Source organism: Pandoraea communis (assembly GCF_902459745.1).
Classification (GTDB): domain Bacteria; phylum Pseudomonadota; class Gammaproteobacteria; order Burkholderiales; family Burkholderiaceae; genus Pandoraea; species Pandoraea communis.
This window is the reverse complement of the sequence record NZ_CABPSJ010000006.1, coordinates 1-115343: the sequence shown is the minus strand read 5'-3', so window position 1 is coordinate 115343 and position 115343 is coordinate 1. Positions and strand designations below refer to the sequence as shown.

95 protein-coding genes (1 of these 95 running past the window's edge) are annotated in these 115343 nt (G+C 61.8%); 36 read left to right on the top strand and 59 right to left on the bottom strand.

Annotated elements, in window-relative coordinates:
* Positions 1–425: the 3' portion of a WecB/TagA/CpsF family glycosyltransferase gene (locus tag PCO31110_RS20290; protein ID WP_150691276.1), read on the top strand. The gene continues 406 nt to the left of window position 1, outside the view; 425 of the gene's 831 nt are visible here — the last part of the coding sequence; its start codon lies beyond the left edge, outside the window; the stop codon is at positions 423–425.
* Positions 426–482: 57 nt separating this feature from the next.
* On the opposite strand, the gene PCO31110_RS20285 is transcribed toward PCO31110_RS20290, so the two are convergent.
* Positions 483–1898 (bottom strand): undecaprenyl-phosphate glucose phosphotransferase, encoded by a 1416-nt coding sequence (locus tag PCO31110_RS20285; protein WP_010808714.1) that lies wholly within the window; start codon positions 1896–1898, stop codon positions 483–485.
* 240 nt (positions 1899–2138) lie between these two features.
* Positions 2139–2654 (bottom strand): outer membrane lipoprotein, encoded by a 516-nt coding sequence (locus PCO31110_RS20280; RefSeq protein ID WP_010808713.1) that lies wholly within the window; start codon positions 2652–2654, stop codon positions 2139–2141.
* Positions 2655–3109: 455 nt separating this feature from the next.
* Here PCO31110_RS20280 and PCO31110_RS20275 point away from each other — a divergent pair, with 455 nt between their 5' ends.
* A complete protein-coding gene (locus PCO31110_RS20275; RefSeq protein WP_036662356.1) occupies positions 3110–4597 on the top strand; it encodes an MFS transporter in 1488 nt (495 codons plus the stop codon).
* Positions 4598–4697: 100 nt separating this feature from the next.
* Here PCO31110_RS20275 and PCO31110_RS20270 read toward each other — a convergent pair whose 3' ends face one another.
* Positions 4698–5414 (bottom strand): hypothetical protein, encoded by a 717-nt coding sequence (locus PCO31110_RS20270; protein WP_150691275.1) that lies wholly within the window; start codon positions 5412–5414, stop codon positions 4698–4700.
* A 272-nt stretch (positions 5415–5686) separates the two neighbouring features.
* Positions 5687–6163 carry a CBS domain-containing protein gene (locus PCO31110_RS20265; protein WP_010808710.1) on the bottom strand — a complete coding sequence of 159 codons (477 nt, stop codon included), beginning with the start codon at positions 6161–6163 and terminating at the stop codon, positions 5687–5689.
* A 575-nt stretch (positions 6164–6738) separates the two neighbouring features.
* Here PCO31110_RS20265 and infA point away from each other — a divergent pair.
* A complete protein-coding gene (gene infA / locus PCO31110_RS20260) occupies positions 6739–6960 on the top strand; it encodes a translation initiation factor IF-1 (protein ID WP_010808709.1) in 222 nt (73 codons plus the stop codon).
* Here the strand turns inward: infA and PCO31110_RS20255 are convergent.
* The 4 genes from PCO31110_RS20255 to PCO31110_RS20240 form a co-directional block, all read right to left on the bottom strand.
* Positions 6957–7415: a GNAT family N-acetyltransferase gene (locus tag PCO31110_RS20255; protein ID WP_010808708.1), complete on the bottom strand. Its 459-nt coding sequence runs from the start codon at positions 7413–7415 to the stop codon at positions 6957–6959. The two genes, infA and PCO31110_RS20255, sit on opposite strands and share 4 nt — an antisense overlap.
* A gap of 1 nt (position 7416) precedes the next feature.
* Positions 7417–7713, bottom strand: a complete 297-nt coding sequence (locus PCO31110_RS20250) for an acylphosphatase (RefSeq protein ID WP_150691274.1) — start codon at positions 7711–7713, stop codon at positions 7417–7419.
* A 121-nt stretch (positions 7714–7834) separates the two neighbouring features.
* Positions 7835–8947, bottom strand: coding sequence for a metallophosphoesterase (locus PCO31110_RS20245; protein WP_150691341.1), 1113 nt, complete (start codon positions 8945–8947; stop codon positions 7835–7837).
* A gap of 186 nt (positions 8948–9133) precedes the next feature.
* On the bottom strand, positions 9134–9520 hold the full coding sequence (locus PCO31110_RS20240; protein ID WP_150691273.1) for a nucleotide pyrophosphohydrolase: 387 nt from the start codon (positions 9518–9520) through the stop codon (positions 9134–9136).
* A gap of 134 nt (positions 9521–9654) precedes the next feature.
* On the opposite strand from PCO31110_RS20240, the gene PCO31110_RS20235 reads away from it, so the two are divergent.
* The 4 genes from PCO31110_RS20235 (at position 9655) to PCO31110_RS20220 (ending at position 13949) form a co-directional block, all read left to right on the top strand.
* The gene (locus PCO31110_RS20235) at positions 9655–10005 is read left to right on the top strand and encodes a 2Fe-2S iron-sulfur cluster-binding protein (RefSeq protein ID WP_306439169.1); all 351 of its coding nucleotides are present in this window, start codon (positions 9655–9657) and stop codon (positions 10003–10005) included.
* Positions 10006–10068: 63 nt separating this feature from the next.
* Positions 10069–11736, top strand: a complete 1668-nt coding sequence (ettA, locus tag PCO31110_RS20230) for an energy-dependent translational throttle protein EttA (protein WP_010808703.1) — start codon at positions 10069–10071, stop codon at positions 11734–11736.
* A 156-nt stretch (positions 11737–11892) separates the two neighbouring features.
* Positions 11893–12690, top strand: coding sequence for a 3-hydroxybutyrate dehydrogenase (locus PCO31110_RS20225; protein WP_036662277.1), 798 nt, complete (start codon positions 11893–11895; stop codon positions 12688–12690).
* A gap of 77 nt (positions 12691–12767) precedes the next feature.
* Positions 12768–13949: a DUF3734 domain-containing protein gene (locus PCO31110_RS20220; RefSeq protein WP_010808701.1), complete on the top strand. Its 1182-nt coding sequence runs from the start codon at positions 12768–12770 to the stop codon at positions 13947–13949.
* A gap of 99 nt (positions 13950–14048) precedes the next feature.
* Here the strand turns inward: PCO31110_RS20220 and PCO31110_RS20215 are convergent, their stop codons facing one another.
* From PCO31110_RS20215 to PCO31110_RS20200, 4 genes are all read right to left on the bottom strand, one after another.
* A complete protein-coding gene (locus PCO31110_RS20215; RefSeq protein ID WP_150691271.1) occupies positions 14049–15767 on the bottom strand; it encodes a chemotaxis protein CheW in 1719 nt (572 codons plus the stop codon).
* The gene (locus PCO31110_RS20210; protein ID WP_010808699.1) at positions 15764–16291 is read right to left on the bottom strand and encodes a chemotaxis protein CheD; all 528 of its coding nucleotides are present in this window, start codon (positions 16289–16291) and stop codon (positions 15764–15766) included. Before PCO31110_RS20210 ends, PCO31110_RS20215 begins: the two co-directional genes overlap by 4 nt.
* Positions 16275–17123, bottom strand: coding sequence for a CheR family methyltransferase (locus tag PCO31110_RS20205; RefSeq protein WP_246189916.1), 849 nt, complete (start codon positions 17121–17123; stop codon positions 16275–16277). The genes PCO31110_RS20210 and PCO31110_RS20205 overlap by 17 nt, the downstream gene beginning before the upstream one ends.
* Before the next feature lie 118 nt (positions 17124–17241).
* Positions 17242–18939 (bottom strand): methyl-accepting chemotaxis protein, encoded by a 1698-nt coding sequence (locus PCO31110_RS20200; protein ID WP_010808697.1) that lies wholly within the window; start codon positions 18937–18939, stop codon positions 17242–17244.
* Positions 18940–19059: 120 nt separating this feature from the next.
* On the opposite strand from PCO31110_RS20200, the gene PCO31110_RS20195 reads away from it, so the two are divergent.
* Positions 19060–19332 carry a hypothetical protein gene (locus tag PCO31110_RS20195; RefSeq protein WP_150691270.1) on the top strand — a complete coding sequence of 91 codons (273 nt, stop codon included), beginning with the start codon at positions 19060–19062 and terminating at the stop codon, positions 19330–19332.
* 647 nt (positions 19333–19979) lie between these two features.
* Here PCO31110_RS20195 and PCO31110_RS20190 read toward each other — a convergent pair.
* Together PCO31110_RS20190 and PCO31110_RS20185 are read right to left on the bottom strand one after the other, a co-directional pair.
* Positions 19980–20294, bottom strand: coding sequence for a hypothetical protein (locus tag PCO31110_RS20190; RefSeq protein ID WP_010808696.1), 315 nt, complete (start codon positions 20292–20294; stop codon positions 19980–19982).
* 172 nt (positions 20295–20466) lie between these two features.
* Positions 20467–20760, bottom strand: a complete 294-nt coding sequence (locus tag PCO31110_RS20185) for a hypothetical protein (protein ID WP_010808695.1) — start codon at positions 20758–20760, stop codon at positions 20467–20469.
* Positions 20761–20875: 115 nt separating this feature from the next.
* Here PCO31110_RS20185 and PCO31110_RS25760 point away from each other — a divergent pair, with 115 nt between their 5' ends.
* On the top strand, positions 20876–21031 hold the full coding sequence (locus PCO31110_RS25760; protein WP_168162884.1) for a hypothetical protein: 156 nt from the start codon (positions 20876–20878) through the stop codon (positions 21029–21031).
* Positions 21032–21069: 38 nt separating this feature from the next.
* Here the strand turns inward: PCO31110_RS25760 and PCO31110_RS20180 are convergent, their stop codons facing one another.
* The 5 genes from PCO31110_RS20180 to hemA all read right to left on the bottom strand — a co-directional run bounded on the left by PCO31110_RS20180 (position 21070) and on the right by hemA (position 25326).
* Complete coding sequence (locus PCO31110_RS20180; RefSeq protein ID WP_010808694.1) at positions 21070–21678, bottom strand: UbiX family flavin prenyltransferase; 609 nt, start codon at positions 21676–21678, stop codon at positions 21070–21072.
* 10 nt (positions 21679–21688) lie between these two features.
* On the bottom strand, positions 21689–22003 hold the full coding sequence (grxD, locus tag PCO31110_RS20175) for a Grx4 family monothiol glutaredoxin (RefSeq protein ID WP_010808693.1): 315 nt from the start codon (positions 22001–22003) through the stop codon (positions 21689–21691).
* Positions 22004–22084: 81 nt separating this feature from the next.
* Complete coding sequence (prmC, locus tag PCO31110_RS20170; RefSeq protein WP_010808692.1) at positions 22085–22951, bottom strand: peptide chain release factor N(5)-glutamine methyltransferase; 867 nt, start codon at positions 22949–22951, stop codon at positions 22085–22087.
* A complete protein-coding gene (gene prfA, locus PCO31110_RS20165) occupies positions 22951–24033 on the bottom strand; it encodes a peptide chain release factor 1 (RefSeq protein ID WP_010808691.1) in 1083 nt (360 codons plus the stop codon). The genes prmC and prfA overlap by 1 nt, the downstream gene beginning before the upstream one ends.
* Positions 24034–25326, bottom strand: coding sequence for a glutamyl-tRNA reductase (gene hemA / locus PCO31110_RS20160; RefSeq protein ID WP_010808690.1), 1293 nt, complete (start codon positions 25324–25326; stop codon positions 24034–24036).
* A 284-nt stretch (positions 25327–25610) separates the two neighbouring features.
* On the opposite strand from hemA, the gene PCO31110_RS20155 reads away from it, so the two are divergent.
* The 3 genes from PCO31110_RS20155 to PCO31110_RS20145 all read left to right on the top strand — a co-directional run bounded on the left by PCO31110_RS20155 (position 25611) and on the right by PCO31110_RS20145 (position 28012).
* The gene (locus tag PCO31110_RS20155; protein ID WP_010808689.1) at positions 25611–25865 is read left to right on the top strand and encodes a GlsB/YeaQ/YmgE family stress response membrane protein; all 255 of its coding nucleotides are present in this window, start codon (positions 25611–25613) and stop codon (positions 25863–25865) included.
* Between the two features lie 20 nt (positions 25866–25885).
* Complete coding sequence (locus PCO31110_RS20150; RefSeq protein ID WP_010808688.1) at positions 25886–26125, top strand: GlsB/YeaQ/YmgE family stress response membrane protein; 240 nt, start codon at positions 25886–25888, stop codon at positions 26123–26125.
* A 387-nt stretch (positions 26126–26512) separates the two neighbouring features.
* The gene (locus tag PCO31110_RS20145; RefSeq protein WP_036662271.1) at positions 26513–28012 is read left to right on the top strand and encodes an MDR family MFS transporter; all 1500 of its coding nucleotides are present in this window, start codon (positions 26513–26515) and stop codon (positions 28010–28012) included.
* Positions 28013–28103: 91 nt separating this feature from the next.
* On the opposite strand, the gene PCO31110_RS20140 is transcribed toward PCO31110_RS20145, so the two are convergent.
* Positions 28104–30542, bottom strand: coding sequence for a penicillin acylase family protein (locus PCO31110_RS20140; RefSeq protein WP_150691269.1), 2439 nt, complete (start codon positions 30540–30542; stop codon positions 28104–28106).
* 237 nt (positions 30543–30779) lie between these two features.
* On the opposite strand from PCO31110_RS20140, the gene PCO31110_RS20135 reads away from it, so the two are divergent.
* Positions 30780–31229 (top strand): GtrA family protein, encoded by a 450-nt coding sequence (locus tag PCO31110_RS20135; protein WP_246189914.1) that lies wholly within the window; start codon positions 30780–30782, stop codon positions 31227–31229.
* A gap of 27 nt (positions 31230–31256) precedes the next feature.
* Here PCO31110_RS20135 and PCO31110_RS20130 read toward each other — a convergent pair whose 3' ends face one another.
* The 3 genes from PCO31110_RS20130 to PCO31110_RS20120 form a co-directional block, all read right to left on the bottom strand.
* A complete protein-coding gene (locus PCO31110_RS20130; protein WP_150691268.1) occupies positions 31257–32372 on the bottom strand; it encodes a glycosyltransferase family 2 protein in 1116 nt (371 codons plus the stop codon).
* 5 nt (positions 32373–32377) lie between these two features.
* A complete protein-coding gene (locus PCO31110_RS20125; RefSeq protein WP_010808683.1) occupies positions 32378–33691 on the bottom strand; it encodes a glycosyltransferase family 87 protein in 1314 nt (437 codons plus the stop codon).
* A gap of 386 nt (positions 33692–34077) precedes the next feature.
* On the bottom strand, positions 34078–35550 hold the full coding sequence (locus tag PCO31110_RS20120) for an SLC13 family permease (RefSeq protein WP_150691267.1): 1473 nt from the start codon (positions 35548–35550) through the stop codon (positions 34078–34080).
* A gap of 70 nt (positions 35551–35620) precedes the next feature.
* Between PCO31110_RS20120 and PCO31110_RS20115 the strand changes: the two genes are divergently transcribed.
* The gene (locus PCO31110_RS20115) at positions 35621–36277 is read left to right on the top strand and encodes a GntR family transcriptional regulator (RefSeq protein ID WP_150691266.1); all 657 of its coding nucleotides are present in this window, start codon (positions 35621–35623) and stop codon (positions 36275–36277) included.
* 62 nt (positions 36278–36339) lie between these two features.
* Here PCO31110_RS20115 and PCO31110_RS20110 read toward each other — a convergent pair whose 3' ends face one another.
* Positions 36340–37842, bottom strand: a complete 1503-nt coding sequence (locus PCO31110_RS20110) for a M81 family metallopeptidase (protein ID WP_246189913.1) — start codon at positions 37840–37842, stop codon at positions 36340–36342.
* 49 nt (positions 37843–37891) lie between these two features.
* Positions 37892–39175, bottom strand: a complete 1284-nt coding sequence (locus PCO31110_RS20105) for an MFS transporter (protein ID WP_246189912.1) — start codon at positions 39173–39175, stop codon at positions 37892–37894.
* A gap of 123 nt (positions 39176–39298) precedes the next feature.
* Between PCO31110_RS20105 and PCO31110_RS20100 the strand changes: the two genes are divergently transcribed.
* On the top strand, positions 39299–40222 hold the full coding sequence (locus PCO31110_RS20100) for a LysR family transcriptional regulator (RefSeq protein ID WP_150691338.1): 924 nt from the start codon (positions 39299–39301) through the stop codon (positions 40220–40222).
* Between the two features lie 190 nt (positions 40223–40412).
* Here the strand turns inward: PCO31110_RS20100 and PCO31110_RS25755 are convergent, their stop codons facing one another.
* The 4 genes from PCO31110_RS25755 to PCO31110_RS20080 all read right to left on the bottom strand — a co-directional run bounded on the left by PCO31110_RS25755 (position 40413) and on the right by PCO31110_RS20080 (position 45834).
* Positions 40413–40838 (bottom strand): hypothetical protein, encoded by a 426-nt coding sequence (locus PCO31110_RS25755; RefSeq protein WP_174979676.1) that lies wholly within the window; start codon positions 40836–40838, stop codon positions 40413–40415.
* On the bottom strand, positions 40822–42501 hold the full coding sequence (locus PCO31110_RS20090; RefSeq protein WP_150691264.1) for a hypothetical protein: 1680 nt from the start codon (positions 42499–42501) through the stop codon (positions 40822–40824). Before PCO31110_RS20090 ends, PCO31110_RS25755 begins: the two co-directional genes overlap by 17 nt.
* Before the next feature lie 389 nt (positions 42502–42890).
* Positions 42891–44576: a site-specific integrase gene (locus tag PCO31110_RS20085; protein WP_150691263.1), complete on the bottom strand. Its 1686-nt coding sequence runs from the start codon at positions 44574–44576 to the stop codon at positions 42891–42893.
* Entirely contained in the window at positions 44569–45834 is a 1266-nt protein-coding gene (locus PCO31110_RS20080) for a tyrosine-type recombinase/integrase (RefSeq protein ID WP_150691262.1), read from the bottom strand. Before PCO31110_RS20080 ends, PCO31110_RS20085 begins: the two co-directional genes overlap by 8 nt.
* 844 nt (positions 45835–46678) lie before the next feature.
* On the opposite strand from PCO31110_RS20080, the gene PCO31110_RS20075 reads away from it, so the two are divergent.
* The 8 genes from PCO31110_RS20075 (at position 46679) to PCO31110_RS26295 (ending at position 62356) form a co-directional block, all read left to right on the top strand.
* Entirely contained in the window at positions 46679–47893 is a 1215-nt protein-coding gene (locus tag PCO31110_RS20075) for an ABC-three component system protein (protein WP_150691261.1), read from the top strand.
* Entirely contained in the window at positions 47886–48332 is a 447-nt protein-coding gene (locus PCO31110_RS20070; protein WP_150691260.1) for a three component ABC system middle component, read from the top strand. The genes PCO31110_RS20075 and PCO31110_RS20070 overlap by 8 nt, the downstream gene beginning before the upstream one ends.
* 74 nt (positions 48333–48406) lie before the next feature.
* Positions 48407–50182, top strand: a complete 1776-nt coding sequence (locus PCO31110_RS20065) for a DUF3732 domain-containing protein (protein WP_246189911.1) — start codon at positions 48407–48409, stop codon at positions 50180–50182.
* Between the two features lie 165 nt (positions 50183–50347).
* A complete protein-coding gene (locus tag PCO31110_RS20060) occupies positions 50348–52138 on the top strand; it encodes an HsdM family class I SAM-dependent methyltransferase (RefSeq protein WP_370855843.1) in 1791 nt (596 codons plus the stop codon).
* A complete protein-coding gene (locus PCO31110_RS20055; protein ID WP_174979674.1) occupies positions 52126–54891 on the top strand; it encodes a hypothetical protein in 2766 nt (921 codons plus the stop codon). The genes PCO31110_RS20060 and PCO31110_RS20055 overlap by 13 nt, the downstream gene beginning before the upstream one ends.
* Positions 54878–59080, top strand: a complete 4203-nt coding sequence (locus PCO31110_RS20050; protein ID WP_150691258.1) for a C-terminal helicase domain-containing protein — start codon at positions 54878–54880, stop codon at positions 59078–59080. Before PCO31110_RS20055 ends, PCO31110_RS20050 begins: the two co-directional genes overlap by 14 nt.
* A gap of 14 nt (positions 59081–59094) precedes the next feature.
* Entirely contained in the window at positions 59095–61290 is a 2196-nt protein-coding gene (locus tag PCO31110_RS20045; RefSeq protein WP_150691257.1) for a DUF8724 domain-containing protein, read from the top strand.
* 409 nt (positions 61291–61699) lie between these two features.
* Positions 61700–62356, top strand: a complete 657-nt coding sequence (locus tag PCO31110_RS26295) for an AbiU2 domain-containing protein (RefSeq protein ID WP_370855846.1) — start codon at positions 61700–61702, stop codon at positions 62354–62356.
* On the opposite strand, the gene PCO31110_RS20040 is transcribed toward PCO31110_RS26295, so the two are convergent.
* Together PCO31110_RS20040 and PCO31110_RS20035 are read right to left on the bottom strand one after the other, a co-directional pair.
* Positions 62275–62760 (bottom strand): hypothetical protein, encoded by a 486-nt coding sequence (locus PCO31110_RS20040; protein WP_150691256.1) that lies wholly within the window; start codon positions 62758–62760, stop codon positions 62275–62277. The two genes, PCO31110_RS26295 and PCO31110_RS20040, sit on opposite strands and share 82 nt — an antisense overlap.
* A 27-nt stretch (positions 62761–62787) precedes the next feature.
* Positions 62788–63144, bottom strand: coding sequence for a hypothetical protein (locus PCO31110_RS20035; protein WP_150691255.1), 357 nt, complete (start codon positions 63142–63144; stop codon positions 62788–62790).
* A 461-nt stretch (positions 63145–63605) separates the two neighbouring features.
* Here PCO31110_RS20035 and PCO31110_RS25910 point away from each other — a divergent pair, with 461 nt between their 5' ends.
* A complete protein-coding gene (locus PCO31110_RS25910; RefSeq protein ID WP_217427290.1) occupies positions 63606–64127 on the top strand; it encodes a helix-turn-helix domain-containing protein in 522 nt (173 codons plus the stop codon).
* Positions 64128–64415: 288 nt separating this feature from the next.
* On the top strand, positions 64416–66863 hold the full coding sequence (locus tag PCO31110_RS20020) for a DUF4238 domain-containing protein (protein WP_150691254.1): 2448 nt from the start codon (positions 64416–64418) through the stop codon (positions 66861–66863).
* 629 nt (positions 66864–67492) lie between these two features.
* On the opposite strand, the gene ychF is transcribed toward PCO31110_RS20020, so the two are convergent.
* Positions 67493–68590, bottom strand: a complete 1098-nt coding sequence (gene ychF / locus PCO31110_RS20015; protein WP_150691253.1) for a redox-regulated ATPase YchF — start codon at positions 68588–68590, stop codon at positions 67493–67495.
* A 161-nt stretch (positions 68591–68751) separates the two neighbouring features.
* Positions 68752–69621, bottom strand: a complete 870-nt coding sequence (gene ypfJ / locus PCO31110_RS20010) for a KPN_02809 family neutral zinc metallopeptidase (protein WP_150585258.1) — start codon at positions 69619–69621, stop codon at positions 68752–68754.
* 187 nt (positions 69622–69808) lie between these two features.
* Here ypfJ and PCO31110_RS20005 point away from each other — a divergent pair, with 187 nt between their 5' ends.
* From PCO31110_RS20005 to PCO31110_RS19995, 3 genes are all read left to right on the top strand, one after another.
* On the top strand, positions 69809–71008 hold the full coding sequence (locus PCO31110_RS20005; protein ID WP_010808675.1) for a UbiH/UbiF family hydroxylase: 1200 nt from the start codon (positions 69809–69811) through the stop codon (positions 71006–71008).
* A gap of 87 nt (positions 71009–71095) precedes the next feature.
* Entirely contained in the window at positions 71096–71860 is a 765-nt protein-coding gene (locus tag PCO31110_RS20000; RefSeq protein WP_150691252.1) for a DsbC family protein, read from the top strand.
* A gap of 66 nt (positions 71861–71926) precedes the next feature.
* Positions 71927–73723: a M61 family metallopeptidase gene (locus PCO31110_RS19995; protein WP_150691334.1), complete on the top strand. Its 1797-nt coding sequence runs from the start codon at positions 71927–71929 to the stop codon at positions 73721–73723.
* Positions 73724–73763: 40 nt separating this feature from the next.
* Here PCO31110_RS19995 and PCO31110_RS19990 read toward each other — a convergent pair whose 3' ends face one another.
* Complete coding sequence (locus PCO31110_RS19990) at positions 73764–74702, bottom strand: LysR family transcriptional regulator (protein WP_174979666.1); 939 nt, start codon at positions 74700–74702, stop codon at positions 73764–73766.
* A gap of 215 nt (positions 74703–74917) precedes the next feature.
* On the opposite strand from PCO31110_RS19990, the gene PCO31110_RS19985 reads away from it, so the two are divergent.
* Positions 74918–75517 carry an FMN-dependent NADH-azoreductase gene (locus PCO31110_RS19985; RefSeq protein WP_010808671.1) on the top strand — a complete coding sequence of 200 codons (600 nt, stop codon included), beginning with the start codon at positions 74918–74920 and terminating at the stop codon, positions 75515–75517.
* A 41-nt stretch (positions 75518–75558) separates the two neighbouring features.
* The gene (locus PCO31110_RS19980; RefSeq protein WP_150691250.1) at positions 75559–76458 is read left to right on the top strand and encodes a pirin family protein; all 900 of its coding nucleotides are present in this window, start codon (positions 75559–75561) and stop codon (positions 76456–76458) included.
* Here PCO31110_RS19980 and PCO31110_RS19975 read toward each other — a convergent pair.
* From PCO31110_RS19975 to dsbD, 11 genes are all read right to left on the bottom strand, one after another.
* Positions 76448–77668, bottom strand: coding sequence for a trypsin-like serine peptidase (locus PCO31110_RS19975; RefSeq protein ID WP_174979663.1), 1221 nt, complete (start codon positions 77666–77668; stop codon positions 76448–76450). The two genes, PCO31110_RS19980 and PCO31110_RS19975, sit on opposite strands and share 11 nt — an antisense overlap.
* On the bottom strand, positions 77665–78783 hold the full coding sequence (locus PCO31110_RS19970) for a hypothetical protein (protein WP_150691248.1): 1119 nt from the start codon (positions 78781–78783) through the stop codon (positions 77665–77667). The genes PCO31110_RS19975 and PCO31110_RS19970 overlap by 4 nt, the downstream gene beginning before the upstream one ends.
* Positions 78784–79123: 340 nt before the next feature.
* A complete protein-coding gene (locus PCO31110_RS19965) occupies positions 79124–81397 on the bottom strand; it encodes a TonB-dependent receptor (RefSeq protein WP_150691247.1) in 2274 nt (757 codons plus the stop codon).
* A gap of 335 nt (positions 81398–81732) precedes the next feature.
* Positions 81733–82683: a uracil-DNA glycosylase gene (locus tag PCO31110_RS19960; protein ID WP_150691246.1), complete on the bottom strand. Its 951-nt coding sequence runs from the start codon at positions 82681–82683 to the stop codon at positions 81733–81735.
* Between the two features lie 75 nt (positions 82684–82758).
* On the bottom strand, positions 82759–83454 hold the full coding sequence (locus PCO31110_RS19955; protein WP_150691245.1) for a CYTH domain-containing protein: 696 nt from the start codon (positions 83452–83454) through the stop codon (positions 82759–82761).
* Between the two features lie 141 nt (positions 83455–83595).
* Entirely contained in the window at positions 83596–84408 is an 813-nt protein-coding gene (gene trpC / locus PCO31110_RS19950; RefSeq protein ID WP_150691244.1) for an indole-3-glycerol phosphate synthase TrpC, read from the bottom strand.
* Between the two features lie 70 nt (positions 84409–84478).
* On the bottom strand, positions 84479–85507 hold the full coding sequence (gene trpD / locus PCO31110_RS19945) for an anthranilate phosphoribosyltransferase (protein ID WP_010808663.1): 1029 nt from the start codon (positions 85505–85507) through the stop codon (positions 84479–84481).
* A 41-nt stretch (positions 85508–85548) separates the two neighbouring features.
* Positions 85549–86136: an anthranilate synthase component II gene (locus PCO31110_RS19940; RefSeq protein ID WP_010808662.1), complete on the bottom strand. Its 588-nt coding sequence runs from the start codon at positions 86134–86136 to the stop codon at positions 85549–85551.
* 394 nt (positions 86137–86530) lie between these two features.
* The gene (gene dsbG / locus PCO31110_RS19935) at positions 86531–87337 is read right to left on the bottom strand and encodes a thiol:disulfide interchange protein DsbG (protein ID WP_010808661.1); all 807 of its coding nucleotides are present in this window, start codon (positions 87335–87337) and stop codon (positions 86531–86533) included.
* 9 nt (positions 87338–87346) lie between these two features.
* Positions 87347–88177, bottom strand: coding sequence for a TlpA disulfide reductase family protein (locus PCO31110_RS19930; RefSeq protein WP_010808660.1), 831 nt, complete (start codon positions 88175–88177; stop codon positions 87347–87349).
* Positions 88174–89988, bottom strand: coding sequence for a protein-disulfide reductase DsbD (dsbD, locus tag PCO31110_RS19925; RefSeq protein ID WP_010808659.1), 1815 nt, complete (start codon positions 89986–89988; stop codon positions 88174–88176). The genes PCO31110_RS19930 and dsbD overlap by 4 nt, the downstream gene beginning before the upstream one ends.
* A gap of 182 nt (positions 89989–90170) precedes the next feature.
* Here dsbD and PCO31110_RS19920 point away from each other — a divergent pair, with 182 nt between their 5' ends.
* Both PCO31110_RS19920 and PCO31110_RS19915 read left to right on the top strand, forming a co-directional pair.
* Positions 90171–90836 carry a response regulator gene (locus tag PCO31110_RS19920; protein WP_010808658.1) on the top strand — a complete coding sequence of 222 codons (666 nt, stop codon included), beginning with the start codon at positions 90171–90173 and terminating at the stop codon, positions 90834–90836.
* Positions 90833–92245, top strand: a complete 1413-nt coding sequence (locus tag PCO31110_RS19915; RefSeq protein WP_010808657.1) for an ATP-binding protein — start codon at positions 90833–90835, stop codon at positions 92243–92245. Before PCO31110_RS19920 ends, PCO31110_RS19915 begins: the two co-directional genes overlap by 4 nt.
* A gap of 36 nt (positions 92246–92281) precedes the next feature.
* Here the strand turns inward: PCO31110_RS19915 and PCO31110_RS19910 are convergent, their stop codons facing one another.
* From PCO31110_RS19910 to rpe, 8 genes are all read right to left on the bottom strand, one after another.
* Positions 92282–94570, bottom strand: a complete 2289-nt coding sequence (locus PCO31110_RS19910; protein WP_150691333.1) for a DUF3141 domain-containing protein — start codon at positions 94568–94570, stop codon at positions 92282–92284.
* Between the two features lie 185 nt (positions 94571–94755).
* The gene (locus tag PCO31110_RS19905; protein ID WP_010808655.1) at positions 94756–95970 is read right to left on the bottom strand and encodes an ABC transporter permease; all 1215 of its coding nucleotides are present in this window, start codon (positions 95968–95970) and stop codon (positions 94756–94758) included.
* Positions 95970–98747, bottom strand: coding sequence for a ribosome-associated ATPase/putative transporter RbbA (gene rbbA, locus PCO31110_RS19900; RefSeq protein ID WP_150691243.1), 2778 nt, complete (start codon positions 98745–98747; stop codon positions 95970–95972). Before rbbA ends, PCO31110_RS19905 begins: the two co-directional genes overlap by 1 nt.
* 10 nt (positions 98748–98757) lie before the next feature.
* The gene (locus PCO31110_RS19895; RefSeq protein ID WP_010808653.1) at positions 98758–99831 is read right to left on the bottom strand and encodes an HlyD family secretion protein; all 1074 of its coding nucleotides are present in this window, start codon (positions 99829–99831) and stop codon (positions 98758–98760) included.
* A gap of 17 nt (positions 99832–99848) precedes the next feature.
* Positions 99849–101321, bottom strand: a complete 1473-nt coding sequence (locus PCO31110_RS19890; protein WP_370855842.1) for an efflux transporter outer membrane subunit — start codon at positions 101319–101321, stop codon at positions 99849–99851.
* Positions 101322–101678: 357 nt separating this feature from the next.
* Positions 101679–103184: an anthranilate synthase component I gene (gene trpE / locus PCO31110_RS19885; protein ID WP_150691242.1), complete on the bottom strand. Its 1506-nt coding sequence runs from the start codon at positions 103182–103184 to the stop codon at positions 101679–101681.
* Positions 103185–103570: 386 nt separating this feature from the next.
* Complete coding sequence (locus tag PCO31110_RS19880) at positions 103571–104287, bottom strand: phosphoglycolate phosphatase (protein ID WP_150691241.1); 717 nt, start codon at positions 104285–104287, stop codon at positions 103571–103573.
* A complete protein-coding gene (rpe, locus tag PCO31110_RS19875) occupies positions 104284–104964 on the bottom strand; it encodes a ribulose-phosphate 3-epimerase (protein WP_010808649.1) in 681 nt (226 codons plus the stop codon). Before rpe ends, PCO31110_RS19880 begins: the two co-directional genes overlap by 4 nt.
* Before the next feature lie 288 nt (positions 104965–105252).
* Here rpe and apaG point away from each other — a divergent pair, with 288 nt between their 5' ends.
* Positions 105253–105627 carry a Co2+/Mg2+ efflux facilitator ApaG/CorD gene (apaG, locus tag PCO31110_RS19870; RefSeq protein ID WP_010808648.1) on the top strand — a complete coding sequence of 125 codons (375 nt, stop codon included), beginning with the start codon at positions 105253–105255 and terminating at the stop codon, positions 105625–105627.
* A gap of 27 nt (positions 105628–105654) precedes the next feature.
* On the opposite strand, the gene PCO31110_RS19865 is transcribed toward apaG, so the two are convergent.
* The gene (locus PCO31110_RS19865) at positions 105655–105906 is read right to left on the bottom strand and encodes a hypothetical protein (RefSeq protein WP_010808647.1); all 252 of its coding nucleotides are present in this window, start codon (positions 105904–105906) and stop codon (positions 105655–105657) included.
* Here PCO31110_RS19865 and mltA point away from each other — a divergent pair.
* On the top strand, positions 105905–107047 hold the full coding sequence (mltA, locus tag PCO31110_RS19860) for a murein transglycosylase A (protein WP_010808646.1): 1143 nt from the start codon (positions 105905–105907) through the stop codon (positions 107045–107047). The genes PCO31110_RS19865 and mltA overlap by 2 nt on opposite strands.
* Positions 107048–107149: 102 nt before the next feature.
* On the opposite strand, the gene paaK is transcribed toward mltA, so the two are convergent.
* From paaK to paaN, 5 genes are all read right to left on the bottom strand, one after another.
* Entirely contained in the window at positions 107150–108445 is a 1296-nt protein-coding gene (paaK, locus tag PCO31110_RS19855) for a phenylacetate--CoA ligase PaaK (RefSeq protein WP_010808645.1), read from the bottom strand.
* A gap of 85 nt (positions 108446–108530) precedes the next feature.
* Complete coding sequence (gene paaI, locus PCO31110_RS19850; RefSeq protein WP_010808644.1) at positions 108531–108989, bottom strand: hydroxyphenylacetyl-CoA thioesterase PaaI; 459 nt, start codon at positions 108987–108989, stop codon at positions 108531–108533.
* A gap of 118 nt (positions 108990–109107) precedes the next feature.
* On the bottom strand, positions 109108–109890 hold the full coding sequence (gene paaG, locus PCO31110_RS19845; protein WP_150691240.1) for a 2-(1,2-epoxy-1,2-dihydrophenyl)acetyl-CoA isomerase PaaG: 783 nt from the start codon (positions 109888–109890) through the stop codon (positions 109108–109110).
* A 48-nt stretch (positions 109891–109938) separates the two neighbouring features.
* Positions 109939–111141 carry a 3-oxoadipyl-CoA thiolase gene (gene pcaF, locus PCO31110_RS19840; protein ID WP_010808642.1) on the bottom strand — a complete coding sequence of 401 codons (1203 nt, stop codon included), beginning with the start codon at positions 111139–111141 and terminating at the stop codon, positions 109939–109941.
* A 143-nt stretch (positions 111142–111284) separates the two neighbouring features.
* A complete protein-coding gene (paaN, locus tag PCO31110_RS19835; protein WP_150691239.1) occupies positions 111285–112979 on the bottom strand; it encodes a phenylacetic acid degradation protein PaaN in 1695 nt (564 codons plus the stop codon).
* A gap of 517 nt (positions 112980–113496) precedes the next feature.
* Between paaN and PCO31110_RS19830 the strand changes: the two genes are divergently transcribed.
* Both PCO31110_RS19830 and PCO31110_RS19825 read left to right on the top strand, forming a co-directional pair.
* Complete coding sequence (locus PCO31110_RS19830; protein WP_010808640.1) at positions 113497–114273, top strand: enoyl-CoA hydratase; 777 nt, start codon at positions 113497–113499, stop codon at positions 114271–114273.
* An 85-nt stretch (positions 114274–114358) separates the two neighbouring features.
* Positions 114359–115162: a basic amino acid ABC transporter substrate-binding protein gene (locus PCO31110_RS19825; protein WP_010808639.1), complete on the top strand. Its 804-nt coding sequence runs from the start codon at positions 114359–114361 to the stop codon at positions 115160–115162.
* Positions 115163–115343 lie beyond the last annotated feature (181 nt).

The window sequence follows — 115343 nt, the reverse complement described above, 5'->3', positions numbered from 1 at the left end:
CGCAGTTGGCCGAAGGACTGTCGCGCCGTTTCCCTGGTCTCGACTTCACCGTGTTGATTCCCTCCATGACGTTCGACCCGACGGGACCCGAAGGAGAGGCGATCGCGCAATGCGTTCGTGCGGCTGCGCCCGACCTCATCTTCGTGTGTCTTGGCATGCCGAAGCAGGAGCGTTGGGCGATGGCTTACGCGGGCACCATGCCGGGCGGTGTGATGTTGTGCGTTGGCGCGGCCATCGAGTTTTCTGCCGGCATGCAGAAGCGGGCACCGAGGTGGATGCAGCGCACGGGCCTCGAATGGGTCTTCCGCATCCTGCAGAACCCGGGCCGCATGTGGCGTCGCTATCTCGTCGACGACCGCCGTTTCATCGGCATCTGTTGGCGGCAGTGGCGCGCTTTCGCCCGCGAAGGACGTCCGTGTGCGTAATGTCTCGATGAGGGGTCTCCATGAGGGGCGCCTCGCGTGCGCGGCGAGCGATGCCGCTCAGATGGCGTTGTGCCCCGTCACCATCACGGGGATCGTTTTGAGCAGGATCTTGATGTCGAGCCACAGCGACCAATGGGTGATGTAGTAACGGTCGTACTCCACACGGCGCCGCATCTTGTCGGGCGTGTCGGTCTCTCCGCGCAGACCATTGATCTGCGCCCATCCCGTAATGCCCGGCTTGACGCTGTGGCGCAGCATGTAGCCGGGGATCACTCGCCGGTACATTTCGTTGTGTTCTTCGGCGTGCGGACGGGGGCCGACGAGGCTCATCGAACCGCTTAGCACATCGAATAATTGCGGTAGCTCGTCGAGCGACGTGCGCCGTAAATGCCTGCCGAGCGGCGTAATGCGGCTGTCGCCCGCGTGCGCCTGTCGCAGTCCGCCCGTTGCTGCGGCGGCAGCATCTTCCGGCTGGACAACGCGCATCGAACGGAATTTGCGCACGACGATCGGCTCGCCGCGTTCGCCGTAGCGGCGTTGACGGAAAAGGACCGGGCCGGGGGAGTCGAATCGCACCGCGATGGCAATGGCGATCATCACCGGACTCAGTAGCATCAGCAGCAGCGTCGCGCCTACAAGATCGATGCTGCGCTTGATCATGCGCAACATGCCCTGCACCGTGATGTCGTGCAGTGCGAGCAAGGGCACACCTGCGAGGTCCGTGCTGGTCATCGGCAGGTCGCCGGGAAAGCGGAACTCGGGCAGCAGGTAGATGGCGGCCGTCGAATCGTACAGGCGATTGACGATGTCGCTGGTGAGCTCCTTGTTGTCCTGTTGCCCGATGGCGATGAAGACGATCTCGTAGGCGTTGGCCTGAATGTGTGCTGCGGCGTCGTCGTAGCGGCCAAGGTACAGGGGCAGGACTTCGCCATCGTCCGGCGTGACCGGTGTGTCGTTGTAATAGCCCGAAATCTGGATGCCGAGAATCGGGGAGCGGCGCAGGCGCATATGCAGCTTGCGCGCCTCGGGGCCAAGACCGAAAAATGCGGCGCGCCGCTGATTGCCCGGGGCGTTGTTGATGCTGTGCGCCATGCCGCGCAAGATGGCCAGTCCGATCATCTGCAACGGCAAGGCAAGCAGCACCCACTCTGCCACTATCAGGCGCACGTCTTCCGTGCGCTCGTATGTCAGAAACAGCAGGACGATCGTCGTGAGCAGCAGCCGGCACCAGCGCATGGCGCCGCGCCCGAGCATCCACCCGACGTTGCGAGCGCTTGCCAGCAGGTGGAAGCGCGCGAATACGATGAACGCCGCAGCGGCCAAAGCGCCGACGAGTGTCAGACCATAAGGGGTATTGGGGTCGTGTCCGTTTAAGTGTAGGACGGTGAAGAACGCGCCTGCGTTGAGCACGGCGCTGAAGCCGCCGACCATCGCCATGAAAAGCCGATGGTGGTAGGTCGTCTGGGTCGACATGACGGAATTCGAAGGGTAGCAGTAACTGGCGGGACTCGACAAAGTTCCGGAACGGCGAGAGCCCTCCGATGGTCGCGCGTATCTTATCAGGCTAAATTCGCTTTGCGTGTGAACGCGCAGGCGCCGCATTATTGCCGCGTTTCGTCCCCCCGGCGTCCCCCCGTCAAAATGTGATCGATCCAGAAAAAAAAGCCCGCCGGGGGACAACCCGGCGGGCGTTCGTTTTGGTGCAGGTCCCGATTAGTACGGATACACCGTATCGTTCGCGACCGCAGCACGCTGGCCCTGCTGGACGCGCAGCGGCGGCGCTTGCGTCACGGTTGCCACGCGGCCGTCGTCCAGACGCACCGTGATGCGGTAAAGCACGTTCGGTTGGCCCATGCCGTTCTCGATACGGTTGCCCGCGATGGCGCCGATCACGGCACCGCCGATGGTGGTGGCGGTGCGTCCGCGTCCGCCGCCCATCGTGTTGCCGAGAAGACCGCCGGCGGCGCCGCCGAGCACTGTCCCGAGAATGTTCGGGCTGTTGTTGGCGCCGTTCATTTGTTCAATCGATTCGACACGGCCATACAGTGCGCCCGGAATCTGCTGCTGTTGTTGCGGCGGTTGCTGGTAGCCCTGTTGATACCCCGGTTGTTGATAGCCCTGCTGGTAGCCCGGCTGCTGGTACCCGTATTGCGGGCCCGGTGCAACGCAGCCGGCCAACATGGCGGCGGCCAGTGCCGCGCTGATTCCCGTAAGTGCTTTGATGTTCATTTTGGTTCGTCCTCGTGAGCGTGAGGTAAATGCGTCGTCGCCTTATTCGGGGGACGTTGCGCACAATGTATCGCATCCATTGCGACCACGACGCGGAATGTAGGGTTCCGCAGACCTTTGTGCTGTAAGAAAAGGTAAGCGTTTGTAATGGCGGAGGTGCCACTATGACGCCGGTTGGCGGAGGCCCCACCCGATTCGATGCGCTTTTCGATGATATTCCCATCAGGTGAGATATGGAGGTATGCCCTGTGAGCGCGTAACGCATTGGGGAAATCCGCTGCTTTTTTGAGGGAAATTCGAGTGTTATGCGATTTTTCTGAGAAAACATGCCGTGCGGCGCGGGAATCGTCTAAGCATATAACCACAAAGCACTTGGATGCCTCGGTACCAAGCGGTAACATCGCGGGCTTTGGCGCTGGATTGGCCGGCCATCGTTTTCTTCCTTGTTCCGCATCATGTCCGTTGACGTCTCCTTGTCCTCCGCCGCGCCTGCATACGCGAGTCCTGCGGCTTCGTCCGCTTCTCATGCCCAAGGTGCCGCCGGTCCTGCCGTGATCCGCTCGGCTGCCGATGTCGCACAACTCGTCAACGAGGGCGGCGCCCGTGTGTCCAATGCGCGTTGGATCGTGGCCATTGCGCTCGGCGGTGTGTTCCTCGACGCGTACGACCTTGGGGCGCTCGCCTTCGGTCTGAAAGACGTGGCCCGCGAATTTCATCTCACGCCGGCAGGCACGGGCATGGTGGCGTCGGCCATCACGTTCGGCGCCATCGTGGGGGCCTTCCTCGGCGGCTACTTCACCGACCGCATCGGCCGCTATCGCGTATTCATGGCCGATATGCTGTGCTTCGTGATCGCTGCCATCGCCTGTGCGTTCGCACCGAACGAGTATGTGCTCGCCGGCGCGCGCTTCGTGATGGGGCTGGGGGTTGGCATCGACTTGCCGGTGGCGATGGCATTCCTCGCCGAATTCTCGAAACTCAAGGGGCGAGGCAACAAGGCCGCGCGGGTCGCGATGTGGTGCCCAACCTGGTACGCGGCGATCTGCGCGTCGTATCTGCTCGTGCTGCTGTGCTATTCGGTGCTGCCGTCGTCGCATAGTGCGCTGTTGTGGCGAATCATCCTCGGTTTCGGCGCCATCCCCGCGCTGGCGATCATCGCCGTGCGTAGCCGCTACATGAGCGAATCGCCGGTGTGGGCCGCCAATCAGGGCGATCTCGAAGCCGCCGCGAAGATTCTGAAGCGTTCCTACGGTATCGATGCCGTCGTGGCGGCCGACGCCGAGCGCGTGGCGCCGAAGCGTCCCGCCGCATGGAGCAACTACGGCGCGCTGCTCAAAGGTGTGTACCTGCGTCGCACGACGCTCGCGACCATCATCGCAGTGGCGTCGTCGTTTGCCTATAACGCGGTGGCGTTCGGGTTGCCGGTGATCATCGCGAGCTTTCTCGCGCAGTCGATGCTCACCACGATTCTGATGTCGCTCGCGCTGAACCTGCTGTTCGCGTTCACGGGCGGTTTGCTCGGCGTGCGTCTGGTACCGAAGGTCGGTGCGTGGAAGCTGACGGTACTCGGTTACGCATGCCAGTTGACTGCGCTTGTCGGCCTTGCACTCGTCGGCAAGCCCGACGGCGCCGCGCAAGTCGCCTGGGCGCTGGGTTTTCTCGCGCTGTTCCTGCTGGGCCAGGGCTTCGGCCCGGGGGCGCATTCGATGACCTTCGCGTCGCTGAGCTACCCGACGTCGCTGCGTGGCGTTGGCGTCGGATTTAACCAGACGCTCATGCGTGCCAGCTCGACCGTCTCGCTGTTTCTGTTCCCGGTGCTGGCAGCCGCGCTCGCGACGAAGGTGTTCTGGGTGATCGCTGCCGCGCCGGCCATCGGCTTGCTGGCGCTGCTGGCGATTCGTTGGGAGCCGTCGAACTACGACGTCGACGCCGAAGACTTCTGAGTTTCTGAGCATGGCCCGCCTGCGAGCGGGCGAAGCGGCGGCGCTGCAACGGCGCCAGCCGGCATCGTGCGGCCGGCGCCGTGAAATAGATGTCCGACAATCAGCGCGAGCCGATCTCGGGCGCGAACAGGCGCTCGCGCTTCATGAAGGGGTCGATGTCGTTTGCCAGATTGCGCTGGCGCGAGCACGTCTTCTTCCCATTCATCTCGATACATTCCCGGGTACCTACCGGATTGCCGCCCTCGCGCGTGGCCTTGGGGCCACTCACCGCCGACTGACCTGGCCCGAATTCGCGCTCGAAGGCGCGTTGTGCCACGCTGCCCTGCGCCGGGGGCGTATCGTGTGGCGCGGCGCGTTGCGACTGCTCGGTGATCGCGCGTTCGGCACTTGCGACCGGTGACGAGGCTTTCGATGCCGCTTGTGTGCCAGCTTCCCGCGCAACGTCCGCGCGCCAGTCAAGGGCTGGGGTTAGGGTTGGGGCACTCAATGCCGCTGGAGGCGATACCCGCGGCTCGGCGGGCTTTGCCGACGGCGACGTTAGCCGTGGCTCCGGCGCTGGCGCTGGAATACGCGCTGTGGGTGTTGTCCTGCTCTCACGTGGCGATTCGGTGGGGAAGGGGGGCTGAAGCGCCGAACGCCTTGGGGCCGGCGGCGTGATGATGGTGACCTGCATGGCCGTGCGCTCGGGTGATTTGTCGCCGAGGCCGGCGAGCGGTACGGGAGTGGCGATCCATACCAGCCAATGCAGCGCGAGTACCGCAATGGCAACCCCCCAGATGCTGCGCGGCAGGCGAGCGCCAAGGGACTGGGACGGCAAGCGCCCAGTGATCGAAAGTGCGTGACGTGCGAAGGCCGGATCGGGTGAGCTAAGGGATGTAGGCGACAAGGGCAGGCATGAATGCTGTCGAAAACCGGGAGGGGTGTTCGCATTTTGGCACACCCCTTCGCGTGAGGCAGCCCCGTTACGTCACTTTGCGTCACATGCTCGAAAAAACGGCGCTTCGAGCGAAGCGCCGTGTCCCTGATTGCGCTGCCGGTATGAATGCGATGCAATGCCCGGTGGCAAGAATGTTGGTAGTGAGTATTTACTTAACTGGGGCGCGGCGGTGTGCGGCCTACCAGCGCGGCACCCCCGCCCATAATGTAAGTCTCGAGCTGATCGATGGTGAACTGCTGTTCCGTGATGATGGTCTTGACCAGATCGCCAATGGACAGCAGGCCGACCAGTTCACCGTCTTTCATGACAGGCAGGTGCCGGATGCGGTGTTCCGTCATCAGCGACATGCATTCCTCGTTGGTCTGATCGGGGCTTACGTAGCGCACGGCTGAGGTCATCACGTCGCGCACCGGTGTATTGACCGAGGTGCGCCCCATGAGCGCCACCTTGCGGGCGTAATCGCGTTCGGTGAAGATGCCGACGATTTTGCCGTCGTCGTCACTGACCAGTACCGCGCCGATCCGCGCTTCGGCCATCAGGGTCAAGGCATCGAGGACCGAATCGGTCGGGCGCACCTGATACACCGTGTCGGCCGATTTGGACTTCAGGATCTGAGCGACTGTCTTCATGGTCTTCCTCCTGCGGGCTACGGATACCTACAGCATAGTTGAGCGCTCGTCGCGCGTCATGTTCGCGTTGTCCCCGAGTGAATCCCGCGGCGGCAGACCGACGCGGGCGCCTTCGTTGATGCATTGCGCCACGAATACACGGCAAAAGCCTCCAAAAGGGCTTGCCGAAGTCATATTTTTTCCACGGGCGATGTAGAAAGGCGTATCCTAGCGGGATCGGCGAAAATTCGCCGATCATCGCCTGACGATCGCGAAATGCTTTATCGGCGCCGCTGACAGCCATGTCCTGCGAGCCGGATCACTCGCTGTGCCGGTGACGCGGACCCCACGGTCTTCGCCCTCCCGACACGCACTGCTCGTCATTGTGGCACTGCCGCAATGTGCCTTGCTCCTTCGAACCATCGCCGCTTTTCGGTGCGCCGTCATGCCTTCATGGCCGGTCCACTGGGTAGGCTCCTTTTGGCGTTCGATGTGCACTCCGTCAAAGACAGGGTGCGGCGAAGGTATTGGCGAACGAACCTTCAGTAACACCGGTGCTGCGCCCTCGCGAGCGGCACCCACAAGAGGATACGATATTGGCCAAGGAAGAACTGATCGAATTCAGCGGACACGTCTCGGATGTGCTGCCGGACAATCGCTTTCGCGTCACGCTCGAAAACGGCGTGGAAGTGATGGCATATGCGAGCGGCCGCATGCAGAAGAACCGCATCCGCATTCTGGCGGGTGACCGCGTGACGCTGGAAATGTCGCCCTATGACCTGAGCAAGGGCCGCATCAACTACCGTCACAAGAATTAAGTCAGCGAAGACGTCTGGCTTTTGCGCGCAAGTCGTTGCCCATCGCGGGCATAGCCATGCCGCGCATAGAAGCGATGCGCGGCGACCCGGTGGTCGCTGCTCGTCACTTCGAATTTCTCACACCCCCGCTCGTTGAACCATGCGTGAGCGGCCGCCATCAGCGCGTGCCCGACGCCCGAGCCTCGCACATTCTCCTCTACCACCAGCGCCGTAATGCGCCCCAGCCGCCCCGCCAGATGAAACATGGTGAGTGCGTGCAGACCCATGCATCCCACGATCTGAGCGTTCTCGTCGACTGCGACGAAGGCTGCGTCGTCGCCATTCGCCGCTGACAGGGCGATATTCCGCCGAACGATGTCCAGAGGCGTGTCGTAGCCCAGTTGCGCGAGCAGCGCGACGATACGCGGTGCATCGCTGTCGATGGCCTGACGAGTGCTGGGCGTAGGTGTTTTCATGTCAGAGCTGTTCGAAGCGGTCGAAACGGCGGCCGGTGTATTCCACCTCGCTTTCGAATTCCGTTACGCGCGCGCCGGGCGGCCCGTGCCGCATCCATTCGAGCATCTTGTCGACCTGATCGGGCGTACCTTGCACTGTGGCGAGAACGTCGCCCTCGGGCAGGGCCTGCACCCAGCCGCGTACGCCGATCAGGTGACCCTCACGCACCGCCGCCTGACGATAGCCGACGCCCTGAATCTTGCCGCGCAAACGGACGACTACGGTTTCGAGCGAGGTACTGGGCAGGAGTGACTTCATGGCAGCGAGCAGCGGGAGAACGGGTACGAGAAAGCGAAAGACGGGTTTTCGGGGCTGGGCGATTGTAGCGTCATCGCGTGACGGTTGCCCTCGCCCTGATTCACGAATGCGGCGTTGCCGCTCACGCCGTGCCGGGCACCAGACGCAGGCGTGTGATCTCCGAGGGCGCACCGAACCGCTTGGGCGGTCCCCAGTAGCCCGTGCCCCGGCTCACATAGATCGCCAGGCGGCCGAGCCGGTGCAGGCCGTGCACGTACGGCTGTTGCAGCGGCACGAAGTACATCCACGGCCAGAATTGTCCGCCATGTGTGTGTCCGGAGAGTTGCAGATCGAAGCCGGCTTCCTGTGCCGCCGACGCACTGCGCGGCTGATGGGCGAGCAACAGGCGAGGCACCCCGTCGGGGGCTCCGGCGATGGCAGCGAGCGGGTCGCTGCGTTTTTCCGGGTCGAAATGGTGTGCGGTGAAGTCCGTCACGCCCGCTACGGTGAGCGACGCGCCTTCGTGGTCGAGCACGACGTGTTCGTTTTCGAGCACGGTCAGGCCGATGCGTCGCAACTCCTCGACCCAGGCGGGTGCGCCCGAGTAGTACTCGTGGTTGCCTGTGCACACGTAGGTGCCGTGGCGCGAGGTGAGCTGGGCGAGTGGCGCAATGTGATCGCGCAAGGCAGGCACGCCGCCGTCGACCAGATCGCCGGTGATGGCGACGAGATCCGGCTTGAGTTCGTTGGTGGCTTCGACGATGGCCGTGATGTAACGGCGGCGAATCGTCGAACTGACGTGAATGTCGCTCAACTGGACGATGGTGAAACCCTTGAGTTCGGGCGGCAGGTTCGCGATGGGAACGTCGACGTCGACCACGCGCGCGAGGCGTCGCGCGTTGTAGAAGCCCAGCAGGGTGGACAACGCGGTGAGCCCCAGCGCGATGACCGCAGAACGGGTGACGAGCTGTGCGTCGAGTGCCGAGAGGGTCATCGCCACGCCCAGCACGACATCGCGCAGCAGCGTGAGGACGAATAGCGTCGAGAAGACGCCGATGGCCGTCATGCCGGTCCATGTCAGCAATGTCGCGAGCGGCTCTCGCTGGATGGCACGGCTCATCAGGCCCAGCGGAATCAGGACGGTCGAGGCGGCGAGCCACATGCCGCCCAGCACCTTCCAGCCGAGCCCAACCGGTAGCGGCGGGAGCAGGCGCCAGCCGATGTATGCATGCAACAACGCGATGATAGCGAGCATCAACCAGCGAGGGCGTGCGGGTAATGTGCGTCGCGACGACTTGCCGTGCGCGTGAGCGCCACCGGACGAGGGCTGCGATACCTGCGAGGCGTGTAAGGGTTGCGACATAGTGTTGTCTGATAGGCGTTCGGGGCCGACGTAGCCGTTATGCGGGCGCGGGGCGCAATTGCAAGGGCGCGCGAGACATTACCCTTGCGGCGCCGGGTACTTCTGCGCGTTCATCACGAGCTTCTCGGATACGGCGCGGTTCAGATCGACGCCCAGAACCGACGACAGCCGCACGAGATACATGGCGATATCCGCCAGTTCCTGCTCCACATGCCGGGCCTCGCTCGTTTGCATGACGGCCTTGGCTTCAGCGTCCGTTTGCCATTGAAAGATTTCGACCAGCTCTGCGACTTCGACGGATAACGCCATCGCAAGGTTCTTCGGCGTGTGGAATCGATGCCAGTCGCGCGCGTCGGCGAACGTGTGCAGGGCGGCTTCCAGCCCGGTCGCATCGACGAGGCGGGCGGGCCCGGCTTGGCCATCGGCGTCGCCGGAGACGGCAGAATCCTTGGGGGCAGCGGACATGGGAGACGGTATTCGGAGGTGACGGCCGCAGGCGGGCTCGGGGACGCGACAAAAAGCCGCTGGAACGAGGTATGGTAGCGCGTTGGCGCAAGACGCGCCGTGCACCCTCCCGATCACTTCCGACCCAGTATCCTTTGGACAGCGCTTCCCCCGGCCCCGTCGCCCCGCCTATCGAAACGCCCGAGCCGGCCCGTTACCGTGTCACGCTCATGCCGTCGGGCTGGCAGTTCGACGCCCCGGCCGGCACACCGATTCTGCTCGCGGCGCAAGCCGCCGGCTTCAAGCTGCCGAGCCTATGCCGCAATGGCACCTGCCGCGCGTGTTTGTGTCAGGCGCAAACCGGCGGTGAGCCAGCGCCGGTGGCCTACCGCATCGAATGGCCAGGGTTGTCGCGTGAAGAGAAGGGACAGGGCTGGCTGCTGCCGTGCTGCGCGTATGCGCGTGCCGACCTCGTCATCGACGCGCCTGACGCCGCGCTTTGTTAAACTTGCCGCTATCTGGCGCTCGCCTTCGAGCCGTCATAACCGTTTCAGGATCAGGAAAGCCGAATGGCACAGTACGTATTCAGCATGAACCGCGTGGGCAAGATCGTGCCGCCCAAGCGTCACATCCTCAAGGACATCTCTCTGTCGTTCTTCCCGGGTGCCAAGATCGGCGTGCTGGGCCTGAATGGTTCGGGCAAATCGACGCTGCTCAAGATCATGGCGGGCGTGGACAAGGAGATCGAGGGTGAAGCGATCCCGATGGCGAACCTGAATATCGGTTATCTGCCGCAGGAGCCGCAACTCGATCCGGAGCAGACGGTGCGCGAAGCGGTGGAAGGCGGCATGGGCGAAGTGTTCGAAGCGCGCACGAAGCTCGACGAGATCTACGCGGCATACGCCGAACCGGACGCCGACTTCGATGCGCTAGCCGCCGAACAAGCCAAGTACGAAGCGATTCTCGCCGCGAGCGACGGCAACAACATCGAGCAAACGCTGGAAGTCGCCGCCGACGCGCTGCGCCTGCCGCCGTGGGACGCCAAGATCGGTGTGCTCTCGGGCGGTGAAAAGCGTCGTGTGGCATTGGCCCGTCTGCTGCTCTCGAAGCCGGACATGCTCTTGCTCGACGAACCGACCAACCACCTGGACGCCGAATCGGTCGACTGGCTCGAACAATTCCTCACACGCTTCCCGGGCACCGTGGTGGCCGTCACCCACGATCGCTACTTCCTCGACAACGCTGCCGAGTGGATTCTCGAACTCGACCGCGGTCACGGCATTCCCTGGAAGGGCAATTACAGCTCCTGGCTCGACCAGAAGGAACAGCGCCTGAAGCAGGAAGAGTCGACCGAGTCGGCCCGTCAGAAGGCGCTCAAGAAGGAATTGGAGTGGGTGCGTCAGAATCCGAAGGGCCGTCAGGCGAAGTCGAAGGCGCGCCTTGCCCGTTTCGACGAACTCAACAGTCAGGAATATCAGAAGCGCAACGAAACCCAGGAAATCTTCATCCCGGTGGGTGAGCGTCTGGGCAACGAAGTCGTCGAGTTCAAGAACGTGTCGAAGGCCTTCGGCGACCGTTTGCTGATCGACGACCTGAGTTTCACCGTGCCGCCGGGCGCGATCGTCGGCATCATCGGCCCGAACGGCGCCGGTAAGTCGACTTTCTTCAAGATGCTCACGGGCCGCGAACAACCGGACAGCGGCGAGATCAAGGTCGGGCCGACGGTCAAGATGGCTTACGTCGACCAGAGCCGCGACGCACTGGACGGCAGCAAGACCGTGTTCGAAGAGATCTCGGGCGGTGCCGACGTGCTGACGGTGGGCAAGTACGAAACGCCGTCGCGTGCCTATATCGGCCGCTTCAACTTCAAGGGCTCCGACCAGCAGAAGCAGGTCGGTTCGCTCTCGGGCGGCGAGCGTGGCCGTCTGCATATGGCCAAGACGCTGATCTCCGGCGGCAACGTGTTGCTGCTCGATGAACCGTCGAACGATCTGGACGTCGAAACCTTGCGTGCACTCGAGGACGCGCTGCTCGAGTTCGCCGGTTGTGTGATGGTCATCTCGCACGATCGCTGGTTCCTCGACCGTATCGCCACGCATATTCTGGCCTTCGAAGGCGACTCGCACGTCGAGTTCTTCCCCGGCAACTATCAGGAGTACGAGGCGGACAAGAAGAAACGCCTCGGCGAGGAGGGAGCAAAACCGAAGCGAATCCGCTACAAGCCGATCGCGCGGTAACGCAGGAAAAGGCGCCGCAAGGCGCCTTTTCTGTTTGAACGGTGGCTCGGCAGGTTCGCCGCATCAGGCCTGCCGGCCGCAACCCGTGTTCGACGTGCCATGCCGACGCGCAGTGCGCGGCATGACCCGCCATCTTGACGAATCAGGAGTGTGCAAATGAGCCAGTCAGTGAATCAGTTGAATGGGAAAGTCGCCGTGGTCACCGGTGCGGCCAGTGGCATCGGGAAGGAAATCGCACTCACGCTCGCGCGCGCCGGCGCGGCCGTGGCGATTGCCGATCTGAACCAGCAGGGGGCCGACGCCGTGGCCGAAGAGATCAAGGCGGCCGGCGGCCGCGCCATCGGCGTGGCGATGGACGTGACCAGCGAAGAGGCGGTGAACAGCGGCATCGACAAGGTGGCCGCCACCTTCGGTTCGGTCGACATCCTGATCTCGAACGCGGGCATCCAGATCGTCAATCCCATCGAGAGCTACGCGTTTTCCGACTGGAAGAAGATGCAGGCCATTCACGTGGACGGTGCATTCCTCACCACCAAGGCGGCGCTCAAGCACATGTACAAGGACGACCGGGGCGGCATCGTCATCTACATGGGCTCGGTGCACTCGCATGAGGCGTCGCCGCTGAAGTCGGCCTATGTGGCGGCCAAGCACGCCTTGCTGGGACTCGCCCGCGTGCTCGCCAAGGAAGGCGCGAAGCATAACGTGCGCTCGCACGTCATCTGCCCGGGCTTCGTGCGCACGCCGCTCGTCGACAAGCAGATTCCGGAGCAGGCCAAGGAACTGGGCATTTCGGAAGACGAGGTCGTCAAGAAGGTCATGCTCGGCGGCACGGTCGACGGCGTGTTCACCACGGTCGACGACGTTGCGCAAACCGCGCTTTTCCTCGCCACCTTCCCGACAGCCGCGTTCACGGGCCAGTCGTTCGTGGTGAGCCACGGCTGGTTCATGCAGTAAGCCGCAGGTTTCACCCGCGCCGGCCGTCTCGTGCCGGCGCTGCCCCCAAGTCAGCAGCAAGTCTCAGGAGAACGGTCATGACGGCCAATCCGCCGACAGTCCCCAAACGCGCCATCGATCTGCCGCCTTACGAGACGGTTGCACTCGTCTTGCAGGGCGGCGGGGCACTCGGGGCTTATCAGGCGGGCGTGTATGCCGGATTGTTCGAAGCCGGCATTGCACCCAACTGGGTCGCGGGTATTTCCATCGGCGCACTCAATACTGCCGTCATTGCGGGCAATGCGCCGGAGCGTCGCGTGGCGCAGCTCGAGGCGTTCTGGCGCGCGATCTGCGAGCCCGCCGTATTCCCGCCACTACCGGCACCGCTCGAAGCGGCCATCCTCAATGGCCCCGAGTCGGGGCGCATTGCCTACAGTGCATGGCAGGCGTGGCGCGCCATGGTCGAAGGTCAGAAGGGCTTTTTCACGCCGCGTTGGCCACAACCGCTGCCCACCGCCATGGGCGATCCGGCGCATGCGAGCTACTACGACACGTCGGCGTTGCGCAGTACGCTGGAGCGCTTCGTCGACTTCGACCGTATCAATTCGCGCGAGATTCGGGTGTCCGTGGGCGCCGTCAACGTGCACACGGGCAACTTCGTCTATTTCGACAACACACGCGAAGTGCTGCGTGTGGAGCACTTCATGGCGTCCGGTGCGTTGCCGCCGGGGTTCCCCGCCGTGGAGATCGACGGCCAATATTTCTGGGACGGCGGCCTCGTGTCGAACACGCCGCTCTCGGAAGTGCTCGGCACGTCGCCGCGTCGCGACACGCTGGTGTTTCAGGTCGATTTATGGAGTGCACGCGGGCCGCTGCCCGACAATCTGAACGATGTCGCCGACCGGCAGAAAGACATCCAGTTCTCGAGCCGCACGCGTCTCGTGACCGACAATCTCCAACGTGCGCAGCACTATCGTCGCGTGTTGCGCGAAGTCCTGGAACGAGTGCCTGCGGAGGTGCGTGCGCGCGATCCGTGGTGCCACGCGGCGGAAGAAATCGCTTGCAGCAAACGCTATAACGTCATCCAACTGATCTATCGCAACAAGGAATACGAGGGGCACTACAAGGACTATCAGTTCGGACTCTCCACCATGCTCGATCACTGGGCGAGCGGTCTCGATGACGTGCGGCGTACGCTTGTGCATCCTGAGTGGCTGGCGATGCCCAACGGCGCCTCGGGCTTCATTACGCACGACATTCATCGTCACGAAGTCGTCTGACGCCGCCCGCGTTCTCATCCCCCTCGTACGATCCCTGCGGCCAGCGCTTGCCTCGTGCCCGCACCATGCTGAACACGTCTGCCAAGGCATTGCCGTCGTCTACTGTGCGAGCGCTGCCTCCAGCCGCGACTTGAGCGGTTGCAGATCGAGCAGCATGGCCGTGCGCTGGGCGCCGTCTGCCGCTGGCAACTCGACGGCTTCGCGCATGTCGTTGCGCATTTCGTGCGTGGCCCGGCCGAGCAGCATGGCGGGCATCGGCAGCTTGTCGGCTTCGTCCAGTGTGACGATGTTCTCGATGGCGTCGACGAGCAGCCCGAATTTGTCCCTGCCGTGTTCGATGACGAGAATCTTGCGCGCTTGGGCATCGTCTTGCGGCGGCATGCCGTACAGCGCCCGCAGATCGACGATGGTGACCAACTCGCGTCGCAGATTGAGCATGCCGCGCACGAACGGCGGCGCGCCTGGGGCGGGCATCACGTCCGGCGAGTCGTGGATGATCTCGCGCAATTGGTCCAGCCGCACCGCCAGCATGTGCTGCAATCGGAACGATACGTAAGCGTGGCGCGTACCGCGCGACGATTTCGCGCCGGTGCCGCTCCAGGCCGAATCGCCCGCTTTGGCGCGCGGCGCGTTGTCTGTCTCCCGATACAGTTCGCGGTGCCCGTGAGTAAGTTCGAGCACCTGTGAGTGCGTGAAGAGCTGGTCGGCGTTGAGCAGCATGATATCGTCTGCATCTGCCTGTTCGTGCACGATGCAGCCTGAGAAAAGCTGCGCGTGCGAGGCGCTGAAAGACGGCATGGCGAGCAATTCGTCGGCGAAGGACGTCACGATGCTGTCTACGGCATCCACCAGCAAACCGAAGTGCACATGTTCCTGTTTGACGATCAGAATCCGGCGCGGGTCCGACGCCGTGCCCGCGATGCCGGCCTCCGGGCGGCTCGCATGCAGCCCGAGGAACTGAGCGAAGTCGATGACCGGTACGACCGTGCCGCGCAGATTGAGCATACCAACGCAAAACACACCGGCGAGCGCCGACTTCTGTAATTCGGGAATGCGGATGATTTCGCGAATCGCGCCCATCGGCAACGCGAGGCGTGAGTGTTCGACCGTGAACGACACGCACTGCAATCGCTGGCGTTGCTGGCGGCGCTGCGGCGCGGCGAGCGCCTGACGCGCAAGCAACTGCGGCATGTTCTCGATATGGACGAGCGCACCCGGCGCGAGGATCTGGAGAATGCGCTCGCCGCCGTCGAGTTTGATTGCCCCCGAGATCACCTGCGGCGCGGTGTGAGACGGGGCGTACTCGAACCTGGTGCGTTGCGAGGCGCGCACGCGAAGGATCTCGCTCGTCGCGTCGAACAGCAGCCCTACGCGCACGCCGTCGACGTCGACAACGGCAATCTTCCCGTTCACGGGCAAGTTTCCGGTCGATGCCTCCGGCGCGATGGCGAGCAACGGCTTCAGATCGACGATGGGAATGAGGGTGCCGCGCAAGTTGAAGAGGCCGAGTAAAAACGGCGGCGAGAGCGGTACGGGTGTCACGCGCTCTGGGTAGTTCACCACTTCCTGCAATGGGGCGATGGGCAGCGCGAACTCGACGTCGCCCAGATGAAACGAGCCGAAGACTTCGATGTCGTCCGGGTTAGCGTGACGAGGCGCGGACGGTGCGCCGTAATCCGCACTACGGTTGCCTCCGCCGTCGACACCGTGCCCGAAGCCTGCATATCCCCGATAGGGCGACGCCGTGGGCGGCAGCACGGTCGTGCCCGCGATGGCGTCGTGACGCAGCAAAGGAAATTCCGGCGTGCGCGCATTCATGATTCCCGTCCCACGAGTCGAAGCGAGGGGCGACGCGGCACCGCAGCGCCCCCGTTGGCGCCGATCGTGCGCACATAGAACGTGTGATGCGCACAGTCGATGGTGAGTTGCCGTCCGATCTCGCCGCCAACCTCGACATGCACGATCGGAATACCGGTCTCGGCAATCAACGCCTGCGCCATGTTGGCGTTGGCGACGCCGATCAGCCCGTGCCGGGCGGCCGGCTGGTGCGGCATCATGTTGCCGCCGCCCGCGATCACGGCTTCGATCTCGCAGCGGCGTGCGCCGTCGGCCTTCATCAACGCAAGCAGCGAAGGCACCGCTTGCGTGACGTACTTCGCACCGATGACGAGTGTTGGATTCGGCGCTTCCGGTAACAGGCAGTGGGCAAGTCCATATAGCCCGCGCGCGCGCCACATCAGACCGATGCCCACACACGAGCCCAGGGTGGCGCGCAGCACGTCTTCGCCGCGCCCGATGCGCACCTCGCCCATCAACACTTGAATGTCATGCGACGGCCCCATTTGACGCTCCCTGATTCCGGTAAATGAGCGGTTGCTCAAACCGATAGCCGGTCGAGAGCCGCGCAAGCGACTCGGATTCACCGACAATCAGCACGCCTTCGGGGGCAAGCGTGCGGCGTACGTTCTCGAGAACACGTTCCTGATCGGCCGTTTCGAAATAGATGAGCACATTGCGCAGCATCACGAGATCGAACGCCTCACGACGCGCCATGCGCTGGTACAGGTTGTGTTCGGCAAATGTCATGTGCGAACGTAATTCCGCAACCACGGTGAAGCCGCCGGCATTCGGGCGGAAGTATTTCGCCAGCATTGGCGGGCGTTGCTGTTTCAGTCCGTCGACGCTGCGTCCGGCGTAGTTGCCGGCCATCGCCGCCGCCAGCACCTGACTCGAAATGTCTGTGGCGTGAATCTGATACTGAAAGCCGGTGTGCCGTGCGCGAAATTCCTCGCAGAGCATCGCGGCAGAGTACGGCTCCTCGCCGGAAGCGGCGGCGGCCGACCACATCCGGAAGGGGCGCCCGGGATTGGACGCGTGCCAACGCGGCAGGTAATGCGCAGAGAAATAGTCCCAGACGCGCGGCGTGCGAAAGAACGTGGTCTCGTTCGTCGTGACCAGATTCACGAAGTTGCGCACTTCATCGGGCGTGTTTTCGAGCAGCGAGAGATAGTCGCGGTAGCAGCGCAGCGAGAGCGTGCGCAGGCGAGGGCGCAGCCGTCCCTGCAACATCGTCCACTTCTTCTCGTTCATCGAGATGCCGGTGTACCGGTGAACGGCACGCAGAAGTGCCAACTGGGTACCGGGATCGGCCTCGGCTTCGATTTCCATTGCCATATGGGCCCTCTTGGCGGACGGTTGATCCGGCTCTGTGCGCTCGGCCGGTCAGAACCGGAAGATGCTGGGGGGGGGGGGCGGCTGGGGCGCAAGCCCCGAGGTCACCGCCAGATCGTGCTTACACCTTGAATCGCGATACGGTGAGGTCGAGTTCCTCCGCGCCCTGATTGAGGCCGGTCGTTGCCTGCGCGATTGTCTCGCACGCGCCGGCGGACTTTTCCGTTTCTTCCGCGACGTGCTGAATGGCGAGGCTCACTTCGCGTGCGGCGACGAGTTGCTCTTCGGCCGCGCACGAGATCTCGGAGATCGCCTGCGTGGTGCGTGACACGCCGCCCACGATCTTCTCGAACGCCTCACCCGCCTGCCGTGATACTTCGCTACCCTGGGCCACACGTTTGGTCGACTCGTTGATGAGTTTGGAAATCTCCTTCGTGGCTTGCGAGGAGCGCTCGGCAAGCTTGCGCACTTCGTCGGCCACTACCGAGAAGCCGAGTCCGTGCTCACCCGCACGAGCGGCCTCGATGGCCGCATTGAAGGCGAGCAGGTTGGTCTGCCCGGCGATCTCGCCGATCACCTTCACGATCTCGCTGATGTCTTCCGACGACTTGTTGATCAGTTCCATGGCCTCGACCGAGCGTGCGATGGCGCGTGCGCCGGTTTCGGCTTCCTGCTGAGTCGCTTTGGCGAGTTGATCGGCGCCCTTGGTGTTGTCGGCAATCGAGTTGATCGACGCCGTCAGTTCTTCGATGGACGCGTTCATCTCTTCGACCGTCGCACCGAGCGCCTGCGCACCCGTGGCCACGGTATTGGCGCGCTCGGCAATATCGCGCGACGCGCCCGAGAACTCGCCCGCCGAATTGACCACCTTGCCGATCACGCCGCGCAAATCGTCCATCATGTGGCGAATGCCGCCGGCCAACTGATCGATCGGTTCGGTGCCCGAGACGGCGATGTCTCCGGTCAGATCGCCCGCTGCCGCACGATTGACCGTGTCGAGCAACAGCGCGACCTTGCGCTGGTCGTCTTCGGCGCGACGCTTGACGCTTGCCTCCAGTTCGACCTGCTGTGTGATGTCGGTGGCGAACTTCACCACTTTGTAGGGGCGTGCGTTCGCATTGAGAATCGGGTTGTACGTCGCCTGAATCCAGATTTCACGGCCGCCGCGCCCGATGCGTTTGTAGCGTCCGGCGTCGAACTCGCCGCGATTGAGCTTTGCCCAGAAGTCGTGATACGTCTGCGAGGCGGCATACTCCGGCTCGCAAAACAGACGGTGGTGCTTGCCGCGAATTTCGTCGAGCGAGTAGCCCAGTGTCTTCAGGAAGTTGTCGTTGGCCGTGATGACGGCGCCGTCGAGATCGAACTCGATGACCGCCTGCGCGAGGTCCATCGCGCGCACCTTGCCTTCGAATTCGGCCTGACGTCCCCGGTCGGCGGTGACGTCGGTGGCGAACTTGATGACCTTATAGGGCACGCCGTTGGTGTCGAATACCGGGTTGTACGACGCGCGAATCCATACCTCGCGGCCGCCTTTGCCGATGCGCTTGTATTCGCCGGCGTCGAACTCGCCGCGACCGAGTTTGGACCAGAATTCGAGATACGCGCCAGACGCCGCGTAATCGCTCGCACAGAACATGCGGTGGTGCTGGCCCTGAATTTCATCGAGCCGGTAGCCGAGTGTCCGCAGGAAATTCTCGTTGGCATGCAGGACGCGGCCCTGCAAGTCGAATTCGATGACGGCCTGCACGCGATTGAGCGCGGCGCTGACCGCTTGTAGTTCCTGCTGCTCCATTTGGAATTCAGGCGTGGCGATTTCCATGACCTTCTCCCCTTATAGGCTAGCCCCCGGCGCGTGTCGTGCGGCCGTCACGAAAGGGATGCTGCGCGAGTTCAATCATGGGTGCGCAGTCCTCTATAGACCCGATTACGACAGCGCAAAATGCAACTTGAGATCAGTGCCTACCCGCATGTTGTTTTTGCATCGAAACGTAAAAATGCTTCGAAAGCCGCGTCAAATAAGGATTTAAAGATAGAGGAATGGCACGTGAAGTCGACGCTGTTATTGCGTCAATACATTTCAAACACGCAAATGAAGCGCGCAATTGGTGTGTGCCTGCGCGGGAGCGGTGCAGGACATTGGCGCGATCCGTTGACGGGAACGCTCGGCACAGCAGATCGGAACTGCGGGAAAAAGACCTCCCCCCGCGTCTGAAACGAGGGGAGGCTTGACGCAAAGTCGCACGCTTCGGGGCAGTTGAAAGGGCGACACCTGTCGCCACGCAATCCCCATGCCAGACCGGTTGATCGCCGAAAACCCTTGTCGTTGTTGACTTCCTGCGACTCTGGCCGGTGCGACGTCACGGCCGCGTTCGCCGGATGTAACGTAACAAAGTGCGACACATTTCCGATTTGGCAACCTTCGCTTACACGACTTACAGACGCGTGATGGGCTTCCTGTAGGCGCAACGATATAAAGAAAGCGAACGGATTCACGTTCCACTTTCAGGAGTCAGATCATGAAGCTCGTCGTTGCTGCGCTACTTGCCGTCACGCTTGCAGGGTGTGTGGTTGTCCCGGCCCGGCCGTATTACGGCGGTTATTATGGGCATCCGTGCTGCTATCGGTATTAATGTGTGAACAGCGTTTTGGGGCGTAAAGTCGTAAAGGCGTGAAGGCCGGATAGAGAAAGTGGCGATGAAATTGCATCGTCCTAATAGGGGGCGAGAGAGCAAGGAAGCAAGGAAGCGAAGCATTTTCAAAACGCGATAAAAAAGCCCCGCAGGTTTTACCTTGCGGGGCTTTTTCATCGGTTGCCGCGAACCTGTGTCACTGTCGGGACGGCGTTCGCGGTGAACGGACTCAATGGCGGTGATGCCAGTCGCGACGATCGTAATAGCGGCGATCCCAGTCGCGGTCGTGACGCCAATGCCCCGGCGGCGGGCCACGCCAATATTGAGGTCGCGGTGCGTAGACTACCGGCGGCGGCGCCATGACCATCGGCGCTGGAGCAGCATAGACCGGCGGCGGTGCGTAGACCGGGCCGGGCGCCACGATGGCCGGCCCCGGAATGCCGATGTTCACCGAGACGTCGGTGCGTGCGAACGCATTGCTTGAAATGAGTACCGCTGCGGTTGTCGTGATGGCCGCAGCAGCGGCCCGGTATTGACCCTTCATCCGTTCTCCTTGTTTGCCTGCCGGTGCGCATTGTCCGGACGCGCACTGACGCGCGATTCGTGGTCCCGATTTTACGGAGCACACGTACCGGCCTGTGCTACGGCGGCACTACATATGTAACAAGGCGTAAGGAATCCTGCGATGGCGTTCGCAGGCGAGGCGCGGCGGCGACTCAGCGTCGTTCGTGATCTCGCGGGGCGAGAAAACTCGCGGGACGACGTCCGCGCCGTGCCGAAGTTGTGAAGTACGACGGGCGCCGCAAGTCCTGCGTCTCGTTCGGCGAGCGCCAGTAGGGGGTGCGCGGGGTGCCGAGCAGGTCTCCCGGGCGATGTGGCGACAGCGTCGGCATCGACGCGGGCCATGCCACCTGACGCCAGCGGGCGCCAGCCGGCACGACGAGTACCAGCATGACGAAAACGAGCGTCACGACGGCGTAGACGACAACAGGCGAGAGGGCGGTCTCCATGACAAACTCCGGTCGCGAACATGTCACACCACGGGGAATGCGGCTTGGCACGCAAAGTGTGGCGTTTTCACTATAGTCCATGCGGGTCTTGCTGGCACTCGGTTGGAGACTACGCATGTTGCGGGTCTACACGACAGACGCCGTTTTCCGAATGCCCCCGCCATGCTGCGCGGCGGCCACGCTGGCGTCAACCGCGACTTCGCAGTCGGCGGCCGGGCAGTGGCAAGGCGCGCTCGACACGTTGCAGCGCTGGGTCGACGGCGTGAAGTGAGCGGCCGCATGAGGGCGCTCAGCCGGCTCGCTGCGGACTCAGGCTTCGGTGTCCTTGCCAAGGCCGTCCCAACTCATGGAGATGGGCGGCGCAATGCCGAACAGGTCGATCACCCGCGCGACCGTGTCGTCGACCATCGCATCGAGCGATTCCGGGCGGTTGTAGAACGCAGGCAGAGGCGGATAGACGATGCCGCCCATTTCGGTGACAGCGGTCATATTGCGCAGGTGCGCAAGATTGAAGGGCGTTTCGCGCACCATCAGCACAAGGCGGCGGCGCTCCTTCAGGGTGACGTCGGCGGCGCGGGCGATCAGGTTGTCCGAGAGCCCGTGCGCGACGCTCGCGAGCGTTCTCATCGAGCAGGGGGCGACGATCATGCCCGCCGTCGCGAACGAGCCGCTGGCGATGTTCGCGCCGATCTCGCGCACGCTGTGGTACTGATCGGCCAGCGCCTGCACGTCGGCACGCTCCAGCCCGAGTTCGTGACGCAGGGTCAGCCAGGCTGCGCTCGACACGATCAGATGCGTCTCGACGCCACCCATGGCGCGCAGCCGTTCAAGCAAGCGTACGCCGTAGATTGCACCGGTCGCGCCGGTCATGGCAACGATCAGACGCGCGGGCTGCGGCGCTCCCGTCGACACTGTCATCGAGACGGTGCTACGCGAGGTCGGCGAGAACCTGCTTGAGTTCGCCGCTCTGGTACATCTCCATCATGATGTCCGAGCCGCCGACGAATTCGCCGCCGATATAGAGCTGGGGAATGGTCGGCCAGTTGGCGAATTCCTTCACGCCCTGGCGGATTTCTTCGTCTTGCAGTACGTCCACCGTGAACAGATTGTCGACGCCGCAGGCCTTCAGGATCTGCACGGCGCGGCCCGAGAAGCCACACATCGGGAATTGCGCGTTGCCCTTCATGAAGAGCACGACGGGATGTTCGGTGACGATTTGCTGGATACGTTGCTGGGTGGTCATGGTGAAAAAGCCCGTGGGGATGCCGGAAATTCGGCGTATCCGGCATTTTAGCGGTTTTCGGCTTCGCCTGTCGGCACGCGCTCAGACGCGCCGGCCACCTGTGGTGCGCTCGATGCCCGCCAGATCGCGTTCGGAGAAAACGTCGGCAAAGCCCGCCGCCTGGCAAAGTTCGCGTACGTCGGCGGCTTGATGGTAACCATGCTCGCACAGCAGCCAGCTATCCGGCAGCAGGCGCGAGGGCGCCCCGGCCACGATCGTGCGCAAAGCGGCGAGGCCGTCTGCGTGATCGGTCAGGGCGTCGACCGGCTCGAAGCGCAGATCGCCTTGCGAGAGATGTTCGTCCCCCGACACGATATACGGCGGATTCGAGACGATGATGTCGAACGGTGCAGCGTTGCCGGGCAATGCCGCGTACCAGTCGCTCGCGACGAACGCAACGCGCTCGTCCAGACCGAGTCGCCGCGCGTTTTCACGGGCAACGTCGAGCGCGTCGGCTGAGCGGTCGAGCGCAGTGACCTGAGCGTCGGGCCGGCTGTGGGCAATGGCCAGCGCAATCGCACCGCTGCCGGTACCCAGATCGAGCACGCGCGGTGCCGTGCGAGCTTCCAGACGCGCAAGCGCCAGCTCCACGAGCAATTCGGTTTCCGGCCGGGGAATGAGGACGGAAGGGCTAACCGTCAGTGTCAGGCCGAAGAATTCCCGCGCACCTGTCAGATAGGCGATGGGCTCGCCCGCCACGCGACGCGCATGCAGCGCGCGATAGACGGCGAGCGTCTCGGGCGCAAGCGGCTCGCGGTCGCGGGTAATCAGTTGCGTGCGGGGCCAGCCGAGCACATGCGAGAGCAGGATGCGCGACTCCGGCAGTGGCAGCCCCGGTTCGCGCAGCAACGACGCGACGGTGCAGACCGTGGCGTCCGCGTGCGGCGCGGCGCCGGCATCGGGCGTCATCAGGCGGCCTCGCCCAGCGACGCCAGCAGTTCGGCCTGATGCTCGGTGACGAGGGCATTGATCATCTCGTCGAGATCGCCGTCCATGATGTACTCGAGCTTGTAGAGCGTAAGGTTGATGCGATGGTCCGTCATCCGCCCCTGCGGGAAGTTGTACGTGCGAATGCGCTCCGAGCGGTCGCCCGAGCCGATCAGGCTCTTGCGTGTGGCGGCTTCCTTGGCTTGCTGGGCACGCATTTGACTGTCCTTGATGCGCGCGGCCAGCACCTTGAGCGCCTTGTCTTTGTTGCGATGCTGCGAGCGGTCGTCCTGACACTCGACGACGATGCCCGTCGGCAAATGCGTGATACGCACCGCCGAGTCCGTCTTGTTGACGTGCTGCCCGCCAGCCCCCGACGCGCGGAACGTGTCGATGCGAATGTCGGCCGGGTTGATTTCGACGTCGGCGACATCGTCGGCTTCCGGCATTACCGCCACCGTGCAGGCAGACGTGTGAATGCGGCCCTGTGTTTCCGTGGCCGGCACGCGTTGTACGCGATGACCGCCCGATTCGAACTTGAGACGGGAATATGCGCCCTGGCCGATCAGCCGCACGATCACTTCCTTGTAGCCGCCCAGATCCGATTCGCTCGCCGAAACGATCTCGGCCTGCCAGCGCTGGCGTTCCGCGTAACGTGTGTACATGCGCAGCAGATCGCCGGCGAACAGCGCCGACTCATCGCCGCCGGTGCCCGCACGGATTTCCAGATAGATGTTGCGGTCGTCGTTCGGGTCGCGCGGCAGCAGCATGCGTTGCAGCGTGCCTTCCATGTCGTCCATGCGAGCGCGGGCATTCGCGGCTTCGTCTTCCGCGAACTCGCGCATCTCCGGGTCGGCCGCCATCTCTTGCGCCGCCGCGACATCGTCCTGGGCGTCGCGGTACTGGCGATATTGCTCGACGACCGGCGCCAGCTCGGCGTGTTCGCGCGTGAGCTTGCGGTAGTTGTCCAGATCGCGCGTGACATCGCTCTGGCTCAATAGCCCATCAAGCTCGACCAGACGTTGCGTCAACTGGTCGAGCTTGGCTTGCATGCTCGCTTTCATCTATTTTTCGGCGTTTCCCGAGGTGCGGAACAGTTCGGGAATGAGGTGAATGATTTGCTCGCGCGAATCGCCGCGCGCCGTGTTCAGCGCGTGGGTCGGGCCGTGCAGGAATTTCTTGGTGAGGGACTGGGACAGGGCTTCGAGCACGGCGGCGGGATCGTCGCCACGCGCGAGCATGCGCTGGGCACGCTCGAGTTCAGTCAGGCGCATGGCCTCTGCCGAGCCGTGAATGTCGCGGATGACCGGCACGACGCTGCGGGCGTCGAGCCATTGCATGAAGTTCTGGACGCGCGTCTCGATAATCGCCTCGGCCTGCGCGACCGCTGCCTGACGCAGTGCATTGCCTTCGCGCACGACCGCACCGAGATCGTCGACGGTGTACAGGAAGACGTCGGCCAGACGGCCGACTTCCGGTTCGATGTCGCGCGGCACGGCCAGATCGACCATGAACATCGGCTTGTGCTTGCGGGCCTTGATGGCGCGCTCGACCGCGCCGAGTCCGATCAGCGGCAAGGTGCTCGCCGTGCACGACACGACGATGTCGAACTCATGCAGACGCTGCGGCAACTCCGACAGACGGATGGCCGTGCCGCCCAGACGCTCGGCGAGTTTTTCGCCGCGCTCGGCAGTCCGGTTGGCGATGAACAGTGCTTTCGGGTTCTGCGCGGCGAAGTGCGTGGCGCACAGCTCGATCATCTCGCCTGCACCGATGAACAGCACCTTCTGCGTGTCGATACTCTCGAAAATGCGCTGGGCGAGCCGTACCGCTGCGGCGGCCATCGACACCGAATGCGCACCGATCTCGGTCTGGCCGCGAACTTCCTTGGCGACCGCGAACGTGCGCTGGAAAAGCTGGTTCAGATACGTGCCCAGTGCGCCAGCTTCGGCGGCTGTGCGCACGGCATCCTTCAACTGACCGAGGATCTGTGTCTCACCGAGCACCATCGAGTCGAGCCCGCTCGCCACGCGAAAGGCGTGACGCACGGCGTCGGACTGGGGAAGGGCATACAGGTGAGGGGCGAGGTCGCCCGCCGGGATATTGTGAAACTCGGCCAGCCAGTGCACCGCGCGCTCGCGCGCGGCGGTATCGTCGGTGACGCAGTAGATCTCGGTGCGATTGCACGTCGACAGAATGGCTGCCTCGGGGGCGCTCAATTTGCCACTATCGCTACCGGTCCACAGGCTTTTGAGGCCCGCCAGCGCCGGCTCGATTCGCTCGAACGGAAACGCCACCCGTTCGCGCAGCGAGACGGGCGCCGTGTGATGGTTCAGGCCGAGAGCGAGCAGTTGCATGATGTGGGGGGATCTGATAGCCCCCAATTATAGCGCGTCGACGCGATGCCCGTTTCGGTGGCGCCGCATGTCCCGCGCGGTGGAACAGCGTATGCCATCATCGCGCAGCCGTCCGATTTTGACAAATAGGCATCCCTTATATCCCATATAGCGCGGACCACCACCATCGTATTTGTTGATATATCAGGCGGCTGCCACGGCCGGCGGGGCGGTTGGTGGCGATTGTCGAAACGGCCGGTTTCGAGGCTATACTGCCATCGGGTTCCCGTCCTTGGAGACACGTCATGGGCATTATCGGCACCATCGTCGTCGGTCTGATTGTCGGCCTCATCGCACGCGCCCTGCATCCTGGGCGGGATAGCATGGGCATCATCATGACCATCATCCTCGGCATTGCCGGCGCGCTGTTTGCCCGCTATGCCGGACAGTTCCTCCACCTCTACACCGAAGGGCAGTCGGCCGGCTGGATCGCCTCCATCATCGGTGCGATCGTGCTGCTGGTGATTTACGGCACCATCAAGCGCAGCCGCGCGGCCTGACGCCACACACGAGACAGATCATGGACATTGTGGTGCTCTTGCTGGTGGGACTCGTGGCGGGTTGGCTCGCCGGGATGGTGGTCGGCGGCGGCTTCGGTCTTGTCGGCGACATGGTCGTCGGTGTGATCGGCGCGTTCGTCGGTGCGTGGCTGCTGCGGCATCTGGGCATTGCCGTGGGATACGGCACGCTCGGGCGAATTATCACCGCCACTGTCGGCGCCATCGTACTGCTCGCGTTGTTGCGCTTAGTGCGACGATAGGCCGCACAAGCGCGCCGAAAATCGGGACGCTCGATGTCGCGCCGTGGCAACGGCGGAATGTCGGACGCGCGTCGCGCGGGGGTCTTTTCGTCGTCCAAAACCTTCTAAAACCTGTCTCGAAGAAAGGTCTTTTGCGAGGTGCCAAGCCCCATGGCGTAAGGGTTGGCGGCGCAAGGGCTGATGGCGCCGTGAGTGCCGTACGCGTTTTTCCACGTTCGGCTATGCTTGTCGCCATCGCCAGACCCAAGTCGTCTTGACTACGCATGCGGCATTGCCGCCACGTTCGATCCCCGTCTTCCGTCCTCTGGCGTGGCTGCTGCACCTGACAGGGGTGCGACGGCACTCATCGCAAGTTGGTGCGCTCGATTCCCCACACTAAAAGAACACATGTCTGCGACACGCCATTCCATGCGGCCATTCATCGTGGCATCCGTCATGGCAGCGACCTCCATGGTTGCCATCGAGGCCACGATCATTTCGACGGCCATGCCGCAAATCGTCGCCCAGCTCGGCGGCCTGAATCTGTATAGCTGGGTCTTCTCCGCTTTCCTGCTCGCGCAGACCGCCATGACCGTGGTGTTCGGCAAGCTGGCCGATCTCTATGGCCGCAAGCCGGTCATCCTCGTGGGGATCGCCGTCTTCCTGGTGGCCTCGCTCGGCGGCGGGCTGGCGTGGTCCATGCCCGCGATGATCGCGTTTCGTCTGTTGCAGGGCATGGGCGCCGCGTGCATTCAGCCGGTCAGCCTGACCATCATCGCCGACTACTATCCGATCAGCGAGCGCGGCAAGGTGCAGGGCTATCTGGCGAGCGTGTGGGCTATCTCGGCCGTGCTCGGCCCGATGCTCGGCGGCATCATCATCCGCGATCTGTCGTGGGCGTGGATCTTCTGGATCAACATCCCCATCGGTCTGCTGGCGGCGGCGGGTTTCATCGCGTATCTGCACGAAGACGCCCCGCGTCAGCGCCCGAGCATCGACATACTCGGCGCCGTGTGCTTCACGATTGCCGTGGCGGCGCTTATGATCGCGCTCACCGATGCCAACGCCTTCTCGGACACGCATGTCTGGGCCGGAGTGCTCGCGTGCGCCATCGCGTCGCTGCTGTTCGTCTGGCAGGAACGCCGCGCCAAAGACCCGATGATCTCGTTCGCGCTGTGGAGCCGTCGTCCGATTGCGGCGGCCAATGCGGCGACGCTGCTCTCGGGCATGGTGCTCATGGGGTTGACAACCTTCCTGCCGATGTACGCGCAGGGCGTGCTGCGTCAGACCCCGGTCGTGGCGGGCATGGCGCTCACGATGATCATGGTGGGCTGGCCGATTGGCGCGACGCTCGCCGCCAAGACGTTCACGCGTTTCGGCCTGCGCCGCATTCTCGTGGGCGGCAGCTTGCTGATGCCGGTCGGCGGGATCGTTTTCGCGTTGCTGGGGCCGAGCAGTTCGCCGCTGCTCGCCGGGTTCGGCTCGTTACTCATGGGCTTCTCGATGGGCACGGGCAGCGTGAGTGCGCTCGTGCTGATTCAGGAACTGGTCGACCCGTCGCAGCGTGGCAGCGCCACGGCGTCGAACATCTTCTCGCGCAATCTCGGCAGCACGTTGGGCGCGACGCTCTTCGGCGCCGTGCTCAACTTCGGGCTGACGCACTCGAGCGACGTGGGCGTCGTCACGTCCGATCAGTTGCGTCACGTGCTGGAAGACCGGGGCGTGTCGACGGTGGCCGATCAGGCGATTCGCGCGGTGCTGCAACATTCGCTGCACCTCACATTCCTGTCGATCCTGGCGATTTCGATCGGTGTCGTGCTGCTGCTGCTGCTGGTACCGACCAACGCGGTGGACCGCTCGCGCGACGCCAAGCGTGAGAAGCCGGAATTCGTGCCGGGCGGTCACTGATCAAAGTATCCGTGCTCGCGACATGAAAAACGGCCGGTGGGCGTCTCCCATCGGCCGTTTTGACGTCTTCGATACTGGATCTAACGATGGCTCAACGTGACCCCTCCGGCACCAGATGCAGACGCGACTCGGTGTCCGCCTCGACTGCCGCACGCGAGTACGGCAGCTTGAAGTACTCGCCGTCGAGCCACTTCTGTGCCAGATCGCGATAGTGCGGGCTGTCCGGGTTGCCCGACTCGCCCGGCAGATTCATCGCGCGCGTGTTGTCCCAGTTGCCCACATCGACCACGATCCGGAACGACGGGCCGTTCGTTTGCCGGAAGTCGCTCACTCGATAGGTCGACTGGTTCGGCGTGAAAGGACTGCCGCCTTTGGGCAGCGGGCCGACGTTGAGTTTGGCGCGCATATCGGCGTCTACGGCGTCGGCGAGCGGGTGGGCGTTCAGATTCGTCTGGAGCTTGCCCCACTGCCATGCGCCGGGATCGCTGCCTTGCAGCTTGACCATCTCGCCCCACGCTTCGCCCAGACTCGTGAGCAACACGGCGTCACGCTTCGCGTTGGCGTTCTCGCCGAAGCGTGCGGCGGGTTGTTCGAGGGCGACGAGCATGGCGGCCGGGTCGGGCGCGCCGAAACTCTCGGCGGCGGCCTTGGGCAGCACCGCGTTCTTGTAGGCACGGCCCAGATGGCGGCTGAACCAGACTTCCTCGAGCGCGGCCTGGGCGGAGTCCGCCTGCATGTCGGCCTTCCAGCCCTTGAGCAACTTGAGTGCGGCGTCAGTTTGCGGGTCGTCGCTCGAGAGCGGGGCGAGCAGCGCCATGAGACGCCGCGCCGGAATCGACACGATGTCGTTTTGCAGCCGCTCCGAGTCCTCGATCGAGACTTTGTCTTTCGCCTTGAGCACCTCGTCGATGCGAGCATGCCGTGAGCCGTTGGTCCATTCGAAGCCGAGCTTGCGCTCGGCGTACGGATAGCCGGCCGGCAGGTTCATCTCATTGGACGTCGTGAAATAGCCGGCCGCCGGGTTATACGCCGACGGCAATTGATCGCCCCGCCAGAAGCCGGCCCATTCGTAACGACCGTCGCCCGGTACGGGCATCAGGCCGTCCCAGTTGGGACGGATCGGGGCCATGCCGCTGGGCACCCAGCCGATATTGCCGGCCGTATCCGCATAGACCTGATTGACGGTCGGCGCGCCCCACGTATTGAGCGCCGTCTGAAACTCGGCATAGGTTTTCGCGCGCATGTAGCGCATGGCGTCGAAGTAGGGCGACATGCCCGGCTCCAGCCACGCCGTGCGCACGGCGTACGCGCGATGCTTGTCTGCGTCGACGTAGATCACCGGCCCATGCTTCGTGAACTTGAGATTGGTCTGCACCGGGGTGCCGTCGCGCACCTCGATGGTCTCGTGCACGGTGCGCATCGGCACCCACTTGCCGCGATAACGATACTGATCGGGGTTGGCGGGGTTCAACGCGTAGACGTACAGATCTTCCTGATCGATGTTGAAGATCGTGAGACCGAAAGCGATGGTGCCGTTGTGGCCGATCGCCACGCCGGGAATGGCCGGCTCACCCGCGCCAATCAGATTGAGCGTGGGCGTGCTCACCTGCACGATGTAGCGCAGGCTCGGCGCGGCATAGGCGCGATGCGGGTCGTTCGCCATGATGGCGCGGCCCGTGGCCGACTTTTGCGGCGAGATCACCCAGTTGTTGCTGCCTTCGGCCGATTCGGTCGAGACGTCGTACGGGCCGTTGTCCGCGAGTTGCACGATATCGGCGTCAGCCTGTTGCAGGGAGTCCTTAGTGATCTTCACGCCTTGCGTGGCGAGATCGAAGACCTTCAGCAGATCGTCGGGCAGGCACGGATCGAGACCGTCGGGCACTTGCGTTTTCCACGTCGGTTGCAGGCCCACGCGCACACCGTCGGCGTCGAGCGAGGCGCGGCATACGACCTTGGCGCGGGCGACTTCGCTCTTCAGATTCCGTGTCAGACCGTGGCTGCGAATGCGCACGATGTCCTCAGCCGACCACTTCGCCGGCCAATAGCCGACCTTGCGGAACTCGTACGGCATTTGGTCGGGGTGCGAGGCGAGCCAGCCGATATAGGCGTTCACGCCTGCGGCGAACGCCTCGGCGGCGGGTTTCGCGTCGGGGCCGTAGCGGCGCCACTCGGTGGCCATGTCGCCCCGGTAGACGAAGCGGCGTGCGGCGTCGTCCTGAGCGACGTAGGCGCGCCCGAACACTTCGGATAACTGGCCGAGTCCGCGGCGCCGCCACAGGTCGATCTGGAACAGCCGGTCGCGTGCGGCGTTGAAGCCCTGCACGAAGAAGCCGTCGCGCTCGTTGGCGGCGAAGATATGCGGCACGCCGTTATGATCGATCAGGATGTCGGCCGGTTGCGACAGACCGGCGACGGTAAGTGTTTGCGATGGCGTAGCCGCCGCACCATCGGCGGCATGCAGGGACGCGCTCCACGTCGTGACGGCAAAGGCCAGCACACTGGCGGCGTGGACGGCATTGGGGCGTTGCATTGTCTTCCTCCTGTTCTTGTTTGGGGGCTTGATGCCGTGGAGTACCACGCAATCCTAGACGCATCGCACAGACGTGCAACCTATATTCCGGGAAATGGAATAAATTCCTAATCGTCGAGCCGTGGCGAGACACTGTGCCGAGACGGCATGGCCAACCACTGCACATGCCGGTGGGTGTGCCCGTATCGCCAAGCGAACCCGCCATCGCTTTCGTCGGTCACTTCTGGGACTACGTCAATGCCGGATACGCGTCAGACGTCTTCAACCGAACCCGCCCCCCCTGGGCCGCGCTGGCGCGCGTCGCCGCACATGCGCACGCTGGTCGTACCGCTCATGCGCTTCGGGGTCTCGGGGGTGATTTCGACGGCCGTGCACGTGATCGTGGCGGTCACGCTCATCGAAGCTTTCGGGGCGGGGCCGGTGCTGGCGAATGCCGTGGCGTTCTGCACGGCGACCCCCTGTTCCTATCTGCTCAATACCCTGTGGAGCTTCTCCGCGCGGGTGCATCGCACGAGTCTCACGCGTTTCGTGCCGGTGGCGATCTTCGGGCTGTTACTCACGACGGTCGTCGCGCGCACGGTGGAGCATCTTGGCGGTAATCACTGGGCGGGCATCGCTGCCGTCGTACTGATTGTGCCGCCGACCACATTCTTGCTGCATCGCTACTGGACGTATCGGCACGCGTGAGCCATATCTGACGCGCTTGCCGTTGCCTCAACGCACGACGAAACGGTGGGCGCGCGAGGCAAGCGACTTGCCGCCACCGGCTTGCGCCCGGAGCGTCTTTCGCGCGGACGGCAGCCGAGCCCCAAAGGCATGCGACGGTGCGCGCGAGGGCAAATGGCTCACCTTGACGCTGGACTGGTAGCGACGCCGCACCAGATACAGCGGACGCCCCTTCGACTCGTAGTAGATTCGTCCGACGTACTCGCCGATGACGCCGATGCCGACAAGCTGGATGCCGCCGAGGAACAGAATGCCGACGAGCAGCGAGGCATAGCCGGGCACGTCGATGCCGCGGATGAGGGTGCGCAGCACGATATAGCTGCCGTACGTGAGCGAGACGAGGGCGAGCGACACGCCGATATACGTCCAGCAACGCAGTGGCACGGTGCTGAAGCTGGTGATGCCTTCGAGCGCGAAATTCCACAGCCGCCAGCCCGAGAACTTCGATTCGCCCGCACTGCGCGTCTCGCGCACGTACTCCACGATTTCGGTGTGGAATCCGACCCACGCGAACAATCCCTTCATGAAGCGGCGGCGTTCGGGCAGCCGTTTGAGCGCGCTCACCACACGCCGGTCGATCAGACGGAAGTCGCCGACGTTCTCGGGCAGCTTCACTTCCGAGAGACGGTTGTGTACACGGTAATAGAGGCCTGCGGCCACCCTTTTGGCGAAGCTGTCGCTCGCGCGGTTCGTGCGTTTGGCCAGCACGACTTCGGCACCGTTGCGCCAGCGCTCGATCATCACGGGGATGAGGGCGGGCGGATCTTGCAGGTCGGCATCGATGGGGATGACGGCGTCGCCCTGCGCTTCGTCGATGCCAGCGCTCAGGGCCGCTTCCTTGCCGAAGTTGCGGGTGAAGTCGATCACACGGATGCGTGCGTCGGCCCGGCGCAACGCGAGCAGAGCGTTCAGCGTGTCGTCGGTGCTGCCGTCGTTCACGCACACGATCTCGAAGCGCACACCGGTCACGCCGTCGAGCACGGAGGCCACGGCGCGGTAGAACTTGTCGAGTGCCGGCGCTTCGTTGTGACAAGGCACGACGAGCGAGACGAGCGGCGGGCGCTGCGCAGACGGCCAATGGCGGGTATCGACGGCGCGGGGCATGGTGATTACCTCGTGAGCGCGGGCGCGGTGACGGGCGAGCGGCGACGGGGGATGACGCTGCCGGGGGTGTCCGGGGTATCCGGCACATCGGATACGTCGGGGACATGCGCGAGGCGGCGACGGCGGCGCCACAACAGCACGAGCGTTGCCAGCGTGATGAACGGCATGAACTGGAAGCCGATGTATTGCACGACGAGCAGGCCGTATATCGGCGTGAGCCATAACACGACCAGCCATTCGCGCTCGCCGCGCAGCCACCCGCGCGCGATGCCGTCGCGCACATACCAGGCGATGACGAGCGAGAGAATCGTGAGGTCGTAGTCGTAGAGATAGGGGCTCACGAGCGTGGTCGAGCAAACCAGCATGGCCGCGCGCAACGCAAATGGGCTCGGACGCCGCCAGAAGTCGATCATGGCCGCCACGGCGCAAAGTGCCACCGCGGCGTGAATGACGGCTGCAACCAGGGGCGGTGCACCCAGCATGCGCGCCGTGACGAAGAATGTCGGCACGCGGATGATCTGTGCGGTGCCGTCGACGATGCTTTGCTGCGCGAATACCGTTGCGTGCAGGAACGTCGGATAGGCATCGGGGCCGAAGACCGCAGCGGCAAGCGCCGTTGTCGCGATGACAGTCACAACGCAGGCGGCCAGCGCGCGCCATTGGCGGGCGCAGAGAAAGGCCAGCGGGAAGAGCAGGGCGATGTGCGGTTTGACGAAGAGCAGCCCGGTGAGAATGCCCGCCCACACCGGCCGTTTGCGTAGCATGACGAGCGCGAAGCCCGCGAGCGCGGTGACGTAGAGCGAGATCTGTCCTGCCAGGATCACCAGCAGTACGCCGGGAAAGCCGACGGTGGCCAGGCGCGCATCGCGCCACGGGGCGGTGCGTCGCAGGGCTGCGTAATACAGACCGAAGCCGACGCAGGCATACACCGTGTAGGCGTAGGTGAATGGGAGCAGCGCGATCGGCGCGAGCAGAAGCATGACGAAGGGCGGATAAAGCCAGGGCATGACGCCGCCCAATTTCTCGGCCCACGGTTGCTCGGCAATCTGCGCGCGGGTCATCAGTTCGATGTTGTAGGCGTCGAGCGGATGCCCGTGCAACACGAAATGCGAAGCCCCCCAGAACGGCAGGAAGTCGAGGCCGACCGGGCCGACCTTCGGTGTCGGCAGGAACGAGTGCTGATACCACCAGGCGAAGCTCACGGCGATGGCGAAGAGCAGACCGGCGCCGCTGTAGAGCCGAATGCGTGCGCGGTCGTCGGACCAGTGCCGGCGCTCGCGGGGCGCCGCTTCAACGACGGTCGACGGCTTCGATGTCATGCATGAACCTCCCCTTGGCTGCATGAAAACGGCGATGTTCGACTACGACGACTGCATGGGGTGACGCGGGTAGCTTCTTGTTTTGTCTTATGCGCGATTGTCGCGGGTCGTGCACGGCGATCTCAAGCAGGGCATTCCCTGTATGGCGCGCCGTGCTGCCTTATGCGCAGGGCGCGCAAGGGCGATTGCTTCGAACCGCGAGGCATTCTCCGGCGCTGCGCGCACGATTCCATAGTAGACGAGACGGTCTCCGAAAGGATCGAGACAAGTCGCTTCGGTGCTCGTTTGCCCCAATTCCCCCGACGGATGTGGCAAACCGGCGTTTGAAGGGGAAATTCCAGTCAAGGGATCGGGCGATGGACTGCAGTCCGTCGCGCGCCACCGCTTCAGTGAAGACGCAGCAGACCGATGAGTTGCCACCAGAGCGCGGTCAGCGGGACGACCGTCACCAGCGCGATGAGCGCGCTCGCCACACAGTAGCGGGTGGCGTCGCGAATGCCGATGCCGGCCAGCGCCATGGCCAACACGAGCGGTGGCGCCTGATAAGGCAGTGCGATGGTAGAGATGCCGACGGTCTGCGTCAGCAAGACCGCCTTCACACCGAGCGGCGCGCCGAGTGCGAGTACCGGCACCAGGGGGGTGTAGAGCGCGGGAGCGGCGTTCGAGGTAACGAGGAACGTCAGCGCCACCGATAGCGCGACGAGCACCAGATAGGCCGACGCGCCCGACATCTGCGCCAGATCGAGCCGGGACAGCACCGGGCGCAGCGCATCGGCGAGTCCGGCGTGATCGACGGCGGCCGTCAACCCGATGATGGCGGCGACGAACCACAGTGGGGCGAGCTTCACCTGTTTCAGAAACGCATCGGGGTTCACCAGTCGCAACGGTCCGAGGCACAGCAGCGCCACGCCGAGTCCGACCCACCCGGCGGCGATGTGATGCCACGGCTCCGTCAGCCAAAGGCCGAGCATCAGCGCCAGCGCGGCGAGCAGGCGCCACTCGGCGGGGCGCATCGCCGTGGGGACGTTATTCACGTTATCGACGTTATCGAGCTTCGTGGCTTCGGCGAGGGGCGTCAGCCGGTCGGGAAAGAGCCGCATCGCCACGGCCACCAGCACCACACCGCGCACGAGGGCGAGCACGGGCACTAGCGCAATCGCGTACTCGCCATATCCGAGTCGCAGACCGAGCACGGTCTCGGCGGTGCCGGCCATCACGAGGTTGGGCAGGTTGGCGGGAAGAATGGCCGTCGACAATTCGCAACTGGCCAGCGCGGTCGCCAGCAGAAGTCCGGTGCGGCCAGGGCGGCCGCGCGTCAGTCCGATGCGTTCACAGAAACTCAGCACGATAGGCGTGAGGATGGCGATGCGACCGAGCGTCGACGGCATCACGATGCCGAGGACGAAAGCGATGGTGACGAAGCCCGCGAGCGCGATGCCGTAGGCATGACCGCAATGATCTGCGAGCCGCGACGCGACGCGCTCACCAAGCCCTGTGACACCGAGTGCCATGCCGATGACGGCGCCGCTGAAAACCAGCCAGAACGCGCTCGACGTAAAGCCCGAGAACACCACGCTCGCGCCAAGCGACGTACAGGTGGCGAGCAGGAACATCAATGCGAGCGATACGAGGAAATCCGGTAACCAGCCGGTCGCCCAGTAGCCGAGGCAGAACAGAACGATCACCGCCACGGCAAGCGTGTCGCCACGCAAGCCAGCGGCGTATAAGCCGAGACCGGCGGCAGCGCTGATCCCGGCGAGCAGAGCGTGACGCCAAAGGTGGCGCGGCGCGAAGGTGTCGGCAGCCGTTGCCGTCGCGACGGGCGCGCGAGCGGACGAGGAGGGGTTGACCGTAGGCATGGACGTCACCAGTCGTTAAATAATATATAATTCTAAATGATTATATATAGTTAACTGGGGGAGACAGTCAATGCGCCAGGAATCGGGCACGGGCACGGCGGTGGAGCGCACATATGAAACGCTGCGCGAGCAGATCGGCCGTGGCGAGTTGAAGCCGGGTGAGGCCTTGCGTCAAGACCATCTGGCGGCGGCGCTGGGCGTGAGTCACGTGCCGGTGCGCGAGGCGTTGACGATGCTGGCGGCGGATGGGCTGGCGGTGAGCCGGGTCAATCGTGGCACGGTGGTGGCGGCGCTCACGGTGGAGGATGCGCTGGAACTGGCGGATTTTCGCGCGCTGCTGGAGGGGCGGATGATGGCGCTGGCGATGCCGAATCTGTCGCGCGCGGATCTCGCACGGGCGCGGGCGGCACTCGACGCGTTGGAGGCGGCGACCGACCTTGCGGACATGGTGACCCGCAACGCGGCGTTTCACGCCATGCTGTACGCGAAGGCGGAGCGTCCATACTTCCAGCGCGCCGTGGCGACGGCACGGCTCAACCTCGGACGCTATCTGTTCCTCACATGGCAGAAGGTGGGCAACGCGCAGCGCTCGCACGAGGAGCATCGTGAGTTGCTGCGCTTGTGCGAGGCGGGCGACGACGCCGGCGCCGTGGCGCTGGTACAAGCCCACAATCGCGCGACGGGCGAGCAGATCGCCACGATCATTCGAGAAGGATGGGCGGCCTGAATCGTGGATCGCGAGGAACCCGCCATGGCGGGTTCCTCGCCCGATTCGACCTGCCGTTGGCTTTAGCCAACAAACGCTTCCCCACCGGGGCGCGTGCGGATGCCGGCGGCAAGACGCGTCCATGGGAGATCGGCCGGGTCGGCTGTCATCGGTCCGGGCGCCTTGGCGACGAGTACCGCTTCGGCAATCGGTTCGAAGTCGGCCCGAAAATGCACCGAACTCTTGTTCACCAGGATTTTCATCTCTTCCGGCTGGATACCTGCCACGCGGTAGAGATTTCGATCGAGCATTTGCGCTTTGCCGGAACTCACTGCGATTAGCACATCGTCGATGCGCAGGCATGCAACAGGGCCGAGATCGGCCTGCATCCCGTTCATCATCGGTCCGTCATACCGGCAACGACCGTCAGAGAGAAACACGACTTCGAAGCGCCCGGCGAATGCGAGATCGCCGGACACGCCCGACTGTCCGCCAAGCGCTACGTCGATCTGAGCGCCAAGGCCTGCCTGATGCGCCGCTGCCGCAACTTCCGGATCGCAGATCAGTCCGATTGCCGCCCGTTTGGCACCGTGACGCACGAGCGCACGAAGCATCCCCATCGTGTTGGCATCGCCTCCCGCGCCGGGATTGTCCTGGGTGTCGGCGATGACTACCGGACGGGGCGCGCCTTCGGACAACCGTATCGCTTCACTCACGGCATCGTCTGGCGACAGGAACGGGACTCGCCACTCCAGCTCGTTGTCGATCATGCTGGCATACAGTGTCTCGACCGCAGCATTCGCGGCGTCAGCCGTGCTGCCGTAAGCCCATACGACCGGCCCGCACTCAGGAAAATCTGCTGCGGGAAATCCCGGCGCGAACGATGCGGACAGCACTTCCCCGCATTCGACCTCCGCCACGCGTTCATACATCCCGCGTGCCGGCTCCAGCATCGTGCACATGCCATTGATCGGAATCAGAAACGGCAACCGCCGCGATGAGCGATGCAGTGTTTCTCCCTTCATCAAGCGCTCGAGCAGTTCGGCCGAGCGTGCACCGGTTTGCGCCATGTCGACGTGAGGATACGTCCGGTAAGCGACGAGCGAGTCAGCCGCGCTCAGCATCCGCTCCGTGACGTTCGCATGCAGGTCCAGCGACGCGACGATCGGCACATGCGCCCCCACCACTTCACGCACTCGGGCAAGCACTTCGCCTTCGCCATCGTCGACATGTTCGGCGACCATCGCCCCGTGCAGATCGAGATACACCGCATCGAAGGTCTGCGTGCGGGCGGCTTCGACGATTTCGCCGCTAATCCGCTCGAAGGCGTCGCGCGTCACATGGGCCGACGGGCTTGCGCCTGCCCAGATGACCGGTATCAGCGTGTGGCCGGCGGCTTCCGCTGCGCGGATAAAGCCACCGGCGGGAATGTTGACGTCACGCAGCGCGAGCACGTCGGCGCCACGCGCCATCATGGGAAAACCCTCGCCGCGCTCGAAGTTCTCGTAAGTCGCTTTCGAAGGCGCAAAGGTATTGGTTTCATGCTGAAACCCCGCGATCAGGATCGTGCGATGGGAACGGGACAAGATGAGACCTCTTCTTTGAAGATTGAAATCCGATACATACGCGCTGGCATCAGGCGGTGCGAGCCTCGCGCATGGCAATCAGTGCGAATCCACCGAGGGCGAGCAGCGCCACCATGACGTAAAGGCCGGCGTGCAGGCTGCCGGTCAAGCCTTGCGCCCAGCCGATGATCGTCGGGCTCAGGAAGCCGCCGATCAGCCCGATGGTGTTGATGAGCGCGATACCGCCTGCCGCCGCGTCGCCCTTCAGGTAGTCGGACGGCATCGCCCAGAACACCGTATAGGCCGTCCACATCGCGGCAGTGGAAATGGTCATGCAGGTCAGCGCTAACGCCAGATTGCCGCCGAAGAGGGTGGCGAGGGCGAGCGTTGCCGAGCCGATGAGCGCAGGGACGGCAGCGTGGAAACGACGCTCGTCGCGGCGATCCGAACTACGTCCGACCAGTACCATGGCGATTGCCGCAACGACATAGGGAATCGACGAGTACAGGCCGATCTGCATCGTGTCGCGCACGCCGGCCGACTTGATGATCGACGGTAGCCAGAAACTTACGGCATAGATGCCGCAGATAAAGCAGAAGTACGGCAGCGCCAGCAGATAGACGCGCGGATCCCTCACAACCTGCGCGAACGAGTGATGCTTGCCCGGCAAATCGGTTTCGGCAGCCAGCATGCGCTTCTCGTCGGCGCTGAGCCAGCGCGCGTCGGCGGGACGATCGTCGAGAAAGAACAGGGCTACCACCCCAAACACCACGCATGGCAGACCTTCGATCAGGAACATCCATTGCCAGCCGCCCAGACCGTGCGCGCCGGAGAACGAGGTCATGATCCAGGTCGACAGCGGCCCGCCGAACATGCCGCCGATCGGCCCGGCAAGCATCACGATCGCCATGACCTGAGCCATGCGTGCACGGCCGTACCAGTAGGTGAGGTAGAAGATCATGCCGGGCGCGAAGCCCGCTTCGAAGACGCCGAGCAGAAAGCGCAGCGTGTAGAACATGGGTTCCGAATTCACGAACATCATGCCGGCCGAGGTTGCTCCCCATAGCACCATGATGCGGCTGATGGTCTTGCGCGCACCGACCCTCGGCAGCAACAGGTTGCTGGGAATTTCGAACAACACGTAGCCGAGGAAAAAGATGCCCGCGCCGAGCCCGTACACGGCGTCGGAGAAGCCGAGATCGCTTTGCATCTGCAACTTGGCAAAGCCGATGTTCACCCGGTCGAGAAAGGCGAAGGTGTAGCAGGCGAGCAGGAACGGAAGCAGTCGCCAGTTGAGTTTGCGATATAGCGCGGCTTTGCGTTCGGCGACGAACGTGGAGGGAATGGCAGCCAAGATCGTTCTCCGTTGTGGGTTGACTCGGCCGATCATCGACAGCCAAAATCCGACGAGCAAGAGTAACTAATGTCAGATATCGTTGCCCACAAGGCAACGCTGAAAGTTGAGGGGAGGGGAACGGTGCGCGAACTGAATCAACGGCGCTTGCGGTATTTCCATGAAGTGCTTACCCACGGATCGATCCGTGCGGCGGCGGACAGTCTGAACACGGCGGCGTCGGTCATTACGCGGCAGATTCGGCTGCTGGAGGAGGAGATCGGCGCCACGCTGTTCGAACGCAGGGCGCGGGGCGTACAGCCGACCGAGGCGGCGGCGCATTTGCTCGAGTATTGGCGGGGCTGTCAGTCGCAGCAGGAGCAGCTCGAAGATCGGATTCAGGCATTGCGCGGGCTACAGCGCGGCAGTGTGCGGCTGGCGATCAGCGAGGGCTATATCGACGGATTGATGGAAAACGTGCTCACCGACTTCTGCGCCCAGTACCCTAAGCTCGACGTGGTCGTCGAGGTGCTGCCCGTGAGCAATGTGCTCGACGACGTGGCGCAAAGCCGTGCGCACATCGGGCTGGCGTATAACCCGCCCGTGCACCAGGACATCGAATTTCGGGCAACGTCGTCGCAGCCGGTTGTTCTGCTTGTCAATGCGCACCATCCGCTGGCGGTACGAGGCGGCAGTGTGACGGTCGACGAGATGCTGAACTACCCGCTGGCGCTGATGCCGCCTGCCTTCGGGCTGGGACAGGTCATAGAGATGGTGGCTTTCGCGGAGAACGTGACGATCCGGCCGACGCTCCTGACGAACTCGCTTCAGGTGTTGCGCCACTTTGTCGCGCGCGGCAATGGGGCGACGCTGATCGGTGAATTCTCCGTGTATCGGGAAATCGATTCCGGCGAATTCGTGGCGCTACCCGTGACACACCCGCTATTCGAAGCGGCGAAGGCACGGGTGCTCGTCAAGTCGGGGCGTCCGTTGCCGGCGGCCGCTGACGAACTGCTGACGTGGATTCTGCAAAGAATGCCGATGTTCTCGGCGGATCAGGCCTCCTGAGGGGAGGCCGAGATCCGGTAGCCGCGCTTGTGAATGTTCGTGTCGACTCAGACGTTGTGCCAGCACCCGCGAGTAAGGGTGGCATGGACGTCATTGTAACTGCTTGTTTCGACTAGAGAATATCCCGCCGCTTTAATGTCCATGCCTTTGGGCATATTTGAGCCAAATTCTGCGTTCAAATGTCCATAGCTCAGACCCGGCTGCGCAACGGCGTCGGCTGAGGACATGTTTCGTCGAGCCTGGCCTGAAGTGCGGCATTTTTCTGCAGAAGTTCTAGCACGAGGCGATGCGAGCTCACGAGCTGTGATTGCGCGTTATCACGCTCCTCCGTGAGTCTCTGGACTTTTGCAGCCGAATCTTCCTTGGCTCGTCGCCGCTTCTGCCGCTCGAGCTTTACCGCACTTTGTTGTCCGTTGATTTCTACCCATGCCTGTATTTCGCGAACTAATGTTGGGTAACGAGCTTTTTTAAGGGCAGTCGGGTCGGTGCCGGCTTCTTTCGCGACGTTATTTTGGCTGACAAGGGTACCGCCTGGTAGCACTTGCGGCCTATCGGCCTTCAGTCGTTCAAAGGCGGCTCGGTATCGCTGTTCTGCCGTATCAATTGTGGATGACATTAAGATAGTTCCTCAGGCCTTGCGCCTCAGATTGCAGCGCCCTTTCGCGCGGACTGAATGGTTGGGCCTCGGCAATTTTTCGTTCAACGCTTTCAAGTTGCCGTTCAACTGACGACCGCTTCTTTCTGTCATATATTGCTTCTCCGCAAGGTTTACCTCCGTCGCCTCCGGCACAGCGGGAGATAGATTCAATGCCTCCGTACTCGCAATGCCCCCTCTTGGTACAACCTCCGAGTCGCGTTTCGCGAAATGAAACTTCACCCTTGCGACAGGCCCTGAGCAGAGAATTGAAGTCCTTTAGGCCAATAAGACTGACCGCAATTTCCTGCTTTCGCTGCTCACCCGACGCAGGGACATAGCGGTCTTCCACGAAGGCCTCCATCTGTCTGGCCATCACCTCGTATCGGGCCGCTACGGTTTGCTCCTCGTAGTCCGCGCTAAAACGAGCCCGACTGTAGTGCTTTCCGTAATATCTGGTTTGGATTGGTGTCGCATGTTTCATCATGACCTGGATGGAGCTTTCACACACAAGTCCGCTGGCAAACATGTTAATCGCGCCCGTGCGACGGAGCATGTGCAGGGCCAGTGGCCAAATCTCTCCGACTTTGAATTTCCCTCCTTTGTCCAGATTCGGCGTGAATTTTCTAGCAGTGGTTAAATCATCCTCGGTAATGCGAAGCACCTCGGCGTCGAATAAATGTGGGTACCTTCGCATCACTGATTGATAGGACGGTACCGGCGGGAGCGTCGAGTAAGGCTTCCAGCCGGGTTGGACGGACGACCACGGTTCGAATGCAATATGAGAGAGGTAGGGATTGGCCCGGTCTTCTTCGCTGCAATGGACCTCGGGATTGACGGCTGCACACCTCATACGCAACCTAGCAATAACCGTCATAGCTTCCACAGCCACTTCGACGTTGGGACTGGTTGGCCACCGAGCGTCGCTATCGGGGTCTGTTTTCGTTGTCTCGCCACAAATTACCGCGATGCGACCAAACACCTCGTCAAAGTCCCAAGTGAGGCAATCTGCCCTCAAAGAACCTACTTCTTCTCTTCGCTGCAGTGTGAAATTGGCAATGTAAGCTAAGCCAGCGGACTGAACCAATGTCATGTACTTCGTGAATGAGCGGATGTCAAAACCATTTGCTTGGTGCGGGGAAATCCATTTCTTGATGAGAACATCAATGCCAAACCGTCGAGCCGTAAGCTCAAAGCGCCCATGGAATTTTCGACCGTTGCGTATGCCGGCGCGCTTATTCTGCTGAACGGTAAATGGAAGGAAATTGTTCCGTTTCGCTTTGCGGATGAGAGCCGCTTCCAGTGAACCGAAATTGTTCGCGTAGGCGTCGACGCAAAAATTGAAACAATCCTCGATTCGTTGCCGGTGGTCGAGGAAGTCATCTAGGCATTGCCTTAGTCGAGAAAGTTGATAAATCCAGATGCGCGGGGGGATGTAAGCGGTCTGCTCTTCGTCAGCATCGTTGCTGTTGGCATCGGCGAACGCTTTCGATAAAAACGCAAGAGCCCACTCATCCACAGGCGCATGTCCAATCTGCGCTTCCGCTTGATGTAGGCGGTCGAGGGTAGCCAAAATACGCTGCCTTTCTGATGAGACCGAATACAGTCCAGGCACGCGCTCCAGTAGTTTCGGGTATCGGGCCAAGCTAGTCGCCAAGATACCCTCTTGGTCACAAAGGACCACAATCCTACGCAGGAGGTTGAATCGGCTCTTCAAACTGGCCCAGCCTTGAGAGCTACGTGGCCCCCAGATAATCCAGGTGGTCCAAAGTCGCAAGAGGTGCTGGTTCTCCGGGTTCAGAGGCGGAGCGCTACGCCCATGCCGTCCACCAGCAAAATCCAACTTGAAATTCTTGCCTGCTGACGCTGAGAAATCCCAAACAGGCCCCCCCCACGATGAGAGAGGGTTGCCGTGCACGTCTTCGCTAACTATCCAATCAGCTGGTGGCGGCCAGTGAGGTGGTCGATAATAAACGTGGTCCGGTGTAGCGACGCTGTCAGTTATCTTGAATGTGAGCTCAAAGAGTTTCACGCTCATGCTACGCCCTCTAGTTCCGCAATTTCGCAACTGAAATTCGGATGAAAGTCACCTTCAATGATGCGTGTTCGTGCTTCGTGAACCCACCCGCGCCTAACCTCGTCAGACTGCTCAAACCATTTCAACTTGTCGTGGGCACGGTTGATAGCATGCTTCGCGGGTGGCACATCTTCGTCACTTCTTGGCAAGGGCGCCTTGCTCAATTCGATAGTCTTGAGGTGCAGAAATGTCGTCAGGGCCCAGACGTAGTCGAATGAGTCGACGTCGCGATGGTTCTCGCACCATAGGCATCCGGATGCATTTATGCAGTTGGGCTTCGTCGCCTGGTTGGGGATGTCCTCGGCTTCTTTGGGTTGACCTGTGCAGTCTCCCGGAGCCACCGATTGCATTTTCGACGACAACGCATCTGACTTTGACCAGAAGTGTGCAGCTTCGACCATTGCACGCTGAAGGCTTGGCTGCTCATATACCGTGAGCAAAATTTCCTTCGTATGTTGTGCCATTTCCGCTGTGATGTTCGGGTCAGCCAATTTCCGTAGCAACCAGTTAACTCGGGTTCGCCTCAACATTCTGGGGCATATATATGGAACACTTAACTGTTTGCACACAGCCCGGATACGATGTCCACTGTACCTCGCTTCTGGTCTACTTCCTCGAACGCCAATGAAGGGAAATAGGCGATTTGAATTTGGAAACAGAGTTCTCCGCCATTCAAGATAACGCTCGAAATGCGATTTATATTCTTTGAAGATTTCGAATAGTACTAGGCCACCCCGACGGTTCTTATAGTCCTTAACCTGATAACTCTTAAGGTGGCTAACGTAGAAGAAGTGCCTTAACTCCAGATTGAGTGCTTGTGTGCGGTTCATGCCCGTCTGGGCGATAAACATGAGCAGTTCAGCCTCTATCCGTAGATTAGCGAGAGGGTATCGTGTTCCGAGTCGCGGGTCTTCAGTTCGTGGATGAAACCCCGTGTATCCTGCGAGAGTTAGTGTTTTTCCGCCTCCCAATTCGATTTGAATGGGTAGGCTGACTTCGAGGGTCATCCGAGTGGTCAATCCATCGCAGATATTCTGCAGCAGATGACCAAAGGCGAAGGTATCGTTCAGGTTCTGTTTCTCTGCCTGAATACCGGTCGCAGTTTTCCGGTGCTTGCGGTGTTCCAATCGCGTCAGTTCTACAACACCGGTATGTCGCTCAAGCACTCGGTCCAGTAGTGCTCCAACCGTCGAGGCGTAGAGATATGCAGAATTCACTGCGAGTGGCTGGCTGTCAGGCGTGCCCGTGCCTTTCCGGGTTCCCTTTTTGATGCGCGTCCGATGAAATAAGCAGTCGGCCCATGCGCAGTAAGTTTCCACAGCGCTTTCAAGAGTCATCGGTCGGTGCGTACGGTCCGCGAATCGGAAGAAATACCTCAAATAAAGAATCCGTGATGCCGCTGTCACTCGTGAATGGCCGCTAGCGAGCGCCGAAATGATTTCCTCATGCAACTTAGAGACCAGTTCCAGTCGGTCTAATTGGGGTTCACCGAGCTTCGCCATGGTTATCAACTTGGCAACCTGGCCTTTGGGGGCATTTGCTCCCCCCCTGTAAAGAAGAACATTGAGGTTCCACGGTGTCTCACTTGCACCATATTGGACGTTGGGGAAATCCAGAGGTGGCAACTTTTTCAAGTCATGCATCGGCATCGTTCCAGTCCCTGTTGTAGAGTCCAGTGAATGCCTTGTTGAATGCTGCTGCGGCCTGTTCTTTTCCGCGCATATTTTCCAGAAATTTTATGTAACCCAAGGTGGTCTTCTCATCCTTGTGCAACATGGCGTCTTTGACGATGCCTATTGCAACGCTCGGTGGTACACCGTTGTCGAGTAGAAGTCGCATCAACCAAGTTCCGAATGTGGCGCGAGATTGGTGGAATCGAAAGCGCTGCATGAACTGCAAGCCGGCGAGGACGGCCCGTTTTCTCATCTCCTGGACCAGACGGTTTACCGTCTGGACGGTGTACGGACGGCTACTCCGCGCCAGAAACAGCAGGTTTTTATCCGACGGCAGCGCCTTTGCTTCTCTGAGTAGACGTGCTGTCGACGATGCGTATTTTTTTAAGTCGGCTAGTACCGCTTTGGGGACCATGAGGTCGCCAGAGACTGAATTCTTCGTTGCGACGCCGGTACCTGGGCCCACAGGGAGCAAATAGATGCCCGGAGTGAGCGGGTCTTCGCGAGCTGTTTGCAAACCCGATACGGTGAGAGTAGTGATGGTGCCAATTCGCGCTCCCGTGAAGAAGCCGGTGCTCAGCATCAGATGCAATTCGTTAATTTCGTTCGTGGCCGTGTACGCCAGCAGCTTACCCATGTGTTCCGCGCGAAGCGGTAAGAGACCGTCCTCAAGCCGGGTGCCTACCTGCTTGCGGTTTGGTATTCTTAGGTCTGTTGATAGTCGGACCACTGCGCGCTTGAAGCCGACCGAATCGTGAAAGCGGATGACCGTTAAGCGGTCATCCCACATCGGTCCACCAGGGCGTACGAGATTGTGCGAATTGGCAAACCGGTAAAATTGGATGACGGCATTCATGCCGTTTGTTGCCGTACTGCTTTCCAGAGTGCCGTCTTTTACTTGGTCTATCTGATGTTTTCGGAACATTCTGAGCACTTGCTCGTCTTTCCGCACAGGGAAGTGCTGCCAGTCAATGCCTTCGGTTTCGAGGAAATTGGCATATCGGCACAGGTGCTTCATGGTGCGTTTTATCGTCTCTGCCTTGACCTCACCTGACGCTGCTCGTTCCAGCGACCATAGGTTTGCTTCGTCCCACCCACGACGGTCTTCCCAGAAAATTTGTGGGAGCCGTTCGATAGGGAGCTTTGCCTGTTTCGCCCAAACGAGTTTCTCCTGGGCTTGCAATGAAGCGCCGAAGAACTCATAGAGGATGAATTCAAGCCGCGCCATGATGCGATTCGCTCAGGTTGATGAGAGCGCTCTGTATTGGGCTAGTGGGATTCGCTGCGACTAGCGGGGCCGGGGGCCTGCGCCTAGAGAGATACCAACCATGGCAGCTTGTATGTGCCATAGTCAAAACATCCAGAGACCGCAATTCACGATATACAAGTCGCGCCACCTTTCATCTCCCAGAGTAGTAAGCCCTTCATAAATAGGGCTCGGCCACGCTGGGTGGAGCAGGACTACGTCATCAGTCGCGTTCTCTGTACCGCACACCGGCATTGCACCGGTGTGCACGTACCTTACAAGAAACTCCCCGAATTCTCAAGAGCCTGTCACTTTCCTTGGTTACATTGGCAAGACGTCAAATTGCCCGTGTGATTGTAGGCAAGCCTTCGATGTCACATATGTGGTAAACCCTTTTGTAGCGCTTTAAGTTGAGGATTAGTGTGCCTGAGGCGGCACTGGGGTGGGGTGAGTTCATCATAAGTTTATGAAAATAAAGGTGTTTATTCGAAATCCCATGCGCCAGATTGCTCCTTGCCCCAAACCACAAGGGGAATTGACTTCGGTGTCGGCGATGCGCAGGTCCGGTACGCCCGCGTAGAAGATGCCGGCAGGTGTCGCCGCCGGGCGGAGCCGAAAGGGGCTTCCTCTCAATCGAAGGCGGCAGTAAATCAACGTCAACGCATATCCTAAAGCTCCCGAAAATTTGGCGAACGAAGTATCATCGGGCTACTAATGGCTTTCATATGCGAAAGGGTTAGATTTCGGGGATGCCACCAGAATTTATGCTCGATAGATACGAGGCGGTGGCGATGTGCATAGTCGGCAACAGAACTGGGCGCAGCACGTGGCAGAAGAAAAAAGCTTCACTGAAAAGACCAGTGCGGGTGACACGAGTATTGGATTTGACTACCAATACTATTATTTCCTTCACCGCATATTGAACTTGGGAGCGGGCCAATCCGCTGGCCTTGAAATCAAAGACGATGTTCATACCGAACTCGACGCTGATTTCAATATCCTCTACCAAGTCAAGCATACTGTCCAAACGAACGCTTCGGGCACTCCAGTGGCGCTCTCAGAGCTCGATGCCGACCTATGGAAGACCCTTTACAACTGGTCGCAGGTCATCAGCGACAAGGTAGATGGGCGCAAGGAAAGCGCTAAGCAGCTAAAGTTCGCCGAGAATACTGAGTTTCATCTTGTTTCCAATAAGTCGCACAGCAAATCAAACAAGTTTCTTCAGTTAGCTGTCGATTTTCAGGATGGCAATGGTGATTTTGAGCCGCTGCGAGAGCACATCGACTATCTTGCTAACAAGACGCAAGATGCAGAAATTAAGAAGTATATTTTGTCCGTCGCGCAACTTGACCTGGCGGTACGGAAGAAATTTTTCGAAAACATTCGCCTTGAACTTGAGCTCGAAGACATTATCGGTCGGGTCAAGCGTTCAATCAGGGAGAAAATCGTCGATATGGACAAGGTCGATGCGGTGTTCGAACGCCTCGATTCGAGAATCAGAAGCGACAACTTTATTGCTGTGAAGAATGGCCAAGCCGTTAAGATTAGCTTCGAAGACTTTGCCCTCCGATACGCCAAAATATTCGACGACGCTCGGACTAAAAAGCTAGTGCATTACCGCTTCGAGCCGGAGTTGCCTGACGACATCTTTGCGCAGAGATTCATCCAGCGATTGTTGGAGATTGGCGCTATTACCGATGCAGACAACGAGCGGGCGGTTGAATACACAAAATACAAGCTCAGAATCTCAAGAAATCTCGAACGGTGGGTCCAGGAAGGAAATCTCGTCAGTGACGAAGTCGAGGATTTTCACGATGAGGTGTACCTGCGATGGGAGAACGAATTTCACGGCTCGTTTCGAAGCTGCAAAAGTCTGGCGGAAATAATGGACTCAGCGATGGATTTGCTGACGATGCTTAGACGCGAGCGATTCAGGTTGAGCGAAACGGACCTCGACACACGGCTGAGTAATGGTGAGCTTTATCACCTCTCGGACATCGGGCGCATCGGCTGGCATAAAGACTGGAAAGACAATGACTGAGCGATGGGTAGGATATAACAACGTAGGAGTTTGCGCGACTGCGCTGATGGCGGTTCTTGCCCATTCCGAGCAGTTGAGTATTGCAAAAGCACTACTTGTGATGCCACTCGTTATGCACGATTCGACCGTGAGTTATTTGGGTAACGGTAGGGTTGTGAAGCGGAAAGCCGCCGCATTGGTTGCACATAGGCCAGATTTGTTTGCAAACTTTAATTCGCGCTTCAACGAAGGACTCTCCGTGACGGTGAACGCTATCCAATTGATAGTGGCGGCGGGGTACGCAAAATTCGACGGCAAGCTAGTCTTATTGCAGCCGTTGAGCATCGATTCTAGCTTTGGAAAGCGGGCGCAAAGAATCGCGAAGGCGGCTAGCCATATCGCGGCGGTACTGGCGAGTCCGGTCGATGAACTATATCTAAATTTTAGGGTGCAGCTTTGAATTTCGGCTTTGATTCCATCACTCTGTGGTCGAAGAACGGCCAACGGCGCAGTCTTGAGTTCGCACGAAACCGAGTGAACGTGCTTTCCGGTGAAAGCCATACAGGCAAGAGTGCATTGCTCGACATCATCGACTATTGCTTCCTCGCCAGCTCGCACAAGCTTCCCGACAGCATTATCAACGAGAACGTAGGTTGGTACGGACTAAGGTTCTACGTGAATGACAAGACTTACGCGCTCGCTCGTAGAAGTCCGCGGGGGAACGAAGTCTCGGACGAGTATTATTTTTCCTCGACTGGTGTCGTGCCGGATTTCCCTGAGAGGACCACAAGGGAGGAGGATATTCGGGAGATACTTGAAGGCGAGTTTCACATCGATGAGAAGGTGACCGTTGCCTATGGCGGCAAGGCAATCAAAGCCAACTCGAAAGTCTCGTTCCGGTATTTCTTCCTGTTTAACACGATCTCCGAAGACATCATTACGAACAGCAAGGTCTTCTTCGACAAGCAGGCGGAAGAGCGTTATCGCGAAGCATTGCCGCGTATATTCGACATGGCGCTTGGAATTGACGACCTCGCGAACATGGCTGCACGCGAGCGCAAAGAGCTTCTTGAGAAGGAGCTGCGGCGGGCGGAGCGCAAAAGTGCTCAACTGAGCTCAGGCAGCGATGAGTTTGAGAAGGAGGTGCGCCAGATTGCGGTGAAGGCCGCTGAGTACGGAATTTTCAATGGTTCGCCTTCCACAATCTCGCGGGAGGTTGTTAGGCGAGCAATCGACGAGGCAGCGTCGGCCGACACGGGGCGTACTTTGGACCGCTATGCAGAGGCTAGCGCGGAACTTTTCTCTGTCGAGCGCCGGCTTCGTAAACTGAATCAGTTCACGTCAGAGTATCGTGCCTACAAGGATACTTTGAAGAACGCGGAAGACAGTCTGCTTCCCATCGAGCAACTCATCAAGCAGGCTCCGAGCGTGCTCAAATCGGAGATGTTTGATGACCTTATCAGTAGCCTTAAGGCCGATTTGTTAGCAGTGAAAAAGTCGACTGCGCGAAAGCAGCCGGTAGATGGTCAGATTAACACGATGGTTCGGTCTCTTCAGGAAGAGAGATTCAAGCTGGAGCGCGAACTCACGGGGTTACCGCGGGAGCCGCTGTCCTTTGCATCAGAACGGGAGAAGTGGCTCTTCGTTGGTGAGGCGAAGGGGCGCTTTTCGGCATATGAGGCTGTCGCCCCGGTGGTCGTAGCGGAAGTGCCGATGCTTCAGACGGACGAGCTCCAAGAACAAATCGACGCCATCCAGGTGCGTGATGTCGATGAAACTCGCGCATCGGTCATTTCAATGATTAACGAAATTGCGCAGGGGTTGCTCAAAGACACCAAGAACGCACTCGCGAACTACTCGACCTATCAGACGGATTTTGCCTACAAGGAAAAGAGGTTGCGACTGCGCAAGCCACGTTCTAGCCTCATTGAGAATGTTGGTAGCAGCTCGAACCACATGTTCCTGCACCTCTTGCAGTTTCTAGCACTTCACGAGGTCGCGATAAGCCACAAATCCCCCTTTGTTCCCAGCTTCCTCATCATCGACCAGCCGAGCCGCCCGTATTACCCTGACGAAAAAGCAAAAGATAATGTGATTCTTGAGAATAGTGATAGTGAGAAAGTGTCGACTGCTTTTCAGTTGCTCAACGACTTCGTAGCACGGATGAATAAAGAGTACGAGACTGAGTTCCAGATGATTGTGTTCGAGCATGTGCCCAAGGACACGTTTGCGGGCATGAACTACGTGCATCTTCTGCCTGAGTTCCGCGGCCGGGAGGCGTTGATTCCACCTTCGTGGCAACAAGCCTGACTTTCGGTCGGCACCTTGTACGGCGGTGGCAGTGGCGTACAAGGCAACCACTACCCCAATCGCTTGCTCACGTGAATTAAAGGGAACGTCCGAGGATATTGGGATGAACGAAGCGCGACAGGCAGAGCGGCAGGCTGTCGAAGCGACCAACCAGGAGGCGAGGTGATGGCGCCGTTGTCGAAGCTATCTATCAAGCGGCGCATCAGACGCCTCGGCTTGGCGGTTAAGCGTTCCGAAAGCGACGTGCCAACGCTTGTCGGTACGGTGCTGAACGTGTGGTGTAAGACTGCTTTTCCCGGGCTTCCCAAGCCGTCTCTGCCATATTCGAAGGGTCTCGCTGGTGAGGCGGAGTTGGACGCATTTGTCTCGGCCCTCAGTCAAATGACCTTTCTGGATGCGATATATTGGCTCAGTTCGTCATACGCGATGCTGGTTGATGAAGGTCATCGGAAACAGCATGCGATGTACTTCACGCCAGCATCGATTACTGATGGGCTGCTAGATGACTTGACCGCTCAAGGCGTCGATTTCGGGAGTCAGTACTTCTTGGACCCGGCTTGTGGCGGAGCGGCCTTTTTAGCACCGATTGCGCAGCGCATGCGAGCAGCGCTGAGAAAACGGGGATACACGTCCCTTAGGTTGCTTAAGCACATTGAAAAGCATCTCTACGGTGCGGAGTTGGACAAGACGTTGTGCATGTTGTCCAAGCATTTTCTATGCATGGCCCTGTACGAGGAAATTCAGGAGACTGGCTACGTTCCATCGTTCATGGTCCATTCGGCAAATTCACTGACGGAATTGACCCCTGTTCTCGGGACAGTCGATGTAGTCGTTTGCAATCCTCCATATCGGAAGATGAAGGCCGAAGAGCTACAGCCACTTCGGCCCGCGTATGCGGACGTCATTGAAGCACAGCCGAATCTTTACGCTCTTTTTATAACGCTATGTGTGCGCTTGCTGCGTATCGGCGGTTATGCCGCGTTGGTCACGCCGACAAGTTTCCTGTCCGGGCGGTACTTCGGGCGTCTGCGCAAGTTCCTCCTCCGAAACACGGATGTGGCGCATATCGGCATGGTCAGTGACAGACAGGGGGTGTTTATCGACGTTGAGCAAGAAACGGCGTTGACTGTGCTGCGACGACGCGTCGAAGACGACCGCACATACCTGAAAGCCAACGTGTCGGTAGTGTCAGTTGCTGGTCGGTACACGAATGTCGGTGAATGTGTGCTTCCCAACGCCGGCGCCGTGTGGCCCATTCCCCGTTCGGTCGACGATGTGGTCCTTCTCAAAAAGGCGGCTCTCTCGCGGTTCCGTTTGTCAGACTACGGTTATCGCGTGCGCATCGGCGCATACGTATGGAACCGCGACAAGCGCCCCAAGTTCGAGTCACTCAATGATGCTCGCCGAGCTAAGGCGCATACGGCTATGCCGTTGATGTGGTCACGGGATATTGTTCGTGGCGGAATCGTTCGGCTGGAAGATAAGCCTTCCTACGACGGTGAGCATCGCTTCGTGGATTTGGGCAACAAGAGACATAAATCGGTAGTTACCTCGCCCTGCGTGGTCATGCAACGTGTGACGTCAAATGACCAGCCTCGTCGGTTGGTGGCGGCAGCGGTATCGCCGGGGGTCTTCGAAGCCCATGGCGGATTTATCGGTGAGAACCATATTGTCATCATAGAGGCGGTGAGCGAAAAACCGGTGCTGCCTCCCACGAAGCTTGCCAAGCTGCTGAGCGCACGGGCGGTCGACCGATATTTCCGATGCATCTCCGGCGCCACAAACGTGTCGGCGTTTGAACTCAAGCAACTCGCACTGCCCGACCCACAGGCGCTCATCGAGGCCGCGGCCTGTCGTAGGTCGATGGACGAAACGGTAAATATAGCTTTCGGCCTAGTTCCAAGAAGTGACTCGACAGAGCAACAAATAGCTCGGATGTCGCAATGTCTCGATTGAAATCACTGGCAGAACGCAAAGCCGACCAAGAAAAAGCACGCGAAAGGCGTGTCGAACTCGCTCGCAAGCTCACGGCCCAGCCAGTTGGGCGGAAGCGGCAACCGACCAAAGCCAAAGTGGTCCTCGACGCCCCCCCGGCAAAGCTAGCATCAACGCGTCCAGAGCGGACATGGGCAAAGATTCGTGCCGGAATTGCGCCTCTGACCTATCTTTCTCGTGCAGCCGGCGAGCCTATCGCTCCGCAACCTTGGGCAAAGGAGCTCGTAAGCACGGTTCTCGCTGCTGCTGACGAAGGCGGGGTATCGCTTTGCTTGGTTTGGCCTGCCAAGCTGACGTTCTTGCCGCTGTTGCATGCCCTAGCAGACATCGAAAGGGTCTTTGTCAAAGACTTGCGTGGCATGCGGACATTGCTCTATCCCGGTACCCATGCCTGTCGCGCGCCGCTCCATGGCGTCGTTGCCGACCGCGAGATACTGAGTGCTTTCTATCGCAGTCTGTGGGTGCAGCACAATGGCACGACCGAAGTGAAGTCCTGCACGGCATCGCCAGCGATGCTGGCCGCACTTTGGGCTCTAAACGACCTCAGTCAGCACACACCCGACTCTCCAGACCCATCGCTCGCCGAACTCATTCCAACGTTCATTTTTGACCCCACCAAACGCGCCTGGACCACGACAGTCTCCAATCCGCTCGAACGCACCCTCGCGAAAGTCGAGCGCCTGGCGTATCGGCGCGACCTGCGCGAGAAGGTCAGCCTTGAGTGGGATGCTCCTGACAAGGCACCGGGTGCCCTTATGGTTGTGCACCACACTGTGAAGAAGGGTGCCTGGCGTGCGGCATTGACCACCCCGGCATTGAAGGGCCTTGGGCGCCCAGAGGTCTTGCTGCTTGACGCGACAGAGGCCGCGATGCGCACGAATTTTGCCGCGGTCAAACGAATTCCCGACTTCTTATCGGTTGCGCGGGAAAGTGGATTCGCCGATGTCGGGGCCGTCATCGTGACAGATGACCCGAAGACTTTCTTCATTCTGCGAGCGCAACTCGGTGAATCCAATGTCACCTTCTCAACGAAAGCGTGGTCGGCGGAAGCTGAGGAAGCACTGCTCTCTGCGCATCCGGTTGCTCCTAGCTGGCGTCCGGCTCAGCGCAGCAATTCAAATTTTAGCGTCCGTATTGTCGACCGCGATGCATCCCAGCTTGCACTGGCGTTTCAACGTTTGGCAGCGTCCGCGGACAACGACGAAAGCCCCGCCCACCAAGCGCTGCTCAAAGCGTGCATGTATATCTTGCGACTGTCGAACATGCCGGCGGGGTACGCCGACCTGACCGCAATGTCGGCAGAGGCCGGTGAGAGCGACTATGGCAGCCAGCAGAATGCGTGGACGCCCGTGAAGGAAGGCCTTGTGGCAGCGCTTGCCTCCGGCGCGTTGAACCAGATTCGCGAATCCGTTGAACGGGCGATTGCGCGTGCCGAGCAGCTCATCGATGACTGGAACGATGCTACGCCCATGGCGTCGCGCATGCTGGCTGACGTTCGGAAACACGCTGTCGTCGGTCGGCAGGGTATTTCGCTGGTGTTGCCAAGCAACAAGTATGTGCTGCTCGCGCATCGCTTTCTCGTGCGGAAGCTGGGCAGCGACTGGGTTGCTGCCGAAGCTCGCATTGAATGGCACACACTCTCCGCGGTCAGCAAGACACTCGCTGGCGACCGCAAAGGGAAGCACTTCGTGTTCGTCGGTATCAGCCCCGATGTACTTCGCATCCTCATGACACGTCCGGAAGTGCCGCATGGCACTGCAGTTTTGGTCGCCTATCGACAAGCTGAAGCCACTCTAAAGACGCTAACCAGCATGAAAGCGATAGATGCGTTCAAGGCTTACCGAGGGCGTATTGGTTTACTGGCCGCGGAACTCGAGCGGCGCTTGGCTGAGGTTCCGAACCCTCTCGTCATCGGCAAACTTCGCGAAATGTCGCTGACGTTCAAATTTGACGAAAACGGCCAGAACACCCAAGGCACTGAACAGGCGTATTTCAAGTTCGAGCTCGAAGGCGGTGGCACGGCGTATGGCTCGGGTTGGGTCTACCGTTACGCGCCTGACGAAGACCCACCATTCCGGCGCATGGCGGCAAGCCAAATTGAGCCCGGTGACTTCATCTTCGACATGAGCGACGAACTACGTGCCAAGCTGGAGTCGTCGCTCCAATTAAATGGCGATGGTGTGAATTCTGTGGTGGACCCAGTGCGGATGCTGCTCAGGCTTTACCATGAGGATGTGCAAAGGCGCTGCAAGTTGCTTTTCAAGTCCGCGAATCGGTCGGCGCTGGCGCGTGAGATTCACGCCAAGATGGTCGAGCTTGACCCTAAGGCCACAGAGTGCAAACCGAGTCGCGTGTACTACTGGTTGGCGCCGCAGGCAGCAGACGACACGCGGGCTCACGCGCCCCAGGATACCAAGTACTTCAAAATCTTCTGCAGGGCCTTGGGAATCAGCGACGAAGCCGCCGAACAGCACTGGGTCTTTGTCCGAAACGCGCGACGTTTGAACCAACATCTTGGGCGAGAACTGGCCGCCCGGTATGCCGAAATACTATTCCAGCCTGATAGTGCTGCGGTGTACCGCAAGGTACCTGCGACCATCATCAGGGACCTCCAGCAGGAGGCGCTGCACTGTGCGTATCTAGTTGAACGCGTTGTGCCGCCTCCGGTTCGTGCGACTACACGCAAGAAAGGGGAAACAAGTGCCCATCCTTAGTGAGAATCCACGCAACATTCACCCGGCCTATAAAGAGGCCGTTGTAGACAGCTTACTCAATGGGCTGTCGGCGCGCCTTGCCGGCCGGGGTGAATTCTACAAGGTCATTTACGGCACAAAACCCAGCGTGGCGCTGATGTCGGAATTCATCGTGCCGATGCCCGCTGAGGAGCGAGGCGGTGACGAGGAAGCGGATCCCATTCGCATCAGCGCGCATGGCATGGACTTTCAAATCCGCTCATCTGCGATGAGCACAACTCTATGCGTATCGCTGACTGGCGCCGTATACGTCCGAATCCTGCCGACCGAGGAGGAGGTGAGGCCTGGAGGGCGGCTGGAAGCCACGTTTCCGCTGACTAGAGAGGCGCGCACCGATATTCGCGGCAAGGTCAAGGACGCGTTGACCAAGCTCATCACGGCGCTGCCTGGCGGCAAGACGAATCCGGACTGGGCCGTGAAGAGCTATGAGGCACGCAAAGGCGTGTATGAATCGATGGGCTTGCCCTTCGACAACACGTTGGACCGCACGTCTACGGACGTCGGAGGAGAAGCCGAGGGCGCCGAAGACGAGACTGGCGAGAACAGCGAGCAAGGCGAATCACGCCCAACTCAGGAGGTTACTGCCGGCATCGCCATGTCTGATAGTTTGGTGGACGATATTCTTCCGCCGCCGAAATGGCTCCGGCTCGAGCTTGTTCTGCCCTCGTTCGAGTTTTCGCCGGCAACAGCGGAGGTCGATGCCCAGAAGGCAACCGAAGCCCTTAACGAGGCCATCGCTACGCAGCTAGCGGATTGGGCGGTCAATACGGACCCCGAGATGGGCGGGAAGTTGTGGGGCTACCGTCGAGCGAGAGTTCGTCCCTCCGACGTGCGCGACTGGAAACGCTACTTGGAGGCGGTTCGCGGCGCGAGTCTTGCGGTGCTTATACCGAAAATCGACATGCGTTGGGTGGTTCAGGCAGTGGCTGACCCTGTTGACGCAACCCGCACAACTGTTCATGTGGCCTTGGAGAACTGGACTGCTCCACTCACGAAGACCAATTTCAAGGAGCTGGAGCCCGCGCTCTTTCAGGTTTCGGTTTCCGTGACAATTCCTGCTGCGGACCATCACTTTCTCCACTTGGACCGAGTCAAGCCGTCCTATCGGTACAACCAGTACCTCAAGTACCCAGCGTTGGGGTTTAACGGCGGCATCACCCTCACCACCGACGGCACACTGCACCGACTCGCGACAACTTGGTCACCACGCTACGTCTTGCCGCGAATCATTCCAAACGACGCAGGCGTCGAACTCAACATCGGGAAACTGGCCCAACCTGACTGCCTTACTGGCCTTAAACCTCTTGTTAGCACCTATGAGAAGTGGCTAAACAACGTTAAGAATTATCCGGTGGAACACGGGCTCGAGGGGCCGAGCGCCGCCGAGCAGCGTGCTGCGGAGCGCGAGAAGTTACACCTGGACCTTTCGGCATGGCATCGCGAGTTGAGCACTATTCGATGCGGCCTAGAAATTCTTGAGAAGTCTCGCACTCACTGGAGCGGGCCAGGAGTACAGAAGTCGCCACTTGGAATCCCGTTCGAGGCATGGGTCTCGATGAACACTGCCATGGCCAAGGTGGCCAAATCGAAGGGCTATTATGAATGGCGCCTGTTCCAGCTCGCTTTCATCTTGACGTCCATCCCGGCATTCGCGACGCGCATTCCCGAGTTTCACAGCTTCTACACGCCCGAGGTTGCTGAGCACGCCAACGCCGTTACGTTGCTGTACTTCGCAACCGGCGGTGGTAAGTCTGAGGCCTTTCTCGGCCTACTTGTGTTCGTGCTCTTTCTCGACCGGCTACGGGGAAAGCACCGGGGCGTTTCCGCGTTGATGCGTTACCCTCTGCGCTTACTCACGCTGCAGCAGGCGCGCCGGACTTTCGCAATTATGGGCGCGGCCGAAGAGGTTCGGCATTTGCGAGGACACTCCGGCGACCCATTCTCGCTCGGATTTTGGGTTGGCGGCAGCAACACTCCCAACTGGCATTCCGAAGAGGGATATGACGAGGTCCCCAGCGATAACGAGGTTCCCCCCGACGTCGAGTGGAAGCAAAGGGATGTTCAGCCCTATAAGAGCGCTAGGGAGCGCTGGCTGAAGCTCGCGTCGTGTCCGTTCTGCGGCAACAAAGACGGCAGTCTGCTGGCGCTCCGCCGCCGTTCCGGCGCAGGTGCTAATGCAATGGGGCATTACTGCACGGCGCCGAAGGAGAAGTGTTCCTGGAACGCGCGCTTCGACAAGCCGACCCCACTGCCTTTCTATATCGTAGACGAGGACATCTATGGCCTAGCACCGTCCGTTCTACTGGGTACGGTCGACAAGCTGGCCGCCATCGGTCAGTCGCAGGGAACTATCCGCAAATTCTTTGGCATGTTCGGTTTTGCACCTTTGGTCGAAACCAGCAGCGAGCGCTTATACGTGCCTATGAAGGTTAAGGATTGGGATGGGCACCCTGGCGCAGGCACGCGCGCGCTATTCCCATCCTTCGCGTCGGGCGAGAAAAGATTCTTTGACCCGTTCCCGGCTTTGCTTATCCAAGACGAGGCGCACCTTTTGGACGAGTCTCTAGGCACTTTCTCCGGACTATTCGAGTCTGCGCTCGAAGCCGGGTTTGACCAACTCGCGCCACTGCTGAAGGGCCATTTGTCGTACGAGCCAGACTCGTTAGTCAGGCGAAAAATTAAGGTAATCGCCGCATCGGCGACGGTAAGCGAACCGCAACGGCAGATGCTCAACCTCTACCAGCGCGATTCCACTGTTCAGTTCCCTTACCCCGGGCCGACACTCTACGACTCGTTCTATTCAACGCCCCTCCAACCAGACTCTACGTCGAATGATACTGAACGGGCGGCCCTTCCCGAGGATGAAATCGAGCTGCGCAGCCATTGGACGCGCGTTTATGCTTCCGTCCTGACCAACGGACACCGCCACACCGTAGCAATGGCTTCGGTACTTGGCCACTACCATCTCATGCTCACCGGGCTGTATGAGGGCTTGCGTAGTGAAGATTCAGCTAAGGAGGATGCCGCACGCGCCGAGTTGATTCGGTGGACTTCGCCCGGCCCCCTCCAGGCTCAGTTCGTTCGGCTCCTCCAGGGTGCCGATGCGGCGACGCTGCTAACGCTGGTGGACCTGCACCGCATCGCGCTGACCTACGTCACAAACAAGAAGGGCGGTGACCAAGTTATCGACACCGAGAAGGTGCAATTCGAGAAGCTCCACCAGGCTGACGGATTTGCCCGCCACGTTTTGAACTCCGAGCTCATTTCTGGCGCCGTTTCAGCCGCAGATATTCAAGACATTGTCCGAAGAGCCGAGACTCGCGTCGGTGTCAACGCACCTTTCCCGGAGCTCAACAGTACCCTCCGTTCGGTCATCGCGACCTCCGCAATCTCTCACGGCGTTGACGTGGAGGAGTTCAACGCAATGTTTTTCGCTGGTATCCCGTCGGACATTGCTGAGTACATCCAGGCCTCGTCGCGGGTCGGTCGAACGCACGTTGGTTTTTCGCTGCTGGTGCCTGTGCCACAACGCTATCGAGACCGGTTCGTGCTTGAAATTCATGACATCTTTCACCGCTTCCTCGAGCGGATGATTTTGCCGGCTGCTGTCGACCGATGGGCGGAGAAGGCACTCGTGAGGGTAATGCCCAGTTTTTTCCAGGAGTACGTCTGTGGCATGAACGCCATCGAGCGTCTTTGTGCTGCCGACGACGGCAAGAAAGGCAACAGTCCCACGTTCGCAATGGCACCGGATGTGCGGGACTTTCTGGTGGCTCCGGTCAACATGAAGGCCACCGAGAACTTCATGGAGAAGGCGCTTGGATTGTCCTTCTCCCCGTCGGCGGAAAGTAAGAGCTATTGCCGCTCGCTACTTAAGCAGCAACTCACGCACTACCAGCAGGACCTCGGCGTCGACCGATTGGTAAACACAACGCGCTTAGTTAAATTCTTCGCCATGCGAAACAGCTTGCTGAGGCCGATGACGTCGCTGCGGGACGTGGATCAGCCTGGGCTAATTCGCGAGTCAGGCATCGATGCCTCGTTTAGGACGGTGAAGGAGGGTATGACCGCGCGAGCGATGACCTTTATCCGGCGAGGTTCCGGAGCAGACATCGATTCGACAGACAGTGCAACGGAAGCACGCGGCTGAGAGAGGTAAAAGAGATGGCCAAAGCTAAGACAATGAACCGCTCTCGCAACCAGCTTGCGACGGCCTACGCACCAGAAAGCTTCTTTACGTTTGAAGGAGGTATGGGGGCATGCATCGCTCGTTCGTCGGCAGGTGAGCCAATTCAGCTGTCCGAGTCGACCATGGACTTGGTATTCGAGCGGATGAACGAACTTGGGCGTGCGTGGTTCCGTGCTGCGTCGTCCGCGCGAGATGGTGACTCAACTAAACCGCACATCCTGCCTGCCCAGTGCGTTGACCACGCTATGCTGGACTCGAGCAGGACGGAATTTCAACTGCCGGGTCAAGACCGCTTCTACCTCTGTCGCCCGTCTCACATGGAGTATTCGCCGGCACCCCTGACGTTCGTGTGCAGGACGTGTGGGATGTTCCAAGGCTACGAGACACTCGCGGAACTGGACAGGAATCTGGAAAGGCTAACCCCTGAGCACTGCCCTAACCCGAAAAGGAAAGGACCTTGCGACTGGGAGCAGTTGGACGTCATATTCGTGCACTGGTCTGGTCACTGGGAGGCGGCCTTCCCGGGGCAGTGGCACTGGAGCGACCGTGACGCCAAAGTCGTCAAGCGCTATGACAGCTGCGTTTGCGGCAGCTTCCAGTTCAAGCTGAACCGGCGCTCGGCTGGCATCGGTGATTGGTTCTTCGAGTGCGCCGCATGCGATAAGCCGCTGTCGCCCAAGTGGCTGCAGAATGACCGCGACACCCTGCGCATCCTTGGACCGGCGATGGGGCCAGACCGGCTCACTGAGGTGCGTATGCAGGCAGCACCTTACCGTGCGTCCAGCGCCTACTATGTCAAATCGGACCTCTTCATCGACTTCAAGGACGGGAGCCAGCAGTTGCTGACGCGATTGCGACCTGGGCACGAGGCAGAACTGAGGGATTTCGTCGCCAAGCAGTACGGCTTCGCCGTTCATTCCCTCACCGACAAGGACGTTCAGAGCGCCTGCCAGGACAAGCCGGAGTGTGCCAAAGACCTCGCTGACTATCTGGCGGCCGTAGAGCAGATTCGCACCCTCGAGGGATTTCCAGAGGCCATGCGTGCAACGCTGAAGGGTTCTATCGACCTTGCGTATAGTCACAAGCAACGGGTTCTAGATGACCTGCGGCGGCGCCAGATTTTGTTACCCAAGTCAGACCTTCCCACCGCGGTCTTGTCGAACATCCAGAACAGGCAGTCGATGTTCGCGTCGAAGTTCGACCCATTCCGCCTCGCCATCGAACATGCCACATTGAAGAGTGTACGCCTCGACGTCGAAACGAGGACGAACGGGAAGAAGCCCTATGTATCATTCACGAGGCTTGACGAGAACTTGGCACCGGAGGATAAGGGCAAAACGGACCAGATGCAGGCGGCCACGCGAGTCCTGCTGGACAAGCTGGGCTTAGAGGATATGGGCCTCATCCGTGAGTTTGACCTTTGCCGCTTTAGCTTCGGCTATTCGCGAATGGAGTCAACGCCCGTCCTTCGAGACAAACGCGGCGCGGACATGCCCGTTCGCTTGAACTTGTTTCCGCCAGTCAAGCAGAATGACACGATGCGGTATCCCGTCTATGTTGTGCCGCAGGGCAACGAAGCGCTGTACGTGCGCCTCAAAGAAGAACTCGTTCTTGAATGGCTCCATACCCTCAAGTGCCCGGACATGTTCACATTAAATACGGGCGAGAAGACTGGCGCTGGCCTGCTAGCTGCAGCGCGGTCGATGAGCCCCTTCCTGGACAACCTACCTGAAACCTCGTCGCCGCCAGTCTACTTCTACCTATATACGCTGTTGCACAGCTACTCGCATCTGCTGATGAAGCACGTGTCCGAATATTCGGGCTTAGACCTTGGTTCACTGGGCGAGTACATTTTCCCGGCAGACTTGGCGTTCGTGGTGTACCGAAACGGCACGACGATGGACTTGGGCAATCTGTCCGCACTTTGGCGCAACGCCGGTACTGCGATGCTGACCGCGTTGCTGGCCTCCAAGGCAACCCAGTGCGGTACGGGTTCGCTTTGCACGGAGCGCGGCGGTGCATGTCCCGATTGCGTGATGATGCCGGAGACGTCTTGTATAGCAGGCAACAAGCTACTATCGAGGTCAGTGCTGCGGTCTATCGGCGGAAGTCCTCGCTTCGACAAACGAGGTCTGCCGATTCGCGGTTATCTCGATATGGTCCGACCGTAGATTTTCCCTACGACGAACTTGGAGCCGGATGTGACCGTCGCAACGTTCATTGATGTCATATCCACCGCTAGACGGCAACTGCAGTGGCGGTTGTCACGTTAACGTGTATCGGTGAGTAATGCCTTTGTGACCCTTGGCGTGCTATCGAAATTCAAGGACCGAGCTGAAAGTAATCTTGGACAATTTGGTACTTGCAGTCACAGACTTACTGCTTTCACATCATTTGCATCGGAGACGGCTAGGGATGCTTCATACTCTGAGGATGCTTGATGATGACAGACGAGAATGTGGCGTCGGCCATTGAAAGATTGAAGGCGCTCGTGCGAGCAGCAGAAGACGAGGCGGTTCTCGCTGTCATGCTTCACGAGAGTTGGAAACCGACGGCCACGACATCGACCTTCAGGCACGAATGGGAACCTCGTGCGCGACTCATACGTTCCAAATCGTGCGCATGGCGCTAAGGCGTGAGCTCCTGCTAGCGGTCTCACGTGTTTGGGATGCTAACAAGCAGGCTGTGAGATTGACCGCAATTTCGGAGATTCTGCGCGACGAGCGATGCTTCGACGCTCTCGTGCGTGAACGCGCCGAACGCGTTCGAGTTGGTCCTGACCCCGAGGGCTTGATGCGCGACGCGCTGTCGCCCAAACGGGACAAGGTACTGGCGCTTACACGAAAGTACATGCAGAACGGCGAGTGCGCCTCAGTACTGGCGGACCTCAGGTCTATCAGACACGAACGTCTCGCGCACAGGCAGGTCGAGCCAGCCAGAGTTGAGCATAAGCAGGCCACCGACGAGCAAGTCGAAGAGCTATATCAAGACACCCTCGCGATTGTCACGCACCTGCCTCGCTGGTGCTGGCCACCGCCTTCGATATTGCCAACCAAGCCTCCGAGGTGTACGGAAATCACGCTCGTTTCTTCTGGGCGGCGGCTAGGGGAGAGGGGACAGAGGGGCACCCGAACTACCGGCCGCCCGGGGGAATGTCACATGCCGATATGTAGCGTTGTTATGAGCTGCACGACCGACGGATTCGCATGCGTCATCGCTTCAATGTCGACTTGGTAGCCATATAGGCGATGCAGTCCAAGAGCTACTGCACAGGAGCGGGAATAACCTCCCTCGCAATGCACGACAATTGACTCAATCGAAGTCGGAAGACCTTCCACAAAGGCACGTATCTCATCGGCCTGCCGAAGCGTGAACGCGTTCGCCAGCTTCTCTCGTGCTCGGGTTGATATGGCTGGGTTGAGGTGGTCCACATCGGAAAAACTCAATCGCAAGACGTTCCTGAAGTCGCTGAGCTTTGCTGGCGGGCGCTCTGGCGCCGTAATGGAGATTACCGCAACAGTTGGGATGGCGGGTAACCGCTCTGCATCGGCTCTCGACATCGCAAGTACCCGTCGCGGCCCAGGCTGCGGTTTGTAGAGAAGTGTAACAAGGTTCTTCGAGCGATGACTCGAACGAGGCATACATACCTCCTTACGCGAGGCCCAGCCTTATTCAGCCGCGGATTCGTCAGCGAGCCGCTTACGCATTTTCTCAAGCATCCACTCGCACTCCTGGTTGCTCAACTTCCACTCCCCCGTGCTCACTTTCGCTCGCACCGAAGACTCGACGCGATTGATAGCCTCGTCGAGCCCCCATTTTTTCTCGGCCATCTTCCTTCTGCAGTAGGACGCCAATTGCCCAGAGAGGCGCACGCACTCATCGTATCGCTCGCGGAGTTCGTCCTCTGTATACCCCGCGATGTACTTGCCCTCAACGCGGCGGACGCCAATCTTGGGTTGATAGCCGGGCATGGTGGAAATCGTTGAATCGCGAGGGAAGTCTTCCGGAATCGCTTCATTACTCATTCCACACCTCCATCAACGCTTGCAGTCGTCCTCAGATGCACTCTCAGCATCGCGCGCAGTGCCGCATCCTCATAGGTTGAGCCGGAGGCACAAATGCTCCCTATCCGACATATGGCAATCCCATCACGCACAAATAGCGAAGCACCTAGAGCTTTGGCTCGCGCCATGATGGCCGGCTCCAGCCCTGTCACCGAAAGCTGACGTATCAACTCCAGGAGGGGCAACTCGTCCAGAACGTCCTTAATCACCTCCTGGTCAGGCTGCGCGAGGTCACACGTGCACGGATGCGGATTCATAAGAATCGTTACCGCGTCTCCTAGGCGTCCCATGGCAATCCTCGGGTCGAATCGGTCCACCCCCAACTTCGTGGAAGGCCGTATACCGATTATTTGATTTGGCAAGACACGACGTTACTTTCGCTGGCATCCAAATTGTACCTTTATTTTATGGTGTCAAACATTATGGTGTCGTATTTTGGGTTGAGGGCGCTGTTCGTTTTCCGCAAGCTTGCCAGCGCCATGGTTATCAATAGTCAGAACTTCCTGGAACAGGTTGCCCGTCGGACACGGGAGCTCCGTAACGAAGCCGGCGTATCTCAGGATACGTTTGCAGCGTTCGCGGGAGTACATCGCAGCTTGGTCGCAAAGGTCGAGTCCGGGAACCGAAACATCTCTATTGAGACACTGGAACGCCTTGCCATTGCAGCAGGAGTGGACGCGGCATCGCTTGTAAGTGACAAGCGAATCGCGCGCCGGGAAGAACCAACAGCACAAATCAAGGAGCGGGTTGTCCAGAACATTCGGCGCCTGCGAAATGAACGCGCGTATTCTCAAGAAAAGCTTTCTGCTCGAGCCGGACTGTCGAGAAACTACGTGGCGCTGCTTGAGGTAAGCAACCAGAATATTGATGTTTCGAGCCTATTCAAGCTAGCCGAGGCCCTTGATGTGCCGCCGAGCGAACTTCTCGTACATCAGACGATTTGACGAATGCCGGAGGTGTGCAACGCGCCTCTTGTGACTCTGCAGTGAATTCAAAAACGGAAGTTGGATAGCTCAACCTGGGTGCTCAAACTCAGCGGAAGTTGTCGAGAACCTTCCATCTCCAGTGTTACGCAACCTCGTGCGTCCGTGTGGCGGCAACGACAAGCTCAGTCCACACTTCCTACCCACTATTCACCTAGGACTGCAAGGGAATGCTCAAGCCCCGGTGGGCGAGTGGGGTACATTGCCTACATGGCGGCATACCAACATGGGCCACGCGGAGCCAGATGAATGAAAACTAGAGTCAATCATTATGTCCCTCAATGGTATCAAGGCGGATTTCTTGCGCCGGGTGCATCAAGGTTTGTAGTTTTGGACAAGCATCCGGAAACGAGAACGTTGCCCGACGGGCGTGTCGTAAATACCCAATCGTCGATTCAGAGTTGGGGGCCAAAGCGCTGTTTTCACGAGACTGATTTGTACACAACTATCTTTGGTGAGGACATCAACGACGAGATTGAACGACTTCTGTTCGGCCCAATCGATGCCAAAGGTGCCGACGCTGTGAGTGCATTTGCGCGTGGGGACCCTGCGGAAATGCATGAGGCGTTCCAAGATTTCTTTGCCTACATGGACGCTCAAAAGTTGAGAACGCCCAAGGGGCTCGACTGGATAAAGGCGTCGTATCCCAAGCTAAGCCATGTCGAGCTAATGAGGGAAATGCAGAGCCTACGAACGATGTATTGCCAGATGTGGGCAGAGTCGGTTCGCGAGATTGTCACCGCCGATGAGTCAGATATTAAGTTTCTTCTTACAGACAACCCCGTCACAACATACAACCCCGCATTAGGTTCTGGTTCGCCGGCATGTGCGTATCCAAACTCAGCACGCGTCGAACTCGCCGGGACGCAAACCATATTCCCACTTAACGCAAACACCTGCTTGATATTGACGCACGTTGAGTACGCAAAGAATCCGGACGCAACAAACCCGATTGCGAAACGAACAAACGCGCGTTTCCGCGGCAATGGTTACGTGCACTCTTACGCACACATACGAACACGAGCTCTAGCACGAGAGGAGGTGGCGGCCATAAACGTGGTGCTCAAGGAAGGAGCAAAACGATATCTTGCCGCTGCGGAGAAGGGTTGGCTGTATCCCGAACAGGTGTTTGCTGGGCCTTGGGATTCAATCAAGAACATACTTCTCCCGAAAGACCACCTTTGGGAATTTGGTGGCGAGATGTTCATCAAGTTCAATGATGGGCACGTCCATTATCAAGACGCATATGGTCGCACCTCCGGAGCCCACGAATACTTACATCGAAAGGAAATACGGACAGACCTAGCGCCCGAAGACCCGTGCGGTTGCGGCAGCGGTAGAGTTTTCGCACAGTGTTGTCAGGACATCCCCGCGGAGCAACGCCCCTCCTGGGAGGTGTTCGGGATACGTGAGCGGAATTTGATGTTCTGCCGGGCAATGGAACACATCTTGGAACTCGATGCTGACAAGACGTGGGACGACGTGCGAGCGACCATTAGCGACGAGCAGGTCCAAGAAATCCACCAGGTCGTAGCCGACTTATGGCCGATTGATACCAATTTGTCAGAATTGTTGCCCCGGCCTCGTGCGGACACATTTCGGGCCGTCTACATGGGGGTACTCGAAGCGCGGTCGGCGAATAGTACGGTCGTAGGCATGCTGGGCTTCTTCGACGAGATTGTTATAGCGAATCCATTCCCGAATCCTGCAATTCTTCAACCCGAATTCAGTCCGACCAAATCGCCGGGCTTACACAAAGTCAATACGGTTGAGAATGTTCTGCTAATGCTCGCGCTTTGGCCCTTTATCGCTCACGGCATCGTCCATGTGGTCCCGGACATTGGTGACTACGACGTGGAATTCGCACGGGCCTCGATGAAAGCTGCGGAGGAGCGGACTAAGGGACCTGATGAGGTCGTTGCCCGAGAAGACCTCCGCCGAATGTGGTCGATGAAATACAAGACCTTGGTCGCATTAAATCGAATGCCCGAAGGAGCATTGGCGGCTCATTTCAGAACCGAGCGGCGCGGAGCTTCCCGAGAAGAAATCGAAGCACTGGTCACTGCTGCGAAGGAAATGATTGCAAACGACCCATACGCCGTGCTGGTGCCCTGCGCGGATAACAAGCGTGGAAGCTTCCTTGTACAAAAGGGATTTGCGCTTGAATCGGGGATGTTCTTCGCGGCGCTAACGGGCTCGGTACTGTTCACGGACTACCACTCGCTCTGGCAGCACGCTCATAGACACGCAACGGAGCATTTAGGGCAGACCGCTACTGACCTTCGCCAAATCATACAAGCATGCCAGGCCATCGAACTCCCCGTGGACGTGAACGCAGAACTGATTTTTGAGGCTAGGGAGACCGGTAAGTCCGAGTCGTTGCGAGCCGTTATGCGAGACATCATTTCGGCCACGCGTGAGAATTTTGCTTCCGTTAGCGTGCTGGAACTAGCAGGGCGGTTAGACCGTGCGAGAGAGACAACAAACGCACAGTTAGCTGCCATGCCAGGCGATGTGGTGGCACGAATACAGGCCTCATTTCCATTAGGTGGATTTCATAGGGCCGCGATTTGGCGACACTTGCTCACATTCGGGCAAGCCCAGAACATCGCACCTATCCCCGCGGCATTTCTCGTGAAGTTTTACGCCAAGCCCAAGACAACAGGCACCGGAAACACGATGCTGCGGCAGAACTGACTCGGCGGGTTATGACGGGTGACTATCCATGCCCGCGCATGTGTGAGTGCACGCCTGCAACGCGACATCTCGAAGCGCTGACTCCAAGCCGTCTTGGGCAGCGCGGACCATTGTCATCCGGGAGCGATAATTCAAACATCGCTCAGTCATTGCAATCGACTGGTGCCCTAATCGACGCAATAGTGACCTGTGACGCTCAAAAATCCAGCAGCAACTACAGGCAGAAATCTGCTGCATAAAAGGCTCTTAGTCCGGTCATAGGCATTTTCTTGCCCGTTATGCTAGAGGGCTAACCCCGTTGACCTGCGTTGCCCTTGGTTATGCGACCGATTTCAGTGCCCTTAGTGTCAGGAAATCGGCCTTCGTCCGTCTGCGGTTCCGAATTTGCGCGCACTCGGGTTGGATGCGTCAGTGTTGCCGCGTTATTCGTTTTTTAGTTTTACGCGGTAGAGCCTCGTGCCGGGCAATGTGGCGTTGAATCTGGTCGCGGAAGGTATGCAATTTGGATAAACCCAACCAACACGAGGGCCTATCAAAGCGCAGCGCGGCATGACAGGACAGGGGAGGCTTCATTATCCGTGTCGGATGTCCATACCTCCCGATATTCTGGGGGGGATGTCTATACCGCTCTATGTGCGGGTGAACAGGAAGTTCATCACGTCGCCGTCGTGCACGACGTATTCCTTGCCTTCGGCGCGCATCTTGCCGGCTTCCTTCGCGCCCTGTTCACCCTTGTACTGGATGAAGTCGTCGAAGGCGATGGTCTGCGCGCGGATGAAGCCGCGTTCGAAGTCGGTGTGGATCACGCCGGCGGCTTGCGGGGCGGTGTCGCCCACGTGGATCGTCCAGGCGCGCACTTCCTTCACACCCGCGGTGAAGTACGTCTGCAGACCGAGCAGCTTGAAGCCCGCACGGATCACACGATCCAGCCCCGGTTCTTCCATGCCCATGTCGGCCAGGAACTCCGCCTTGTCGGCGTCTTCCATGTCGGCAATTTCCGCTTCGATCGCCGCACACACCGCTACCACCGGCGCATTCTCCGATTCGGCGTACTTGCGCACGGCGTCCAGATGCGGGTTGTTCTCGAAGCCGTCGTCCTTCACGTTGGCGACGTACATGGTCGGCTTGGCCGTAATCAGGCAGAACGGCTTGATGAGCGCCTGCTCGTCGTCCGAGAGCTTGAGCGAGCGCACCGGGCGCGCTTCGTTGAGCACCGGCACGATCTTCTCGAGCACGGCTACGAGCTTCGCCGCTTCCTTGTCGTTGCCCGACTTGGCGGCCTTCGTGTAGCGTTGCAGCGCCTTTTCGACGGTGCCCAGATCCGCCAGCGCGAGTTCGGTGTTGATGACTTCGATATCCGAAATCGGGTGCACCTTGCCCGCCACGTGGATGACGTTCTCATCTTCGAAGCAGCGCACGACGTGCGTGATGGCGTCCGTTTCGCGGATGTTGGCGAGGAACTGGTTGCCCAGCCCTTCGCCCTTCGACGCGCCAGCCACCAGACCGGCGATGTCCACGAATTCGACCGTCGCCGGCAGGATGCGCTCGGGCTTGACGATCTCGGCCAGCTTGCCCAGACGCGGGTCAGGCACTTCCACCACGCCGACGTTCGGCTCGATGGTGCAGAACGGGTAGTTCTCGGCAGCGATGCCTGCTTTGGTCAGTGCGTTGAAAAGGGTCGACTTGCCGACGTTGGGCAAGCCGACGATGCCGCATTTGAGGCTCATGCTAAATCCTGTCTAATCCGATATATGCGCCGTTGCATTCGCCGGTCGTTGCGTCGGTGATTGCGTCGCGGAAAGTCCGCTATTGTACTCGTTCTGCTTCCAACAACGCCCTTGGCCCCACCCCATCCACCTTGGGCGCGGCCCCGGCCCCGGCGCCGCACTCAACTCAGTTGCTTCGCCGAGAACGTGTCGCACTTGCGCACGTCGCCGTTTTGCAGCCCCTGACGCAGCCAGTACACCCGCTGGGCACTCGTGCCGTGCGTGAACGACTCGGGCACCACGCGGCCCTGCGACTGCTGCTGCAAGCGGTCGTCGCCAATGGCCGCCGCTGTCTTCAGGCCCTGTTCGATGTCGCCCGGCTCCAACAACTGCTGATTCGCCTTGGCCGCATTGTTCGCCCAGACCCCGGCGAAGCAATCGGCCTGCAACTCCAGACGCACCGACAGCGCGTTGGCCTGCGCCTCACTGGTGCGGCGGCGAATTTCGTCGAACTTCTCTGAAATGCCCAGCAGATTCTGGATGTGATGACCCACTTCGTGTGCAATCACATACGCCTGTGCGAAGTCGCCGCCCGCACCGAAGCGCTGCCGTAACTCGTCGTAGAACGCGAGATCGATGTAGACCTTGCTATCGCCGGGGCAGTAGAACGGCCCCATCGCGGTTTGTCCTGTACCGCAGGCCGTGGGCGTTTCGCCCGAGAACAGCACCAGTTTCGGCGGCACGTACTGACGATTCAGTTGCTGCGGGAACACGGTTTCCCAGGTGCGCTCGATATTGCCCAGCACCTTGCGGGTGAAAACCGTCTTCGGATCGTTGGCCGGTGTGGCGTTCGGGGCGGACTGGGGCTGCGACTGCGTTTGCCCCTGAATCATCTGCGAACCCTGAATGATGACGCGCGGGTCGATCCCGAAGAAGTACGAAGCGGCCAGTGCGACCACAATCGTGCCGATACCGATCGTGGTGCGCCCACCGAAACCGCCGCCCCGCCGATCTTCGACGTTCTGGCTTTCGGATTCATTGTCGAGGCGCATAGGGGGGCTCCGTGTGGGTAATCGATATTCGCGAAAGTATAGCGCCGGGCCATGACACGCGACGCTGCGTCGCAGCAGCGCACCGGTGGCCGGACGTCGCAGGCGCGGCAGGCGTGCGACAATACGTCATCTCGTTTTCTGAACCAGCCGGCTCGCGCGATTCAGGCGCTGGCGCTGCATTCGCCGCATGTCTCAAACGCAAACCTCCAGCCAAACGCACGACGTTGTAGTCGTCGGTGGCGGTCTCGTCGGCAAGGCTGCCGCCCTGCTGCTCTCGCAGGCTCGCCTGTCCGTCGCACTGCTCGCCCAGCCGGCCGCTGCTGCATCCGGCACGGGCGGCACGGACAGCGATCGATGGGACGCCCGCATCTACTCGCTCTGCGCCAGCTCGCAGGCGCTCTTCGAGCGCATGCGCGTATGGCAGGCAGTCGACCCCGCGCGCCTGAATCCTGTCTACGACATGGAAGTTTTCGGCGACGACCGAGGCAGTCTCCACTTCTCCGCGTATCAGGCCGCCGTACCGCAACTCGCCTGGATCGCCGAATCGTCGAATCTCGAACGTGCGCTCGATGCGGCGCTTCGGTTCTCTCCGCAAGTGCAATGGCTCGACGCCCGCGCCGATGCGCTCGAAGTCGACGCCGCCGCCGCTTCGGTGCGTCTGTCTGACGGCAAGACCCTGCGCGCCTCGCTCGTGGTCGGTGCCGACGGTGCGCACTCGTGGGTGCGCAGTACCGCGGGCCTCGACGGCACCGTACGTCCGTACAAACAACTCGGCGTGGTGTGCAACTTCCGGGCAGAGCGTGCGCACCGCGATACCGCCTTCCAGTGGTTCCACGATGGCGAGATCATCGCGCTGCTGCCGCTGCCCGATCAGCATGTGTCGCTGGTCTGGTCGGCCGCAGAGGATCACGCCAGACATCTGCTCGCGCTCGACCCTCAAGCGCTGGCCGATCGCATCGGCACGTTCTCAAGCGGTGAACTTGGCCGTCTCACACCGGTCTCAGCGCGGGCTCAGGGTTTCCCGCTGGTGCTGGCACAGGCCAAGCGCCTGATCGCACCGCGCGTGGCGCTGGTCGGCGACGCGGCGCACGTGGTGCATCCGCTCGCGGGGCAAGGCATGAACCTCGGTCTGCGCGACGTGGCAGCGCTCGGCGATGCGCTCGCCGCACGCGAATCGTTCCGCGACTGTGGCGATGCGGCGGTATTGCGTCGCTACGAGCGAGCCCGCAAGGAGGATATCGGCAGCATGGCGCTGACGACGGACGGCCTGCACAAGCTGTTTTCGACGAGCAGCCCGCTCGCGAAGTTCGTTCGCAACGCGGGGCTCGACAGCGTGAACATGCTGCCCCTCGTGAAGAAATTCCTGATTGGCCGCGCCCTGGGCTGACCCCATTGGACGTATGCGCCGGCCATGCTGTCCGACATCGGACCTGCCGGCCGGGCCTCTCGCTCGACACACTTCTGGAGAAATTCGATGTTGCAACGTTATCGCGCTACGGCGCTCGCAACGCTAGGTTCGGCGGCCGTCTGCGCCGCCATTTTCACGACATCCGCTGTCGCGCAAAACAAGCCCGATGCGTTGCTCGACCGCGTGAAGGCTGCCGTGCAGAAAACGCTCGGCGCAGATGCCCCGATCAAGTCGGTGGCGCGCACGCCGATTCCGGGGCTCTACGAAGTGTCTATCGGGGGCGAGATCATGTATACCGACGAGAAGGGGCAATACGTGATTCTCGGCGGCAACATCATCGATACGAAGACGCGTCAGAATCTGACCGAAGCGCGCCAATCGGTGCTGAACAAGGTCGACTTCGCCAAGTTGCCGTTGGATCGCGCCATCAAGTACGTGAAGGGCAACGGCAGCCGCAAGATCGCTGTCTTCTCCGACCCGAACTGCCCGTACTGCAAACGCTTCGAAGACTCGCTCAAGAACTCGAAGCTCGACAACATCACCGTCTACACCTTCCTGTACCCGGTACTCGGCCCGGACTCGGACGCCAAGTCGAAGGCGATCTGGTGTGCCTCCGACCCGCTCAAGGCGTGGCATGACTGGATGCTCGACAAGAAGGCGCCGCCGACTTCTTCGGCCAAGTGCGACGACAACGCGGTCAAGCAGAACGTGGCGCTCGGTCATGAATACAACGTGACGGGCACGCCGACCATCATCCTGTCGGACGGCCGCCGCTTGCCGGGTGCCGTTCCCGCCGAGCAACTGGAGAAGGAACTCAGCACGATCAAGTAACCGTCCGGTCAACGCCGGATGTTTCCGATAACAAGAAGTCGCCACGTCATGAAAGCCACGTCTGTCTTGCCCGCCATTCGGTACGCGATCGTTCCGAAGTCGCCCGCCGCCCACCTGTTCGAAGTCACGGTCACGGTCTCGAGTCCTGCGCCAGAAGGGCAGCGCCTCACCTTGCCTGCGTGGATTCCGGGCAGCTACATGGTGCGTGAGTTCGCCCGCAATATCGTGACGATCGGCGCGACGTGCCGTGGCCGAAAGGTCGCGCTCGACAAGCTCGACAAACACACCTGGCAGGCTGCACCCTGCAAGGGCACCCTGATCGTGACCTATGAGGTGTACGCATGGGATCTATCGGTGCGTGCCGCGCATCTCGACGACACGCACGGCTTCTTCAACGGCACGAGTGTGTTCCTGCGCGTGGAAGGTCAGGCACAGGCGCCGTGCGAGGTCGACGTGCTGCGTCCGCGCGGCGCCGCGTACAAGGCGTGGCGTGTTGCCACCGCGCTCGAACCGGCGCAGGGAACGGCAGCGCTCGACTTCGGCCGCTATCTGGCGGTCGATTACGATGAACTGATCGACTCGCCGGTCGAGATGGGCACATTTGTGCACGGCACATTCAAGGCCTGCGGCGTGACGCACGAAGTCGCGATCACCGGCCCGGTGCCGAATCTCGATCTGGACCGTCTGCTGCGCGACATGAAGAAGATCTGCGAGTCGCAGATCCGGTTGTTCGAACCCGGCGCCAGTTCGCGTTCGCGCGTGCCGATGTCGCGCTACGTCTTCCTGCTGATGACGGTGGGCGACGGCTACGGTGGTCTGGAGCACCGGGCTTCCACGGCTTTGCTCGCCAGCCGCAACGATCTGCCGGTGCAGGGGCAGGCAAGCATGAGCGACACCTATCGCGGCTTTCTCGGCCTGGTGAGCCACGAATACTTCCATACGTGGAACGTCAAGCGTATCAAGCCGGCGGTGTTCGCGCCGTACACGCTCGATCGGGAGAGTTACACGCGGCTGTTGTGGTTGTTCGAAGGCTTCACGTCGTATTACGACGATTTGATGCTCGTGCGCAGTGGCGTGATCGATCCGGCGGCGTATTACGACCTCGTTGCGAAGACGGTGGCAAGCGTGCTGCGCGGCAGCGGCCGTCTCAAGCAAACCGTGGCCGAGAGTTCGTTCGATGCGTGGACGAAGTACTACCGTCAGGATGAAAATGCGCCGAACGCGCTCGTCAGCTACTACACGAAGGGCTCGCTGGTCGCGCTCGCGCTCGATCTGACCATCCGGTCACGCACACGCGGCCAGAAGTCGCTCGACGACATCATGCGTGCACTGTGGCAACGCTATGGCCGCGACTTCTATCGCGGCTCGCCCGTGGGCATCGACGAAGACGCCGTGCAGCCGCTCTTCGAGGAGGTTTCGGGGCTCGATCTGTCGGAATTTTTCGCCACGGCGATCAACGGCACGCGCGATCTGCCGCTCGCGGCGCTGCTCGAACGTGTTGGCCTCACGCTGGCACCGGTGACGCCGGAGAATGGCCGTCCGGCGCTTGGCGCGAAGACGGCCAAGCGCGGTGACGATCTCACGCTTGCCCAGGTGCTCGACGGTGGCGCGGCACAAGCCGCAGGCCTGTCGGCGGGCGATGCACTCGTCGCCATCGACGGTCTGCGCGTGACGTCGGCCAACATCGACAAGCTGCTCGACCGTTATCGTCCGGGCGACCGGGTGACGGTTCACGCGTTTCGCCGTGACGAACTGCGCGAGGCCACCCTCACGCTCGACACGCCGGAGATATCGCAGTACCGCATCGCCGAGACGCGCGATCGCGCCGCCGCACAGCGCCGCGAGAAGTGGCTGTCGGCCTGACGCGTCATATTGCCTCGCGTGCGGGCTGCGTGCGCGAGGTTTAGGCTGCTGCCGGACCCGGCACCGTCGGGTCCCGGTTCTCGTCAGGACACGACCTCGCGACCGCGAGCATATGCTCGATGAAGGCCTGCGTTTTGCGAGGGAGGAAGCGTCGCGACGGCGTAACCAGATGCACCGGGCTTTCCGGCAACGACCACTCCGGCAGCACCTTCACGAGACGGCCCGTTCGCAGGGCGTCTTCGGCCAGAATGTCCGTGAGCGCGGCGATGCCGCTGCCCGCCAGCGCCATCTCCTTGACCATTCCCATGCTGTTGACCTGAATTGCCCCGTGCATGGTGATGTCCATGCGCTGGCGGCCCTTGTGCAGGGTGTCCGAGTTGAACAGTCGCCGCGCGCCCTGGAGGATCACGAAACGATGTCCCGCCAGTTCGTCGGGCGAGGCAGGCAAGCCCGTCGCGCTCAGGTACAGCGGGCTCGCGTACAGGCTGCGTGTGAGCTTGAGCAGCGGCCGCGCGACGAGCGTGGAGTCGGAGAGTTGCCCGGCACGGATGGCGACATCGACGCGCTCGGCAATCAAATCGACATGCCGTGAGCTCAGATCGACGTCCACCGTGATCTCGGGATAGGCGGCGCAGAAGGTGGCGAGGGGGACTGCCAGCCACTGTGCCGCGAAGTCGCCGGGCGCGGTGATCCGCAGACGTCCGCGCGGCTTGCTCGACAATTGCGAGGCGAAGTCCCGCGTCTCTTCCACTTCTTCGAGAATCGGCAGGCAACGCTCGTAGTACGCCTCGCCCACTTCGGTCAGCTCTAGGCGGCGCGTTGTCTTGTGCAGCAGCTTCGTGCCGAGACGCATCTCCAGTCGCGACAGTCGCCGGCTCACCGTTGCCTTGGGCAGATCGAGCCGCTCGCCGGCACGCGTGATACTGCCCGTGCGCACAACCTCCGCGAAGATCAGCATGTCATTCAGATCGTCAATCATCGCGTGCGCTCCTCGGTGACGCGGGTCGTCCGGCAAGAACAGCGGGCCGGTCAGGCATTGTTCCAAAATGGGAACAAACAATTCGATTTTACCGGCTTGTTTCATTTTTGGGGGTAACTAGAATGCATCTCAAGCCAACGCACAATTCACGGCACTCCTGAGATGGGGGCCGGTGCGCACGGAATATCGAACCCCCAGGCTCAGGAGCCACTGAAATGACCACGATTCTGCAAATCAATTCCGCCGCCCGCTCGCAAGGCGCCAACTCGACCACGCTCGCCAACGAAACGGTGGCGCAACTGGTCTCGAAGAACCCCGGTGCCAAGGTTGTCCTGCGTGATCTGCTGGCCGATGGCGTGCCGCATCTCGACGAAGCCGTGATCGGTGCGTTCTTCACGCCGGAAGACCAGCGCTCGGCCGAGCAAAAGGCCATCATCGCGCGCAGCGACGAACTGATCGCCGAAATTCAGGCCGCCGACTATGTCGTGTTCGGTGTGCCGCTGTACAACTTCCAGGTGCCGACGCAACTCAAGGCGTACTTCGACTGGATCACCCGTGCCCGTGTGACCTTCCGTTACCGCGAAGACGGCAGCGTGGAAGGCCTGATTCAAGGCAAGAAGGTGATCGTGGCGTTTGCACGCGGCGGCAACTACAAGGACACCCCGGCTGACAGCCAGACCCCGTACGTCAAGACGATTCTCGGCTTCCTCGGCATGACGGATGTGACGTTCATCTATGCCGAAGGTCTGGCACGGGGTCCGGAATCGGCAGCGGCTGGTTTCGCGAACGCTCGCGAAGCCATCGCTGCGCTGTAAGCGCTCGGGTAACGCTGTTTCACCGCACGCGCAGGCTCTCCATGGTCAATCCGACGCCCTTGCATCCGCGTCAGACGAAGCGTTCGGCAGCTCATGCCGACGCGAGCGCCATGCCGCGCGTGCTTCCTGTTTCCCGGCTCGGCCGTTGTGCCGCAGCCGTGGGGGCAGGCGTTTTCGATCAGGTTGACGAGACGGACCCGTTTCTGTCGGTCGATATCTTCCGCCGTCACGGCGCGTGCATACCTCCGCACCCCCATGCGGGATGTGTCGTGGCGACCTATCTGTTTCCCGAATCCACGACCTCGTTGCGCTGCCGTCATGCCCACGGTGGCGACGACGTTCTGCGCCCGGGCGATCTGCTCTGGCTGGAGGCGAACTGCGGCACGGTGCACGAGGAGCTTCCTGATCACGCACGTGCCACAGCGCGTGGCGTGCGGATGATCGTCAACCGTGCGGGCCGTCACGCCCATGGGGCGCCCGCGCAAACGGTAGTCCGCGCCGACGCCATGCCACGCTGGTGCGAAGGGGCAGTCGATCTGACATTGGTCTGCGGGCAGTGGAACGAGCATCAGGTGGCGCGTGCGGAAGGTGAGCGCACTACGTTGTTGCAGCTCGACTGGCGCGACGACGATGTGTGTACGCTGACCATTCCGTGCGATGGCCGTCGTTGGATGGCATTGATTGCACAGGGCGAGGCGGCGCTTGCCGGTCACGCCTTACGTGCGGAAGGTGGCGGGGCGGAAGCGATCTTGCTGCCCCCCGGTGCGTGGCAACTGGCCGGACGCGCCGGTGCCCGTTTGATGCTTGCCGGTGGCGAGCCACTCGCGGAGCCCGTGGTCTATCGCGGCAACTTCGCGGCGCGCGACGAGAGCGATCTTGTCGCACTCACGCGGCGCTATCAGCAGGGCGCGATGGGCACACTGGCGCCCATCACTGAGTGACGCCCGCGTCCGTCAGCGCCTTGCGAATGCGGTCGACCTTGATCGCGTTGTTGTAGGTCGCTCTTTCGCTGTCTCCCCCGTAGCCACCGTAATGCAGTCCGACGATCATGCCGTCCGACAGACGCACGACGGGCGAGCCGGAGTTGCCGCCCCATGTCGACGAATCGTACGAGAACTGTTGAGGATCGAGGCTGGGGTTGACCAGCAGCATGCCCGGTGCGAGACGCTCGGCCGGGAAGGGAATCTGGCTGTCCGGGAGCTTGAACATCGTATCGATCTGCTGTTCTGACAGGTAGGTGCAGTCGTCGTTTGCGCCCGCCGCGCCCGTGCAACTGACCGGACGCGACGGATAGCCGATCACCGCAACGCGCGATCCCTCCGTCAGATCGAATCTCGCTGCCATCGGGGCGGCGGGCGGCAGGGCATTGTCTTGCGTGCGCAGAATGGCGTAGTCGTCGTTCTCGTCATCGCTCCCCACGGCTTCGATGGCAACGATGCGAACCTCTCGCGGCGTCGTGCGTACGGAGCAACTCGAGTATTCCCACGGAAACGACACGATGAGCACCTGCTTGTCATAGAGTCGCCACGCCCCTGTGTTGTCGAGATATGCGTAGTTCTGCAGCACGTGCCGATTGGTGATGACGTGCGATTTGCCCACGACGAACGCCGTCGCGCCGAGGCTCATATACCGCGGCTTGCTGCCGGCATCCGCCTGGTAGTACTGGAAGATCACGCCCACACTGCGGGCGACGGCCGCCAGCGGGGTCGACACGGCGTTGATGTAGTCGCGCCAGCTATTCCATGCCGTCATTTGTTCATTCGCCCACGGCGCGCCGGAGCATAGGCCGTAGACCGGGCGCGTGACGACCCGGATCGTCTCCGTTTTCTCTTTCATATCTTTGAGCGATCGCGGCGGCTCGCCGTCGAGCATGCGTGCGGCGGCAGCGATGTTCTCGCGCGCTTGCCCGATGTCCTGCACGCGTGCGGCGACCAGCGAGGTCTGAGAGGCTTTGAGCAGCACCGCCTGCTCCTTTTTCAACGCCTGATCCTGCTTTTGCAGCAGCGCCTTGACGTTGACGGATTCCGCTTCATGCAACGCTTGCGACGTCGCGGGCGTGGCCACGCTCGGTGCTTGCGTTTGCGCGATGCCGCGACCCGTGGCGCCCGAGATCAGCAGGCTCACCGCGATCAGATGAGGTACGCGAATCATTGCTTCCATGCCTCCGGAACGTTGCGCGCTGCGGCGTCGACGGCCGCGTATTGCGACTTCGCTTTGTCGAAGTCATCCTTCAATTCCTTGAAGAAGGCGACCAGATCGGAAATCGACACGTGCTTGTCGTCCACGAGCGTGACGAGTTGCTGTTCCGCGGCAACGAGCTTATCGCGCAACGCTGCCGGCGACGGGCTGGCGTGCAGGGCGTCGTATTCGGCGAGTTGTTCGTTCGCCAGCATGCCGAGTTCGCGGATGCGGATGTCGTCATCGGCAGGCGTGATGTTAGCCGGGGTGATCAACAGTTTGCGGAACGTCGCCAACGGGCGTTGCAACGACACGATCTGACGGCGGTTCCACGCGCTTGCGAGGGTCGCCGCCTTGAAGTCGTTGTTCATCACCGTCTCGAATTTCGGATGGAATTCGTGAACGTACTTCGCGAATCGCTCCTTGGCGGCCAGATCGTTGTATGCCGTCAGCCCGGTCTGAAAAAGCGCGGCAATTGCCTTGTAAGCGGCAATGGCGGCGGGCACGACTGCGGTAATACTCTCGGCGCTGACTTCCGTGGAAGGGCGGACTTTCCATTCCGTCAGGCGCTTTTTCAGGTCGTTGGCGCACGCGCGAACCGCGTTTTTCGGCACGGTGTCGTCCGGCAGGCCGGGGACTTCTATGGGTTTGCGCTGCGCCTGAAATCTCGACCACTGCCCGCCAATCGAGTCGTCGCCTTCGGCGAGCACCTGTTTGAGGCCACCGGAATAGGCGGTGGCGAAGGTCATGGCGGCGCGTTGACTCACGAAGTCGTCGGTGCCCGCGCACACAAAGCGGGCGAAGGAGCCCAGTTCGTCGTCAGCGTCGATGTCGAGGATACGGACCTCGCCCGGTTTGACCCGGCGGGTTTGCACATAGTACTCGACGGCCTCGGCGCGCCGCACCCGCGCGCGCGAGTTGAGTTCGGTATCCAGCGCGCCTTGAGACGCCTTGACCGCGGCATCGAAGCCGTCGGCGGCACCCTGCAGCGAGTCTTTGCTACGGAGCTGGACGGTAGAGCATCCCGCGAGTGCGGCGATGACGGCAACCACGATGAACGACCGTGCGGCGGTAACACCCGCGGTCACAACGACTCCCCGATTTGCCATCTCGAACCCCCGTACGAAAAAGGCAAAGCTGCGTGAAGAAAACGTTATTTTCTTGATTGCCGATCGCCGGGAGGCGGCGCGCTCGAACGGCGCTTGACCGGCATCGCGGCGCCATCATGGCACGGGCATCATGGGCACGCAAGGAAGGATACCTAAATGAAGCGGTTGTTTGAAATCAGGTCTCGCTTTATGACCCATCGGGGCGCAACCCGGCATGAGCGCGCGGCGGACGGAAGGAGGCAGGTGCGGCGGGCGGAAGTCAAATTGGGGAGGCGGCACAATCGCCGGCCTCCCCGTCTTCAGGGTTTGTCGAAAGCGATCACTGATGGAAGTTCAGCGTCAGCATGGCGGTGCGACCGGGGGCCCATGTGGCGTAGATCGGATAGGCGCTTGCGTAGTACTTCTTGTCGAAGATGTTCTGCACGTTCAGTTGCAGATCGACGGCGCGCGACACGCGGTATGTTGCCATGGCGTCGAAGCGTGCGTAACCCGGCGTCCACTTGCGGGTGGTTGACGACACCGACGCGTAAGTGAGGCTAGAGAGCGTCATGCCGGCGCCGACGGTGAATTTCGGCATGACTTCGTAGTCAGTCCACAGCGTCAGGTTGTGCTTCGGCACCATCACCATCGGCAGGCCATTCGAGCCCGGGGCGGCTGCCGGCCCTGCGTCCGTCGTGATGGCATTGAGGTACGAGTAACCGCCGAATACGCGCCAATGGTTCGTCAGACTGCCGGCCCAGCCGAGTTCGGCGCCGCGCACGCGTTGGCTGCCCGCGTTGATCGTGCCGCCGAGGCCATCCGATACGCGCGCATTCGTCTTGTCCGTCTGGAACAGGGCGGCGGTCAGCGACAGACGCTGATCGATCACGTCCCACTTCGCCCCGACTTCGATGTTGCGGCTTCGCTCCGGCGCGAGGTTGTTGTTCGTCGTCGTGAGTTGGTCGGTACCGCCGCCCAGGCCGCTGTTTGCGCCCGGCGGGTTGGCCGACGTGCCATACGACGCATACAGGCTCAGCGACGGCAGGACCTTGTAGATCACACCCAACTGGAAGCTGAACAGGTTCGAGATATTCTTCAGATCGGGCGCACCGGCTTGCACGGCGTGCACATCGAAGTGATCGATGCGCGCACCGGCGTTGACGAGCCAGCGATCCGAGAGCTTCACGCTGTCGAACAGGTAGGCCGATGCCACGTTAGTACGCGTGTTGGTCGCTGCGCCGGGGAAGCCCTTGTCGCCGTTCAGCGCGAGGCTGCCGGTCCAGGGGTTGTCCGGATTCCAGTTGCCGAGGGTCGTGCAGTTGTAGGGTACGGCGCACAGTGGGAGCGAGTTCGTCGAACGGATGTTGTTGCCCGCACTGTCCGTGACGAGGTAGCCCTCGTAGCGGCTTTGCTCGTTGCTGAATTCGACACCGCCGGTGAGCGTGTGCTCGAAGCCGAAAAGCGTGGCCTTGCCCGTGAGTTCGGTTTGGTTGGCGATGCTGTTGGTGGCGTATTTGCCGCTCTTCGCCTGCAACGCGATGACGTTCGAGTTTGCGTTGACGAACTGCGGGTTTGTGGCGATGTAATCGAGTGTGGCGCGGCCGACCATGGTCGTGTTCTTGATCTTCCATGTGTCGTTGATGCGGTGCTCGACCTTGATTTCGCCGGTGTCGGTCTGGCCACGGCGATAGTCGCGGTTGTTCAGGCCGTAGAACTGATTGCGCTGGAAGCCGCCGTCCGGCGTGCCGCCTGCCGAGCGGAACGGTGCGCTGAAGTCCGGCATGTCATACGAATTCAGGTGGTAATAGCTGACCGTGACGGTGGTCGGGCTATTCAAACCGAACGCCACCGAGGGCGCTACGCCCCAGCGCTTGCTGTAGACGTTGTTGCGGCCGGCCTGATCGGCGTCGTGACCCATCACGTTCAGGCGCACGGCTGTCTGATCGTTGATCTGACGGTTTACGTCCATGGTCAGACGCTTGAAGCTGTTGGTGCCGAGGCCGAGGCTCGCGTTGGTGAAGTCTTCCAGACGCGGCGTCTTGGTGGTGATGTCGATGCTGCCACCAACGGCGCCGCGACCGGCGTAGACCGAATCCGGTCCCTTGATGACGCTGATGTTCTCGATGGCGAACGTCTCGCGATTCTGCACGCCCGAGTCGCGCATGCCGTCGACGAAGATCGAGTTGCGCGATTCGAAGCCGCGAATGACGGGGCGGTCTGCCGACGGGTTCGCCGCGGCGTCGCCACCGATGAACGTGATGCCCGGCACGGTCTTTAGCGCGTCGGCAAACGTCGTGGCGTTTGTCTGCTTGATCAGCTCTTCCGGAATGACCGTAATCGAACGGGGCGTGTCGCGCAGCGGGGCGACGAACTTGTACGACGGCAGCGTCTTCGTCTGCATGGGCGACGCCACCGCGTTGTCGTTGACCTGCGTGGTCGGTAGCGTGACCGCCGGGGCTGCGGACGTCTGCCCATTGGCCGACGAATCCGACGATGCGGCCGGGGGCGACACGGACGTTTGTGCGTGAGCGTTCAGGCTGGTGAAGCTGCCGGCAGCCACAAGGGCGCAGGCGGAGGCAAGCAGGCGCTGGCGCGTCTGGAAAGCGGTGGACATACGTGTGTTCCGGCAGTGGCGTCACCGTCGGACACTTCGCAGGCCGGGTAACGCACGGTTATCGTTTTTGATAATGAGATGGATTCTCATTACGGAACGGAAGTGTAATGTTCCGGAACATTTCTGTAAATGCTTGACCGTGTGCGTGCCGCCGCGTATCTCACAGTGTGAAATTTACTGTGACGACGCGCACAGGCCCTGATTGGCTCGGCGGCGAAGCATCGGCACGCGTGCGACCGTGATCGCCTCAACGATCACGGTCGCCGCATCAGGGCGTCAGGCGGGCGAATGGGGGATTGGGGGACGACAGAAAACGCGGGGAGTCCCGCGCCGGCTCAATCCGGCACTCGCCAGTCGATGGGCGTCTTGCCGTGTTGCACGAGGAAGGTGTTGGCGGCGCTGAAGTGGCCGCAGCCGAGAAAGCCGCGATGCGCCGAGAGGGGGGAGGGGTGCGGGGCTTCGAGCAGCAGATGGCCGTGACCGGCGAGCAACGGCGCTTTTGCCTGCGCATGGCTTCCCCACAGAAGAAAGACCAGCGGACCTTGCCGCGCGGCGAGACCCGAGAGCAAGGTGTCCGTACAGGCTTGCCATCCGCCGGTCTTGAACGGCTTCGCATGACTTGCCGCGTTGGCGGCTTCCACCGTCAGTGTGGTGTTGAGCAGCAGCACGCCCTGTTTCGCCCAGGCGTCGAGATTGCCGTGCGACGGGGCGGGAATGCCGAGGTCGCGCTCGATTTCTTTGTAGATGTTGCGCAGCGAAGGCGGCACGCGCACGCCGCGTTGCACCGAGAATGCCATGCCATGCGCTTGCGCGATGCCGTGATCGTCGCCGTGATAGGGATCTTGCCCGAGGATGACGACCTTGACGTCCTTGGGCGACGTCATGCGAAGCGCATGGAAGATGTCTGCCGGGTAGACGGTCTTGCCGGCGGCGACTTCGGCGTCCACGAAATGACATAGCGGCGCGTACGCCTCGCTCTGGACAAACGGCGACACCAGCGTTTTCCAGTCGTTGGGCAATGCGTCGAACTGATCTTCGACGCGTCCTTTGAGCGGGCCTGCGGCGTTGGCGTTGTCTGCGCCGGGCTTGGCGGTGGCGGCGGCCGGCGTCGATGCCGGCTTCGGCGGACGTCCGCGGCGGCGTGGCGGTGCGTCGGACGTTGCGGGCGGTGTTTGCGCGGGCAATGCCGCCTCGGCTGCGCTGGCTGCCGAGGCAGGTTCGTCGAACAGCGAGCCTTGCCGTTCATCGTGTTTCGCCGGGGACGCGGCGCGTGAGCGTGATGTCATGCAATAGGTCAGTCGAATGAGCCGAAAGGGCGCGCGATGAAAGGGACTGAGATGTCTGGCAGCGACGCGCAGCGATCAGCGGCCGAGTACCGTTTGCCGCAGACGATAGCCACGTTGCGCCTTGCTCATGTTGTCGCTTTGCAACTCGGGCAACACGTCGCGCAAATTCAGTGCAAGGGCGTGGAGAATGTGTTCGCCCTGGTCTTCGCGGTCGTCGTCCGGCGCGTCGAGCAATTCCAGTTCGACTTCGATGAGCGGCGCCGTATGACGCTTGCCATCGGCCTCGACGGCCACCTCGCCCCGATCGAAAGCAATCTCCACGGTCGTGCCGTCACCGGCGATATAGCGCCACAGGCGTCGCACGAAATTCGTCTCGAACTGCGCGACGACATTCGCGCCTTCGGCGCGCAACAGGTCGGCGGTGGCGGGCACGTCGCAAGCGGCGATCAGTTTCGGGAGTTCGAGCGCTTCGCCTTGCACCGCCTGCTCCCATTCATGGCGAACGTGCAGTCCGTCGCGCGCTTCACCGACCGACTTGAGCGTTTGCAACCATTGCCCGGCGTGCCCGTCGCGTGCCACGAAACGCAGCCGCAGCGCGGCCTTGGCGCTGGCGAGGGCGAGCGATGGCGTGTCGAAGTAGCGATTGACGAGACGACGCTCGCCACGGGCTTCGGCACCGGGCAGGCGGTCGAGGTGGGAGATCAGCGCGTCGGCGCGTGCGGCGGGCAAGTCGCCCGGAAGAGCAAGTTTGAGTTCGCGTTCGATGGCCATCGGGCAGCTCCTTTGAGGGGGGACGCCGGACGCGCCGTGCGCCGCAACACCGGGCAGGAGCGATGTGCCTTGCCGGTGCTTGGGCGGTGTCCCGTGCGGGACACCGTGCCATCGATCGCCTGTGTGACGAGGGATAGCGCGTCAGCGGGGCATGTCGAACAGCGTGGCGAGTGCATCGCCCGGCTCGGGCGCACGCATGAAGGCTTCGCCGACGAGAAAGGCATTGACGTTGGCCGCGCGCATGCGCGTCACGTCGTCACGCGACAGGATACCCGACTCCGTGACGACCAGACGATCATGCGGAATGTGTTTGAGCAGGCCGAGCGTCGTGTCGAGCGACACTTCGAAGTTGTGCAGGTTGCGATTGTTGATGCCCAGCAGCGGCGTGCTTAACTCGAGCCCTGCGTCCAGTTCACGGCCGTTGTGCACTTCGACGAGCACCGCCATGCCCAGTTCGTGGGCTTGCGCTTCAAGGTCGCGCATATGGGCCAGTTCCAGCGCAGCGGCGATGAGCAGAATGCAGTCGGCCCCCATGTCGCGCGCTTCGTAGACCTGATAGGCGTCGATCATGAAGTCCTTGCGCAGCACGGGCAGATCGCAGGCGGCGCGCGCCGCCTTCAGATACTCGGGCGCGCCCTGAAAGAACTGTCTGTCGGTCAGTACCGACAGACAGGCGGCGCCGCCTTGCTGATACGACTCGGCGATCTGGGGCGGGACGAAGTGCTCGCGAATCACGCCCTTGGATGGGCTGGCCTTCTTGATCTCGGCGATTACGCCGGGCAGACTGCCGTCGATCTTCGTGCGCAACGCGCCCACGAAATCACGCGTGCGCAGTGCGCTGTCGCCGACAGTGGCTTCGGCATCGCGGCGCAGACTGGCGAGGTCGCGCACACGCTTGGCAACTGCGACTTCTTCGGCCTTCACGGCCAGGATCTTGTCGAGAACGGTAGACATATCGATGGATGAATCGGGGGCTACGGAAGGGGGCGGGCGTGATCGGGGCCCGCCGTGGTCGTGTCGAACTTCAGGCCTTGTATCGCTGCGTGAACGTGACGAATGCATCGAGCTTCGCGCGTGCCGCGCCGCTGGCGATCGATTCGCGTGCCATCGCGATGCCGTCGCCGATCGATGCCGCGCGGTTGGCGGCATACAGGGCGGTACCGGCGTTGAGCGCCACGATCTCGCGTGCCGTGCCTGCCTTGTTCCCGAGCGCCTCAATCAGCATCGTCTTCGATTCCTCGGCGCTGCCGACCTTCAGGCTACGGTTGCTCATCATTTGCAGGCCGAAGTCTTCCGGATGAATTTCGTATTCGGTGACCTTGCCGTCCTTGAGTTCACCGACCAGCGTGGCGGCACCAAGCGACACTTCGTCCATGCCGTCCTTGCCGTAGACCACCAAAACGTGTTCGGCGCCCAGACGCTCCATCACGCGAACCTGAATGCCGACCAGATCGGGGTGGAACACACCCATCAACTGGTTGGGGGCTCCCGCCGGATTCGTGAGCGGTCCGAGGATATTGAAGATCGTGCGCACGCCCATTTCCTTACGGATGGCGGCAACGTTCTTCATGGCCGGATGATGGTTCGGTGCGAACATGAAGCCGATGCCGATGTCGCGCAAGCACTCGGCCACCTGTTCGGGCGAGAGCATGATGTTGACGCCGAGCGCTTCGAGCACGTCGGCGCTGCCCGACTTCGAACTCACGCCGCGGTTGCCGTGCTTGGCGACCTTTGCGCCGGCGCCTGCGGCGACGAACATCGAAGCGGTGGAAATGTTGAACGTATGCGACACGTCGCCGCCGGTGCCCACGATATCGACGAAATGTTCATCGGCCGGTGCCTCGACGTGATTTGCGAACTCGCGCATGACCTGGGCGGCGGCGGCGATTTCGCCGATGGTTTCCTTCTTCACGCGCAGGCCGGTGATGATGGCGGCGGACATGACCGGGGAAAGCTCACCCTTCATGATGAGGCGCATCAGGTGCAGCATCTCGTCGTGGAAGATTTCACGGTGTTCGATCGTGCGCTGCAGGGCTTCTTGCGGGGTAATCATTGCGGTTTCTCTCTTCTGTCGTTTCTTCTAAGGCGGGGGGCTCAGGCCGCTTGGGCCACGCGCGGGGCGGCTTGCAGGAAGTTGCGCAGCACGTCGTGGCCGTGTTCCGACAGAATCGACTCGGGGTGGAACTGCACGCCTTCGACGTCTAGCGTCTTGTGGCGCACGCCCATGATCTCGCCGTCGTCCGTCCACGCGGTGACTTCGAGGCAGTCGGGCAGCGAAGCGCGCTCGATCGCCAGTGAGTGATAGCGCGTGACGGTAAAGCGTCTGGGCAGATTCGCGAACACGCCTTGTTGCGTGGTTTCGATCTCGCTCACCTTGCCGTGCATGATTTGCTGGGCGCGGACGACCTTGCCGCCGAAGGCTTCGCCGATGGCCTGATGGCCGAGGCAGACACCGAGAATCGGAATTTCGCCGGAGAAGCGCTTGAGCACGTCGAGCGTGATACCTGCGTTGGCCGGGCAGCTTGGGCCGGGCGAGAGGCAGATACGGTCGGGGGCGAGTGCCGCGATGGCGTCGAGAGTGATTTCGTCGTTACGAAAGACCCGCACGTCTTCGCCCAATTCACCGAAGTACTGGACGATGTTGTAGGTAAACGAGTCGTAGTTGTCGATCATCAGCAGCATGATGGTCCCTGTTCGTCTGGTGACAAAGGATTGTCGAACGCATGAGATTTGCGAATTCCCCCTGAGCGTGCCCCCACATTGAGTTCGCGATCCGCGGGGGAGGGCGCTATGGGGATGAGATAGACGTGGCGGGTTACCGCCACCAGCGCAGGGCGGCGGTCAGGGGCGACCAGAGGAGGGAGGAAGACTGATGCGACTTCATGGTGATGCCGATTGTAGCAGCATCTGCCGGGTGCCGTGGGCGGAGCGTCGCAAAAAGGAGGTAATCGTCGGGTTTCGCGCGCGAACGAGGCGTTTCTTGCAAGAATGTGTGCGCCACAGTGGCCGTCCTTCGACGATTCTGCAACGGTGGCATGGACGGCCCCGTCTATTGGGGGCCGCCCGCCGGGGCGCTTCAGCGAGGGCCGAGTACCGATGCCAACGCTGCGGGGCGCGGCATGCCATTCACGCGTTGAATCAGGCCCTCGTCGTCGCGATAGACGATGCCGGGCGTACCGCGAAACCCAAGCTCCGTCATCAGTTGTTGATGAGCGTCGAGCGTGCGGGCGATATCGGGTGACACGCTCGGCGCTGGCGCGATGCCGCCGCTGGCGAGCTGCCGTTCGTTTTGCAACAACGCGGCGGCGGGATCGGGAGCGCCGAGAATGGCGGCTGCCTTCGCGCTGCTGTCGGCCTTGATGACACCGACCATGATGTGGCGCAACTGCACCTTGCCCGAATCGACCCAAGGGCGTGCCGCTTCCCAGAAGCGATTGCAGTAGGGGCAATTCGGGTCGCTGAACGTGTACACCACGCGCGGGGCGTCCGCTTTGCCGTCCTGCACCCAGGTCGAGGCGGCGAGTTTCGACCAGACGGCTTCGCTGGTCGGCTCGGCGATGAGGTGACTGATGCGCTCCATATCCATCGGCTTGCCGTCGGCGTCGATGCGGGTGCCGACGATGGCTGTGCCGTCGCGCAGCACGTAGAGGGCGACGGGATGTTGTTCCGCCGTCCCGGCGAAGCCGCGAAGCTCCGTACCGGTGTCGAACGGACGTAAATCCGCCAAACCTTCGCGTACCAGCGCCTGAACAACGGCTGGGGTGTCCTGGTCGGCCGCCGCCTTGCCCGAGGTACCGGCGTTGCCGGAGACAATCGCATAGGCCGCGGCGGCGAGCGCCGGCACGGCGATCAGAGCGGAAATAAGAAACTTACGAACAGACATCGATGACTCCTATGGCGTACGAGGTGCCGGGGATTGGTGAAGACGGCCTTGCAGCGTGGCGCGCAGACGCGCCGCTGTGAGTTCGCCCAGATGAGTGTCAACCAGACGGCCGTGGGCATCGAAGAACAACGTGGTGGGCAGCCCGCGTGCACCGGCCGCCTGCATGCCTTGCGACGCAGGATCGAGCAGCAGATCGTCGAACTGAAGGCCCTGCGACTGAATGAACGCTTCAACCGTATGCGCGGACTCGCCCTGATTGATCAACAGGAACCGCACGTCGGGGTAGTCGGCCTGCGCTTTTTCCAGCACCGGCATTTCGCGTCGGCACGGCGGGCACCAGCTTGCCCACAGATTCATCACGACGGGACTGCCGCGATAGGTGTCGAGTGAGACGGTGCGGCCATCCGTTGTGGAGAGTGTCAATGACGGCAGCGGCGGCGCGGTGCGTTGCAGGACGCTCAAGCCTGCCTGTGCGGCGGCCCAGATCGCTACGCCTGCGGCGAAGCCGTACAGCATCGGGCGGCGCCCGGAGGGCTGACGTTTCATGCGCCACAACGCCCAGCCGAGGGCGGCGGGCAGGCCGGCCCAGACATTGAATCCGCCGTCGCCAATCGCGATGATGGACAGCGGGGTCGCGAAGTATTCCGGCCACCAGCGCAGCACGTAGGCGATGCGCGCGGCGAGCAGGCCGATGAAGAGCGCGTCGAGGAGCGTGCTGGCGGCGGTGCGGCGCGACGTGGTGTCAGTGCTGCGCAGGAGATAGCGCGCGACGAGCCACGCCACCCCCATCGCTGCCGCCACGGCGACCGTCTGTATCGAGAAGGGGCCGAGACCGGTCATACCATCCCCGCGGTGTCGAGGCGGCGCAGGAAGCTACGCGCATCGAGTTCGCCGACCGAGCGCTGCGCGCGCACCTCCTCGCCATTTGCGTCGATGAGAATGAGCGTGGGCGGGCCGAGCACACCCCAGCGTTTCATCAGGGCCTGATCGATCTTGTCGTTCTTCGTCACGTCCGGGCGCAGCACCTGCATACGTGCGAGCCGCGCGGCGACAGTCGGATCGCCGAACACATTGCGTTCGATGACATGGCAACTTACGCACCAGTCAGCGTAGAAATCGATCAACGTCCATTGCCCTTTCGCGGCAGCTTGCGCGATGCGTGCGTCCACATCCTCCGCCGATTTGACGCTCACATACTCGAACGCCTTCGCGCTGTGCGCATTTGCGCTGTTCATGATTGCGGGGGCCGCGCGTTCCAGCGGACGCAGTGCGGAATCGTTGCCGGACGCTGCCCCCACGAGCATGAACACCGACCAGACACCGGCGAACGCCGACGCGAACATCAGTGTCCAGCCGGACGGTTTCCCGCGCAGCGTCCATGCCCATGCGGCGAATCCGACGGCCAGTCCGAGGCCGAGGGTACCCCAGAGCAGGAGGCTGACGTTGCCGGGCAGGAAGCGGCTCAACATCAGAACGGCCATACCCGTCATCACGTAGGCGAATGCAATGCGCACGCGTACCATCCACGGGCCCGGACGGGGCAGAACCCGCGAGCCGAACATGGCGATGACGAGTAGCGGCAGTCCCATGCCGAGTCCCAGCGCGAACAGCGCGATGCCGCCTATCCACGCGTTGCCTGTCTGGCCGATATAGAGCAGAGCGCCGGCCAGCGGGGCGGTCATGCACGGGCCGACGAGCAGTGCGGAGAGAAAACCGAGTGCGGCGGCGCCGACGAGACTGCCACCGGTACGTTGTTGTCCGGCGGCGTCGAGTCGATTCGTCACGAACGCGGGCAGGCGCAGTTCGAACAGACCGAACAGCGAGGCTGCCAGCACGAGAAAGAGGCCCGCGAAGGCGCCGAGCAGCCATGGAGATTGCAGCGCGGCCTGTAAATTGGCGCCGGCCAGGCCGGCCGCGACGCCGACCGAGGCATAAGTGAGTGCCATCGCCAGCACGTATGACAGCGAGAGTGCCAGCGCTCGCAACGGCGCGGGACGATTGCCCACGACCATCGTCGAGACGATGGGGATCATCGGCAACGTGCATGGCGTGAAGGCCAGCAGCAAGCCGAAGCCGAAAAACAGCAGCGTGGCAGCGACGGGGCCGACCGTGGCGAGCCGCTGCGCTGCGGCCTGATCTTCAGCGAGCGGGGCATCGACGGCATCGATGGAGGCGGCGGGGGGCGCCACGGAGACTGCGGGGGCATTGATAACTGATGTCGAGCCGGCAGGCAACGCGACTTGCATCGTCTGGGGTGGATAGCAGATGCCTGCTTCTGAGCAGCCTTGCCAGTGCAGCGTCACGGGGCCTGACGTTGCCAAGGGCAGACGAATGCGCAGGGCGTCACGGGTATAGATCTCGGTGTCGCCGAAGAACTCGTCCGTATGCTTCGCTCCGTCGGAGAGCGTCAGATCGAGCGGCTGGCCGGAGACATCTTCCGCGCGTAGCGAATGCCGGTAAACGTAGTAATCCTTAGCAATGTTGCCAACGATTTCGATATGACCGTCCACCTCGGTGACAGGGGAGAGTGTGAGTACCTGAGACGCGTCGAGGAACTTCGACTCGCTTTGCCAGGGAAACGCATCGGCGGCGCGCATCCCGCCGAGCGTGCCGAGAAAAATCACAAAGATGTAGAAAAATCGGCGTAGCAAATCTCTTCTCCTGAAGGCGTTCCAAAGCAGGCTAGAGCGTGCCCTGCGCCGATTAACCGAGAGTTAACGCCCGCGGTGTCTGTTGGTTATGCGCCGAGCCACGCGTTCACCGCGCGGAATGATGCTCGGTGAGTTACGCAAATTACGTAACATGAAGCGGTATTCAAGGGAGGTACGGATTCATGCGAGTGTTGCTGGTTGAGGATGATGCGTTGATTGCGAGCGGCACTGTCGCGGGGTTGGAGGCGTTGGGCATTGCTGTTGAGCATGCGGCGAGCGGGTTGGCGGCGGTGTCTGCGCATGCGGAAAACACGTTCGATGCGTTGGTGCTTGATCTGGGTTTGCCAGACGGTGACGGTCTCGGGGTTTTGGCAAAGATCCGGGCGGTGGAGCCTGATGTACCTGTCCTCATCCTGACTGCGCGCGATGCCATCGAACATCGGATTGCGGGATTGAATGGCGGGGCGGATGACTACATGGTCAAGCCGTTCGATTTGCGCGAGTTGGGGGCGCGATTGCATGCGTTGATGCGTCGCGTGCAGGGGCGGGCTTCGCAGGTCATAGACGCTGGCCCGTTGCGATTGGAGCCGGCGAGTGGTTTGGCGTGGCTTGATGGTGAGCCGGTCGAATTGTCGCGCAAGGAGGTTGACTTGCTGACGCATTTGGCGAGTACACGGGGGCGATGGTTGACGCCGGACATGTTGCACGAGCGGATGTATGGTTTGTCGGAGCGGGTCAACAGTAATGCGTTGAACGTTCACATCCACAACGTGCGTCGCAAATTGGGGTGTGAGGTCATTCAAACGGCGCGTGGTTTGGGATATCGATTGGGGTGGAAGTTGTCATGAGCCTTCGACTGAGAGCGGTATTGATTGCCGGTATTGCGTTGATAGTGCTTTGGGTGGTGGCGGCGGGATGGATGATGCGAGGGGTGGAGGCCAATCTCGACAGGGCACTGGATCAACGTTTGGCGATGTCGGCCCGGATGGTATCGGGTTTGTTGGCGCGGGTAGCGTTATCGCCGTTGGGGCCGAGTGCGGGGCAGTCGGATTGGGGAGAGGTGATACGCGTGGGCACCGACGACGGCATAGCGTGTGAAATACGTTCGGTGCAGGGCGTGGTGTTGGCGCGGACCGATGGTGGGCCGCAGGCGGAAGAAAAGGCGTTCCCGATGGGTTTCAGCACGATGGAGATTGATGGAAAGCGTTGGCGAATATATGTGTTGCAGGATGACCGGGGGTATCAGGTCATGACGGCGGATTGGTTGGAGAAGCGAGCGGGCCTGAGCCATGCATTGTTGAGAGCGGCGGGCGTACCGTTTCTGATTGCTGTCGTGGGTGGATTGATTGCGTTGTGGATAGGCATAGGCCGGGGTTTATCGCCGTTGGAGACATTACGTGCGACGTTGCGCGACAAGCGTGCGGACGACACGGCGCCGATTGATTTGGGGCGTGCCCCGACGGAGTTACGTCCGGTAGTGTCGGCATTAAATGGATTATTGGATCGTTTGACGCAGGCATTGGCGTACCAGAGGGCGTTCACGGATGCGGCGGCGCATGAACTGCGCACGCCGCTGACGGCGGTGGACACCCACTTGCAGGTAGCGGAGATAACGGGGGGAGAGCCGGCCAGAAGGGCGATATATATGGCGGGCGTAGGTGTACGACGATTACGGCATACGCTGGATCAGATGATGACGTTGGCGCGTGCTGAGGCGCCGGCACATGAGCAGGACATGTGCGGGTCGGTGCGCGAGGTGATAGAGGAGGTATTGATCGAATGGGAGGAGACGGATCGGGGCCCCGTTCCGCCGCGAGTTGGGTCTATGTCTGAGTGGAGGAATGGGGCTCCGGTCCGTCGTGGGGGGCCACGGGTGGTTTTTAGCATGGCGTGTGAAGACCGTGGCACGGTGGTGCCACATTCGATGCTGGGCACGGCGGTGAGAAACCTTGTGGACAACGCGATGCGTTACTCGCCTGAGGGGAGTCGTGTGGATGTGACGGTGGAGATGGACGAGCATCGGCGGCGGTATTGCATAGAGGTGGGGGATTGGGGGCCGGGTCTTACGCCTGAGCAGGCGGAGCAAATGGGGCAGCGATTCTGGCGAGGGGATCGGGGCTGGCGGGGGGGAGAGGGGGCGGGATTGGGGATATCGATAGTGAGGGCGATAGCGTCGCGCTTCGGCGCTACTGTGGAGTTTGCGGCACGCGAGGGTGGTGGTTTGATGGCAAGGCTCTATGTGCCGATTGGGCGATGACTGGGGGTTGACCGGTGCATCGCCCGTGGTGAGAGTTCAGCGGGCCTTCCTGGTTTTTGGGGCACTCGCTGAGCGAATGGTTTTCGCGGCGGTGGTGCTAGTCTTTGCGGCTGGGGAGCGCTTGCGTGGTGCGGCGTTGGGCGTTGCGGCGCGTGCGCCGGTTTTCCTTGGCGCGGGAGCGTGCTCCGTGGAGGCCTTCTGCTGCAAAGCGGCGTTTTCAAAGACCGCCAGCACTTGTTGCAGATCGTTTTGCTCGCCGCCATCGAGCGGAACGGCGAGGCTGAGATCCTTCACGGCCTTCGCCACGCGCCGGATGTTCGCCGGTGTCGAATGGGAGAGCATGCCGGGAATCGCGGCCATCGCTGCGTCGGGTGCCATGCGCAGCAACCCGGCCTGACGGCGGATCACTTCGCGGAAGCGCTCGATCGAAATATCGCTCTCGCCGCGTACCAGCGAGCGAGCGAGGTTGAATTGCCGTTCGTCGGCTTCACCGTGCAGACGATGCACCCAGAGCAGTGCGCGAATGCCGGCTTCGAGCAATCCGCCCTGGTGTAGTTCGTGACGGCGATGCGTCAGCGTGTCCTTGACGAACGCGATGTGCTCCGGCGATGTGCCGGGATGCACCCGAACCGCCGCACCGTCGCTGCCGCGCAACCCGGCGAGCGCTTGCACCCATTGCTGTCCGTAAATCAGTTCGAAGGCCTTCTCAAAGCCATCGTCGCGTGTATCGCGATAGAAATTGAGCGATTGCTCGATGGCGCTCGACACCGCCGATTCCAGCGCAAGGAATGGATTGTCCGACGGCACCGGATGGCGCGTCTCGCGCACGCGCGCCGCTTTCGCGGCGAACGGCACGGCAAATGGATTGCGATCCGACCAAAGCTCGTAACTCACGCGCAGCGGATGCAGCACGCGCATCCAGTATGCCGAATTCGGCGTGACCATCGCGCGCACCCACGGCTGCACGAGACTGCGATACAACCCGAGATTGATGTCAGAGAGATGTGCCACCGCTGCAAAACGCCGATCGCTCTCGGCGTCCGGTTGGACAATGGCGCGCACATCCTCGACGCTGCGTTGCTGAATCGACATCACGTAATCGCCGTCGATCAACTCCCGATGCGGCGTATCTTCCGTCTTGTCGGCGATCTGTGCTTGATAGATCCCGGCAGGCAGCACGTCAATCAGATCGATATTGTTGACGAACTCGCGGTGCTCCTTACGCCCGGTGCTGCCCGACACGAAAATGCCGAGGTGGCCGATGCTGTCATGCGTGGCGTACACAATCGTCTGATCGTGACTGAGCACTTCCGAGTCGTCGCGATACATATCCGTCACGAAGCCCAACGCCTGTGGCGGCGGCGTAATGTTGTCGCCGTACGAGCAAAACACCACGATAGGCGAGCGGATATTTCGCAGATCGATCCGGATGCCGTCGCTCGTGATCAACTCCGCGCTCGTCAGCCGGTTGCCGACAAACAGATTGTCGACGATGTACTGCATCTCCTGCGCGTTCAGAAACACATGCCCGCCCCAGTACTTCTCAAAACCGAGATAGCGCGGCGCTTCCGTGTCCACGTTGGCGTAAAGGTGATACTTCTTGTGCCACAGCGTATTGGCCGGGTCGAGATTCTCGAAGTTCTGCACCAGCCAGGCGCCGTCGAAGCGCCCGTCGCCCAGATCGCTCGTGAGCGCCGTCAGCCAACTGCCACCGAGCAGTCCTCCCGAATATCGCATCGGATTGCGCCCGCGCCACCCCGCCCAATAGGACAGCGGTGCCCCGGCCACGATGATCGGCCCGAACAGTTCCGGACGCATCGCCGCCGTCATCAACACCTGCCAGCCCGCCTGACAATTACCGATGACCGCCGGTTTGCCCGCACTCTCGGGATGCAGAGAAATCACCTTCTCCAGAAACGCGGCCTCCGCGTGCATCACATCTTCAACCGTCTGGCCGGGAACAGGATCGGGCAGAAAGCCCACGAAATAGCACGGATGCCCCGCTCGCAGGGCGGCACCGATCTCGCTGTCCGGCTTAAAGCCGCCGATGCCCGGGCCGTGACCTGCGCGTGGATCGACCACGACAAACGGGCGAGCATTCGGCCGCGTCGGCGTATCGTCCGGCGGCAGAATGCGCACCAGCGCGTAGTTGCACGGACGCGGCAAGTCGTGCGCATCGAGCACCACCTCCGCGGCGAAGTCGAGCACGTTCGGCGCCGATTCGGCGAGGTGCGCCTGATACTGGTTGCCGCGCTGACGCATGACGTCGGCGTACAGCACGCTGCGTTGCCAAGCATCGACGGCATACTCGGCGGCGGCGGCCATCCACGGCACGTTGGCCAGCCACGGGTTGGCGGCAAGCCACGGGGCATCGGCAGCTTTGGCTGCACCAGCAGACGCCGTGGCGCGGGAAGACCGACGTTCGAGTGCGGCAGACGACTTGGCAGGCATGGCAACGACCTCACGAATCCGGCATGACAGGGTTGGCGAACGGCGCGCAGGCGCAGGCACTACGCCATCGAACTGAGCGTGCGGCGAAAACGTCGCAGCGAGAAAGCAAAGAACACGGCGCCGATGACGGTCAGCGCCACGAACTGCACCCACACGACGCCGATGCCGGCGCCACGGAACAGAATCGCCTGACCCAACTCCACGAAATGCGTCGTGGGTGCGGCGAGCATGACGTCTTGCACCGCCTTCGGCATGCTCTCGCGCGGGGTGATTCCGCCGGAGAGCATTTGCAGCGGCAGCAGTACAAGAATCATCAACATACCGAACTGCGGCATCGAGCGGGCGAGCGTCGCCAGATAGATGCCCATCGACGTGGTGGCGAACAGATGCAGCGTCGCGCCCAGCATGAACAGCGCCACCGAACCGCCAATCGGCACATGCAGCGCGCCGCTCACGATCAACCAGAGCGACATGCCTGCCGCGATCAGCACCACCAGCCCCATCGACCAGACCTTCGCCAGCATGATCTCGGCCGGTGTCACCGGCATGACGAGCAAATGCTCGATCGTGCCGTGCTCACGCTCGCGAATGAGCGCGGCACCCGTGAGAATGATCGAGAGCATCGTGATGTTGTTGATGATCTGCATCAACGCACCGAACCACGCGCGTTCCAGCGTCGGGTTAAAGCGCACCCGCAACGCCAGATCCACCGGCAATTCCGGCGTCGACCGGTATCGCTGAAGGAATTCGCTCACCTCCGCCGACACGATCTGTTGCACATAACCACTGCCCGAGAACGCCTGACTCATGCGAGTCGCGTCGACATTGAGCTGCACCTCCGCCGTGCGTCCCGCCAGAATGTCGCGCTGGAAATTTGGCGGAATGTTCAACGCGAACGTGTATGCCCCCTCGTCCATCCCCTGGTCGACGGCGTTCGCCGTAATCATGCGCGGCAGCGTGAACTGCGGCGGATAGAAGGCCGAGACGATACGCTGCGAGAGCGGCGACACGTCTTCGTCCACGATGGCAATCGGCGCGACGTGCAACGTATCGGGCTGGGCCGTGGCCGCCGAATACACCGACGCCGTGAACGTGTAGACGATGAGCACCAGCATCATCGGGTCGCGCACCAGGCTCCAAAGCTCCTTCACCCCGAGCCGGTAGATGTTTGCCAGATGCCGCCGCCACAGATGCGCGCGGCGCGGCGTCGCGACGCTGGCCTTTGCCGGTGGCGCCGGCGGGGGAGAGGCTTGTGGTGCGCTCGGGCTCGTCATCACTTGTCCTGTTTCTTGAGCATCAGGATCGTGACGCCCAGAATGACCGGTACGGCGACGAGCATCGGCCAGAAGGCGCTGCCGAGATCGGCAAACCCGAGCGCCTTGTTGAAGACGCCGCGGCTGATGATGAGCATGTAAGTCGCCGGATAGATCTCGCCGATAAGCCGGCCTGAGCCCTCCATCGACGGCACTGGCGTGAGCATTCCACAGAACTGGATCGCCGGAATCATCGTGCCGATCATCGTGAAGAACAAAGCCGCGATCTGACTGCGGGTAAACGTCGACGCGAGCAGGCCAATGCCGGTGGCGACGACGTTGAAAATAAAGATGGCGGTCGTCAGCGTGAGGAAGCTGCCCTTGATCGGCACGCCGAACAGCGTCACGGCGATCAATGCCATGAGCAGGAAATTCAACATCGCCAGCGCGACATACGGGATCTGCTTGCCGATCAGGAATTCCGTTCGCGTTACCGGGGTCACGTACAGATTCAGAATCGAGCCGAGTTCCTTCTCCCGCACCACGGACAACGCCGTGAGCATCGCGGGCAGCATTAGCAAGAGCAGCGGAATCACCGCAGGCACCATCGCCGGCAGACTCTTCACGTCGGGGTTGTAACGATAGCGCGTCACGATATCGAGCGATGCCGTCAGGCGCACACCGAGCCGGCGCAGGGCCTCATCGGCCAGCCAGTTCTGGTGCATGCCCTGCACGTAGCCCTGCACCGTCTCCGCGCGCAACGGCATCGCGCCGTCGATCCACGCGCCGATCTGTACGGTCTTGCCGTGCGACACGTCACGGGCGAACCCCGGCGGAATCTCGATAGCCAGCGACAGTTCGCCGCTGCGCAGCCGCTTGTCCATGTCCTCGTAGTCGGTGATCGGAGGTTGTTCGATGAAGTAGCGCGACCCCGAGATATTGAGCGCGTAGTTCTGACTCAGCGTGGTCTGATCGCGGTCGAGCACGGCGTAGCGCAAGTCTTCCACATCCAGACTGATGCCGTAGCCCATCACGAGCATCAACACGAGCGAGCCAACCAGCGCGAGTGTGGCGCGTACCGGATCGCGTTGCAGCTCCAGCGTTTCGCGCCAGAGATAGCTGATCATGCGGTTGAGCGAGAACGCCTTGTGCTGCGCTTGCGTCGCTTCGGCGGGCACGGGTCCGGGCACTGCCGGCGTGGGCGTCTCGGGCGTTTCAGTCTTGCCGCCGCCCGCTTCGACAAGGTATTCGATGAAAGCCTGCTCGAGCGTGGCCGCGCCCTTATCTTGCGTGATCTTCGCAGGCGGATCGGACACAAGTACCTTGCCCGCGTGCATCAGCGAAATGCGGTCGCAGCGCTCGGCCTCGTTCATGAAGTGAGTGGAAATGAAGATCGTCACGCGGTCCCGGCGCGACAACTCCACCAGCAGCCGCCAGAAGTTGTCGCGTGCCACCGGATCGACGCCCGACGTCGGCTCGTCGAGAATCAGCAATTCGGGTCGGTGCACCATTGCCACGGCGAGCGACAGACGCTGGCGCATGCCCAGCGGAATGCTGTCGGGCAGGGCGTCAAGCTCATCGGCGAGGCCGAAGCGTTGCACCATCTCCGCCACGCGGGCGTCGACGTCTGCCTCGGGCACGTGGAACAGCCGCGCGTGCAGCACGAGGTTCTGATGCACCGTCAGCTCGGTATAGAGCGAGAACGCTTGCGACATGTAACCCACGCGGCGACGGGTGCCGATGTCCTTCGGATCGACTTCGTTGCCGAACAGCCACGCCTGCCCCTCGCTTGCTTGCAGCAAGCCGGTGAGCATCTTCATCGTGGTCGACTTGCCGCAGCCGTTCGAGCCGAGAAAGCCGAAGATCTCGCCGCGACGGATACGAAAATCCACGTGATCCACCGCCACGAAATCGCCGAAACGCATCGTCAGACGCTTGGCCTCGATGGCGATCTCCGTGTGCTCGTCGACCTGCAGTGGCGGAATCGAGACCGGTTCATAGCCGGTCTTCTCTTCGTCCGGCAACAGCGCGATAAAAGCGGCTTCGAGGGTGGCGCAGTGCGTGCGCGCCAGCAACTCGGCCGGCGTGCCGGTCGCGAGCACATGGCCCGCATCCATCGCCACGAGCCAGTCGAAACGCTGCGCTTCGTCCATGTAGGCGGTGGCGACGATCACGCTCATGGCCGGTCGCTCCCGGCGAATGCGTGCGATCAGATCCCAGAACTGCGCGCGGGCGAGCGGATCGACGCCCGTCGTCGGCTCGTCGAGAATCAACAGATCCGGGTCGTGAATCAACGCGCAGCACAGGCCGAGCTTTTGCTTCATGCCGCCCGAGAGCTTGCCCGCCGGCCGATCGAGAAATGGATACAGGCCGGTGCTGCGCGTAAGGTCGTCGATGCGGCGGCGACGCTCGGCGGCGTCGTGGCCGAACAGGCGTGCGAAGAACTGCAGGTTCTCTTCGACAGAGAGCGTCGGGTAGAGATTCCTGCCGAGTCCTTGCGGCATGTAAGCGATGCGCGGGCACACGAGATCGCGGTGCGCCTTGCTCGCCATATTGCCGCCGAGCGCTTCGACCGTGCCCGTCTGCACCGCGCGCGCGCCAGCAATGAGCGAGAGTAGCGTGGACTTGCCCACACCGTCCGGCCCGATCAGGCCGACCATGCCGTTGGCCGGAATGTCGATGCTGACGTCGTTCAGAGCAACGGTCTTGCGGCCGTAACGCAGCGTCACGCCGGCCATGTGTACGACCGGCGGCACGTCGTGGCCCGGCGGGGACGAAAGCGAGGGGGGCGCCGTCATGTTGCGAGGCTCACTGCGGCAGCTTGGTCTGCAACTGGGCGGGCCAGGCTGCCTGACTATCGGTCTTCACCCACGTCACACCGGGCAGGCCCGTCTTCACGAGCGACAAATGCTGTTGCAGCAACGCCGGCGCGATCTGAGCGCGCACGCGGAACATCAGCTTCTGGCGCTCGCTCTCGGTCTCCACCGTCTTGGGCGTGAACTGCGCCGTGCTGGAGACGAACGAGATGCTCGCGGGAATCACATACTGCGGCGCCGCGTCGAGAATGATGTGCGCTTCGGCGCCGATGGCCAGACGCCCTGCCACCGTTTCGGGCAGGAAAAACGTCATGTATACATCCGACAGGTCGACGAGATTGAGAACCTTGCCGCCGGCCGCGAGCACCTCACCCGGTTGGGCCACGCGGTATTGCACCCGGCCGTCGCGCGGCGCCTTGAGGTCGCTGTCCGCGATATCGGCTTCGATGCGAGTGACGGTGGCCTGCACGGCCTGCACCGTCGACTTCGCGCCCGTGACCTGCGCGTTGGCGGCCTCGACCGCAGACTGCGCGGCAGCCACCTGCGCGCGCGCGGCAGTGACGGCGGCACGTGTGCTGCGAACCCGCGCTCGGTCGTCGTCCAACTCTTGCACCGACGAGGCGCCTTCCTTCGATAGCGTCTCCGAGCGCGACAGTCGGCGCTGGGCCGCGTCGAGTTCGGCCTCGCGTGCGGCGACATTGGCTTCGGCCGTCGCCTTGTCGGACAACCTTGCTGCCGCCTGCGCCTGAATCGCCGCGACGTTGGTCACGGCCTGCTGGTACTGCGCGCGGGCTTCATCGCGCTGGGCGTTGAGCGTGTCGATCTGCATCTTGGCGAGTACCTGACCCGCCTTCACGAAATCGCCCTCCCGGACGTAGATGGCTTCGACACGTCCGGCGAGCTTGGTGGCCACGTCGACCTCAGTGGCTTCGATGCGGCCGTTGCCGCTTGCGAAACCGGCGCCGGGGCCCGAGTGGCTATAGGTTTTCCATCCGTACCAACCCAGCCCGACGACCGCTAGCACGATCAGTGCGGGAACCAGCTTCTTGGCATTGGGAAGCGTCATATTTAGCCTTTTTGACTTTATTGGACGGCCGGTACGGCGTTCGCCGGACTCGCTGCGCCAACCGCGCCGGGCGGCGATGGCTCGACGACGCGAGGCGTGCGGGCGAACGGTCCACCGGGGGCGTCGGCGGCGGGCATGAGGCGGCTGCCGCCCCCGAGCGCCGTGTAGAGCGCCACGCGCGCGGACAGCAGTGCGCGGCGCGTCTGCACCGTTTGTTGTTCGATGGCGAGGAGATCGCGCTGGGCGTCGAGCACTTCGAGGAACGCGGCCGCGCCGTGGTCGTAACGCAGCTTCGCGAGCCGCGCGCGCTCGGCCTGGGCATCCTGCGTGGCTTGCAGGATCGTGACCTGATCGGCCAGCCAGCGGCGCGCGCTCAGGGCGTCGGCGACATCGCGGAATGCCTCCTGAATCGTCTTCTCGTAGTTCGCGACGGACTCGACGCGACGGGCTTCGGCGAGATCGAGGTTGTTCACGAGGCGTCCGCCCTGGAAGATCGGGATATTGATGCTCGGCGTGAACGTCCATGCGGCGCTGCCGGCGGTGAACAAGCCGTCAAGTGCGCTGCTCGCCGTGCCGACCGAGCCGGTAAGCGTGATCTGCGGGAAGAAGGCCGCGCGGGCTGCGCCGATGTTCGCGTGGGCGGCGCGCAATTGATACTCGGCAGCCATGATGTCCGGCCGGTCTTCGAGCAACGACGACGGCAGGCCGGGTTGGAGATCGCGCATCAGGCGGGCGTCGTCGGCCGTGTGGTCGAGCGCCAGCGGCGAGGTGTCGATCGGTGTGCCCACCAGCACTTGCAACGTGTGGGCCTGCGTGGCGCGTTGTTGCTGGAGTTGTGTGACGAGCGCACGCGCTTGCTGCCAGAGGGTGGTGACTTCGGTGAGATCGAGCTTCGACGTCGAGCCGACCTGCTCGCGACGCGTGAAGATGCGCAGCGACTCGGCACGGCTATCGACCGTTTGCTGCGCCAGGGCAATGCGTTCGTCCAACTCGCGCAGGCTCAGCCACGTCTGTGCGACTTGCGAGATCAGGCTCAGCTCGAGGGCGCGGCGAGATGCATCGGAGGCCAAATATTCGTCTAGCGCGGCGTCCTTCAGGTTGCGGATGCGGCCCCAGAAGTCCAGTTCCCACGTCGACAGGCCGAGGCCGACCTGATATTGGCTGCTGATATAGGGCTTGCCGGTGAGGCTCAGATCGCCGGGTACCCGCTGACGTGTCTCGCTCGCGCCGGCACCCAGCGACGGAAACAGATCGGCGCGTTGAATGCCATAGGCCGCCCGCGCCTGTTCGACACGAGCAAGTGCGACGCGCAGATCGCGATTGTTGGCCAACGCGGTTTCGATGAGCGTGCGCAACTGCGGATCGGCGAAATATTCTCGCCAATCGAGCATGGACGCAGGCTGCGCCGCCGCAGTGGCGGGGGATGTACTGACATCGGGTGTCCACACATCGGCCACCGGGGCCGCAGGGCGCTCATAAGTCGGCGCCATCGAAAGACAACCACTAAGCAGGGTAGTAACAAGTGCGGCTATCGTGGCAATCGCAAAGGAGTTTGCGACGCCGGAACGCATAGGTGAAATGCATGATTTCGCCATAAAAGCTTCGACCTCCCGACGGACGCCTAACTATAGCGTGGTGACGTCAATCGGCGTATACCGGAGGCGCTAAAAAAAGCGAACGGTTGTGCTAAATCAACAAGGGCCCCGAATCGAGTAGAGGATCGATTCAGGGCCCTGCGAATATCGATGTCACGCCAATGCCATATAGGGAACGCGTGAGCGTTTCAAACCGCGGCGTGCGTCATATTGGTGCGGCGGCGCGAGACGTGGATGGCGCCGCCGTGCGGATCAGAACTCGGCGTCCAGACCGTCCTGCACCTGTTCGGCCGCACGCAGCACGGCGCGGGCCTTGTTTTCCGTCTCTTGCCATTCGGATTCGGGCACCGAGTCGGCCACGATACCGGCAGCGGCTTGCACATACAGATTGCCGTCCTTGATGACGCCGGTGCGAATCGCGATGGCGACATCCATTTCGCCGCCGAACGACAGATAGCCTACGGCGCCGCCATACAGGCCGCGCTTGACCGGCTCGAGTTCGTCGATCAGTTCCATGGCGCGAACTTTCGGCGCGCCGGTGAGCGTGCCGGCCGGGAACGTGGCGCGCAGCACGTCGATGTTGGACAGCCCCGGTTGCAGACGGCCTTCCACCGAACTCACGATGTGCTGCACATGCGAGTACTTCTCGATGACCATCTTGTCGGTGACTTCGACGGTGCCCGTCTGTGCAATGCGGCCCACGTCGTTACGTGCCAGATCGATGAGCATGACGTGCTCGGCAACTTCTTTTGGATCGCAAAGCAATTCGGTGGCCAGTTCCGCATCGCGCTCGGGCGTGGCGCCACGCGGGCGCGTGCCGGCAAGCGGGCGAATCGTGACGATTTCGTGCTCGCCGTCCGGTGTCTGGCGACGCTCCTGACGCACGAGGATTTCGGGCGACGCGCCGACGACCTGAAAATCGCCGAAGTTGTAGAAATACATGTACGGCGACGGGTTGAGCGAGCGCAACGCGCGATAGAGCGACAGTGGGGCGTCGCGATACGGCTTGATGAGGCGTTGGCCGACTTGCACTTGCATCAGTTCGCCGGCTTCGATGGCTTCCTTGGCCTTCGCGACGGCCGCGAGGTAATCCGGCTTGGCGAACTCGCGGAAGGTGTCGGTGCGCACGCTGCCGGACGTGACGGGGGCATCGACCGGCGCCTTCAGACGAGCGCGCAACTCGCGCAGACGCAGGCGTGCCTTCGAATACGCTTCCGGCTGCGTGGGGTCCGCGTAAATGATGAGGTAGAGCTTGCCGGTCAGGTTGTCGATCACGGCGAGTTCTTCCGTGAGCAGCAACTGAATGTCGGGCAGATTCAGATCGTCGCGCGGGGTGGTGTGCGCGAGCTTCTTCTCGATGTAGCGCACGGCGTCGTAGCCGAAGTAGCCGGCCAGGCCACCGCAAAAACGCGGCATGCCGGGGCGCAATGCCACTTTGAAGCGCGCCTGGAACTGGGTGATGAATTCGAGTGGATCGCCGTGGTGCGTCTCGACGACGGCACCGTCGCGCACGACCTCGGTCTTCGGACCGAAGCTGCGCAGCAACGTGCGGGCGGACAGGCCGATGAACGAGTAGCGGCCGAAGCGCTCGCCGCCGACGACCGATTCGAGCAGGAAGGTGTTCGCGCCACGCCGGTCGCCCAGCGCCAGCTTGAGATACAGCGAGAGTGGGGTGTCGAGATCGGCGAAAGCCTCGGCGATCAGCGGAATGCGATTGAAGCCTTGATTGGCCAGCGATTTGAATTCGAGTTCGGTCATGTTGCACTCTGCCTGCAAGTTTGCCGGCGGGTAGTCCCGCAGAATCGGCGTGGATTGGCGTTGAGAATACCTGAGTCGTGTCGGGGTGGATGTGCTGACCCACACCGGATCACGGCGAACGCGCGCGCACTTACGATGCGACGGCGATTACCGCGTCTCGGCGAATCCGCGCGCCGTGCGACATGGCGTGCCGATGTGTAACTTCTTGGGAACAACAACGATGCAAGAAACGGGTTACTGAAGACGAACTTCAGCGGTCCCGGCCACCCCTTGGAAGGGTTCAGCAGGACCAGCGTCGCCAGGGCCAGGCCCCCCGGTCGATCACGCTAAGACTCCGTTTCTTGTTCAGGAACATGCGCTTGAATGCAGTGTGGAAGACGGCGAATTCAGCTCGCCAGCGCGGGCGTTGCCTTGGGCAGAATGGCCCGGGCGGCGCCCAGAATTGAGGCGACTATACCATCCGTGTCGATCGTTTGTACAGATTCGCCATGGTTGTAGCCATACGGCACCGTGAGCGACCGGCAACCCGCTGCGCGGGCGGCTAGCGCGTCGTTGCCCGAGTCGCCGACCAGCACGGCTTGCGCCGGCAACACGCCGAACGCTTCGCAGGCTTTGACGAGCGGCATCGGGTCGGGCTTGCGCTTGGGCCACGAATCGCCGCCGTACACGAGGTCGAACTGGTCGGACAGGTCGTAGTGCTCAAGCAGCGTCACGGCGAAGCGGTGCTGCTTGTTGGTGATGCACGCCACGGGCAGCCCGGCGTCGCGCAAGGCCGCCAGTCCTTCGCGCACTTCCGGGTAGAGCGCCGTGTGCTTGCCGTTGACCGACGTGTAGACGGCTTCGTACTTGTCTTGCGCACGCTCGAACAGGCTGTCGATTTCGGCCTCGGCGAAGCGCTCGGCGAGGGTTTTGTGCACCAGATTGGCCGTGCCTTTGCCGACAAACGTCATCAGACGCGCTGTCGGCACGGGCGCTGCGCCCAGATCGGCCAGCATGGCGTTGAGCGCCACGCCGAAGTCGCCTGCCGTGTCGACGAGCGTCCCGTCGAGGTCGATCAGCACTGCGCGGATGCCGTCCAGTTGGAGTGGGGCGGTATGGGTCATGCCACGCTCGCCAGTTGGGCGCGCATCTGGTCGATCACCGCCTTGTAGTCGGGTTTGCCGAAGATCGCCGAACCGGCGACGAACGTGTCGGCGCCGGCGGCGGCGATTTCGGCGATGTTGTCGACCTTGACGCCGCCATCGATTTCCAGACGGATCTCGCGGCCGGTCTCGGCCGTGTAGGCGTCGATGCGTGCGCGCACGGCGCGCAGCTTGTTGAGCGCCTCGGGAATGAACGACTGACCGCCGAAGCCGGGGTTCACCGACATGATGAGCACCATGTCGAGACGATCCATCACGTGATCGAGATAGTGCAGCGGCGTACCGGGGTTGAACACAAGGCCAGCCTTGCAGCCGTTGTCACGAATCAGGCTCAGCGTGCGATCGACGTGTTCCGAGGCTTCCGGGTGGAAAGTGATCAGGTTGGCGCCGGCTTTGGCGAAGTCGGGCACGATGCGGTCGACCGGGCGTACCATCAGATGTACGTCGATGGGCACGTCGACGTGCGGGCGGATCGCCTCGCACACCATCGGGCCGATGGTCAGGTTGGGAACATAATGGTTGTCCATCACGTCGAAGTGAATCCAGTCGGCGCCAGCCGCCACAACGTTACGGACTTCTTCGCCCAGCCGGGCAAAGTCGGCGGACAGGATGCTGGGGGCGATACAGAATTGCGTCATGGCGGGACCGGGAATGGCGTCAAAAGCGATATTTTAAAGCTTTCGCATGACCCCTGCCCGTAGTGAACCGAAGGTGCGGGTGTGAATGCGCCCTGAGCGGGCACCTTCCCAGCGTGTTTGCCGGTTGCGACCTGCGACGACTTGCCGCAGAATGCCTTGCGAAACGGGATGGCGCCTGTGCCGCACGTCCGTCACGATGCCGGTAGCGGGCATCGTTACACCTTAGGCAGCGCTGAGCTGTCAGACCAGAACGTCATCAGAGAGCACCATGCGCAACAGGAACACCCGATGAGCCAGTATGAATTTACCGTCACGGTGCGCCCGCAATATCTCCCGGAGCAATCGGAACCGGACCGTCGGCAATTCGCCTTTGCCTACACGATCACGATTCGCAACAGCGGGGAAGTGCCGGCCCAACTGATCTCGCGTCACTGGGTGATCACCGACGGCGACAACCATGTGCAGGAAGTCAACGGTCTGGGCGTGATCGGCCATCAGCCGTTCCTGCAACCCGGTGAGCAGTTCGAGTACACGAGCTGGGCGATGGTCGCCACGCCGGTCGGCACCATGCGCGGCGAGTACTTCTGCGTCGCCGAAGACGGCACGCGCTTCGAAGCGCCCATCGCCGAGTTCGCGCTCACCATGCCGCGTACCCTGCACTGAGCCGAGGAGGCGCGCGGTGTTCGAACCTCAGCGACGATCGTCGGACCAGTCTTCCCGCTTGAGCGGATCGTCGGCTGCGCGAGCGGCCGGGTCCGGGCTCGAAGGATCGATCGGGTCTACGGTATCGCTCGGCATCGGCCGGATCGCGCGCGTCTGGCGAACCCTGCGTTTGGGCGACGGCTTGCGTCGCATCACTACAATAGCGGCGACGATCACGATCGCCAGCAACACTTCCGGCAAGACCAGCAAGGCCGGATATTCATCGAACAGATTACCCATGACGCTCTTCCTGACTATGTTCGGGCGGTGGCGCGCCGGCCGGGGCCTGGCGCTCGCCGCGTTTGCCGCATTGCTCTACGGTTGTTCGAGTGTGCCTCCTTCCGGCACCTATCGTCCAGGCACGCCGCCGTCCACCGTCGCAACACCGCCTTCCGGTGCGGGCCGCATGCAGCCCGTGTCGTGGTCGCAGGTCGACGGCTGGCAGGACGACTCACTCATCGGCGCGCGTCTAGCGCTTGCCCAGAGCTGTATGAAGCTGGGCCGCCAGAACAACTGGCAGCCTGCCTGCCGCGCGGCCGAGCATCTCGACGATCTGGACCCGGCATCGGTGAGGCTGTTCTTCGAACAGTACTTTACGCCGTTTCGTATCGCGAACTCCGACGGTACGCAGTCGGGCCTGATCACCGGTTACTACGAGCCGCTGCTGCACGGCTCGCGTGTGCGCGGGGGTGTTTATCAGACGCCGCTCTACAAGTGGCCCGCCGGCCGTAAGGCCGGATCGCTGCCCGCGCGCGCCGAACTCATGCGCAGCGGCATGCTGCGCGGTTATGAACTGGTATACGTGGACGACCCCATCGAGGCGTTCTTCCTGCAAGTGCAGGGCTCCGGCCAGGTGCTGCTCGACGACGGCTCGATCATGCGTGTGGGCTATGGTGGTAACAACGACCAGCCTTACAAGTCGATCGGACGCTGGCTGATCGATCGTGGCGAAATTACGGCCGCCCAGGCGACGATGCAGGGCATTCGCGCCTGGGCGCGCGCCAATCCGTCGCGTGTCGACGCCTTGCTCGACGTGAACCCGCGCTTCGTCTTCTTCCGCGAAATGCCGAACCACGGCGTGGGCGGTATCGAGGGGCCGATTGGCGCGCTGGGCGTGCCGCTCACGGCCGAACGCTCGATTGCCGTCGATCCGGCGTCGATCCCGCTGGGCAGCCCGGTGTTCCTCTCGACGACGCGCCCGCCCTTCGGCGCGCAGGCGAACGCGCCGATCAACCGGCTGATGTTCGCGCAGGACACGGGCAGCGCGATCAAGGGCGGTGTGCGTGCCGACTTCTTCTGGGGCCTGGGCGACGATGCCGGCGATCTGGCCGGACGCATGCGTCAGAGCGGCCGGATGTGGGTGTTCCTGCCCAATCAGTGAGGTCTGGCGCCAACGAAAAAGCCCGCGAAATTCGCGGGCTTTTTTCATGGCGACGGACGCTGGCAGCGCTGAATGCGGAATTAATGCGGCATTAGCGTGGCATTAGCGCGGACGCTTGTCCAAAACCCGTCGCGCTTTGCCCACCGAACGCTCGATGGCGCCGACCGGCTTCACGCGCACGGCGCACGACACGCCGATGAGGGTCTTGATGTCGCGCTTGAGTTCGCCGCCCGCCGATTGCAGCGCGGCGGCGTCGTCGCAGCCGACGGCCGCTTCGACTTCCACCGCCATCGTGTCCATCGGACCTTCCTTGTCCAGAATGATCTGATAGTGCGGCGAGAGCACCGGCTGACGCAGCAGCAGTTCCTCGATTTGCGACGGGAAAACGTTCACCCCGCGAATGATCATCATGTCGTCCGAGCGGCCGGTGATCTTCTCCATGCGGCGCATGGTGCGCGCCGTGCCCGGCAGCAGACGCGTGAGGTCGCGCGTGCGATAGCGGATGATCGGCAGCGCTTCCTTGGTGAGCGACGTGAACACCAGTTCGCCGAACTCGCCGTCGGGCAGCACTTCGCCCGTCTCCGGATCGATGATTTCGGGGAAGAAGTGATCTTCCCAGATCGTCGGGCCGTCTTTCGTCTCGGCACATTCGCAAGCTACACCGGGGCCCATCACTTCCGACAGACCGTAGATGTCGACCGCATCGATGCCCATGCGCTTCTCGATGGCCGAGCGCATGTCGTTCGTCCACGGCTCCGCGCCGAAGATACCGATACGCAGCGAGGCGTCGGCCGCCACCACGCCCTGGCGCTCGAGTTCGTCGGCAATCGCGAGCATGTAGCTCGGCGTGACCATGATGATGTCGGGCTTGAAGTCCCGAATCAGTTGTACCTGCTTCTCGGTCTGCCCGCCGCCGAACGGGATCACCGTCAGGCCGGCTCGCTCGGCGCCGTAGTGCGCACCCAGGCCGCCCGTGAACAGGCCGTAACCGTAGCTGATGTGCACCTTGTCGCCGCGACGCGCACCCGAAGCACGGATCGAGCGTGCGACCAGATCGGCCCACGTGCTGATGTCGTTGGCGGTGTAGCCCACGACCGTCGGCTTGCCCGTCGTGCCCGAAGACGCATGCACGCGCGAGACCTGTTCCATCGGCACGGCGAACATGCCGAACGGATAGCTGTCGCGCAGATCCTGCTTCGTTGTGAATGGGAACTTGGCCAGATCGGCCAGCGAGGTCAGATCGTCCGGATGGACGCCGGCCTCGTCGAACTTCCGGCGATACACCGGCGAATTTTCATAAGCATGCCGCAACGTCGTCTTCAGACGGTCGAGCTGAAGGCTGCGCAGTTCGTCGAGGCTCGCTTTCTCGATCGGCTCGAGCGGCAGGGCGGTGGTCATGACTGTCTCCTTGGGACTTGCTACTTCTCACTGTTACGCATGTGTCTCGCGAACCCGTGCCCGGACTCGCGTGTTGCCGGGCGTGTCAGACGACATTGCCCTTGATCTGTGCGGACTTGCCGCGGAACATCGCGACGACTTCGCCCGCTGAATTCGTCAGGCGAATGTCGTAAATGCCATGACGCCCCGAGAGCACCTGCTCCTGTGCCTCGGCCGTGAGCGTGTCGCCCCCCGAGACCGGCTTCAGGAATTCGATGCTGCATCCGGCTGCGACCGTATTGATGTTGTAGCTGTTGCACGCGAAAGCAAAAGTCGAGTCGGCAAGCGTGAACATCAGGCCGCCGTGGCAGATGGCGTGACCGTTGAGGAATTCATCGCGAATGCGCATCGTCATGCGCGCGTAGCCCGGACGCACATCCTGCAACTCCATGCCCAGCCACTGGCTCGCACGGTCGCTGCGGTACATGGCCTCGCCCGTGGCGCGGGCGAGTTCTTCCGGGGTCATCTCACTGGTTGCCTTGGCGGCGGGGGAGGTCAGGCTCATCGTGTCTCTCGTCTTGTTATGGTGTCGGTCTCTCGTGCGGCGCGCGTGGTTTTGGCGTGCTTCGTGCGTCGTTACTGTGCTTGTCTCGGCTTTTCCCTGGCCCGCGCAGCGTCTGCGCTCAGCGGCCTTCGAACTTCGGCGCGCGTTTCTCGAGGAACGCGTTCACGCCTTCGGCATAGTCATACGACGCGCCCAGTGCGCGCTGTGCGTCGCGCTCGACATCGAGCTGCTGGTCGAGCGTGTTGGTCGCCGAGGCGTACAGCGCTTCCTTGATGTTCGCGATGGCCTTGGTCGGCTGCGTCGCCAGTTGTACGGCGAGCTTCTGCGCTTCGCCAAGCAAGACGTCGTCGTTGACGCAGCGCCAGATCAGTCCCCAATGCTCGGCTTGTTCGGCCGACAACTTGTCGCCGAGCATCGCAAGCCCCATCGCGCGGGCCATGCCGACGCGTTGCGGCAGGAACCACGTGCCGCCCGTGTCGGGCACCAGGCCGATCTTGACGAACGCCTGCACGAAGTTGGCCGACGCACCGGCAAGCACGATGTCGCAGGCGAGGGCCAGATTGGCCCCCGCGCCTGCGGCGATGCCGTTCACCGCAGCGATCACCGGCAACGGCATTGCGCGCAGCTTGCGCACGAGCGGGTTGAAGTTCTCGTCGATCAGTGCCCCGAGATCGGTCGAGGCGCCCGGGGTGAAGTCGAGATCCGCCAGATCCTGACCGGCGCAAAAGCCGCGTCCGGCACCGGTCAGCACAATGGCTCGCGCCCCTTGCGCCTGCGCGCTATCGAGGGCGTCGCGCAGCGCCGCATGCATCTGCCGCGTGAAGCTGTTCAGCTTCTCGGGACGGTTGAGCGTGATCGTTGCAACGTTGGCGTTCAGTGTCAGTTGAACCGTGGCGGTCATCGGTGTCTTCCTCCGGGTGTCTTGTGATGTCGTGGCGGTGCCGGGCGCTCAGACGCGCTCGATGGCGATCGCAATGCCCTGGCCCACGCCGATGCACATCGTGCACAGCGCGAAGCGTCCACCGGTCCGGTGCAATTGGTACATCGCGGTGGTCACCAGACGCGCGCCCGACGCGCCCAGCGGGTGGCCCAGCGCAATGGCGCCGCCGTTCGGGTTCACGCGGGCGTCGTCGTCGGCAACGCCGAGTTGACGCAACACCGCCAGACCCTGGCTCGCGAAGGCTTCGTTCAGCTCGATCACGTCGAACTGATCCAGCGTCATGTTCAATTGCTTGAGCAGCTTGACCGTGGCCGGGGCCGGGCCGATGCCCATGATGCGCGGGGCGACGCCGGCGGTGGCCATGCCGAGCACGCGCGCACGCGGGGTGAGACCGTGCAGCTTGGCGGCGCTTTCGCTCGCGAGCAGCAGGGCGCAGGCGCCGTCGTTCACACCCGAAGCGTTGCCTGCGGTGACGGTGCCGTCCGGGCGCACCACGCCCTTGAGCTTGGCCAGCGATTCGAGGCTCGTCGCGCGGGGGTGCTCGTCGCGCTCGACGACGACCGGATCGCCCTTCTTCTGCGCGATCGATACCGGCGTGATCTCCTGGGCGAGTGTGCCGTCGGCTTGCGCGCGTGCGGCTTTCTCCTGGCTGCGCAGGGCGAAGCGGTCCTGATCTTCGCGGTTGATCTTGAAGTCGTCGGCTACGTTCTCGGCCGTCTCCGGCATCGAGTCCACGCCGTATTGCGCCTTCATCAGCGGGTTGATGAAGCGCCAGCCGATGGTCGTGTCGAAAATCGCGGCCTGACGGGCGAACGCGCTGTCGGCCTTGCCCATGACGAACGGTGCGCGGGTCATCGACTCGACGCCGCCGGCGATCATCAGTCCGGCTTCGCCTGCCTTGATGGCGCGCGCGGCGCTGCCGATGGCGTCCATGCCCGAGCCGCACAGGCGGTTGAGTGTGGCGCCCGGCACTTCGATCGGCAGTTCGGCGAGCAGTGCGGCCATGCGGGCCACGTTACGGTTATCTTCGCCGGCCTGGTTGGCGCAACCGTAGATGACGTCGTCGATCAGCGTCCAGTCGACGTTCGGGTTACGCGCCATGAGCGCCTTGAGGGGGATCGCGCCGAGGTTGTCGGCGCGAACGTCCTTCAGGGCGCCGCCGTAGCGGCCGATGGGCGTACGGATCGCGTCGCAGATGAAAGCTTCGGTCATGATGTCTCGTTCCTGTCTTTTCGTGGGGCGGGGGGCACGGCGGCGGCCGCGCGACGGTGAGTGCCAGGGGGAGTGGCCGAGCGTCGCGCTGACATGCCGTAAGGTGTTTGCCGCCCTCTCTCTATATAAATGGGTCGTGGTGCTCAGGCGGCGCCGGTGTCGGACTTGGCCGGCACGTGGTGGCGGCGCTGTACGACGCGGAAACGATTCGCGACGAAGGCGGCGTCGGCGAGGCTCGCGTTCGCGGCAGGATTGCCGCCCGTGCCGTGGTAATCCGAGAAGGCGGCGGACTGGTTCACGAAAACGCCACCGGTCAGGTTGAGCGACAACGCGACGCGACCTTCGATGGCGGCGTCGAGCGCCTGGGCTTCACCTTCGGCCGTCGTCGTGTAGGCCGACAGCGTGAGCGCGCCATGTTCGGCTGCGGTGCGGCCGGCCAGTGCGAAAGCTTGCGCGCTGTTGTCGACGGCAATCACGAAGGCGATCGGGCCGAACCACTCGCGGGTGTAGGCCGCTTCGTCGGCGACGTCGAGGGCGACGATCAGCGGCGTGCGCACGCGGGCATTGGCGAAGGCCGGGTGCTGGAGCGTCTGGCTGTCGAGCACAACGCGGCCGACCTTGCGGGCTTCGTCGATACGGGCGAGCACGCCTTCGTTCTGAATCGCACCGAGCAGTTCGACAGCCTTGGCCGGGTCGCTGCACGTCTTCTGGACGCTGCCGGCGATGGCGGCGACCACTTCATCGAACGACACTTTGCCGTCCGGCGTCTGGATGCCGTCGCGCGGAATGTAGATGTTCTGCGGCGCAGTGCACATCTGTCCCGAGTACAGCGCCAGCGAGAAGCCGATGTTGCGGGCCATGCCCTTCAGGTCGTCCGTCGAATCGATCACGATCTGGTTCACGCCGGCCTTCTCGGTGTAGACCTGTGCCTGGCGGGCATGGGTCTCCAGCCAGTCGCCGTTGGCGGTGCTGCCGGTGAAGTCGATCACGCGCACTTCATTGCGCTTGGCCAGTTGCTGGACGATGGCGCCGTCGTTCGGGTTGGTGGCCGCGAGCGTGACGACATCCGGATCGAAGCCGGCTTCCTTGAGAACGTCGCGAGCAATCTTGACCGTGATGGCGAGCGGAAGGATCGCGCCCGGGTGCGGCTTGACGATCACGGCGTTGCCCGTGGCGAGGCTGGCGAACAGGCCCGGGTAGCCGTTCCACGTCGGGAACGTGCAGCAACCGAGCACCAGAGCCACGCCGCGCGGCACGACGGTGTAACGCTTTTCCATCGCCAGCGGCGGGTTCTTGCCTTGCGGCTTTTCCCAGTAAGCATCCGCCGGGATGCGGCGCAGTTCGTCCCAGGCGTACGCCACGGCTTCGAGGCCGCGATCCTGTGCGTGCGGGCCACCGGCCTGGAAGGCCATCATGAACGCCTGGCCCGTCGTGTGCATCACCGCGTTGGCCATTTCGAAGCTGCGCGCGTTCAGGCGCTTGAGGATTTCCAGCGACACACCGACCCAGGCGTCCGGGGTGGCGGCGCGCCACGACTTGTGGGCGTCGCTCACGCGGGCGAGCAGGGCGTCGATCTCGAAACCGGGATAGGTCGTGCCGAGCGCGAAGCCGAAGGGCGAAGCCTCCTGGCCCACGCTGCCCGTGCTGCCGCGCTGTTCCAGCGGGAAAGCCGCGTTCAGGTACTGCTTGAAAGCGGCTTCGCCGTCTGCTGCGGCCGTCTCGCCATACGCACGCGGGCTCGGCATTTCCGTGAACGGGCTCCAGTAACCACGCGTGGCGATGGCCTGAAGGGCGCGCTCGAGAGTCTCTTGGTGTTTGGCGAAGAGGGGATGAGTCATGGTTGTGGGTTTGTCCGTGTCGGGATGCGGCTGGCGGATTCGCTGTCTGCCGGCGGGCACGTTTGTGCAGGCGCGCGGCAAGACGCAGGAAACGGCACCGGGTCGTGGTCGGCATGTCTCATGAACATTAATTGACCGACCGGTTGGTTTGTTAATATAGCATCAAATCTTCCGGGCGTGGCACGCGATGACGCCGGGTTTTCCCCGACGGATTGCGCGGCATCCGGGTATGCGCGGCGGCATGCCTCGCGCTGCGGCCGGCGCGGCGCGGACGGTTGGACGTTTGCTTGGCGCAACGAGAGGTGCGTGGCCGGGAGATCGATGGCATCATGCCTAACCACTGCAGTCGACGCCCGGCAAGCCCTTTTTACCTCGGTTTGCCGCGTGCGCCGCAGCGCCGCTGCAAATCAACGGCGTGTCCATCGCCTTATGCCTGTTTCCGGCGACGACGAAGGTGTGACGCCTTAGCCGCGCTGCCCCCGAACCACAAGACGACTTTGACTGGAGGAAGAAGAGGATGACGTACGAGAACATTCTGGTGGAGACGCGTGGCCGCGTCGGTCTGATCACGCTGAATCGTCCCAAGGCGCTCAACGCGCTGAACGATGCGCTGATGGACGAACTGGGCGCCGCGCTGACCGCCTTCGACGCTGACGAGGCCATCGGTTGCATGGTAATTACCGGCAGCGAGAAGGCGTTTGCGGCAGGGGCGGACATCGGCATGATGTCGAAGTACACCTTTGCCGACGTATTCAAGGGCGACTACATCACGCGCAACTGGGAAACCGTGCGTCGAATCCGAAAACCGGTGATCGCGGCCGTGTCGGGTTTCGCCCTCGGTGGCGGGTGTGAACTGGCGATGATGTGCGACTTCATCATCGCGGCCGACACCGCAAAGTTCGGCCAGCCGGAAATCAAGCTCGGCGTGATTCCGGGCGCGGGCGGCACGCAGCGTCTCACGCGCGCGGTGTCGAAGGCCAAGGCGATGGACATGTGTCTGACGGCACGTTTCATGGATGCGACGGAAGCGGAGCGGGCGGGTCTCGTGTCGCGCGTGGTGCCTGCCGACAAGCTGCTCGACGAGGCCATTGGTGCCGCCAACACCATCTGCGAATATTCGCTGCCGGTTGTGATGGCTGCCAAGGAAGCCGTCAATCGCGCATTCGAGTCGACGCTCGACGAAGGGGTGCAGTTCGAGCGCCGCATATTCCATTCGCTGTTCGCGCTCGAGGATCAGAAGGAAGGCATGGCGGCGTTCGTCGAGAAGCGAAAGCCGGTTTTCAAGCATCGCTGAGCCTGTTGCAGAAAACCGGGATGACCTCCGGATGCGGGGGGCGTCCTATGATAGGCTGCCGATTTTTTCAGCAAGGGACGAATCGATGGCGATGAAACGACGTGCATTTGCGCTGGCTTTGGTTGCGGCCTCCGGGCTGTTGTTGAGCGCCTGCGGGAAGAAGGAAGAATCGGCCGCGGGCCGGTCGGTCGGGCCGGATGGCTCGCAACCTGTGTACGTCGTCGGTTCGGATGCCGCCTATGCACCGTTCGAGTATGAGACCGATACCCGGCAGGTCGCCGGCTTCGATATCGATGTGATGAAGGCCGTCGCCGACAAGGCGGGCATCTCCATCCGGTTTATCAATACGCCGTTCGAGGGCATCTTCAATTCGCTGGTGCAGGGGGATCGGGACATTCTGATTTCGGCGATCACGATTACGAACGAGCGTCGCAAGCAGATGAACTTCTCGACGCCTTACTTCGAGGCGTCGCAGTTGATTGCCGTCCCGGCCAACTCGACTGTGCAGAAGTTTGAAGATCTGAAGGCCATGAAGGTGGGCGTGCAGACGGCGACCACGGGCGATGAAGTCGTGCAAAAGCTCATGGGCAAGAACAATCCGGCGGTCAAACGCTTCGAAGGCACGCCGCTCGCGATGAAAGAGCTTGAGGCGGGCGGTGTCGATGCGGTGGTGGCCGACAATGGCGTCGTGGTGAACTTCATTGCGAATAATCCGAATGCCAAGTTGCGTACGGTCGCCGATAGCAACTTCCCGAAGGAGTATTACGGCATTGCGGTACGCAAGGGCGATGTCGAGCTATTGGCCAAGATCAATAAGGGCATTGATGCGATCAAGGCGGATGGCACGTACGACGCCATCTTCGAGCGCTATTTCGGCAAGAAGTCCTGACATGCTCTTGCTCGTTGGATATAGGGCATTGGCATCCGCAGGTGCCGATGCTTGATAAAGAAGCCCCGTCATAACGGGAGCCTCTCGGGGCGCTTTTTTATAGGTTTTCAAATTATTTTCACAAAAGGCTTGCCAGGGTTCGGGGTTTTCACTAATATCTCGTCTCTCGCAACGACGGCGA

What these genes read in the sequence shown, in the direction of transcription:
- PCO31110_RS20285 (WP_010808714.1), bottom strand. Translation starts at nt 1,898, where the DNA reads ATGTCGACCCAGACGACCTACCACCATCGGCTTTTCATGGCGATGGTC.
- PCO31110_RS20280 (WP_010808713.1), bottom strand. Translation starts at nt 2,654, where the DNA reads ATGAACATCAAAGCACTTACGGGAATCAGCGCGGCACTGGCCGCCGCC.
- PCO31110_RS20275 (WP_036662356.1), top strand. Translation starts at nt 3,110, where the DNA reads ATGTCCGTTGACGTCTCCTTGTCCTCCGCCGCGCCTGCATACGCGAGT.
- PCO31110_RS20265 (WP_010808710.1), bottom strand. Translation starts at nt 6,163, where the DNA reads ATGAAGACAGTCGCTCAGATCCTGAAGTCCAAATCGGCCGACACGGTG.
- PCO31110_RS20255 (WP_010808708.1), bottom strand. Translation starts at nt 7,415, where the DNA reads ATGAAAACACCTACGCCCAGCACTCGTCAGGCCATCGACAGCGATGCA.
- PCO31110_RS20250 (WP_150691274.1), bottom strand. Translation starts at nt 7,713, where the DNA reads ATGAAGTCACTCCTGCCCAGTACCTCGCTCGAAACCGTAGTCGTCCGT.
- PCO31110_RS20245 (WP_150691341.1), bottom strand. Translation starts at nt 8,947, where the DNA reads ATGCTCGCTATCATCGCGTTGTTGCATGCATACATCGGCTGGCGCCTG.
- PCO31110_RS20240 (WP_150691273.1), bottom strand. Translation starts at nt 9,520, where the DNA reads ATGTCCGCTGCCCCCAAGGATTCTGCCGTCTCCGGCGACGCCGATGGC.
- ettA (WP_010808703.1), top strand. Translation starts at nt 10,069, where the DNA reads ATGGCACAGTACGTATTCAGCATGAACCGCGTGGGCAAGATCGTGCCG.
- PCO31110_RS20225 (WP_036662277.1), top strand. Translation starts at nt 11,893, where the DNA reads ATGAGCCAGTCAGTGAATCAGTTGAATGGGAAAGTCGCCGTGGTCACC.
- PCO31110_RS20220 (WP_010808701.1), top strand. Translation starts at nt 12,768, where the DNA reads ATGACGGCCAATCCGCCGACAGTCCCCAAACGCGCCATCGATCTGCCG.
- PCO31110_RS20215 (WP_150691271.1), bottom strand. Translation starts at nt 15,767, where the DNA reads ATGAATGCGCGCACGCCGGAATTTCCTTTGCTGCGTCACGACGCCATC.
- PCO31110_RS20210 (WP_010808699.1), bottom strand. Translation starts at nt 16,291, where the DNA reads ATGGGGCCGTCGCATGACATTCAAGTGTTGATGGGCGAGGTGCGCATC.
- PCO31110_RS20205 (WP_246189916.1), bottom strand. Translation starts at nt 17,123, where the DNA reads ATGGCAATGGAAATCGAAGCCGAGGCCGATCCCGGTACCCAGTTGGCA.
- PCO31110_RS20200 (WP_010808697.1), bottom strand. Translation starts at nt 18,939, where the DNA reads ATGGAAATCGCCACGCCTGAATTCCAAATGGAGCAGCAGGAACTACAA.
- PCO31110_RS20195 (WP_150691270.1), top strand. Translation starts at nt 19,060, where the DNA reads ATGCAACTTGAGATCAGTGCCTACCCGCATGTTGTTTTTGCATCGAAA.
- PCO31110_RS20190 (WP_010808696.1), bottom strand. Translation starts at nt 20,294, where the DNA reads ATGAAGGGTCAATACCGGGCCGCTGCTGCGGCCATCACGACAACCGCA.
- PCO31110_RS20185 (WP_010808695.1), bottom strand. Translation starts at nt 20,760, where the DNA reads ATGGAGACCGCCCTCTCGCCTGTTGTCGTCTACGCCGTCGTGACGCTC.
- PCO31110_RS25760 (WP_168162884.1), top strand. Translation starts at nt 20,876, where the DNA reads ATGTTGCGGGTCTACACGACAGACGCCGTTTTCCGAATGCCCCCGCCA.
- PCO31110_RS20180 (WP_010808694.1), bottom strand. Translation starts at nt 21,678, where the DNA reads ATGACAGTGTCGACGGGAGCGCCGCAGCCCGCGCGTCTGATCGTTGCC.
- grxD (WP_010808693.1), bottom strand. Translation starts at nt 22,003, where the DNA reads ATGACCACCCAGCAACGTATCCAGCAAATCGTCACCGAACATCCCGTC.
- prmC (WP_010808692.1), bottom strand. Translation starts at nt 22,951, where the DNA reads ATGACGCCCGATGCCGGCGCCGCGCCGCACGCGGACGCCACGGTCTGC.
- prfA (WP_010808691.1), bottom strand. Translation starts at nt 24,033, where the DNA reads ATGAAAGCGAGCATGCAAGCCAAGCTCGACCAGTTGACGCAACGTCTG.
- hemA (WP_010808690.1), bottom strand. Translation starts at nt 25,326, where the DNA reads ATGCAACTGCTCGCTCTCGGCCTGAACCATCACACGGCGCCCGTCTCG.
- PCO31110_RS20155 (WP_010808689.1), top strand. Translation starts at nt 25,611, where the DNA reads ATGGGCATTATCGGCACCATCGTCGTCGGTCTGATTGTCGGCCTCATC.
- PCO31110_RS20150 (WP_010808688.1), top strand. Translation starts at nt 25,886, where the DNA reads ATGGACATTGTGGTGCTCTTGCTGGTGGGACTCGTGGCGGGTTGGCTC.
- PCO31110_RS20145 (WP_036662271.1), top strand. Translation starts at nt 26,513, where the DNA reads ATGTCTGCGACACGCCATTCCATGCGGCCATTCATCGTGGCATCCGTC.
- PCO31110_RS20140 (WP_150691269.1), bottom strand. Translation starts at nt 30,542, where the DNA reads ATGCAACGCCCCAATGCCGTCCACGCCGCCAGTGTGCTGGCCTTTGCC.
- PCO31110_RS20135 (WP_246189914.1), top strand. Translation starts at nt 30,780, where the DNA reads ATGCCGGATACGCGTCAGACGTCTTCAACCGAACCCGCCCCCCCTGGG.
- PCO31110_RS20130 (WP_150691268.1), bottom strand. Translation starts at nt 32,372, where the DNA reads ATGCCCCGCGCCGTCGATACCCGCCATTGGCCGTCTGCGCAGCGCCCG.
- PCO31110_RS20125 (WP_010808683.1), bottom strand. Translation starts at nt 33,691, where the DNA reads ATGACATCGAAGCCGTCGACCGTCGTTGAAGCGGCGCCCCGCGAGCGC.
- PCO31110_RS20120 (WP_150691267.1), bottom strand. Translation starts at nt 35,550, where the DNA reads ATGCCTACGGTCAACCCCTCCTCGTCCGCTCGCGCGCCCGTCGCGACG.
- PCO31110_RS20115 (WP_150691266.1), top strand. Translation starts at nt 35,621, where the DNA reads ATGCGCCAGGAATCGGGCACGGGCACGGCGGTGGAGCGCACATATGAA.
- PCO31110_RS25755 (WP_174979676.1), bottom strand. Translation starts at nt 40,838, where the DNA reads ATGTCATCCACAATTGATACGGCAGAACAGCGATACCGAGCCGCCTTT.
- PCO31110_RS20085 (WP_150691263.1), bottom strand. Translation starts at nt 44,576, where the DNA reads ATGCATGACTTGAAAAAGTTGCCACCTCTGGATTTCCCCAACGTCCAA.
- PCO31110_RS20080 (WP_150691262.1), bottom strand. Translation starts at nt 45,834, where the DNA reads ATGGCGCGGCTTGAATTCATCCTCTATGAGTTCTTCGGCGCTTCATTG.
- PCO31110_RS20070 (WP_150691260.1), top strand. Translation starts at nt 47,886, where the DNA reads ATGACTGAGCGATGGGTAGGATATAACAACGTAGGAGTTTGCGCGACT.
- PCO31110_RS20060 (WP_370855843.1), top strand. Translation starts at nt 50,348, where the DNA reads ATGGCGCCGTTGTCGAAGCTATCTATCAAGCGGCGCATCAGACGCCTC.
- PCO31110_RS20055 (WP_174979674.1), top strand. Translation starts at nt 52,126, where the DNA reads ATGTCTCGATTGAAATCACTGGCAGAACGCAAAGCCGACCAAGAAAAA.
- PCO31110_RS20045 (WP_150691257.1), top strand. Translation starts at nt 59,095, where the DNA reads ATGGCCAAAGCTAAGACAATGAACCGCTCTCGCAACCAGCTTGCGACG.
- PCO31110_RS26295 (WP_370855846.1), top strand. Translation starts at nt 61,700, where the DNA reads ATGGGAACCTCGTGCGCGACTCATACGTTCCAAATCGTGCGCATGGCG.
- PCO31110_RS20040 (WP_150691256.1), bottom strand. Translation starts at nt 62,760, where the DNA reads ATGCCTCGTTCGAGTCATCGCTCGAAGAACCTTGTTACACTTCTCTAC.
- PCO31110_RS20035 (WP_150691255.1), bottom strand. Translation starts at nt 63,144, where the DNA reads ATGAGTAATGAAGCGATTCCGGAAGACTTCCCTCGCGATTCAACGATT.
- PCO31110_RS25910 (WP_217427290.1), top strand. Translation starts at nt 63,606, where the DNA reads ATGGTGTCGTATTTTGGGTTGAGGGCGCTGTTCGTTTTCCGCAAGCTT.
- PCO31110_RS20020 (WP_150691254.1), top strand. Translation starts at nt 64,416, where the DNA reads ATGAAAACTAGAGTCAATCATTATGTCCCTCAATGGTATCAAGGCGGA.
- ychF (WP_150691253.1), bottom strand. Translation starts at nt 68,590, where the DNA reads ATGAGCCTCAAATGCGGCATCGTCGGCTTGCCCAACGTCGGCAAGTCG.
- ypfJ (WP_150585258.1), bottom strand. Translation starts at nt 69,621, where the DNA reads ATGCGCCTCGACAATGAATCCGAAAGCCAGAACGTCGAAGATCGGCGG.
- PCO31110_RS20005 (WP_010808675.1), top strand. Translation starts at nt 69,809, where the DNA reads ATGTCTCAAACGCAAACCTCCAGCCAAACGCACGACGTTGTAGTCGTC.
- PCO31110_RS20000 (WP_150691252.1), top strand. Translation starts at nt 71,096, where the DNA reads ATGTTGCAACGTTATCGCGCTACGGCGCTCGCAACGCTAGGTTCGGCG.
- PCO31110_RS19990 (WP_174979666.1), bottom strand. Translation starts at nt 74,702, where the DNA reads ATGATTGACGATCTGAATGACATGCTGATCTTCGCGGAGGTTGTGCGC.
- PCO31110_RS19985 (WP_010808671.1), top strand. Translation starts at nt 74,918, where the DNA reads ATGACCACGATTCTGCAAATCAATTCCGCCGCCCGCTCGCAAGGCGCC.
- PCO31110_RS19980 (WP_150691250.1), top strand. Translation starts at nt 75,559, where the DNA reads ATGGTCAATCCGACGCCCTTGCATCCGCGTCAGACGAAGCGTTCGGCA.
- PCO31110_RS19975 (WP_174979663.1), bottom strand. Translation starts at nt 77,668, where the DNA reads ATGATTCGCGTACCTCATCTGATCGCGGTGAGCCTGCTGATCTCGGGC.
- PCO31110_RS19965 (WP_150691247.1), bottom strand. Translation starts at nt 81,397, where the DNA reads ATGTCCACCGCTTTCCAGACGCGCCAGCGCCTGCTTGCCTCCGCCTGC.
- PCO31110_RS19960 (WP_150691246.1), bottom strand. Translation starts at nt 82,683, where the DNA reads ATGACATCACGCTCACGCGCCGCGTCCCCGGCGAAACACGATGAACGG.
- PCO31110_RS19955 (WP_150691245.1), bottom strand. Translation starts at nt 83,454, where the DNA reads ATGGCCATCGAACGCGAACTCAAACTTGCTCTTCCGGGCGACTTGCCC.
- trpC (WP_150691244.1), bottom strand. Translation starts at nt 84,408, where the DNA reads ATGTCTACCGTTCTCGACAAGATCCTGGCCGTGAAGGCCGAAGAAGTC.
- trpD (WP_010808663.1), bottom strand. Translation starts at nt 85,507, where the DNA reads ATGATTACCCCGCAAGAAGCCCTGCAGCGCACGATCGAACACCGTGAA.
- PCO31110_RS19940 (WP_010808662.1), bottom strand. Translation starts at nt 86,136, where the DNA reads ATGCTGCTGATGATCGACAACTACGACTCGTTTACCTACAACATCGTC.
- dsbG (WP_010808661.1), bottom strand. Translation starts at nt 87,337, where the DNA reads ATGTCTGTTCGTAAGTTTCTTATTTCCGCTCTGATCGCCGTGCCGGCG.
- PCO31110_RS19930 (WP_010808660.1), bottom strand. Translation starts at nt 88,177, where the DNA reads ATGACCGGTCTCGGCCCCTTCTCGATACAGACGGTCGCCGTGGCGGCA.
- PCO31110_RS19920 (WP_010808658.1), top strand. Translation starts at nt 90,171, where the DNA reads ATGCGAGTGTTGCTGGTTGAGGATGATGCGTTGATTGCGAGCGGCACT.
- PCO31110_RS19915 (WP_010808657.1), top strand. Translation starts at nt 90,833, where the DNA reads ATGAGCCTTCGACTGAGAGCGGTATTGATTGCCGGTATTGCGTTGATA.
- PCO31110_RS19910 (WP_150691333.1), bottom strand. Translation starts at nt 94,570, where the DNA reads ATGGCCGCCGCCGCCGAGTATGCCGTCGATGCTTGGCAACGCAGCGTG.
- PCO31110_RS19905 (WP_010808655.1), bottom strand. Translation starts at nt 95,970, where the DNA reads ATGACGAGCCCGAGCGCACCACAAGCCTCTCCCCCGCCGGCGCCACCG.
- rbbA (WP_150691243.1), bottom strand. Translation starts at nt 98,747, where the DNA reads ATGACGGCGCCCCCCTCGCTTTCGTCCCCGCCGGGCCACGACGTGCCG.
- PCO31110_RS19895 (WP_010808653.1), bottom strand. Translation starts at nt 99,831, where the DNA reads ATGACGCTTCCCAATGCCAAGAAGCTGGTTCCCGCACTGATCGTGCTA.
- PCO31110_RS19890 (WP_370855842.1), bottom strand. Translation starts at nt 101,321, where the DNA reads ATGGCGCCGACTTATGAGCGCCCTGCGGCCCCGGTGGCCGATGTGTGG.
- trpE (WP_150691242.1), bottom strand. Translation starts at nt 103,184, where the DNA reads ATGACCGAACTCGAATTCAAATCGCTGGCCAATCAAGGCTTCAATCGC.
- PCO31110_RS19880 (WP_150691241.1), bottom strand. Translation starts at nt 104,287, where the DNA reads ATGACCCATACCGCCCCACTCCAACTGGACGGCATCCGCGCAGTGCTG.
- rpe (WP_010808649.1), bottom strand. Translation starts at nt 104,964, where the DNA reads ATGACGCAATTCTGTATCGCCCCCAGCATCCTGTCCGCCGACTTTGCC.
- apaG (WP_010808648.1), top strand. Translation starts at nt 105,253, where the DNA reads ATGAGCCAGTATGAATTTACCGTCACGGTGCGCCCGCAATATCTCCCG.
- mltA (WP_010808646.1), top strand. Translation starts at nt 105,905, where the DNA reads ATGACGCTCTTCCTGACTATGTTCGGGCGGTGGCGCGCCGGCCGGGGC.
- PCO31110_RS19865 (WP_010808647.1), bottom strand. Translation starts at nt 105,906, where the DNA reads ATGGGTAATCTGTTCGATGAATATCCGGCCTTGCTGGTCTTGCCGGAA.
- paaK (WP_010808645.1), bottom strand. Translation starts at nt 108,445, where the DNA reads ATGACCACCGCCCTGCCGCTCGAGCCGATCGAGAAAGCGAGCCTCGAC.
- paaI (WP_010808644.1), bottom strand. Translation starts at nt 108,989, where the DNA reads ATGAGCCTGACCTCCCCCGCCGCCAAGGCAACCAGTGAGATGACCCCG.
- paaG (WP_150691240.1), bottom strand. Translation starts at nt 109,890, where the DNA reads ATGACCGCCACGGTTCAACTGACACTGAACGCCAACGTTGCAACGATC.
- pcaF (WP_010808642.1), bottom strand. Translation starts at nt 111,141, where the DNA reads ATGACCGAAGCTTTCATCTGCGACGCGATCCGTACGCCCATCGGCCGC.
- paaN (WP_150691239.1), bottom strand. Translation starts at nt 112,979, where the DNA reads ATGACTCATCCCCTCTTCGCCAAACACCAAGAGACTCTCGAGCGCGCC.
- PCO31110_RS19830 (WP_010808640.1), top strand. Translation starts at nt 113,497, where the DNA reads ATGACGTACGAGAACATTCTGGTGGAGACGCGTGGCCGCGTCGGTCTG.
- PCO31110_RS19825 (WP_010808639.1), top strand. Translation starts at nt 114,359, where the DNA reads ATGGCGATGAAACGACGTGCATTTGCGCTGGCTTTGGTTGCGGCCTCC.